General features: G+C 64.6%; 105 protein-coding genes and 1 pseudogene (2 of these 106 cut by a window edge). 55 read left to right on the forward strand and 51 right to left on the reverse strand.

The genetic code is table 11. The features are described from left to right. From waaA to lpxK, 3 genes are all read left to right on the forward strand, one after another. A protein-coding gene (gene waaA / locus NHF53_RS03900) for a lipid IV(A) 3-deoxy-D-manno-octulosonic acid transferase (protein ID WP_374591154.1) crosses the window boundary here: on the forward strand, window positions 1–457 show its final stretch. It extends 863 nt beyond the left edge of the window; 457 of the gene's 1,320 nt are visible here — the last part of the coding sequence; the start codon falls outside the window, past its left edge; it ends in the stop codon at window positions 455–457. 20 nt (window positions 458–477) lie between these two features. Continuing rightward, window positions 478–1,185: an HAD family hydrolase gene (locus tag NHF53_RS03905; RefSeq protein WP_252833182.1), complete on the forward strand. Its 708-nt coding sequence runs from the start codon at window positions 478–480 to the stop codon at window positions 1,183–1,185. Between the two features lie 118 nt (window positions 1,186–1,303). Beyond that, on the forward strand, window positions 1,304–2,347 hold the full coding sequence (gene lpxK, locus NHF53_RS03910; protein WP_252833183.1) for a tetraacyldisaccharide 4'-kinase: 1,044 nt from the start codon (window positions 1,304–1,306) through the stop codon (window positions 2,345–2,347). Window positions 2,348–2,360: 13 nt separating this feature from the next. Here the strand turns inward: lpxK and NHF53_RS03915 are convergent, their stop codons facing one another. Together NHF53_RS03915 and mutL are read right to left on the reverse strand one after the other, a co-directional pair. Beyond that, a complete protein-coding gene (locus NHF53_RS03915) occupies window positions 2,361–2,591 on the reverse strand; it encodes a DUF2093 domain-containing protein (RefSeq protein WP_114362650.1) in 231 nt (76 codons plus the stop codon). 66 nt (window positions 2,592–2,657) lie between these two features. Continuing rightward, the gene (gene mutL, locus NHF53_RS03920; RefSeq protein ID WP_252833184.1) at window positions 2,658–4,457 is read right to left on the reverse strand and encodes a DNA mismatch repair endonuclease MutL; all 1,800 of its coding nucleotides are present in this window, start codon (window positions 4,455–4,457) and stop codon (window positions 2,658–2,660) included. A 316-nt stretch (window positions 4,458–4,773) separates the two neighbouring features. On the opposite strand from mutL, the gene NHF53_RS03925 reads away from it, so the two are divergent. Then, complete coding sequence (locus NHF53_RS03925) at window positions 4,774–6,468, forward strand: response regulator (protein ID WP_252833185.1); 1,695 nt, start codon at window positions 4,774–4,776, stop codon at window positions 6,466–6,468. 125 nt (window positions 6,469–6,593) lie between these two features. Beyond that, window positions 6,594–7,988, forward strand: coding sequence for a bifunctional diguanylate cyclase/phosphodiesterase (locus NHF53_RS03930; RefSeq protein ID WP_114362653.1), 1,395 nt, complete (start codon window positions 6,594–6,596; stop codon window positions 7,986–7,988). A gap of 103 nt (window positions 7,989–8,091) precedes the next feature. Here the strand turns inward: NHF53_RS03930 and NHF53_RS03935 are convergent, their stop codons facing one another. Further along, window positions 8,092–8,979: an SMP-30/gluconolactonase/LRE family protein gene (locus tag NHF53_RS03935; RefSeq protein WP_252833186.1), complete on the reverse strand. Its 888-nt coding sequence runs from the start codon at window positions 8,977–8,979 to the stop codon at window positions 8,092–8,094. A 414-nt stretch (window positions 8,980–9,393) separates the two neighbouring features. Here NHF53_RS03935 and NHF53_RS03940 point away from each other — a divergent pair, with 414 nt between their 5' ends. Beyond that, on the forward strand, window positions 9,394–10,137 hold the full coding sequence (locus tag NHF53_RS03940) for a LuxR family transcriptional regulator (protein WP_374591006.1): 744 nt from the start codon (window positions 9,394–9,396) through the stop codon (window positions 10,135–10,137). 427 nt (window positions 10,138–10,564) lie between these two features. Continuing rightward, complete coding sequence (apbC, locus tag NHF53_RS03945; protein ID WP_252833188.1) at window positions 10,565–11,704, forward strand: iron-sulfur cluster carrier protein ApbC; 1,140 nt, start codon at window positions 10,565–10,567, stop codon at window positions 11,702–11,704. 90 nt (window positions 11,705–11,794) lie between these two features. On the opposite strand, the gene NHF53_RS03950 is transcribed toward apbC, so the two are convergent. Beyond that, entirely contained in the window at window positions 11,795–12,268 is a 474-nt protein-coding gene (locus NHF53_RS03950) for an Hsp20/alpha crystallin family protein (protein WP_114362656.1), read from the reverse strand. A 261-nt stretch (window positions 12,269–12,529) separates the two neighbouring features. Here NHF53_RS03950 and NHF53_RS03955 point away from each other — a divergent pair, with 261 nt between their 5' ends. The 8 genes from NHF53_RS03955 to NHF53_RS03990 all read left to right on the forward strand — a co-directional run bounded on the left by NHF53_RS03955 (window position 12,530) and on the right by NHF53_RS03990 (window position 19,705). Beyond that, window positions 12,530–13,507 carry a magnesium transporter CorA family protein gene (locus NHF53_RS03955; RefSeq protein WP_374591009.1) on the forward strand — a complete coding sequence of 326 codons (978 nt, stop codon included), beginning with the start codon at window positions 12,530–12,532 and terminating at the stop codon, window positions 13,505–13,507. Between the two features lie 16 nt (window positions 13,508–13,523). Then, entirely contained in the window at window positions 13,524–15,422 is a 1,899-nt protein-coding gene (locus NHF53_RS03960) for a potassium transporter Kup (RefSeq protein ID WP_252833189.1), read from the forward strand. 167 nt (window positions 15,423–15,589) lie between these two features. Continuing rightward, window positions 15,590–16,759 carry a cell wall hydrolase gene (locus NHF53_RS03965; RefSeq protein ID WP_252833190.1) on the forward strand — a complete coding sequence of 390 codons (1,170 nt, stop codon included), beginning with the start codon at window positions 15,590–15,592 and terminating at the stop codon, window positions 16,757–16,759. Between the two features lie 267 nt (window positions 16,760–17,026). Then, window positions 17,027–17,410, forward strand: coding sequence for an AtpZ/AtpI family protein (locus NHF53_RS03970; RefSeq protein WP_252833191.1), 384 nt, complete (start codon window positions 17,027–17,029; stop codon window positions 17,408–17,410). 44 nt (window positions 17,411–17,454) lie between these two features. Continuing rightward, window positions 17,455–18,207: a F0F1 ATP synthase subunit A gene (locus tag NHF53_RS03975; protein ID WP_252833192.1), complete on the forward strand. Its 753-nt coding sequence runs from the start codon at window positions 17,455–17,457 to the stop codon at window positions 18,205–18,207. Window positions 18,208–18,275: 68 nt separating this feature from the next. Then, a complete protein-coding gene (locus tag NHF53_RS03980) occupies window positions 18,276–18,503 on the forward strand; it encodes a F0F1 ATP synthase subunit C (RefSeq protein WP_046796018.1) in 228 nt (75 codons plus the stop codon). Window positions 18,504–18,582: 79 nt separating this feature from the next. Then, on the forward strand, window positions 18,583–19,215 hold the full coding sequence (locus NHF53_RS03985; RefSeq protein ID WP_114362662.1) for a F0F1 ATP synthase subunit B: 633 nt from the start codon (window positions 18,583–18,585) through the stop codon (window positions 19,213–19,215). Window positions 19,216–19,219: 4 nt separating this feature from the next. Further along, the gene (locus tag NHF53_RS03990; RefSeq protein ID WP_112689312.1) at window positions 19,220–19,705 is read left to right on the forward strand and encodes a F0F1 ATP synthase subunit B; all 486 of its coding nucleotides are present in this window, start codon (window positions 19,220–19,222) and stop codon (window positions 19,703–19,705) included. Between the two features lie 99 nt (window positions 19,706–19,804). On the opposite strand, the gene NHF53_RS03995 is transcribed toward NHF53_RS03990, so the two are convergent. Together NHF53_RS03995 and NHF53_RS04000 are read right to left on the reverse strand one after the other, a co-directional pair. Beyond that, window positions 19,805–20,497, reverse strand: a complete 693-nt coding sequence (locus NHF53_RS03995; protein ID WP_252833193.1) for a ribonuclease HII — start codon at window positions 20,495–20,497, stop codon at window positions 19,805–19,807. A gap of 220 nt (window positions 20,498–20,717) precedes the next feature. Continuing rightward, on the reverse strand, window positions 20,718–21,875 hold the full coding sequence (locus NHF53_RS04000; RefSeq protein WP_114362664.1) for a PA0069 family radical SAM protein: 1,158 nt from the start codon (window positions 21,873–21,875) through the stop codon (window positions 20,718–20,720). A gap of 129 nt (window positions 21,876–22,004) precedes the next feature. Between NHF53_RS04000 and NHF53_RS04005 the strand changes: the two genes are divergently transcribed. After that, window positions 22,005–22,532, forward strand: a complete 528-nt coding sequence (locus NHF53_RS04005; RefSeq protein WP_252833194.1) for a glycosyl transferase — start codon at window positions 22,005–22,007, stop codon at window positions 22,530–22,532. Window positions 22,533–22,565: 33 nt separating this feature from the next. Here NHF53_RS04005 and moaB read toward each other — a convergent pair whose 3' ends face one another. The 4 genes from moaB to NHF53_RS04025 all read right to left on the reverse strand — a co-directional run bounded on the left by moaB (window position 22,566) and on the right by NHF53_RS04025 (window position 26,983). Continuing rightward, complete coding sequence (gene moaB / locus NHF53_RS04010; protein ID WP_252833195.1) at window positions 22,566–23,108, reverse strand: molybdenum cofactor biosynthesis protein B; 543 nt, start codon at window positions 23,106–23,108, stop codon at window positions 22,566–22,568. Next, window positions 23,105–24,022: a 4-(cytidine 5'-diphospho)-2-C-methyl-D-erythritol kinase gene (locus NHF53_RS04015; protein WP_252833196.1), complete on the reverse strand. Its 918-nt coding sequence runs from the start codon at window positions 24,020–24,022 to the stop codon at window positions 23,105–23,107. The genes moaB and NHF53_RS04015 overlap by 4 nt, the downstream gene beginning before the upstream one ends. 3 nt (window positions 24,023–24,025) lie before the next feature. Further along, window positions 24,026–25,846, reverse strand: coding sequence for a tetratricopeptide repeat protein (locus tag NHF53_RS04020; protein WP_252833197.1), 1,821 nt, complete (start codon window positions 25,844–25,846; stop codon window positions 24,026–24,028). Between the two features lie 120 nt (window positions 25,847–25,966). Then, window positions 25,967–26,983 carry a polyprenyl synthetase family protein gene (locus NHF53_RS04025; RefSeq protein WP_114362670.1) on the reverse strand — a complete coding sequence of 339 codons (1,017 nt, stop codon included), beginning with the start codon at window positions 26,981–26,983 and terminating at the stop codon, window positions 25,967–25,969. A gap of 107 nt (window positions 26,984–27,090) precedes the next feature. Here NHF53_RS04025 and NHF53_RS04030 point away from each other — a divergent pair, with 107 nt between their 5' ends. Further along, on the forward strand, window positions 27,091–27,321 hold the full coding sequence (locus NHF53_RS04030; protein ID WP_112691539.1) for a DUF2007 domain-containing protein: 231 nt from the start codon (window positions 27,091–27,093) through the stop codon (window positions 27,319–27,321). A 4-nt stretch (window positions 27,322–27,325) separates the two neighbouring features. Further along, window positions 27,326–28,114 carry a tRNA1(Val) (adenine(37)-N6)-methyltransferase gene (locus tag NHF53_RS04035; RefSeq protein ID WP_252833198.1) on the forward strand — a complete coding sequence of 263 codons (789 nt, stop codon included), beginning with the start codon at window positions 27,326–27,328 and terminating at the stop codon, window positions 28,112–28,114. A gap of 17 nt (window positions 28,115–28,131) precedes the next feature. On the opposite strand, the gene NHF53_RS04040 is transcribed toward NHF53_RS04035, so the two are convergent. Then, entirely contained in the window at window positions 28,132–29,478 is a 1,347-nt protein-coding gene (locus NHF53_RS04040) for an Nramp family divalent metal transporter (RefSeq protein ID WP_252833199.1), read from the reverse strand. A 172-nt stretch (window positions 29,479–29,650) separates the two neighbouring features. Between NHF53_RS04040 and NHF53_RS04045 the strand changes: the two genes are divergently transcribed. Beyond that, window positions 29,651–30,520, forward strand: coding sequence for a S49 family peptidase (locus NHF53_RS04045; protein ID WP_114362718.1), 870 nt, complete (start codon window positions 29,651–29,653; stop codon window positions 30,518–30,520). A 29-nt stretch (window positions 30,521–30,549) separates the two neighbouring features. Then, entirely contained in the window at window positions 30,550–30,741 is a 192-nt protein-coding gene (locus NHF53_RS04050) for a hypothetical protein (protein ID WP_114362674.1), read from the forward strand. Window positions 30,742–30,753: 12 nt separating this feature from the next. On the opposite strand, the gene NHF53_RS04055 is transcribed toward NHF53_RS04050, so the two are convergent. Further along, the gene (locus NHF53_RS04055; RefSeq protein WP_114362675.1) at window positions 30,754–31,224 is read right to left on the reverse strand and encodes a nuclear transport factor 2 family protein; all 471 of its coding nucleotides are present in this window, start codon (window positions 31,222–31,224) and stop codon (window positions 30,754–30,756) included. A gap of 75 nt (window positions 31,225–31,299) precedes the next feature. Between NHF53_RS04055 and NHF53_RS04060 the strand changes: the two genes are divergently transcribed. Continuing rightward, complete coding sequence (locus tag NHF53_RS04060; protein ID WP_252833200.1) at window positions 31,300–31,866, forward strand: TetR/AcrR family transcriptional regulator; 567 nt, start codon at window positions 31,300–31,302, stop codon at window positions 31,864–31,866. Between the two features lie 32 nt (window positions 31,867–31,898). Beyond that, window positions 31,899–32,012: pseudogene (locus NHF53_RS04065) on the forward strand (glycine--tRNA ligase subunit alpha); the annotation flags it as partial. Window positions 32,013–32,032: 20 nt separating this feature from the next. Here NHF53_RS04065 and NHF53_RS04070 read toward each other — a convergent pair. After that, window positions 32,033–32,764: a glycosyltransferase gene (locus NHF53_RS04070; RefSeq protein WP_252833201.1), complete on the reverse strand. Its 732-nt coding sequence runs from the start codon at window positions 32,762–32,764 to the stop codon at window positions 32,033–32,035. 237 nt (window positions 32,765–33,001) lie between these two features. On the opposite strand from NHF53_RS04070, the gene NHF53_RS04075 reads away from it, so the two are divergent. The 9 genes from NHF53_RS04075 to NHF53_RS04115 all read left to right on the forward strand — a co-directional run bounded on the left by NHF53_RS04075 (window position 33,002) and on the right by NHF53_RS04115 (window position 42,470). After that, window positions 33,002–33,934: a glycine--tRNA ligase subunit alpha gene (locus NHF53_RS04075; RefSeq protein WP_252834906.1), complete on the forward strand. Its 933-nt coding sequence runs from the start codon at window positions 33,002–33,004 to the stop codon at window positions 33,932–33,934. Continuing rightward, window positions 33,931–34,671, forward strand: coding sequence for a DUF4328 domain-containing protein (locus NHF53_RS23990; protein ID WP_252833202.1), 741 nt, complete (start codon window positions 33,931–33,933; stop codon window positions 34,669–34,671). Before NHF53_RS04075 ends, NHF53_RS23990 begins: the two co-directional genes overlap by 4 nt. Before the next feature lie 90 nt (window positions 34,672–34,761). Beyond that, complete coding sequence (locus NHF53_RS04085; protein ID WP_114362678.1) at window positions 34,762–35,313, forward strand: LemA family protein; 552 nt, start codon at window positions 34,762–34,764, stop codon at window positions 35,311–35,313. Between the two features lie 42 nt (window positions 35,314–35,355). Continuing rightward, on the forward strand, window positions 35,356–36,612 hold the full coding sequence (aroA, locus tag NHF53_RS04090; RefSeq protein WP_252833203.1) for a 3-phosphoshikimate 1-carboxyvinyltransferase: 1,257 nt from the start codon (window positions 35,356–35,358) through the stop codon (window positions 36,610–36,612). A 36-nt stretch (window positions 36,613–36,648) separates the two neighbouring features. After that, window positions 36,649–38,550 carry a DUF2207 domain-containing protein gene (locus NHF53_RS04095; protein WP_252834907.1) on the forward strand — a complete coding sequence of 634 codons (1,902 nt, stop codon included), beginning with the start codon at window positions 36,649–36,651 and terminating at the stop codon, window positions 38,548–38,550. Window positions 38,551–38,624: 74 nt separating this feature from the next. Then, window positions 38,625–38,906 (forward strand): type II toxin-antitoxin system RelE/ParE family toxin, encoded by a 282-nt coding sequence (locus tag NHF53_RS04100; protein ID WP_252833204.1) that lies wholly within the window; start codon window positions 38,625–38,627, stop codon window positions 38,904–38,906. A gap of 24 nt (window positions 38,907–38,930) precedes the next feature. Beyond that, window positions 38,931–39,227, forward strand: a complete 297-nt coding sequence (locus tag NHF53_RS04105) for a HigA family addiction module antitoxin (RefSeq protein WP_114362681.1) — start codon at window positions 38,931–38,933, stop codon at window positions 39,225–39,227. Window positions 39,228–39,340: 113 nt separating this feature from the next. Next, a complete protein-coding gene (locus NHF53_RS04110) occupies window positions 39,341–41,842 on the forward strand; it encodes a glycine--tRNA ligase subunit beta (RefSeq protein WP_252833205.1) in 2,502 nt (833 codons plus the stop codon). 136 nt (window positions 41,843–41,978) lie between these two features. Next, window positions 41,979–42,470: a DUF523 domain-containing protein gene (locus NHF53_RS04115; protein WP_252834908.1), complete on the forward strand. Its 492-nt coding sequence runs from the start codon at window positions 41,979–41,981 to the stop codon at window positions 42,468–42,470. Between the two features lie 87 nt (window positions 42,471–42,557). On the opposite strand, the gene NHF53_RS04120 is transcribed toward NHF53_RS04115, so the two are convergent. From NHF53_RS04120 to purD, 5 genes are all read right to left on the reverse strand, one after another. After that, entirely contained in the window at window positions 42,558–42,857 is a 300-nt protein-coding gene (locus NHF53_RS04120; protein WP_252833206.1) for a hypothetical protein, read from the reverse strand. Between the two features lie 316 nt (window positions 42,858–43,173). Further along, window positions 43,174–43,488, reverse strand: coding sequence for a hypothetical protein (locus NHF53_RS04130; RefSeq protein WP_252833207.1), 315 nt, complete (start codon window positions 43,486–43,488; stop codon window positions 43,174–43,176). Between the two features lie 166 nt (window positions 43,489–43,654). Continuing rightward, window positions 43,655–45,487 carry a methyl-accepting chemotaxis protein gene (locus NHF53_RS04135; protein WP_252833208.1) on the reverse strand — a complete coding sequence of 611 codons (1,833 nt, stop codon included), beginning with the start codon at window positions 45,485–45,487 and terminating at the stop codon, window positions 43,655–43,657. Between the two features lie 318 nt (window positions 45,488–45,805). Continuing rightward, window positions 45,806–46,273: a plant virulence effector HPE1-like domain-containing protein gene (locus tag NHF53_RS04140; RefSeq protein WP_252833209.1), complete on the reverse strand. Its 468-nt coding sequence runs from the start codon at window positions 46,271–46,273 to the stop codon at window positions 45,806–45,808. A 122-nt stretch (window positions 46,274–46,395) separates the two neighbouring features. Further along, a complete protein-coding gene (gene purD / locus NHF53_RS04145; RefSeq protein ID WP_252833210.1) occupies window positions 46,396–47,667 on the reverse strand; it encodes a phosphoribosylamine--glycine ligase in 1,272 nt (423 codons plus the stop codon). Window positions 47,668–47,795: 128 nt separating this feature from the next. Between purD and NHF53_RS24255 the strand changes: the two genes are divergently transcribed. From NHF53_RS24255 to ubiA, 4 genes are all read left to right on the forward strand, one after another. Further along, entirely contained in the window at window positions 47,796–48,197 is a 402-nt protein-coding gene (locus NHF53_RS24255) for a type II toxin-antitoxin system PemK/MazF family toxin (protein WP_374591012.1), read from the forward strand. Window positions 48,198–48,475: 278 nt separating this feature from the next. Continuing rightward, on the forward strand, window positions 48,476–50,785 hold the full coding sequence (locus NHF53_RS04150; protein WP_252833211.1) for a Tex family protein: 2,310 nt from the start codon (window positions 48,476–48,478) through the stop codon (window positions 50,783–50,785). Between the two features lie 146 nt (window positions 50,786–50,931). After that, window positions 50,932–52,188, forward strand: coding sequence for a cyclopropane-fatty-acyl-phospholipid synthase family protein (locus NHF53_RS04155; protein WP_252833212.1), 1,257 nt, complete (start codon window positions 50,932–50,934; stop codon window positions 52,186–52,188). Between the two features lie 140 nt (window positions 52,189–52,328). Then, window positions 52,329–53,282, forward strand: coding sequence for a 4-hydroxybenzoate octaprenyltransferase (gene ubiA / locus NHF53_RS04160; RefSeq protein ID WP_252833213.1), 954 nt, complete (start codon window positions 52,329–52,331; stop codon window positions 53,280–53,282). A 111-nt stretch (window positions 53,283–53,393) separates the two neighbouring features. Here ubiA and NHF53_RS04165 read toward each other — a convergent pair whose 3' ends face one another. Further along, window positions 53,394–53,960, reverse strand: coding sequence for a DUF6101 family protein (locus tag NHF53_RS04165; RefSeq protein WP_112691608.1), 567 nt, complete (start codon window positions 53,958–53,960; stop codon window positions 53,394–53,396). A gap of 270 nt (window positions 53,961–54,230) precedes the next feature. Between NHF53_RS04165 and NHF53_RS04170 the strand changes: the two genes are divergently transcribed. From NHF53_RS04170 to modC, 4 genes are all read left to right on the forward strand, one after another. After that, window positions 54,231–56,417, forward strand: a complete 2,187-nt coding sequence (locus NHF53_RS04170; protein WP_252833214.1) for a DUF1217 domain-containing protein — start codon at window positions 54,231–54,233, stop codon at window positions 56,415–56,417. Window positions 56,418–56,526: 109 nt separating this feature from the next. Beyond that, complete coding sequence (modA, locus tag NHF53_RS04175; protein WP_252833215.1) at window positions 56,527–57,321, forward strand: molybdate ABC transporter substrate-binding protein; 795 nt, start codon at window positions 56,527–56,529, stop codon at window positions 57,319–57,321. Between the two features lie 26 nt (window positions 57,322–57,347). Then, window positions 57,348–58,040: a molybdate ABC transporter permease subunit gene (modB, locus tag NHF53_RS04180; protein WP_308218625.1), complete on the forward strand. Its 693-nt coding sequence runs from the start codon at window positions 57,348–57,350 to the stop codon at window positions 58,038–58,040. Continuing rightward, window positions 58,037–59,122: a molybdenum ABC transporter ATP-binding protein gene (gene modC, locus NHF53_RS04185; RefSeq protein WP_252833216.1), complete on the forward strand. Its 1,086-nt coding sequence runs from the start codon at window positions 58,037–58,039 to the stop codon at window positions 59,120–59,122. The genes modB and modC overlap by 4 nt, the downstream gene beginning before the upstream one ends. 28 nt (window positions 59,123–59,150) lie before the next feature. Here modC and NHF53_RS04190 read toward each other — a convergent pair whose 3' ends face one another. The 3 genes from NHF53_RS04190 to NHF53_RS04200 are packed head-to-tail and all read right to left on the reverse strand — an operon-like array spanning window position 59,151 to window position 61,948. Continuing rightward, complete coding sequence (locus tag NHF53_RS04190; RefSeq protein WP_252833217.1) at window positions 59,151–59,534, reverse strand: winged helix-turn-helix domain-containing protein; 384 nt, start codon at window positions 59,532–59,534, stop codon at window positions 59,151–59,153. After that, window positions 59,531–60,955: an FAD-binding oxidoreductase gene (locus NHF53_RS04195; RefSeq protein WP_252833218.1), complete on the reverse strand. Its 1,425-nt coding sequence runs from the start codon at window positions 60,953–60,955 to the stop codon at window positions 59,531–59,533. Before NHF53_RS04195 ends, NHF53_RS04190 begins: the two co-directional genes overlap by 4 nt. A gap of 15 nt (window positions 60,956–60,970) precedes the next feature. Then, a complete protein-coding gene (locus NHF53_RS04200) occupies window positions 60,971–61,948 on the reverse strand; it encodes an L-threonylcarbamoyladenylate synthase (RefSeq protein WP_252833219.1) in 978 nt (325 codons plus the stop codon). A gap of 230 nt (window positions 61,949–62,178) precedes the next feature. On the opposite strand from NHF53_RS04200, the gene NHF53_RS04205 reads away from it, so the two are divergent. Continuing rightward, complete coding sequence (locus tag NHF53_RS04205; protein ID WP_252833220.1) at window positions 62,179–63,264, forward strand: GGDEF domain-containing protein; 1,086 nt, start codon at window positions 62,179–62,181, stop codon at window positions 63,262–63,264. Between the two features lie 21 nt (window positions 63,265–63,285). Here the strand turns inward: NHF53_RS04205 and NHF53_RS04210 are convergent, their stop codons facing one another. Continuing rightward, window positions 63,286–63,888: a DUF6656 family protein gene (locus NHF53_RS04210; RefSeq protein ID WP_252833221.1), complete on the reverse strand. Its 603-nt coding sequence runs from the start codon at window positions 63,886–63,888 to the stop codon at window positions 63,286–63,288. A 386-nt stretch (window positions 63,889–64,274) separates the two neighbouring features. On the opposite strand from NHF53_RS04210, the gene NHF53_RS04215 reads away from it, so the two are divergent. The 3 genes from NHF53_RS04215 to NHF53_RS04225 all read left to right on the forward strand — a co-directional run bounded on the left by NHF53_RS04215 (window position 64,275) and on the right by NHF53_RS04225 (window position 67,227). Then, window positions 64,275–65,519: an aromatic ring-hydroxylating dioxygenase subunit alpha gene (locus NHF53_RS04215; RefSeq protein ID WP_252833222.1), complete on the forward strand. Its 1,245-nt coding sequence runs from the start codon at window positions 64,275–64,277 to the stop codon at window positions 65,517–65,519. A gap of 1 nt (window position 65,520) precedes the next feature. Further along, window positions 65,521–66,606, forward strand: a complete 1,086-nt coding sequence (locus NHF53_RS04220; protein ID WP_252833223.1) for a hybrid-cluster NAD(P)-dependent oxidoreductase — start codon at window positions 65,521–65,523, stop codon at window positions 66,604–66,606. Between the two features lie 195 nt (window positions 66,607–66,801). Beyond that, entirely contained in the window at window positions 66,802–67,227 is a 426-nt protein-coding gene (locus NHF53_RS04225) for a BA14K family protein (RefSeq protein WP_252833224.1), read from the forward strand. Window positions 67,228–67,361: 134 nt separating this feature from the next. On the opposite strand, the gene NHF53_RS04230 is transcribed toward NHF53_RS04225, so the two are convergent. Further along, window positions 67,362–69,254: a PhoX family phosphatase gene (locus tag NHF53_RS04230; protein WP_252833225.1), complete on the reverse strand. Its 1,893-nt coding sequence runs from the start codon at window positions 69,252–69,254 to the stop codon at window positions 67,362–67,364. Window positions 69,255–69,497: 243 nt separating this feature from the next. Here NHF53_RS04230 and NHF53_RS04235 point away from each other — a divergent pair, with 243 nt between their 5' ends. Both NHF53_RS04235 and dxs read left to right on the forward strand, forming a co-directional pair. Then, window positions 69,498–70,424 carry a pirin family protein gene (locus NHF53_RS04235; RefSeq protein WP_252833226.1) on the forward strand — a complete coding sequence of 309 codons (927 nt, stop codon included), beginning with the start codon at window positions 69,498–69,500 and terminating at the stop codon, window positions 70,422–70,424. Between the two features lie 113 nt (window positions 70,425–70,537). Continuing rightward, window positions 70,538–72,457 carry a 1-deoxy-D-xylulose-5-phosphate synthase gene (gene dxs, locus NHF53_RS04240; RefSeq protein ID WP_252834910.1) on the forward strand — a complete coding sequence of 640 codons (1,920 nt, stop codon included), beginning with the start codon at window positions 70,538–70,540 and terminating at the stop codon, window positions 72,455–72,457. Between the two features lie 84 nt (window positions 72,458–72,541). Here dxs and NHF53_RS04245 read toward each other — a convergent pair whose 3' ends face one another. After that, window positions 72,542–74,509: a methyl-accepting chemotaxis protein gene (locus tag NHF53_RS04245; RefSeq protein WP_252833227.1), complete on the reverse strand. Its 1,968-nt coding sequence runs from the start codon at window positions 74,507–74,509 to the stop codon at window positions 72,542–72,544. Between the two features lie 222 nt (window positions 74,510–74,731). Beyond that, window positions 74,732–75,730: a DUF4424 domain-containing protein gene (locus NHF53_RS04250; RefSeq protein WP_252833228.1), complete on the reverse strand. Its 999-nt coding sequence runs from the start codon at window positions 75,728–75,730 to the stop codon at window positions 74,732–74,734. 163 nt (window positions 75,731–75,893) lie between these two features. Here NHF53_RS04250 and NHF53_RS04255 point away from each other — a divergent pair, with 163 nt between their 5' ends. Then, a complete protein-coding gene (locus NHF53_RS04255; RefSeq protein ID WP_252833229.1) occupies window positions 75,894–76,643 on the forward strand; it encodes a TlyA family RNA methyltransferase in 750 nt (249 codons plus the stop codon). Further along, a complete protein-coding gene (locus tag NHF53_RS04260; RefSeq protein WP_252833230.1) occupies window positions 76,640–77,890 on the forward strand; it encodes a class I SAM-dependent RNA methyltransferase in 1,251 nt (416 codons plus the stop codon). Before NHF53_RS04255 ends, NHF53_RS04260 begins: the two co-directional genes overlap by 4 nt. A gap of 7 nt (window positions 77,891–77,897) precedes the next feature. On the opposite strand, the gene NHF53_RS04265 is transcribed toward NHF53_RS04260, so the two are convergent. From NHF53_RS04265 to NHF53_RS04280, 4 genes are all read right to left on the reverse strand, one after another. Next, complete coding sequence (locus tag NHF53_RS04265; RefSeq protein ID WP_252833231.1) at window positions 77,898–78,203, reverse strand: hypothetical protein; 306 nt, start codon at window positions 78,201–78,203, stop codon at window positions 77,898–77,900. A gap of 124 nt (window positions 78,204–78,327) precedes the next feature. Beyond that, window positions 78,328–79,089 carry a crotonase/enoyl-CoA hydratase family protein gene (locus NHF53_RS04270; RefSeq protein ID WP_252833232.1) on the reverse strand — a complete coding sequence of 254 codons (762 nt, stop codon included), beginning with the start codon at window positions 79,087–79,089 and terminating at the stop codon, window positions 78,328–78,330. A gap of 165 nt (window positions 79,090–79,254) precedes the next feature. Beyond that, the gene (locus NHF53_RS04275) at window positions 79,255–81,033 is read right to left on the reverse strand and encodes an acyl-CoA dehydrogenase (protein ID WP_252833233.1); all 1,779 of its coding nucleotides are present in this window, start codon (window positions 81,031–81,033) and stop codon (window positions 79,255–79,257) included. A gap of 290 nt (window positions 81,034–81,323) precedes the next feature. Beyond that, window positions 81,324–81,782 carry a hypothetical protein gene (locus NHF53_RS04280; protein ID WP_252833234.1) on the reverse strand — a complete coding sequence of 153 codons (459 nt, stop codon included), beginning with the start codon at window positions 81,780–81,782 and terminating at the stop codon, window positions 81,324–81,326. A gap of 260 nt (window positions 81,783–82,042) precedes the next feature. Here NHF53_RS04280 and NHF53_RS04285 point away from each other — a divergent pair, with 260 nt between their 5' ends. Continuing rightward, window positions 82,043–82,849, forward strand: coding sequence for a sulfite exporter TauE/SafE family protein (locus NHF53_RS04285; protein WP_252833235.1), 807 nt, complete (start codon window positions 82,043–82,045; stop codon window positions 82,847–82,849). Between the two features lie 87 nt (window positions 82,850–82,936). Here NHF53_RS04285 and NHF53_RS04290 read toward each other — a convergent pair whose 3' ends face one another. The 3 genes from NHF53_RS04290 to NHF53_RS04300 form a co-directional block, all read right to left on the reverse strand. Beyond that, window positions 82,937–84,877: a methyl-accepting chemotaxis protein gene (locus NHF53_RS04290; RefSeq protein ID WP_252833236.1), complete on the reverse strand. Its 1,941-nt coding sequence runs from the start codon at window positions 84,875–84,877 to the stop codon at window positions 82,937–82,939. 465 nt (window positions 84,878–85,342) lie between these two features. After that, window positions 85,343–85,597 carry an exodeoxyribonuclease VII small subunit gene (locus tag NHF53_RS04295; RefSeq protein WP_112691572.1) on the reverse strand — a complete coding sequence of 85 codons (255 nt, stop codon included), beginning with the start codon at window positions 85,595–85,597 and terminating at the stop codon, window positions 85,343–85,345. 2 nt (window positions 85,598–85,599) lie between these two features. Beyond that, a complete protein-coding gene (locus tag NHF53_RS04300; protein WP_252833237.1) occupies window positions 85,600–86,535 on the reverse strand; it encodes a histone deacetylase family protein in 936 nt (311 codons plus the stop codon). 212 nt (window positions 86,536–86,747) lie between these two features. Here NHF53_RS04300 and NHF53_RS04305 point away from each other — a divergent pair, with 212 nt between their 5' ends. Next, window positions 86,748–87,149, forward strand: coding sequence for a thioesterase family protein (locus NHF53_RS04305; RefSeq protein WP_252833238.1), 402 nt, complete (start codon window positions 86,748–86,750; stop codon window positions 87,147–87,149). A gap of 24 nt (window positions 87,150–87,173) precedes the next feature. On the opposite strand, the gene NHF53_RS04310 is transcribed toward NHF53_RS04305, so the two are convergent. Both NHF53_RS04310 and NHF53_RS04315 read right to left on the reverse strand, forming a co-directional pair. Continuing rightward, a complete protein-coding gene (locus NHF53_RS04310) occupies window positions 87,174–88,505 on the reverse strand; it encodes a sorbosone dehydrogenase family protein (protein ID WP_374591015.1) in 1,332 nt (443 codons plus the stop codon). A gap of 63 nt (window positions 88,506–88,568) precedes the next feature. Further along, window positions 88,569–88,913: a helix-turn-helix domain-containing protein gene (locus NHF53_RS04315; RefSeq protein WP_252833239.1), complete on the reverse strand. Its 345-nt coding sequence runs from the start codon at window positions 88,911–88,913 to the stop codon at window positions 88,569–88,571. A 116-nt stretch (window positions 88,914–89,029) separates the two neighbouring features. On the opposite strand from NHF53_RS04315, the gene NHF53_RS04320 reads away from it, so the two are divergent. Further along, the gene (locus tag NHF53_RS04320) at window positions 89,030–89,440 is read left to right on the forward strand and encodes a DUF4440 domain-containing protein (protein ID WP_252833240.1); all 411 of its coding nucleotides are present in this window, start codon (window positions 89,030–89,032) and stop codon (window positions 89,438–89,440) included. Between the two features lie 51 nt (window positions 89,441–89,491). Here NHF53_RS04320 and NHF53_RS04325 read toward each other — a convergent pair whose 3' ends face one another. From NHF53_RS04325 to NHF53_RS04345, 5 genes are all read right to left on the reverse strand, one after another. Then, window positions 89,492–90,052 carry a biotin transporter BioY gene (locus tag NHF53_RS04325; protein ID WP_252833241.1) on the reverse strand — a complete coding sequence of 187 codons (561 nt, stop codon included), beginning with the start codon at window positions 90,050–90,052 and terminating at the stop codon, window positions 89,492–89,494. 34 nt (window positions 90,053–90,086) lie between these two features. Then, window positions 90,087–90,689 carry an energy-coupling factor transporter transmembrane protein EcfT gene (locus NHF53_RS04330; RefSeq protein ID WP_252833242.1) on the reverse strand — a complete coding sequence of 201 codons (603 nt, stop codon included), beginning with the start codon at window positions 90,687–90,689 and terminating at the stop codon, window positions 90,087–90,089. After that, entirely contained in the window at window positions 90,686–91,366 is a 681-nt protein-coding gene (locus NHF53_RS04335) for an energy-coupling factor ABC transporter ATP-binding protein (protein ID WP_252833243.1), read from the reverse strand. Before NHF53_RS04335 ends, NHF53_RS04330 begins: the two co-directional genes overlap by 4 nt. A 67-nt stretch (window positions 91,367–91,433) precedes the next feature. Beyond that, the gene (locus NHF53_RS04340; protein WP_252833244.1) at window positions 91,434–91,910 is read right to left on the reverse strand and encodes a hypothetical protein; all 477 of its coding nucleotides are present in this window, start codon (window positions 91,908–91,910) and stop codon (window positions 91,434–91,436) included. Further along, window positions 91,897–92,103 (reverse strand): hypothetical protein, encoded by a 207-nt coding sequence (locus tag NHF53_RS04345; protein WP_252833245.1) that lies wholly within the window; start codon window positions 92,101–92,103, stop codon window positions 91,897–91,899. The genes NHF53_RS04340 and NHF53_RS04345 overlap by 14 nt, the downstream gene beginning before the upstream one ends. A gap of 227 nt (window positions 92,104–92,330) precedes the next feature. Here NHF53_RS04345 and NHF53_RS04350 point away from each other — a divergent pair, with 227 nt between their 5' ends. Next, window positions 92,331–93,518 (forward strand): winged helix-turn-helix domain-containing protein, encoded by a 1,188-nt coding sequence (locus NHF53_RS04350; protein WP_252833246.1) that lies wholly within the window; start codon window positions 92,331–92,333, stop codon window positions 93,516–93,518. Between the two features lie 422 nt (window positions 93,519–93,940). On the opposite strand, the gene NHF53_RS04355 is transcribed toward NHF53_RS04350, so the two are convergent. From NHF53_RS04355 to NHF53_RS04370, 4 genes are all read right to left on the reverse strand, one after another. Further along, window positions 93,941–94,618 (reverse strand): HNH endonuclease, encoded by a 678-nt coding sequence (locus tag NHF53_RS04355; protein ID WP_252833247.1) that lies wholly within the window; start codon window positions 94,616–94,618, stop codon window positions 93,941–93,943. Window positions 94,619–94,910: 292 nt separating this feature from the next. Then, window positions 94,911–96,011 (reverse strand): 3,4-dihydroxy-2-butanone-4-phosphate synthase, encoded by a 1,101-nt coding sequence (ribB, locus tag NHF53_RS04360; RefSeq protein WP_252833248.1) that lies wholly within the window; start codon window positions 96,009–96,011, stop codon window positions 94,911–94,913. A gap of 9 nt (window positions 96,012–96,020) precedes the next feature. Beyond that, entirely contained in the window at window positions 96,021–97,115 is a 1,095-nt protein-coding gene (gene aroC, locus NHF53_RS04365) for a chorismate synthase (RefSeq protein WP_252833249.1), read from the reverse strand. 125 nt (window positions 97,116–97,240) lie between these two features. Next, on the reverse strand, window positions 97,241–100,375 hold the full coding sequence (locus NHF53_RS04370) for an EAL domain-containing protein (protein ID WP_252833250.1): 3,135 nt from the start codon (window positions 100,373–100,375) through the stop codon (window positions 97,241–97,243). Window positions 100,376–100,731: 356 nt separating this feature from the next. On the opposite strand from NHF53_RS04370, the gene NHF53_RS04375 reads away from it, so the two are divergent. Next, a complete protein-coding gene (locus NHF53_RS04375; RefSeq protein ID WP_114364419.1) occupies window positions 100,732–100,995 on the forward strand; it encodes a DUF1344 domain-containing protein in 264 nt (87 codons plus the stop codon). A gap of 16 nt (window positions 100,996–101,011) precedes the next feature. Here the strand turns inward: NHF53_RS04375 and NHF53_RS04380 are convergent, their stop codons facing one another. The 4 genes from NHF53_RS04380 to NHF53_RS04395 all read right to left on the reverse strand — a co-directional run bounded on the left by NHF53_RS04380 (window position 101,012) and on the right by NHF53_RS04395 (window position 104,395). Then, window positions 101,012–101,602, reverse strand: a complete 591-nt coding sequence (locus NHF53_RS04380) for a histidine phosphatase family protein (protein ID WP_252833251.1) — start codon at window positions 101,600–101,602, stop codon at window positions 101,012–101,014. Window positions 101,603–101,627: 25 nt separating this feature from the next. Beyond that, window positions 101,628–102,446, reverse strand: a complete 819-nt coding sequence (gene fabI, locus NHF53_RS04385; protein ID WP_114364421.1) for an enoyl-ACP reductase FabI — start codon at window positions 102,444–102,446, stop codon at window positions 101,628–101,630. Between the two features lie 123 nt (window positions 102,447–102,569). Further along, on the reverse strand, window positions 102,570–103,724 hold the full coding sequence (locus NHF53_RS04390; protein WP_252833252.1) for a DnaJ C-terminal domain-containing protein: 1,155 nt from the start codon (window positions 103,722–103,724) through the stop codon (window positions 102,570–102,572). 221 nt (window positions 103,725–103,945) lie between these two features. Continuing rightward, the gene (locus NHF53_RS04395; protein ID WP_374591018.1) at window positions 103,946–104,395 is read right to left on the reverse strand and encodes an RT0821/Lpp0805 family surface protein; all 450 of its coding nucleotides are present in this window, start codon (window positions 104,393–104,395) and stop codon (window positions 103,946–103,948) included. Window positions 104,396–104,434: 39 nt separating this feature from the next. Between NHF53_RS04395 and pdxH the strand changes: the two genes are divergently transcribed. Beyond that, on the forward strand, window positions 104,435–105,082 hold the full coding sequence (gene pdxH, locus NHF53_RS04400) for a pyridoxamine 5'-phosphate oxidase (protein ID WP_256481252.1): 648 nt from the start codon (window positions 104,435–104,437) through the stop codon (window positions 105,080–105,082). Between the two features lie 5 nt (window positions 105,083–105,087). Here pdxH and NHF53_RS04405 read toward each other — a convergent pair whose 3' ends face one another. From NHF53_RS04405 to NHF53_RS04415, 3 genes are all read right to left on the reverse strand, one after another. Beyond that, window positions 105,088–106,125, reverse strand: a complete 1,038-nt coding sequence (locus tag NHF53_RS04405) for a polysaccharide deacetylase family protein (RefSeq protein ID WP_252833254.1) — start codon at window positions 106,123–106,125, stop codon at window positions 105,088–105,090. Window positions 106,126–106,261: 136 nt separating this feature from the next. Beyond that, entirely contained in the window at window positions 106,262–107,053 is a 792-nt protein-coding gene (locus tag NHF53_RS04410) for a sulfite exporter TauE/SafE family protein (RefSeq protein WP_252833255.1), read from the reverse strand. Between the two features lie 67 nt (window positions 107,054–107,120). After that, complete coding sequence (locus tag NHF53_RS04415) at window positions 107,121–108,578, reverse strand: MFS transporter (protein ID WP_252833256.1); 1,458 nt, start codon at window positions 108,576–108,578, stop codon at window positions 107,121–107,123. A 320-nt stretch (window positions 108,579–108,898) separates the two neighbouring features. Here NHF53_RS04415 and NHF53_RS04420 point away from each other — a divergent pair, with 320 nt between their 5' ends. Next, a complete protein-coding gene (locus NHF53_RS04420; RefSeq protein WP_252833257.1) occupies window positions 108,899–110,185 on the forward strand; it encodes a D-alanyl-D-alanine carboxypeptidase in 1,287 nt (428 codons plus the stop codon). A 101-nt stretch (window positions 110,186–110,286) separates the two neighbouring features. After that, window positions 110,287–110,552 carry the 5' portion of a MazG nucleotide pyrophosphohydrolase domain-containing protein gene (locus tag NHF53_RS04425; protein WP_252833258.1) on the forward strand. 70 nt of this gene lie beyond the right edge of the window, so 266 of the gene's 336 nt are visible here — the first part of the coding sequence; the start codon lies at window positions 110,287–110,289; the stop codon falls past the right edge of the window.

The raw sequence follows: 110,552 nt of genomic DNA on the forward strand, positions 1-110,552 counted from the left end.
GAAGGTCGCGCGCCGCACCCGCGAGGACGAGATCACCCCTGATACGGATGTCTTTCTCGGTGACACGATCGGCGAGATGGGGCTCTATCTGCGGCTGACGGAAATCGCCTTCGTCGGTCGCTCGATCACCGGACAGGGCGGACAGAATCCGCTTGAGCCGGCGATGCTGGGCTGCGCCGTGCTGACCGGACCGAACGTCGAGAATTTCCGTGACAGCTATCAGCGGCTGGTGCGCAACGGCAATGCCCGGATCGTGCGCGACGCCGAAATGCTGGCGAAGGCCGTGCACTTCCTCTCGGTCAACGACCTCGCCCGCCACAAGATGATCGATGCGGGCACCGAGACGCTGCAGGAGATGCGCGGCGCGCTCGTTGCGACGATCAAGGGGCTGGAGCCCTACATCAACCCTCTCACCGTCAAGGCGCGGCTGGAGCCGCGCGCCGCACGGCAGCGCTGAAGAAGAAAAGAGTACAGGACATGGACCGGGGTGCGGGGATCGCAGGGATCCTCTTCGACAAGGACGGAACGCTTCTCGATTTCGATGCGAGCTGGGCGCCGGTCAACCGCAAGCTGGCACTGTTGGCGGCCGGAGGCGACCCGTCGCTCGCCGATCGCCTGTTGCTCGCCTGCGGCATGGACCCGGTGAGCGGCCATATCGTGCCGGACAGTCTGTTTGCCGCCGGCAACACCCGTGAGATCGCCGAGGGTCTCGTGGCTGCAGGTTCTCCGATGGCAAGCGAGGCGCTGGTCCCGGTCCTCGACGAACTCTTCGCCGATGCCGCCGACCTCTCGGTTCCCGTCATCGAGCTGGCGCCGCTCTTCTCACGCCTGCATGGACGCGGCCTGAAACTCGGCATCGCTTCGAGCGACAACGAGAAATCCATCCGCCGCGTCGTCGAGCGTTTCGGCATCACCGAGTACGTCGATTTCGTCGCCGGCTACGACAGCGGTCACGGTTCGAAGCCCGAGGCCGGCATGGTGCTCGGCTTCTGTCGGGCGACGGGGCTCGTGCCCGGTGCGGTCGCCGTCGTCGGCGACAACAATCACGACATGCATATGGGACACAATGCCGGCGCGGGGCTCAAGGTCGCGGTGCTGAGCGGGACCGGCTCGCAGGCGACGCTCGCCGAGGCCTGCGACGTCTGCCTGAACGACATCAGCGAGCTCGAAGCCCTGCTCGCCTGAAGGCGGCTGGAGGCATCGCCCACGAGACGGGTTGACGAAGGCCATCCGCCTGCGGTCTGTTGCATCATCGTAAACAAAGGCTTTCCGGCGGAGCCGCGACGAGCAGGGGGAGGACGTGATGGTATCGGAAGCCCCACCCTTCTGGTGGACGAAGCCGGATTGGCGCGCCTGGGCGCTGTCGCCGTTCTCGTTTCTCTACGGCCAGATCGCCGGCCGGCGTATGGCGAACGGCAAGCGCCTGTCCTCGCCCGTTCCGGTCATCTGCGTCGGCAATTTCACCGTCGGCGGTGCCGGCAAGACGCCGACCGTCCTGGCGCTGGTGCGCGCCGCTCATGCGCAGGGCCTGAAGCCCGGCATCCTCAGTCGCGGCTATGGCGGCTCTCTCGACGTGACGACCGTCGTCGATCCGGAGCACCATCGTTCGACCGACGTCGGCGACGAGCCGCTGCTGCTTGCCCGCCACGCGCTCACCGTCATTTCCCGCAAGCGTTTTGCCGGCGCCCGGCGCCTCGTCGACGAGGGGGTGGACCTGATCATCATGGACGACGGCTTCCAGAGCGCACGCCTCGCGGTCGATTTTGCCCTGATCGTCATCGACAGCATCCGCGGCATCGGCAACGGCCATCTCGTGCCCGGCGGACCCGTTCGGGCACCGATCCGCGTGCAGATGCGTTATGTCGACGGCTTGCTGAAGGTCGGCAACGGCACCGCGGCCGATCGCCTGGTGCGCCAGGCGGCGCGGGCCGGCAAGCCGATCTATGTCGCCTCGCTCTCGCCGCGGGGCGATGCCGGCATCTCCGGAAAGCGCGTGCTCGCCTTCGCCGGCATTGCCGATCCGGGGAAGTTCTTCCGCACCGTGGAGGAGCTGGGCGCAGAGCTCGTCGAGCGCCGCGCCTTGCCCGACCATCACCACATGGGCGAGGACGAGATTGCCGAACTGCTCGACAAGGCTGCCGCGAGCGATCTGGAACTGGTGACCACGGCGAAGGACTTCGTGCGGTTGCGCTCCGGGCCGGGGCGTGCCGAGGAACTCGCACGCAGGTGCAAGGTCGTGGACGTCGAGATGATGTTCGACGATCCCAATGCGCCGGGAAAGATCATCGACCGGGCGATCGAGGTGCATCGCGCGCGCCGGCTGAAGGAAGGACGCTACGGCGTCTAGCGGATATGCTGCCTCAGCGGTTCTGGACGGGAAGGGCGCCCGCCCGCTTTTCGGCCTCGAACGAGGCGGCGGCATCCACATAGGGTTCCTGCCGGGCGACGCTCCAGTAACGCAGCTCGTCGATGAGGATCGGCTTGCCGGTGACGGCGCAGACCACGTAGGAGCCGGGGGACAGGATCTGGAAGTCGGCGTCCAAGTACCGGATCTTGGCTTCCCGGTTGCCGCTGCCTTCGAAACGGTTCATGTCACACTGCTCCTTCGCACGTCATCGCCTTGCCATACTCCGCGACGCGCGGAAATTCCAGAAATATCAGCTGCGGCCGAATAGCCTTTCTATGTCGGAGAGCTTGAGCTCGACATAGGTCGGCCGGCCGTGGTTGCACTGGCCCGAACCCGGCGTCGCCTCCATCTGGCGCAGCAGCGAGTTCATCTCCTCGACGCGCAGAACCCGGCCCGACCGCACCGAGCCGTGGCAGGCCATGGTCGCGGCGACGTGTTCCAGCCGCGCGGCGAGCCCGCCGGCCGTGTCCCATTCGGCGATCTCGTCGGCAAGCTCGCGAACGAGCGCCTGCACATCCATCTCGCCGAGCATGGCCGGCGTCTCGCGCACGGCGACGGCGCCGGGACCGAAGCGCTCGACCGAAAGGCCGAGTTGTTCCAGCGCCTCGGCATGGACCATGAGGCGGTCACAGTCTTCTTCCGGCAGGTCGACGATCTCGGGGATGAGCAGTCCCTGGGACGGCAGCCGCCTTCCGGAAAGCGCCTTGCGCATCTGCTCGAAGACGAGACGCTCGTGGGCGGCATGCTGGTCGACGATGACGAGGCCGTCCTCCGTCTGCGCGACGATGTAGTTGGCGTGGACCTGTGCGCGGGCCGCACCGAGCGGATGGCTCTCGACCGGGGGAGCGGACGGGGGAACGACAGCCGGCGCTTCGGCGCGGGCTGTCGGCACGGCAACGGTGTCGAACCGGGCCTGTTGCGGTTCGGCGAACCTGAACGGGGCCGCGGCGGGCCGGTAGGGTGACGTTTCAGGGCTCCAGCTGTAGCCACCAGCGGGGTTCGGTGGACGGAAACCGGGGCGGAAGGCGCGGAGCATGCCGCCGGCGCCCGTGGTCGAGGCGCGGTCGCCCTCGCGCTGCAAGGCCTCGCGGATCGCGCCGACGATCAGGCCGCGCACCAGTCCGGGGTCACGGAAGCGGACGTCGGATTTCGCCGGATGGACGTTGACGTCGACGAGTGCCGGGTCGATGTCGATCGACAGTACCGCCACCGGATAGCGCCCGTGCGGCACGGTTTCGGCATAGGCACCGCGGATCGCCGAGAGGATCTGCTTGTCCTGCACGGGGCGGCCGTTGACGAAGGCATATTGATGGGCCGAGTTGCCGCGATTGAAGGTCGGGACGCCGGCAAAACCGGTGAGGCGCACCTCTTCCCGTTCGGCATCGAGCGAGATCGCGTTGTCACGGAAGTCGCTGCCGAGCACTTGGGCGATGCGGGCGAGAGGATCGCCAGTCGTTGCCGGGAACTCGAGCGTCGAGCGGTCGCTGCCGGAAAGCACGAAGCGGACGTGCGGGAAGGCGATGGCCATCCGCTTGACGACTTCGGTGATGGCACCTGCCTCGGCCTTTTCCGTCTTCAGGAATTTCAGCCGCGCCGGGGTCGCGAAGAAGAGGTCGCGGACCTCGACGACGGTTCCCGGATTGGCGGCGACCGGACGGATGGCCGAAACCCTGCCGCCGGCGACGCTGATCTCCGCACCTTCTGCGCTGCCGGGCACGCGGCTCGCGATCGAGAGCTTTGCGACCGAGCCGATCGAGGGCAGGGCTTCGCCGCGAAAGCCCAGGCTGCGGATGTCGAAGAGCGATTCGGAAATCTTCGAGGTGCAGTGCCGGCGAATCGCAAGCTCAAGATCGGCGGGATCCATGCCGGCGCCGTTGTCCGCCACGCGCAGCAGGCTCTTGCCGCCGCCGGCGGTGGCCACCTCGATTCGTGTGGCACCGGCGTCGATCGCATTTTCGATCAGTTCCTTCGCCGCGCTTGCGGGACGCTCGATGACCTCACCGGCGGCGATCTGGTTGATGAGCGTTTCGGAGAGCTGTTTAATGGCCATTTTATCATTTTCCCGGATTCGGACAGGTGAGGAAAGCCTGAAAGCGCCGGAAACGGTGGAAATCCGTGTGCAGCGGCGAAAACGTTGCCACTCACCATTAAGTCCCCGTTAAGGACCAGCAACTAACGTCGGTTGTGCCCCAATACGTTCAAAGCGGGGCGGATGGTTGTTGCTGTCGACGAGGCAACCGGCCCTGCCGGACCGAGTCGGAAGCATCCATCCGGGCGTCACCCCGGCGCCGGCGAGTTTTTCATGCGGAATGAAAGTGAAGGTTTTTGGATCGGTGCCCAGGCATTCAGTTCCTTGAGGCGGTAATGTGAAGAATTTTCCAGCGGTGCCCGTCGAGAGCGGGTCGAAGGGGAAGCACGTGACGGGCGAAATGGCAGCGCGGGACGCGCAGTTGCATACGGCCGCGCTCGACGCAGCGTCCGAGGCCCTTTCTGCCGCGATCATGATCTACGACCGCAACGACGAACTGATCTATGTGAGCCGCCAGATGGCAGGCTACGTACCGGTTTCCCCTCACTTCTTCTCTCCCGGAACACGTCTTCGTGAGTTTCTCGGCGCCGCCTATGATGCGGGCATGCATAGCTGCACGCCGGCCGGCGGCGCGGCGATCGGCAGCCGTGAGGAATGGATCGCCGAGAGCATCGCCGCCCATTGGCGGGAGCGGTTCGATTACCAGATGCGCGACGCTCAGCGTGGCTGGACGAAAATGTCGATGCGCCGTCTTTCTTCCGGTCACGGCCTCTGTGTCATCACCGATATTTCCGAACAGAAGAAGCGGGAGGAGCAGTGGCATGCCGATCTCGAACGCGTGCAGCTGACCGAGGAAATTCTCGACAACCTGCCGCATCCCGTTTTCGTCCAGGACCGCAGTCTGATGATCGTGGCCGTCAACAAGGCGTTCTGCGCCCTGTTCGGCGCAAGAACGGACGTCATGCTCGGCAGTTCGCTGAACAGCCTTTTCGATAAGGCTCTCGCGGCGAGCCTCGGCGACACCGCGCGCCATGTCCTCGATACCGGCGCACCGTCGCTCGTGTCGGTGACGGTTCCGCAACCGTCCGGCCCGGTGGCTCTCGCCGTGCGCAGCCGGCGCGTCGGCAAGCCGGGACGCTATTTCGTTGTCACCAGCCTCGATCATCCGGCGGACATGACGCTTGCCACGGAGCGAACGGCGGCAGCGATTACCCTCGGATCAGAACAACAGGACGCCGGCATCGAGAACGTAGCGGACGGACCTACCCGCGCATTGGATTGTGCCGGGCGGCGCGTCTTGCTGGTGACCGCCGACAGCGCCTTTGCCGACGCCGCGCTCGAAACGCTGTCGGAACTGCGTCTCGATGCGTGCTCCGTTCAGAATGCCGGCGAGGAGGAAGCCTTCCTCGATGTCGCCAGGTCGGCGGGGGTCGCGATCGATCTCGTGGTCGTCGACACCAACATGGACGTGCGGTGCCTCGAACTCGCACATCAACATGGCGTGGAAGCCTTGCCGATCGACAGCTTCCAGATCAGGAACGAGCTCGCCGCTCTTGCCGCCGAACGCCTGAGCCGCAGCCCCTCCGTCGAAGACGACGACTGGGAGATCACTACCGGCGATGCCGTGCCGATGAGCAGCGATCCGCTGGTGCTGGTTGCGGAGGACAATGCGATCAACCAGATCGTCTTCGCCCAGATACTCGAGGGGCTCGGCTTTCGCTTCACCATCGCGTCGAGCGGCGAGGAAGCAGTCCGCCTCTGGCAGAATCTCGAACCGCAGATCGTGCTGATGGATGTCACCTTGCCGGGGATTTCAGGATACGACGCCTGCCGGCGCATCCGCGACCTCGATCGCGCATCCGGACGCACGACGCCGGTGATCGGGGTCCTCGCCCACGCCTTCGAACGTGACCGCGAAGACTGCCTCTCGGCAGGCATGGACGACATCCTGCAGAAGCCCCTGTGCTCTGACGCAATCGAGGCGATCTTCCAGCGGTTCATTCCCGGCTACATCGCCTTTTCGCCGGCCTGAACGGCCGTGAAGCCTCCCCAAAGTTGGGGAGGTAGAAGCGCCCAAGATCGCGAAAATGCTATTATTTTTTTAATCATTCGGACACATCCTGACATTCGAAACAAGAGGTTCTCAGGATATCGTCGATGCCGCCGGCCGATCCGACATTGCCGCAGGTAAGCCAGAACGAGCTTCAGGCAATGGCCTATACCGACCAGCTCACCGGGCTCGGAAACCGCTATCGCCTGCGGGACAAGGTGCGGATGCTCGCAGCCGAACGTGCCGACGATCCTGCGCCCTTTACGGTCGCGCTCGTCAATCTGGATGGTTTCAAGCCGATCAACGACCTGTTCGGAACCGTCGCGGGTGACGAAATTCTCTGCCAGGCGGCCCACCGTCTGAAGGCCTGCATTCCTGATGGAGCGACGGTCACCCGGCACGATGGAGACGAGTTCGCCGTCATCCTGCCGCTGGTCTTCGAGCGGGTCGCCGCCGAGCGGGTGGGGCAGATGATCAAGGACGTGCTGTCCGCGCCTTACGATCTCGGCGACCGTAACGTCCGGCTCTCGGCATCCCTCGGCTTCGCCATCTATCCCTTCGCCGGTGCAGATTTCGAAGAGCTGATGAAGAGCGCGGAGACGGCGCTCTATCGTTCAAAACGGCGGGGCCGCGGCCAGATCACCGTTTATTCGAGCGAGATCGCCCAGGAGATGCGGCGTTCCACTCAACTCGAACAGGCGCTGCGCAACGCGATCATTTCCGACAATGTCGACGTCCACTTCCAGCCGATCGTCAACCTCGCCGACGGTCGTGTGAAGGGCTTTGAAGCGCTCGCCCGCTGGATCGATCCCGATCTCGGCTTCGTCTCGCCGGCGGTCTTCGTGCCGCTTGCCGAAGAGCGTGGTTTTATCGACATGCTTTCCGAGACGCTGCTGCGCAAGGCGGCGGAGGCGACGCTCGCCTGGCCTCGCGACCTCTTCCTTTCCTTCAACCTGTCCTCGGCGCAGTTGATGGACCCGCGCACGACCTACAACACGCTTTCGATCCTCAACAGCGTCGGGTTCGATCCGCGCCGGCTGGAGCTCGAGATCACCGAGACGGCCGTGATGACCTCGGCCGACACGGCCGCGCGCATCATCAACGAACTGCGCGAACTCGGCATCCGGATATCTCTCGATGATTTCGGCACCGGCCAGTCGAGCCTCGGGCGGCTGCGGGATTTCACCTTCGACAAGGTGAAGATCGACCGGGCCTTCGTTTCCGCGATCATGACGGACCGCACTTCCGAGCATATCATCAAGGCGATCGTCACCATGTGCGAAGGTCTGGATCTCGCGGTCGTGGCAGAGGGTATCGAGACGGTCGCCGAGGCGAAGAAGCTGCGCGACCTCGGCTGCGGCATGGGGCAGGGCTATCACTTCGGCAAGCCGATGGATCAGGCGGCAACCCTGCGTTACCTCCACGATCACTATCATGAGTTCGCGATGCTGGATCGCGAGCGGCTCGGAGCAACAGGGCCGCGCGTCGACCACGACGCCTGACCTCTCCCACACAGACCGCCGAAGGGCGGCATTGCCGCCGTCCTTGCCCGTCAGGGAAGAAAAGGCGCCCGCAAGAGCGGGCAGGCGCCCCCCGCATGCTCCATCAGAGACGGAAGAGCGGCTCGTGACGCCCGGCGACAGTGATGCCCAGGTCGAAGGTCGCGCCGGAGAGCGGGTCGTCGGCGCGCGCGGCGGCATCCAGTCCCTCGTGGCAGGAGGTCACGAGCAGGCGGTCTGCGGTTTTGCCGAAGAATGCGGGGCAGGTGACTCGCCGCGTCGGCATTTCATAGCGCGCGAGATGCGTGCCGTCCGGGGCGTAGCGGTCGACGCAGGCTCCGTCCCATCGGGCATTCCAGATCGTGCCTTCGCTGTCGCAGACCGAACCGTCGAAGACGCCGCGCATCGACGTGCCGTCGACCAGCACGCTCGCGGGTCCGACCGGCTGGCCGGTTGCCGGGTCGAGCGGGATACGCATCAGGTGGTTCACCTTCGAATCCGTGTAGTAACCGATCGCGCCGTCCGGCGAGAAGCAGATGGCGTTCGGTATGCCGATCCTGTCGATGATCCGGGTGACCGTCGTGCCGGCAACGTGATAGATCGCTCCGGCCTCGGGCTCGGCCTTCTTGCTCATCGTGCCGATCCAGAGCGCGCCGGACGGATGCACGCGGCCGTCGTTCGAGCGATTTCCCGGCTTCTCCGGCTCCAGTTCCGCGTGGCGGGTCAGTGTTCCGGTCGCGACGTCGCGCAGGAACAGCCCTTCGTCGGAAGCGATCAGTTGCCGCTTGTCGTCGATGAGCGCCAGGACACTGCCCATGAAGGGGAGCGCATGCGAGCGACGGTTGCCGGTCTCCGGGTCATATTCCCATAGCCGCTTGCCGAGAATGTCGAACCACCAGGCGCGCTGCTGCAGGAAGTCCCAGATCGGACCTTCGCCCAGTTCGTGGCACTCGTCGCAGAGGACTCTGCCTTGGAAAGAGTGTGTGTCCGTCACGTTGCTGTTCCTCTGTGTGCGCTTGCATGATCGCTCGGGCTTCATGCGTTTGTTGTCATTTTCGAAAACAGTTGCGGCAAAATTGATCGCCGTGCTGGACTGGCGATGCCTTCTGCGCTTATTCTGCGCACGGGGGACAGTCAATCGACATCGCAGTCCCCGACGCGGGAGCGTTCCCGCCATCCGTCAAATCGTAGTCGCTAAATCTGCATGGCTTTAGAAGGGGTGTAAGGCTGGCCGCGGGGGATCGACGCGTTTCCCAAAGCAAATTCTTGATAAGCGTCAATATGTTCGGCACTGGGGTGCAGAACCTGGAGTTTCGTGGGAGAGCTCTGAACTCGGATCTTGCCGCGTTTGTGGGGATGAGGATCGGCTACCGCCCGGGTCCTTCTATTTCGTGCTCGAAGAAAACAAATGATGACAACATTGGAATCCGTAACGAGAGCGGAAAGGGTTGCCGGCTTTGTCAGTGAACTGACGGGCTTCAAGGCACAGTTCGATCTCTTCCGTTTCATGAAGCGTCTTACCGAAAGCTACGGTGCGCGCGCCTTCATGGTCATGAACATGCCGGGGGCGACGTCGCTCGACCTCGCCAACAGTTCCATCATCACCAATTGGCCCGCTGAACTGATCAGCGAATATGATCAGGTTCCGCTCTTGGTGAACAGTCCGATCGTGCGTCGACTGCGTAATTCCGCGACGCCTTTCAGTTTCGACATCGATGGCGTTGTGCGTGAACGCGATCCCCGAACGACCATGGCAGCGAAGGAACTCTTCGAGCGTTTCCGGATGACGCGGGGCGCCTATTTCCCCGTGCACGATGCACAGGGCGCGCGTGGCGCCATCTCGTTTTCCGGAGACCGGGCGCCGTTTTCCTTCCTGGAGATGATGGAGCTCACGTATCTCTCCGTCCACGTCTTCAACCGGCTGGCCGAAATTCGCGATCTCGACAATCGCGCGACGGGGGCATTGACCGACCGCGAGGTCGACTGCCTGAACTGGACGGCAGCGGGCAAGACCAGCGTCGAGATCGCCGAGATTCTCAGTCTCTCCGAGCATACGATCAATCATTACCTGAACCGGGCGGCGAAGAAGCTCGACACGGTCAACCGGACGCAGGCCGTCGCCAAGGCCCTGCGGCTCGGGCTGATCAAATAGCCGGCAAAGGCGGGCGGTGCCGGTAAATTGTGCAGGGCACAATAGTCGGGACGAAAATTTGGGCGCTGCACGCCCGTCCCGGACGCATGTGACGGCCGTCGAAGCCCGAATGCCGCGATTTCAGGGGTTCTGCCGCATCTGGCACGCCGTATGCATTCAATCTGGCAGGTCCAGAGGGGACTGACAAAGGCACCCGAGGAGAGGATGCCTTGGAAAGCGAAGCCGCCGGTTCGGGGAAGCAGCGCCGAAGAGAGCGCGCCGAACGTTCCGGCGGCTTTTCCGTCTCTACGCGTACGAAACGCCGGTGCCGAATATGTCCGTAAGCCGCGTCCCGGCGTCGCGGTTTCATCTGATTCCCGCACTTTGCGGTTGGCGGCGGGCTGTCGCTCGACTATCTACGCAGGAGGCTAGTTAGAGCGAGGCAGGCATGGCGGAGTTCACGCGCGAACAGGTTCTTGAGACTCTGAAGTCGGTCCGCGGACCGGGTTTCGATCGCAACATCGTCGACCTCGGCATGGTGTCGGACATCTTCATTTCCGACGGCAAGGTCTATTTCTCGATCACCGTTCCGGCCGACCGCGCCCAGGAACTCGAGCCTCTGCGCGTTGCCGCCGAGCGGGCGGTCAAGGCGATGCCGGGTGTCAAGGGCGCGCTGGTGAGCCTCACGGCCGAGCGCAAGGCCGGGTCGGCGCCTTCGACACCCCCGCAGGGCGCGGGCCACGCGCATCATGCGCCCGGACAGGCACAGCCCCAGCGTCCCGCAAAGGCCGGCATTCCGGGCATCAAGTCGATCGTCGCGGTCGCCTCCGGCAAGGGTGGTGTCGGCAAGTCGACGACCGCGGTCAATCTCGCGCTCGCGCTCAAGGCGAACGGCCTGAAGGTCGGCATTCTCGACGCCGACGTCTACGGCCCGTCGATGCCGCGGCTGCTCGGCATTACGGGCAAGCCGAAGCAGATCGAAGGCCGGATGATCATGCCGATGGAGAATTACGGCCTGAAGGCGATGTCGATGGGCTTCCTCGTGGACGAGGGAACGGCGATGATCTGGCGCGGCCCGATGGTCCAGTCGGCGCTGATGCAGATGCTGCGCGAAGTCGCCTGGGGCGAGCTCGACGTTCTTGTCGTCGACATGCCGCCCGGCACCGGCGACGCCCAGCTGACCATGGCCCAGCAGGTGCCGCTCTCGGGTGCGGTGATTGTCTCGACGCCGCAGGATCTCGCGCTCATCGATGCGCGCAAGGGCCTCAACATGTTCAACAAGGTCGAGGTGCCGGTGCTCGGCATCGTCGAGAACATGAGCTATTTCATCGCGCCGGATACCGGGGCCCGCTACGACATCTTCGGCCACGGCGGTGCGAAGGCCGAGGCCGAGAAGATCGGTGTGCCCTTCCTCGGAGAAGTGCCGCTGACGATCGAGATCCGCGAGACTTCGGACGCCGGCACGCCGGTCGTCGTATCCCATCCCGACGGGCCGCAGGCGAAGGTCTATCGCGACATTGCCGAAAAGGTCTGGCAGCAGGTTGGCATCGGAGCCCGGCGGCAGGCACCCTCGATCGTTTTCGAATAGGGGGCGAGGCAAGGTCCGGCATGCGGTACGCGAACTCTGGGCTGCCGCCGCCCCGGGGGGAGAAGGGGCGGCGACAGGGTGCGAAGACCGCTATTTCTCGATGGCGATCTTGCGCTCCTTGGGAGCTGAACCGGGTTTCTTCGGCATGGTGACAGTCAGAACGCCCTTGTCGAACTTTGCGCTGACCGCCGCTTCGTCCACGCTCGCGGGCAGGCTCATCGAACGCTGGAAGCTGCCGTAGCGCCGTTCGATCAGGCGGTAATTGTCCTTCTCGTCCTTCTTTTCGAACTTCTTTTCGCCCTTGAGCGTCAGGACGCCATTCTGGATGGATACGTCGACGTCGCTTTCGGAAATACCCGGCAGTTCCGCCGTCAGCGTGATCGCGGTGTCGTTCTCGGCGACATCGATCGACGGCGCCATGAAGCTCTCGGTCTTGCCGGTTCCCTTCACGAGACCGCTGCGACCGAAGAAGCCGTCGAACACCTTGTCCATTTCCTTGCGGAATTCGGCGAAGGGATTGTCCGACCAGAGACTTGGAAGAGAACCAGAAGACTTTTCGTTCATTGCATCCTCCTTTGGCTTTTCACCGACAGACAGAATACTAGAGAACGTGTTTCAGTAATCCTTGATTTAGGTCAAGCTGAAGAATGGCGAAGCAGTCCGCCGATCGGCCCCGCTGCCGCTGCGCTCTTCGAACGCCGTTCGTCGGACGCCTGTTCCACAAGGCCGCGGGCCTGACAACATGGCTCTTGCCATCCGGGGGGCAGTTGTGATTGTCTCCGCCGTCGGAGCGGCCTGACCCTCCGGAGCTGAAAGGCGTCTCGATTGATCAGAGCGTGCCGCAACCGCGGAGATGCGGAAATTTTGCTGCCGGGCAATGCCCCGCACAGTCTCGACCCCGACATTCTCTGGCTCGACCTGGTCAATCCCGACCGCGAGGAGGAGTTGCTGGTCGAGGGACTGCTCGGCATTCCGTTGCCGACGCGGGAAGAGTTGAAGGACATCGAACCGTCCAGTCGACTCTACGTGGAAGAAGGCGGCGTTTATATGACCGCGTCCCTGGTCTGGAAGGTCGAAACAGGTCTCCCGGAGCTCACGGACGTGGCCTTCATCCTCTGCGGCAACCGTCTGGTCACGATCCGCTACGCCGAGCCGAAGTCCTTCGTGCTGTTCACCGCCGCCCTGCATCGTACGGCGGTCAAGTACCGCACCGGTGCCGAGCTCATGGCGCGTCTCCTCGAGACGATCGCCGATCGCACGGCCGAGATCCTCGAAGTGACCGTCGCGCGTATCGACGCCCTTGCTGCGGACGTCTTCGTCGACCAGAAGACTGCGAAACGTCGGCCGCCGCGCTACCTCGAGGACAAGCTGATTGACATCGCCGGCCACCAGCGCCTCGTCAGCAAGACCCGCGACAGCCTCGTCTCTCTTTCGCGTCTCGTCTCGTTCTTCCGGGCGCTTCCCCTGATCCGTCACGACCAGGAGGCGGGCGAACTCCTGCGGATCGTCAGCCGTGACGTCCAGTCGCTGTCCGAGCACGCGGCGTTCGTATCGAGCAACATCACCTTCATGCTCGATGCATCGCTCGGGCTCATCAATGTCGAACAGAATGCCATCATCAAGATCTTCTCAATCGCCTCGGTCGTCTTCCTCCCCCCGACCCTGGTTGCATCCGTCTACGGGATGAACTTTCAATTCATGCCCGAATTGAGCTGGAACTACGGCTACGCCCTTGCTCTTCTGCTGATGCTGTTGTCGGCCGTAATTCCGTTCCTGTTTTTCCGCTGGAAAGGCTGGCTCTGAGGAGCCTGTGTCACTCATGCCTCATACCCATTCGACTCTGCCCGCCGAGGGCAAGGACTTTCGTCGCCTCCTCGGTCTCGCAATCGGTTCCGTCGGCGTCGTTTACGGCGATATCGGCACCAGCCCGCTATACGCATTCCGCGAGGCCCTGAAGCCGGTCGCCCACGACGGCATCACGCGCGTCGAGATCATCGGTATCATTTCGCTGATGATCTGGGCGCTGACGATCATCGTCACCCTGAAATACGTGCTGTTCCTCCTGCGGGCCGACAACGACGGCGAAGGCGGTACGCTGTCGCTGCTCGCATTGCTGATGAAGCATGCCGGCCGCCATTCGACCGTGCTGATGTTCCTGGGGCTGATCGGCGCGGCACTCTTCCTGGGCGACGCGATGATCACGCCGGCGCTTTCGGTCCTCTCCGCTGTCGAAGGTCTCAAGCTCGCCGTGCCGCAATCGGCGGATTACATCGTCCTCATCTCCGTCGGCATCCTGTTCGGCCTCTTCACCGTTCAATCGCGTGGCACCGGCGTCGTGGCGAAGTTCTTCGGGCCGATCACCGTGCTCTGGTTCGTCGCCATGGCGCTCGGCGGGCTGCTGCACATCTCCGACGACCTCGGCATCTTTGCCGCCTTCAACCCCTGGCATGCCGTCACCTTCCTCTGGCGGGAGCAGTTTCTCGGTATCGTCGTGCTTGGTGCGGTCTTCCTGACGGTCACGGGGGCGGAAGCCCTTTATGCCGACCTTGGCCATTTCGGCCGTCAGCCGATCCAGCTCGCCTGGTTCGTGCTCGTCTTCCCGGCGCTGGTGCTGAACTATCTCGGGCAGGGCGCGCTGGTGCTCAAGCATCCCGAAACGGCGTCTGATCCCTTTTTCCTGATGTTCCCGGAGTGGGCACTGCTGCCGATGGTCATCCTGGCGACGGCCGCGACCATCATCGCCAGCCAGGCGGTGATCACCGGCGCCTTCTCGCTGGTGCGCCAGGCGATCCACCTCGGGTTCCTGCCGCGGATGCAGATCCTCTTCACCTCGGAGACCCATACCGGCCAGATCTACCTGCCTTCCGTCAACGCGCTACTTCTGATCGGCGTGCTCGGCCTCGTCCTGCTCTTCGAAAGCTCGGAAGCGCTCGCCACCGCCTACGGCATCTCCGTCACCGGCGCGATGGTCGTGACCACGATCATGGCCTTCGAATTCGTCCGCATCCGGTGGAACTGGTCGCGGCTGGTCGCCACCGTCGTCCTGTTGCCGCTGCTCTCCCTCGAGCTGGTCTTCCTCGGCGCCAACATGTTCAAGATTCACGACGGTGGCTATGTGCCGGTGCTGTTCGCCGCCGGTTTCACCGTCGTCATGTGGACCTGGCGGCGCGGCACGGCGATCCTGTTCGCCAAGACCCGCCACACCGACGTGCCGCTCCAGCCCTTCGTCACCTCGCTCGAGAAGAGCGAGCACCCGCCGGTCGCCGTCGCCGGCACCGCCGTCTTCCTGACGAGCGATCCCGAGACCGCGCCCGCAGCCCTTCTGCACAATCTGAAGCACAACCACGTGCTCCACGAGCGCAACATCATCCTGACGATCAAGACGGTGAGCCGTCCGCGGGCGGGCGAAGCCGAGCGTTTCGTCGTGGAGCCGATTTCGGACCGGTTCTCGCGTGTGGAAATCCGTTTCGGCTTCATGGAGACGCAGAATGTCTCCAAGGCGCTCGCGAGCCTGCGTCGCGGCGGGCTGAAGTTCGACATCATGTCGACCTCCTTCTACCTCGGCCGCCGCAAACTGGTGCCGGATGCAAAATCGGGGATGCCCTACTGGCAGGACCGGCTCTATATCGCGCTCGCCAATGCCGCCGCCGATCCGTCGGATTACTTCCGCCTGCCGGCGAACCGCGTGGTCGAGCTCGGCGCCCACGTCATCATCTGAATCTGAGCCGCGAACCGTGCAGCATGCGAGGTGCGGGATGCGCAAACCCGGTTCCGCCGGGTTTGCGCACCGTTGTCGCACGCGCCCGGCCGGCCATTAACCGATCATCAAGGTTAATATGAGAGGTTTCTCTAATGTAAACCGATGTCGCGTATGGAGTTCCGGTCTTGCGTGCCACAAGCCAGATTCGCCACAAAACCGCTTCCCGCTTCGAAAAATGGAAGTCCCCGGCCGTGCTCGGCGTCATCGCCTGGCTGGTCTTTCCCTCCGTCGCCGCCAGGGCCGACCTTGCGGGGCTCATCGCCGGAACCGATTTCGGCGGTAGCCAGTGGCGGATGGTGCTGACGGCCTCGCCGGCGGGTTCGGTCCATCAGGCGGAGCTGAGCTTCGGCGAGACGCCGCAGGTGGCGGCGATCGCATCCGACGCCGGCATCCTGCTCCCCGACGGCCGCAAGATCGCGATCGACGGCGGGACGAAGGGGAAGGAGGGCCTTCCCGACGAGGCGCGCGTAACCCGCAGCCTCAAGAAGGGCCGCATCGTCGCCGTCGAGCCGATGCTGCCGCCGAAGGCCTTTACCGCCGGCTCCATTCTCCAGCGCACGAGTTTCCTGTTCTCCCCGAAGGACGCTCCGGGCGACCTCACGGCCTTTGCCCGTTCGAAGCCGAAGAAGGTCGATCTCGCGAGCTTCTACTTCAAGAAGGAACCGAAGACTGATCCGGCCGTACCGTCGATGCTCGCAGACCTCGTCACCAACCGCAATGCAGACGTGCTTGCGACCGCCTATGCGCCGGCCGAGCCGGACTTTGCCCGTGTCTCGCCCTTCGATGCCATTCTTACCGAAAAGCAGGAGGCCGGGCGCTTCAGGCCGGAGATCGGCCCGGACGACCATGCTTGGGCCGCCTCGGTGCTGTCGCCCTCCGTCTTCTCCGCCCGCGAACAGCAGTGCCTCGCCTCCGGCATCTATTTCGAGGCGCGCGGCGAGTCGGTGAAGGGGCAGGCAGCCGTCGCCCAGGTGATCCTGAACCGCGTGCGCAATCCGGCCTATCCCGATACCATCTGCGGCGTCGTCTACCAGAACGAGGACTGGCGCAACCGCTGCCAGTTCTCCTTCGCCTGTGACAATATCCGCGACCGGGTGAACTCCAAGTACCACTGGAAGGTCGCCCGCGAAGTCGCCATGGCCGTGACAGCCGGCAAGATCTGGCTGCCGGAGGTGGGATCCGCCACCCACTATCACGCGCTTTACGTCCGTCCGGCCTGGGCGAAGACGATGAAGAAGGTCGGCCGTATCGGTCTCCATGTCTTCTACCGCACTTACGGCGGCGGGTGGAGCTGAACCCCCGAAGACCCGGCCGGTTTGGGTCGCCGCGGAGCGATTCCCGGCCGGAATGATGGGCGGATTCGTCGCGTTCAACTTAAGTCTATGATTTTTCGACGTTAATTTGTGGTGAAACAAGCGCAGTCAGTGCCTTGACTATGCGGACACCTAAAATTATGGTGCGCGCGACTTCAAAACGGGTCGGAAGGGTATAAATCCCACCGTTTCTACATTCGTGACAGGCCCGAAACGGCCTGCTGAGGCTGAAATGGAGGCGAGGAGACCATGACTGACAACCGCGGAGAGGGTCTGGAACAGCGTCGCAGGCGCCTGGCTGCCGAATTGGCGGAGAGGAAGCGCGATACGGGGATCGAAGAGGCAGCGGAGAAGAGCGCCGAGCAGAGCCGCAAGGGATATGCTCAGGCGATGAAGCTCTCCAGCGAATTCATTTCCGCGATCGTCGTCGGTGCAATTCTCGGCTATCTTTTCGACCGTTTTGTCGGCACGGCACCGTGGGGCATGATCGTGTTCCTGCTGCTCGGTTTCTGTGCCGGTGTACTGAACGTCCTTCGTTCGGCGGGCATGGTTTCGGCGCCGCATCCGGCCGATCGTGCTGCGCGGGCGAAAAACGAGCGTCAGGACGGCGACAGCCGTTCGGATCAAAGGTAAGGAAATGCCCGTCATAGGCGGGCCAGAGCGAAAGAGACCCGAAGGTGTCAAACGATCCGACCCATCAGTTCCTGGTTCAGAAGATTGTACCGATCGAGATCGGCGGGATTGACTTTTCCTTTACCAACGCCTCGCTGTTCATGGTTGCGACGGTCGCTGCCGCGTCCGGCTTCCTCTACTTCTCGACCTCGAGCCGCGGCCTGATCCCGAACCGCATGCAGTCGGTCGCCGAGATGTCCTACGAGTTCATCGCCTCGATGCTCCGGGAAGGTGCCGGCAGCCACGGCATGAAGTTCTTCCCGATGGTCTTCTCGCTGTTCATGTTCGTGCTCACCGCGAACCTGCTCGGCATGATGCCCTACTTCTTCACCGTGACGAGTCAAATCATCGTGACCTTCGCGCTCGCGGTCTTCGTCATCGGCACCGTGCTGGTCTACGGCTTCTACAAGCACGGCCTGCACTTCCTCAATCTCTTCGTCCCGAGCGGTGTGCCGGGTGCGCTTCTCCCGCTGGTCGTGGCGATCGAAATCATCTCGTTCCTGTCCCGCCCGATTTCGCTTTCCGTGCGTCTGTTCGCCAACATGCTGGCAGGCCACATCACGCTCAAGGTGTTCGCGGGCTTCGTCGCCTCGCTCGGAACCCTTGGCGCCCTTGGCATCGGCGGCGCCATCCTGCCGCTGATCATGACCGTCGCGTTGACCGGTCTCGAGTTCCTCGTCGCCTTCCTGCAGGCTTACGTCTTTGCGGTGCTGACTTGCATGTACCTCAACGACGCAATTCACCCGGGCGGGCACTAAGGATAACCACATTGGTGCTCTCGGGCGCCAGTCATTCGCCGCAACAACCCATTCGAAGGAGTTCATTCATGGAAGCGGAAGCAGCAAAGTTCATCGGCGCAGGTTTGGCTTGCTTTGGCATGGCCGGCACGGCTCTGGGCCTCGGCAACATCTTCGGCAACTACCTGTCCGGCGCGCTGCGCAACCCGTCTGCCGCTGACAGCCAGTTCGGCCGTCTGGTATTCGGCTTCGCCGTTACGGAAGCTCTGGGCATCTTCTCGCTGCTCATCGCTCTCCTCCTCCTGTTCGCCGTCTGATATCGGCAGAGGTTCGGGATCACGGCACGCCATGCGGCGGCCGTGATCCTTCGCATTCGTAGTACACCTGGAGGTGAGCATGTTTGTGACCCCCGCCTATGCCGAGGAAGCTCCGGCAGAGGGCCAGACCCACACGGAGACCGGCGGCGCCCCTCAGACGGGCGAACTCCACACGGAGACTGGCGTCCCCTCCGAAGCGGGCCACGGCGGCGGCGTTTTCCCGCCATTCGACCAGACCACCTATCCGTCACAGCTTCTGTGGCTGGTGATCACGTTCGGCCTTTTCTACATGCTCATGCAGAAGGTCATCGTGCCGCGCGTCGGCGGCATCCTGGAAAACCGGCACGACCGGATCGCCCAGGACCTTGACGAGGCTGCCCGCCTGAAGTCCGAAGCCGATGCGGCGATCGAGACCTACGAACGGGAGCTCAGCGCTGCGAAGGCAAAAGCCGGACAGATCGCATCCGAAGCTCGTGATGCCGCCAAGGCCAAGGCCGATGCCGAACGGACCGCCATCGAGGCGGAACTCGCCGGCAAGGTCGCGGCCGCAGAAGCCCGGATCTCCGACATCAAGGCGAAAGCCTTCGCCGAAGTCGACGCCATCGCAGGCGAGACCGTGACCGCCATCGTCGAAAAGCTGATCGGTGCCAAGGTCACCAAGACCGAGGTCAAGTCGGCCGTTGCATCGCTCACCGGCAAGCAGGAGGGCTGATCCCATGCAATTCGACGCAACATTCTTCGCCTTCGTCGGCCTCGTCCTGTTCTTTGCCCTGATCATCTATCTCAAGGTGCCGGGCATGGTCGCCAAGTCGCTCGACGAACGCGCCGACAAGATCCGCGGCGAACTCGCCGAAGCCAAGCGCCTGCGCGAGGAGGCCCAGCACGTGCTGGCCGAATACCAGCGCAAGCGCAAGGAAGCGGAAGCGGAAGCCGCAAGCATCGTTGCCGCCGCCGAGCGCGAGGCCGCCATGCTGACCGCGGAGGCCAAGCAGAAGACCGAGGAGTTCGTGGCGCGCCGCAATGCGCTCTCCGAACAGAAGATCAAGCAGGCTGAAACGGATGCGATCAACGCCGTCCGCGCCGCCGCCGTCGATCTCGCGGTTGCCGCGGCCGAGACGATCCTCGTCAAGAAGGTCGACGCCGCCGTCCAGGACGACCTGATCAAGGGCGCCGTGGGCGAGGTCAAGGCCCGCCTTCAGTAAGGCACTCGAATACGACATCGAGAAAGCCGGGCTCAGTCCCGGCTTTTTTCATGCGCGAAATTTGAAGGACGGCATCGTGGCTCCGGCCGCGCCCCGAGCTCAGAGAGCGATCTCGGCATCGAGTTCCGTTTCCTCGTCGCCGTCGACGCGGAACGGCCGGAAGCTCATCCGGTGCAGACGGCAGGGGCCGTGGAGCGCGATCGCCATACGGTGCTTTTCCGTGCCGTAACCGGCATGTGCCTCGAAGCCGTAATGGGGAAACACGCCCGCAGCGCGCGCCATCATGCGGTCGCGCGTGACCTTGGCGACGATCGAGGCGGCGGCAATCGAGAACGAACGCGCATCGCCCTTGACGACGGCCTTGCCCCGGCAGGAAAGCCCCTCCGGCACGTCACGGCCGTCGGTGAGCACGAAGCCGGCCGGCAGCGCGAGCCCCGCGACGGCCCGCCGCATCGCGTCGAGGCTCGCTTTGCGGATGTCGCGGCTGTCGATGTGACGCGAACAGGACGAGGCGATGGAGACCGTCGCACAGGCGAGGATCGTATCGAACAGGGCTTCGCGCTGCGTGGCGGTCAGCTTCTTCGAATCGTTGAGACCGGACGGAATGTTGTCAGGGTCGAGAATCACCGCCGCCGCGACAACCGGCCCGGCCAAAGGTCCGCGGCCCGCCTCGTCGGTGCCGGCAATGCCGGAATAGCCCTCGCGGACGGCGAGCCGCTCCAGCTCGAAATCAGGTCCGGCTGGCAGGTCGGCGAAAAGGCCTGGAGAATCGGGCGGCGTGCGACGCTTCATGGCGGCACTGATCGCACGCCGACCCGACTTCCTGCAAGTCCCCGGCCCGGATAAGGGACACTAGGTCCCGTATCCGGTGCGGCTCCGGGGACTTATCCGGCGCGTGGGGATAGGGGGCAACCCGCGCCGGAAAGCAAATGGCTGGCCCCAGGCGACGCGGAGGCGGCGTCGTCCGGGGCAGGGCACGGCGAGAAGGTCTCCCGCCACGCCGGACATCGTCTCAGAGCAGCGAGAGCTGCACGCCGCTGCCGTTCGGCGGCACGAAGAGGTCGTCGCGCAGCTGCATACTGCGACGTCCGAGCCCCAGCCGTTTCGTCGCCATCTCGAAGCGCCGGCTGATCTGCCAGGCATAGGGGCCGGCGCCCTTCATCCGCTTGCCGAACTCGGCGTCGTAGTCCTTGCCGCCGCGCATCGAGCGGATCAGCGACATCACGTGCCGGTAGCGGTCGGGATAGTTCTGCAGCAGCCAGTCGCGGAAGAGGGGGCTTACCTCAAGGGGCAGGCGGAGCAGCACGTAGTTTGCCTCGCTCGCCCCCGCGGCCTTGCCGGAATCGAGCACCCGCTCGATCTCGTGGTCGTTGAGCGCGGGGATCACCGGCGCCATCATCACGGCCGTCGGAATACCGGCTTCCGAGAGCTTGCGGATCGCCTCAAGCCGTCGCGTCGGCGTGGAAGCGCGCGGCTCCATGGAACGCGCGAGCTTTCGGTCGAGGGTCGTCACCGAAATCGCCACCTTCGCCAGCCCTTTCTCCGCCATCGCCGCGAGGATGTCGATGTCGCGGGTGATCAGCGCCGACTTGGTGACGATCACGACCGGATGATTCGCCTTCTGCAAGACTTCGAGAACCTGTCGCATGATGCGCCATTCGCGCTCGATCGGCTGGTAGGGATCGGTATTGGTGCCGATCGCGATCGTCCGCGGCTTGTAGCCGGGCTTGGCGAGTTCCCGTTCCAGGAGTCGCGGGGCGTCCGGCTTGGCAAAGAGCTTGCTTTCGAAATCCAGACCCGCCGAGAGCCCCATATAGGCGTGGGTCGGACGTGCGAAGCAGTAGATGCACCCATGCTCGCAGCCGCGATAGGGGTTCACCGAACGATCGAAGGGAATGTCGGGGGATTCGTTGCGGGTGATCGCCGTGCGCGGCTTTTCCACCTGCACTTCCGTCCGGAACGGCGGCATGTCCTCCAGCGTCGTCCAGCCGTCGTCGTAGGCGACCCGCTCGGTCGGCTCGAACCTGCCGCCGGGGTTCATGCCCGCGCCGCGGCCACGCCGCCGCTGGATGTCGACCCGAAGGCCCGAGGCGTTCACCAGAGCATCGGCAATATCCGCCGTATTGGCAGGCTGGAAGGCAGCCTGCGCCACAAGAGACAGTTCGTTCATTGTAGGCTCCAGACGGGGCCGCGCCCCATTCGATGAATAGATTCCTAGCGCGAAAAGGAGAACAATACAAGAACAAAAATGCGAAATGTCACAGTGGCAATATTTTGTGCAAGGCGATAATGTCATGCCATGTTGACTGTCATTATGGAATGCCGGGACCAGGAACCGGAGCTTGCGCAGACGCTTGCCGTACTCGTCGCGGGCGCGATCGACGGGCTCGTCAGCGATGTGGTCGTACTCGACCATGGTTCGAGCGACGGAACGGCGCGATTGGCGGAGGCGGCGGGTTGCCGGTTTTATAGGCAGTGGAGCATGGCGGAGATTCTGAATGCCGCCCGCGGCGACTGGATTCTGCTGGTCGAGCCGGGTGCGCGGCCGCAGAACGGCTGGATCGAGGAGATCTGCGAATATGTCGCCTCGTCGCGCAAGCCGGCGCAGTTCTCGGCGTCGCGTCTTCACCGCCGGCCGTTCTTGAAGCGGATCGGCCGTCGCCCGCCCCTGGAGCAGGGTCTGCTGATGACCAAGGGCGAGGCGCTCGCGGCGGCCACCGCCGGAGGCGATCTCGACCATATCGCCCGCGGCCGGAAGGCGCAGCGGCTGTCGAGCGAACTCGTGCCGTCCTGGGTCGCAAGGCAGAACCGGCGCCCGACGGCGTGAGCGGAAAAGGCGGTCGGGCGAGGGCCGGTCGGCTCAGCCGCGACGCAGGTGTTCGTCGAGCCGCGGCATGATTTCCACGAAATTGCAGGGCATATGGCGGTAGTCGAGCTGCCATTTCAGGATGCCGTCCCAGGCATCCTTGCAGGCGCCGGGCGAACCGGGCAGCACGAAGACATAGGTGGCGTTGGCAACGCCGCCGGTCGCCCGCGACTGGATGGTCGAGGTGCCGATCTTGTCGTAGGAGAGCCGGTGGAAGACCTCGGAGAAGCCGTCCATCCGCTTCTCGAACAGCGGCTCCAGCGCCTCCGGTGTCACGTCGCGGCCGGTGAAGCCGGTTCCGCCCGTGGTGATGACGACGTCGATCTCCTGCGACAGCGTCCAGGCCTGCACCTGGTTGTAGATACGGTCGCGGTCGTCCGGAACGATTGCCCGGTCGACCAGCCGGTGGCCGGCCTCGGTGATCCGCGAAACGAGGGTGTCGCCCGACTTGTCATCGGCCAGCGTGCGCGTATCCGAAACCGTGAGGACCGCGATCCCGACGGGGATGAAGGGGCGCGTCTCGTCGATCCGGTTCATGGGCTGTCTCCTGCAACGGTTCTGGTTGCCTCAAAATACCAGTGCGGCTGCCGCTGCGAAAGGTGGCGGACGGCGGCTTCGGCCGCGGCATAATCGCCGTAGAGGCCGAAGCAGGTTGCCCCCGAGCCGGACATCCGGACGAGGTCGGCGCCACTCTCCGCGAGCATGTCGCAAAGCGTGCCGATCTCAGGAATAAGGGCGCGCGCCGGCGCTTCGAGATCATTGCGGAGCGTGGAGAGCCACGCGATCCACGCTTCGCGGTCCGCGACCTGCGGCGGCGAGGAAATCGGCGGATTGTCCCTCCTGTCGAGCCGGCGGAAGACCTCCGGCGTCGAGACCGCTTTCAGCGGATTGGCGAGCACCATTGCGAAGGACGGCATGTGGGAAAGGGGCGTGATCTCCTCGCCGACGCCGCCCGCGCGAAGCGGCCGCGACTTCAGGCACATCGGAACGTCCGCCCCGAGACGCAGCGCGATCGTCGCCAGTTCGTCCGCGGGCAGCTCCGCATCCCACAGCCGGAGAAGGCCGCGCAGCGTCGCCGCTGCGTCGGCCGAGCCGCCGCCGATGCCGGAAGCGATCGGCAGGTTCTTTTCGAGCGCGATTTCGACGGGGGGCGTTTCCAGGCCGCGGGCCCGCAACGCCTCTCGCAGGAGGTCGCGCGCCTTCGTGACGAGATTGTCGCCTGTTCCTTTCGGATCGGCCGCAAGCGTCGCGCCGAAGCGGCCGGAGAGCGCAAGACTATCCTCGCTTGCGGCGGCAAAGGTCAGCCGGTCGCCCGCTTCGACAAAGGTCACGATGCTGTCGAGCAGGTGGTAGCCGTCATCGCGCCGCCCGGTGACGTGCAGCGCGAGGTTGATCTTGGCCGGGGCCTTTTCGACGATTCCGGCGGAGATCACAGGTCCGGCGGACGGCATGGATTACGACTTCTTGTCGGTTTCCGTCCGCGGCGGTTCGGGATCGGCTTCCGGGGCTGCCTTCGCCGCGTCCTCGGCGAGGGGCGGCAAGCCCTTGTCGATCTTCGCCTGGATCTTGGCGATCTGGTCCTTTTCCGGATTGGAGGCGAGCGCCCGCTTCCACTGGTAGGTGGCTTCGAGCTTGCGCCCGACGCGCCAGTAGGCGTCGCCGAGATGATCGTTGATCGTCGCGTCCCCGGCCTTCAGTTCGGCCGCCCGCTCCAGCTCGGTCACCGCTTCGTCGAACCGGCTCATGCGGAAATAGGCCCAGCCGAGCGAGTCGACGATGTAGCCGTCGTCGGGCCTGAGTTCGACCGCCTTGCGGATCATCTCGAGGCCTTCGCCGAGATTGCGGTTCATGTCGACCCAGGAATAGCCGAGATAGTTGAGCACCTGCGGCTGGTCGGGGTTGAGCTCGAGCGCCTTGCGGAAATTGGGCTCCGCCTTCTCCCACTGTTTCAGCCGCTCATAGGCGATGCCGCGCTGGAAGAAGACCGACCAGTCGCCGCGGCTCGGCTTCGGGCCGATTGCCGCGACCGCCTTGTCGTAGTTGTCGGCCATGGCGGCGTAGTCCTTCGCTTCGGAAAGCACGCTGCCGTAGGCGAGATAGCTGCGGATGTCGCTCGGATCGGAATCGATCAGCGACTTCAAGTGCTTGCGTGCCTCGTCCACCTTGCCGGTCTCGGCGAGCGTCAGGCCGAGCTGCAGTTCGGAGATCCGCCGCATCGGCGAGGTTTCCGGGACCTGGCGGTAAAAGCCGATCGCCCGTTCCGGCCGTTCGAGCTTTTCGGCGAGGCCGCCGAGCAGGATCAGCGTGTCGGCGCTCTTCGGCTCCAGCGCATGCGCGAGCTGCAGGTAAAGCGTCACCGTCTCCTCGGCGCCGTCGCGGTTCAGTGCGCCGCCGATCGAAAAGAGAACGCCAGCCGCACCTTCGGTGGCGTTCGTCACCACCGGTTCGATGGGCTCTCCCTTGGAGATATGGTCGCGCAGCGCCTTGAAGGGCGCGAAATTCCCGACGAGAGCGTCACCGGCGGCGATCGCGTCGAGCGCCTTCTGCTTGTTGCCCTGCTTGGCTTCGAGTGCCGCGAGCGACATGACCGCCCGGACGAAGGTGTCGGGCGCGGTGGCACCACCCTCGCGGTCGGTCACCGCCTCGTTGAGGTTGCGCCGCGCGGCGTCGGTATCCCCGGTCAGGAGCGCGATCACGCCGGCATTGTAGCGCTTGAAGATGCCGTACCAGTCGGGGCCTTCGAGGCCTTCCACCATGGCGAGCGCCTTCTTGCCCTCGCCGGCGCCGACCTTCGTCCAGGCGACCAGAAGCGAATTCATCAGCCGGTCCAGATCGTTCGGACCCTGGTATTTCAGGATTTTTTCCGCGGTGGTGAATTCGCGGCTGCGGATCGCGTCGAGGCCGCGGGCGACCGTCGTCACCCGTTCGACGGCAACGTCGTTCTTCAGGTCGTTGGCGAATTTCACGCCCTCGTCGAAATCGCCGTTCATGAACAGCGCGATCATCAGCCGTTCACGGATCTCGACGTCGCCGGGAGCGAGCGCCAGGGCCTTCTTGTAGAGCGGGATGGCGACGTCATAGTCCCGTTCCGCGTCGGCCACCCGACCCGCGAGGAACGCGCCGGAGAAGGTGTCGACGATACCGGGATCGAATGTCTCCCCCTCGGCAGCGGGAGCGGGTTCCGTCTGCGCGTTCGCGACCATACCGGGCGACAGCGACAGCAGGAGCGCAACGGCGGTCCCGGAAATGAGACGAAGGGCAAGACTTTGCCGCATGAACGAGCCTTTCAACAAAGATAGCCGGAACGATCCGGCCGAAAACTGTCATCCGTCGAGACGATTCACGCACAGAATGGCTTTTTTGGAGCAGAGCCGCAAGGCAATGCCGGTCGCCCGTCAGTTGACCCGTGCGATGCAGAAATCGATCACGTCGAGCAGTGCCGATTTCCATGCGGTGTCCGGCAGCGGCGCCAGAGCGTCACGGGCGATCGTGCCGTAGTGCAGGGCGCGCGTGATGGTGTCGTTGAGGCCACCGTACTTGGAAATGAGGCCGAGCGCCTTTTCGAGCCGCGCGTCATCGTTCTGTCCGCCCTCGATCGCCTCGCGCCAGAACTCGCGTTCCGACTGCGTGCCGCGACGGTAGGCGAGGATGACCGGCAGGGTGATCTTGCCCTCGCGGAAATCGTCACCGACGTTCTTGCCGAGTTCGGAGGCCTTGCCGCCGTAGTCGAGCGCGTCGTCGACGAGCTGGAAGGCGAGGCCGAGATTCATGCCGTAGGATTTCAGCGCGTTTCGGCCCGCACGGTCGGCACCGGCGATGATCGGGCCGACTTCGGCTGCGGCCGCAAAGAGCGCTGCCGTTTTGGCGCGGATCACCTGGAGATAGTCGTCTTCCGTCGTTTCCATGTTCTTGGCGACGGAAAGCTGCAGCACCTCGCCTTCGGCGATGATCGAGGCTGCGGCGGAGAGCACGTCGAGCGCTTCCAGCGAGCCGACCTCGACCATCATGCGGAAGGCCTGTCCGAGCAGGAAGTCGCCGACGAGCACGCTCGCCTGGTTCCCCCAGATCATGCGCGCCGTGGACTTTCCGCGGCGCAGGTCACTCTCGTCGACCACGTCGTCGTGCAGCAGCGTTGCCGTGTGCATGAATTCGACGCTGGTCGCGAGCTTTACGTCGCCGTCGCCGGCATAATCGAACATCGCCGCGGAGGCGAGCGTCAGCATCGGGCGCAGACGCTTTCCACCGGACGAGATCAGGTGGTTGGCGACTTCGGGAATCATCTGTACGTCGGAACCGGCCTTCGAGAGGATCAACTGGTTGACCCGTTCCATGCCGGCCTTGGTGAGGTCGACCAGCGGCTTGACGGACGCCTGTTTGTTTTTGCTTTCCTCAAGCGGTATGACTACGCCCAACGCACCGGACTCCTGTTTCAAAGCTGGCCGACCATAAAAAGTGGCGCCTGCGACGGCAAGAGGCGAAATGGCCCCACGCGCTCTAATCGGCGAGGTTTTTTAGCAAAATGTACGAGATGATCCGTAGCAACGATCCGGTCCTGCTGTCCTTCGCCGAAAGCCTGATGAAGGATGCCGGAATCGCCTGCATGGTCGCCGACCAGTCGATGAGCGTGCTCGAAGGATCGCTCGGCATGCTGCCGCGCCGGCTGCTGGTCGAGGAGGGCAGGGCGGACGAGGCGCGTGAGATCCTCGTCGGCGCCGGTCTCGCAGACGAGCTGCGCGAAGAGAAGGATTGATCCGATGACGGTTGCCACAGGGGTGGTCGAAACCGTCGACGCCTTCCATCGCGGCCGCTTTCATCTTGTGCAGCCGAAGGGGCGCGGCCATCGCGCCGGTATGGATGCGATGCTGCTGGCATCCTTGGTCGACCATGCCGGCCCGTTCCGGCTTGCCGACCTCGGCGCCGGCGCCGGCGCCGCGGGCCTTGCGGTCGCCGCCCGGCTCGGAGAGGCCGAGGTGACGCTGGTCGAACGTTCGGCGGAAATGCTCGCCTATGCCGCAAAGAGCCTCGCGCTGCCGGAAAATGCCTCGATTTCCCCGCGCGTCGACCTCGTCGAGGCCGACGTCACGCTGGCGGGAAGGGCGAGGGTCGCGGCGGGCCTTGCCGACGACAGTTTTCACCACGTCATCATGAACCCGCCCTTCAACGACGGGCGCGACCGCCGCACGCCGGACGCCTTGAAGGCAGAGGCCCATGCCATGACCGGCGGGCTCTTCGAAGCCTGGATTCGCACGGCGGGTGCGATCATGGTGCCCGGCGGGCAGTTATCGCTGATCGCCCGTCCGGAATCGGTTGCCGAGATCATCGATGCCTGCGGCCGTCGCTTCGGCGGCATCGAAATCACACCTGTCTATCCACGCACCGGCGAGAATGCAGTGCGGATCCTGGTCACGGCGATCAAGGGATCGCGGGCACGTCTGGCGTTTCGCTCGCCGCTCCTCATGCACGACGATCCCGAGAGCCACGCCTTCTCGGCCGATGTCGACGACCTGAACAACGGTCGCCGGGCGTATCCGCGCAAGGGCTGACCACCCGGCGAATACTGTCAGCCGAACAGGAAGTCGGAGGCGAGCTTCAGGTTCAGCACGGTGATGAGGAACGCCATCGCCAGCGCGACCATGGTCAGCCAGCGGGGCGCCACGAGTTCGCCCATCTTGCGCCGGTTGGCCGTGATCAGCACCAGCGGGAAGACGGCGAACGGCAATTGCAGGCTGAGCACGACCTGGCTCAGGATCAGCAGCTCGCCGGTGCCGCGCTCGCCGTACCAGATGGCGACGAACGCCGCCGGCACGATCGCCAGTGCGCGGGTGGCGAGTCTTCGGATCCACGGCTTCAGCCGCATCCGCACGAAGCCTTCCATGACGATCTGGCCGGCGAGCGTCGCCGTCGCCGTCGAGTTGAGGCCACTGCACAGAAGCGCGATGCCGAAGAGGAGGGGCGCCACGGTCGACCCGAGGAGCGGGGCGAGCAGTGCATGCGCGTCGCCGAGTTCGGCGATCCCGAAGTTGCCGGAGGTGTGGAAGGCGGCCGCGGAGAGGATGAGGATCGCCGCATTGACGAGGAGCGCGAAGAACAGCGCCAGCGTGGAATCGATGGTGGCGAAGGAGAGCGCCTCGCGCCGGCCTTTCGGGCTCGAATCGTATTTGCGTGTCTGCACGATCCCGGAGTGGAGATAGAGATTGTGCGGCATGACGGTCGCGCCGAGAATGCCGATGGCGATATAGAGCATCTGCGGATCGGCGACGATCTGCGCGGAGGGCAGCAAACCGCGGGCGACCGCACCGACATCCGGTTCGGCGAGCCAGAGCTGGATGGCGAAGCTCGCTCCGATGACGGCGGTGAGCGTGATGACGAAGGCTTCGACCCACCGGAAGCCGAGCCGCTGAAGCAAGAGGACCAGGAAGACGTCGCTCGCCGTCACGACGACGCCGATCTCGATCGGCATGCCGAAGATGAGCTTGAGGCCGATCGCGGTGCCGATCACCTCGGCGAGGTCCGTGGCGATGATGGCGATCTCGGCGAGGACCCACAGACTGTGGGATACCCATCGTGGATAGGAGTCGCGGCAGGCGCGCGCAAGGTCGCGGTCGGTGGCGATGGCGAGCCGCGCGGCCAGCGATTGCAGGAACATCGCCATGACGCTGGAGAGGAGGACGACCACCAGCAGCGTGTAGCCGTAGCGGGCGCCGCCGGAAAGGGATGTCGCCCAGTTACCCGGATCCATGTAGCCGACCGCGACCAGGTATCCGGGGCCGAGGAAGGCCAGCGCCCGCCGCCAGAACGGCCGGCTGCTGCGGACTTCGATCGAGCCGTGGATCTCCGAAAGCGCCGGTTCGCCGCGCTCGCTACGCCATCCGGGCGACTGCGTCGGTCGCGCTGCCGTTTCAGTCATCCCGTTTCCTTCTTGCCATGCGTCAATTCTTTGATTGAGACTAATTTGCAAGAACCTAATGAGCCAATCGAAGCCTGACAAGGGGCGGCGGGAGCCGGGCCATTGTTGTTTTTCGTCGGAAGACTTACATGGACGGCCTGACGATTTGTAAGCGTATATGAAGGGCTGCCCGATGCCGAATTTTCTCGATCGCCTGTTGCCGAAACGGTTCCGCAAGAAGGGAACGGTGATCCCGGTCGTCCGCCTGCACGGGGCGATCGCCGCAGGCGGTTCCAGGTTCAAGCCGGCGCTCAATCTCGCAAGCGTGGCGCCGATGCTCGAAAAGGCGTTTTCCAGGAAGGATGCGCCGGCCGTTGCCATTGCCGTCAATTCGCCGGGCGGTTCGCCCGTCCAGTCGCGGATGATCTTCGAGCGCATCCGGGCGCTCGCCGAGGAGAAGGGCAAGACGGTGCTCGTCTATGTCGAGGATGTCGCGGCCTCCGGCGGCTACATGATCGCCCTTGCCGGCGACGAGATCGTCGCCGACCCGTCCTCGATCGTCGGTTCGATCGGCGTCGTCTCCGGCGGCTTCGGTTTCCCGGAACTCCTGAAGAAGATCGGCGTCGAGCGCCGCGTCTATACCGCCGGCGAGAACAAGGTGATCCTCGATCCGTTCCAGCCGGAGAAGGAAAGCGACATCGAATACCTCAAAAGCCTGCAGGTGGAGATCCACACCATCTTCATCGACATGGTGAAGGCGCGCCGCGAAAGCCGCCTCGCGGACGAGTCGGGCATCTTCTCCGGGCTCTTCTGGACGGGCCGCCGCGGTCTGGAACTCGGTCTCGTCGACCGCCTCGGCGGTATGCGCGAGGACATCAAGCGCCGCTACGGCAAGGATGCGAAGCTGGAACTCATCAGCGGCGCGAAGGATTTCTTCGGCCGGCGGCTTCCGGGCGTTTCGGCCTTCGCCGCGCCGGATGCGGAACAGATCGCCGCAGCCGCCGTCGGTGGGCTTGCCGAAGTGCTGGAAGAAAAGGCATTGTGGGGTCGCTACGGCCTCTGAGGCCGCGACACGATACGGGAACCGAACGCATGGCGCAGTTGATCCTCCTGCTTCTGCTGGTCGGCGGCGGAATGCTGCTCTACCGCCGCTTCGTCGCGGATGCGGAAAAGCTCTCCGCCCGCTCGAAGCAGGCGGAACGCGAGCGCGAGACCGGCGCCACGGGGACGCTGGTCAAGGATCCTGAAACCGGCGAGTACCGCGTCAAGCGGGAAGGGGAATAGGGGCGTCGCCCCTTACAGTCCGAGATCGGACAGCGACGGATGGTCGTCCGGCCTCTGTCCGAGCGGCCAGTGAAACAGGCGGTCGGCTTCCTTGATCGGGAGATCGTTGATCGATGCATGACGGTGGGTCATCAGCCCGTCCGCATCGAACTGCCAGTTCTCGTTGCCGTAGGAGCGATACCAGTTGCGTGCGTCGTCGTGCCATTCATAGGCGAAGCGCACCGCAATGCGGTTCTCCCGGAAGGCCCAGATTTCCTTGATCAGCCGGTAGTCGAGTTCGCGTATCCATTTCCGCGTGAGAAAGGCCACGATGTCCGCGCGACCGGTCAGGAAGTCGGCGCGGTTGCGCCAGCGGCTGTCGAGGCTATAGGCGAGCGAGACGCGTTCGGGATCGCGGCTGTTCCACGCATCTTCGGCAGCTCTGACCTTCTGGCGCGCGGTTTCCTCATCGAAGGGCGGGAGGGGAGGGCGTTGGTTCGACATGATGGTTCCTTTTGATGGATAGACAGGTCTGTCTATTAACTTGACCTGGACAGATCTGTCTGTCAAGAACGGCTTATGACAAAAACGAAGACGAAATCGGTGGTGCCTGCGCGGGAGCGGATCCTGGAAGCGGCAAAGCGCCTGTTCTACCGGAATGGCATCCGTGCCACCGGCATCGACACGATCATCGCCGAAGCCGGTGTTGCCAAGATGTCGTTCTACAACAACTTCCCGTCCAAGGACGATCTGGTGCGAGCCTTCCTCACTGCGCGTCACGAGGCCTGGATGGTGATGTTCAGCGGCCGGGTGGAAGGGCATCTCGGCGAGCGTGGACTTGCCGCGCTCGCCTTCGCGCTCGACGAATGGTTCGCCGAGCCGGATTTTCGCGGCTGCGCCTTCATCAACACCGTCGCGGAGTTCGGGCAAGAATTCGAGGGCGCCATGCGCCACAAACTCGAGCTGGAGGCGTATGTGCAGGACATCGCCGCCCGTCTCGGCTTCTCAGCGCCCGGGCGCGTCGCCGGCGAGGCGATGATCGTCATCGAAGGCGCGATCGTTCGCGCGCAGATGGGTTTCCGCGACGGGCTGCGGGACCAGGCGGTCTCGCTGCTGCAATCGATCGAACGGGGCGCGACGGGCTGACCTCCCCGCGGCGCAGACTCTTTGCCCGACCGGCCGGATTACAGCCCTACAACATGGAAGTCGGCGCCGGCACCTTCCATCCGGCGACGACGCTTCGCGCGCTCGGTCCGAAGTCGTGGAAGGCGGCCTATGTCCAGCCTTCGCGCTCCCTCCATCCGGCGCCTGCCTATTGCGCCGCGTCTTTCTTGTAGGGCGTTGCGACCTCATCCTCGAAGGGGCCGTTGACGACGCGCTGCAGGCTGTAGTCGACAAGCAGCTTCTCGCGGTGCCACTCGCCGGCCATCGGCGCGGTGGCATATTCGTGGAAGCAGGGAGTGCCGAGCGTCCAGTGCAGGAGCTTTGCCTCGGGGTTGGGACCGAATTCGTCCGGTAGCCAGTTCCAGACCTTCGGGATCTCGCCGATAAGGTCGTCGGAAAGCCAGGTAAAGCGATGCAGTTGCGCGCCGGTCGCATTCATCACGAAGTCCGGCGTGACGACCTTGTTGGCCGGATGGCCGCAGTTCCAGAGGACGACGCTCGACCAGTTCTTGCGCGGATAGTCGGCGTTTGCCGAGCCGAGATACTTGGTCGTCGCCTTGGTCTTGTAGTCGTGATGGACACACATGACCGCCTTGGACTCGTCACGCAATGCCCAGAGCTTTGCGAGATCGTCGCGCACCAGCATGTCGCCGTCCACGAACAGGGCCCAGCCCGTGTAGTTCATCAGATGCGGCAGCAGGAAACGGCTGTAGATGAACTGATTGGAGCCGTCGCTGTGGGTCTCGGTGTAGGTCTTGAGATTGTTGAGTGCGAGCGGCGTAAATGAAATGACCTCGCTAGAATGGCGGATCATGCTGTTGGCGCAGACATGATAGGCGATCGCCTCGCGCGGATCGTAACCGATAAAGACATTGATCATGACAGGAACCTCCGGATATCTCTCATTAATGCGTCGGCGCTCATCGGCTTTGATCGAAGTCAATAGCCGCATCGAACACACTCCTGCGCCATGCCCGGCAGCCTGTGATGAAGGTGGAGGCTGACGGGCCTTCTGCCGTGTCGTGCTTGACCGATGGGAAGGCTTGTGGCACCTCACCGCCAGTTCTCCGATCAGAAGGCCGGCCCCGTCATGTCTCAAGCAAGCCTCGCGCCCCACATGGACCCCAAGCGCTCGTTCCAGGCGCTCATCCTGACGCTGCACAACTATTGGGCCGACAAGGGCTGTGCCGTTCTGCAGCCGTATGACATGGAAGTCGGCGCCGGCACCTTCCATCCGGCGACGACGCTTCGCGCACTCGGTCCGAAGCCGTGGAAGGCGGCCTATGTCCAGCCTTCGCGCCGCCCCTCCGACGGTCGCTACGGCGAGAACCCGAACCGCCTGCAGCACTACTACCAGTACCAGGTGATCCTGAAGCCGAACCCGTCCAACCTGCAGGAGCTCTATCTCGGCTCCCTGAAGGCAATCGGTCTCGATCCGCTGCTGCACGACATCCGCTTCGTCGAGGACGACTGGGAAAGCCCCACCCTCGGCGCCTGGGGTCTCGGCTGGGAATGCTGGTGCGACGGCATGGAAGTTTCGCAGTTCACCTATTTCCAGCAGGTCTGCGGCATCGAGTGCTCGCCGGTCGCCGGCGAACTCACCTACGGCCTCGAGCGCCTCGCCATGTATGTGCAGGGCGTCGACAGCATCTATGACATCAATTTCAACGGCCGCGAAGGCGAGGAGAAGATCTCCTACGGCGACGTCTTCCTGCAGGCCGAGCAGGAGTATTCGAGGCACAATTTCGAATACGCCAACACCGAAATGCTGCACCGCCATTTCGAAGACGCGGAAAAGGAATGCCAGGCGCTTCTCGCCGCCGGCGCGCCGGGCGAGAGCGACAACCAGCGCCTGCACAAATGCGTCTTCCCGGCCTACGACCAGTGCATCAAGGCGAGCCACGTCTTCAACCTGCTGGATGCCCGCGGCGTGATCTCGGTGACCGAGCGCCAGAGCTACATCCTCAGGGTGCGCACCCTCGCCAAGGCCTGCGGCGAAGCCTTCCTGCTGACGGATGCCGGCGGGGCGAATCTCGGCAAGGCGGCGTGACGACGAGCCGGTCCCTTCCGGCTCCTGCCTTTGCCCGGCGGCTCGACCGGGCGCGCCGCCTTTGGGAGTGGCTTGCCCTCGCCACCGGCGTGCTGATCGCCGTCAAGGTCGTCTCCTATCTCTACCTTGCGTTTGCCAGCTACGTGGTCGAACGCACCGGCTCGCGCGTCACCGCGGGCGTCGACAGCCCGGCCGTACAGGCCTGGTTTCAGATCGAGATCGGGTGGGACATCACGGTGATCCTGCTGGGCGCCGTGCTGCTGATCGTCTGGCTCCGGCTGATCTGGCTTTCCGTCGTCCTTGCCGAGCGGATTTCGCCTGGCAGCGTGCGCTACGCGCCGTGGGTCGCGGTCGCCGGCTTTCTGGTGCCGGTCGTCAGCCTCTGGATGCCGGTCCACGCGATGAGCGATCTCGGTAACGTTTCCGCACGGGAAGAGGGACGATCCACGGGCGCGGTTCAGTGGCATCCCGCCCTGATCGTCATACTCGCGCTGGTCTCGTTCGGACTGGATGCCGCCAGTCTCGATATTTCCGGATCCGCACCGATCGACATGGCGAGCGCACGGACTGCCTTGCATCTCGTTGCCGCCGGAGGCGTCGGCAAGCTCCTGATGCTGCTTGCCTGCGACGGCTTCTTGCGGGCGATCCGCCCCGGGCAGGAGATCGCCCTTGCCGATCTTTCCGACCGCCAACGGATCTGGGACCGGGCGGGCGGACATCGCGCAGATTCTCGATGATAGCCGCCGTAAGGTCCTAGAATGGCTGGTGACTTTCCGCGTCGAGACGCATAAGGTCCGGCATTGTTCGCCCTCGCCGGAGCATGGAAGATGTTTACTATTCTCGCGATACTTGCCGCCCTCGTTCTTTACGTGGTTTTCATCTACAACGGCCTCGTCAAGTCCCGGCAGATGGCCGAGGAGGCCTGGTCCGGCATCGACGTGCAGCTGAAGCGTCGTGCCGACCTCATCCCGAACCTCATCGAGACGGTCAAGGGCTATGCCGGGCACGAGAAGTCGACGCTCGAGGAAGTCGTCGCGCTGCGCAACAAGGCACAGGCCGTGCCCGCCGGTGACGTCGAGGGGCGTGCGGTCGCCGAAGGCCTGCTTGGCCAGGCGCTCGGCCGGGTGATCGCGCTCGCGGAAGCCTATCCGGACCTCAAGGCCAACCAGAACTTCCTGGAACTCCAGCGCTCGCTCGAAACCATCGAAGGCGAGATCCAGATGTCGCGCCGCTATTACAACGGGGCCGCGCGCGACCTGAACGTCAAGGTGGAAAGCTTCCCTTCCAATCTGGTGGCCGGCCAGTTCGGCTTTGCCAAGAAACCCTATTTCGAGATCGCCAACGAGGCCGATCGCGCCGTTCCGACGGTGAAGTTCTAAGTTGAGTGCTCCGGTAAACGGAGTGCGACCGAGACAAGACGTATGACCACAGACAGACTGACCATGATTCCGCCCGGCCATCCGCTCACCGGACGGGTGAGCCCCCCGGGCTCGAAATCGATCACCAATCGCGCGCTGCTGCTCGCGGGGCTTGCGAAGGGGACGAGCCGTCTCACCGGCGCGCTGAAGAGCGACGACACCCGCTATATGGCCGAAGCGCTGCGGGCGATGGGCGTGACCGTCGAGGAGCCCGATGCGACGACCTTCGTCGTCACGAGTTCCGGCAAGCTGACGCCGCCGGCCGCGCCGCTCTTCCTCGGCAATGCCGGCACCGCAACACGCTTCTTGACGGCTGCGCTGGCGCTCGGCCGCGGGCGCTATGTGGTCGACGGCGACGAGCACATGCGCAAGCGTCCGATCAAGCCGCTTGTCGATGCACTCCGTTCGCTCGGCGTCGCGATCGATGCCCCGACCGGCTGCCCGCCGGTCACCATCGATGCCATCGGCGCCTTCGCCGAGAACCGCGTGGTGATCGATGCCGGCCTGTCGAGCCAGTATGTCTCCGCCCTCCTGATGGCGGCGGCCTGCGCGGATGCCCCCTTCGAGATCGCCCTTGCCGGTGCCGATATCGGCGCGCGCGGCTATATCGACCTGACGCTTGCCGCCATGCGCGCCTTCGGGGCGCGCGTCGAGCAGCCGACGCCCGCCTCCTGGCGGATCGAGCCGACCGGCTATACGGCGACCGACTTCCACATCGAGCCGGATGCGTCGGCCGCCACCTATCTCTGGGCGGCGGAAGTGCTGACGGGCGGGACAATCGACATCGGCACGCCGGCCGGCGAATTCACCCAGCCGGATGCAAAGGCGCATGATGTCATCGCCGCCTTCCCGTCCATGCCGGCGGTGATCGACGGCTCGCAGATGCAGGACGCGATCCCGACGATCGCCGTGCTCGCGGCCTTCAACGACAAGCCGGTGCGCTTCACCGGCATCGCCAACCTCCGCGTCAAGGAATGCGACCGGGTGCGGGCGCTGTCGACAGGCCTGAACAATATCCGCCCCGGGCTCGCGACGGAGGAGGGCGACGACCTTCTGGTCTTCGCCGATCCGGCACTCGCGGGGCAGAACCTGCCGGCGGCAATCGACACCTTCGCCGACCATCGCATCGCGATGAGCTTCGCGCTCGCCGGGCTGAAGATCTCCGGCATCACCATTCTCGATCCCGGCTGCGTCGCCAAGACCTATCCCGATTACTGGGATGCGCTGGCCTCGCTCGGCGTCGAGTACAAGGCGGGATAATCGACCGTGAAAACGCTCTTCGGCCTCCTCTTCACGATGTTCCTCTCGCTGGCCCTCGTGAGGGGAGCTGCGGCCGAAGAGGTCATCCGCTCCTACCATGCCGATATCGAGGTCGCGGCCGACGCGACCTTGACGATCCGGGAAACGATCACCGTCAACGCCGAGGGCAATGAGATCAAGCGGGGCATCTTCCGCGATTTCCCGCTCTATGCCGTCGATGACGCCGGCCGCCGGACGAAGGTCGACTTCGAACTCCTTTCGGTCGAACGCGACGGCGAGCCCGAGGCGAACCATACCGAGACCATTTCCGGCGGTATCCGTATCTATGCCGGCTCGGCCGACGTCTTCCTCTCGCCGGGGGAATATACCTACCGCTTCACCTACAGGACCGGTCGGCAGATCCGCTATTTCGAGGATCATGACGAGCTCTACTGGAACGTCACCGGCAACGGCTGGCAGTTTCCGATCGAGGAGGCGAGCGCCACGGTCTCGCTTCCGGACGGTGCGCGGCCGACGCGGACGGCGGTCTATACCGGCCCGCAGGGCTCGACGGAGAGCAACGCCCGCGCGGTGCCCGGCAGCGGCGGGCTGCAGTTCGAGACGACCCGACCGCTCGGCCCTGAGGAGGGATTGACCATCGTCCTCGCTTTGCCGAAAGGCGTCGTCACCGCGCCATCGGCCGAACAGACGCGCTGGTGGTTCCTGCGCGACAACATCAACGCGATCCTCGGCTTCGGCGGGCTCTTCCTGGTCTTTGCCTATTACCTGCGTTCGTGGATCGCTGTCGGACGCGACCCGGACGGGGGCGTGATCGTGCCGCGCTGGGACCCGCCGGAAGGTATTTCGCCGGCGCTCGTCAACTATATCGACAACAAGGGCTTTTCCGGCGCGGGCTGGACGGCGCTCTCCGCCTCGCTGATTGATCTCGCCGTCCACGGCTATGTCGAGCTCGACGATCTCGAAAAGTCGATCGTCGTGCGGCGAACCGGCAAGGCCGCGCCGACGACGCTTCCGGGCGGGCAGGCGAGCTTGCTTGCCGAGTTCGGCGAGGCCGGCAGCACGTTCACCATCGACAAGAAGAACGGAAAGCGGGTCGAGAGCGCCGGACGCAAGTTCCGCAGCGCCATCGAGAAGGAGCATCGCGGCAAATACTACCGCGCCAATTCCGGCTATTTCGCCGGCGGCGTGGTGCTCAGCATCGCAGCACTCGCCGCGCTCTTCGTCTTCGGGACGCTCGAGGAGGACACGATCGGGCTGATGTTCATCCCGACCTTCTTCTCGGTGTTCTTCGGCGCCTTCGGGGTGGCGATCGGCAAAGGCTTCAGCCGCAGCTCCTCGCTGCTCTCAAAGATCGTCTCGATCGTGGTGCTGACGGTGATCGGTTTCGCCGCCTTCACCATCTTCTCGCTGGTCGTCGTGACGGCCGTCTTCGAGCTTGCCGATGCGAGCCAGACGGAAGTGGTGGTCGCCGTCGGCGCCATCGTGCTGCTCAACGTGCTCTTCTTCTTCCTGATGGGCGCGCCGACGCCGATCGGCCGCAAGATGATGGACGGCATCGAGGGCCTGCGCACCTATATGACGCTCGCCGAGAAGGACCGGCTCAACATGCAGGGCGTGCCGACGATGTCGCCGAGCCATTTCGAAACCCTGCTGCCCTACGCCGTCGCACTCGGGGTCGAAAAGCCTTGGACCCGTACCTTCGAGACCTGGCTCGCCTCCGCTGCGGCAGGCGCGGCCGCGGCGAGCTACCAGCCGGCCTGGTATCACGGCGATCTTTCGCGCGGCGTCGGCGACCGCATCGGCGGCTTCTCCTCGGCGATGGCCTCCACCATGGCCTCGACCATCCCGCAACCAGTCAAGAGTTCGTCCTCCGGCTTCTCCTCGGGCGGCGGCTTTTCCGGCGGCGGCGGCGGTGGCGGCGGCGGCGGAGGGTGGTAAGGGGGCGTCCCGCGCCGAATCATATTGCGATATGTATCGTGACGTGATACATACAGGAAAATCGGGAAGATGCGATGATAAGGTCCTACGCCTCGGCGATGACCGAGATGATCGCCGCCGGCGAGGCGCCGAAGGGGTTTCCGGCCGATCTGCTGCGCCGCGCCGTCGTCAAGCTGACATTGATCGACAACGCCGTCAGCCTGCACGATCTGGCGAGCCCTCCCGGCAATCGGCTGGAAGCGCTGAAGGGCAATCGGCAGGGGCAGCATTCGATCCGCATCAACGACCAATGGCGGATCTGCTTCGTCTGGGTGAACGGCGGTGCCGAGAAGGTCGAGATCGTGGACTATCATTGAGGCCGGCGAAAAAGGATGAGAGATATGGTCGTGGCACTGCCTCCGGTTCATCCGGGTGAGATTTTGCGGGACGAGTTTCTTCAGCCCTTGGGCATGAGCGCCGGCGCCCTCGCGAAGAAGCTGAACGTTCCGCGCACGCGCATCGAGCGGCTGGTTGCCGAACAGACGGCGCTGACGCCCGACACCGCCCTGCGCCTCGCCCGCTTCTTCGACACCTCGCCGCAATTCTGGATGAACCTGCAGACCAGTTATGACCTCAAGGTGGAGGCCGCCGCCAAGGCGGAGGAAATCGCCGCTATCCCCGTCATGAGTGCCGCATAGCCGGGCGACAACCTCCTCGCAACATCGCGCAATTTCCCGTATTGCCGGATGACTTTTCGCGCCGGGCTTGCTAAGTCCGCGGCAACCCAGGCAACAAACAAAAAGTCAGTTCCATGCCCGATCTTCTGCTTGAACTCCGCTCCGAGGAAATTCCTGCCCGCATGCAGCGCAAGGCCGCGGGCGACCTGAAGAAGCTCGTGACCGACGCGCTGGTCGAGGCGGGGCTGACCTACGAGGGTGCGCGCGAATACTGGACGCCGCGCCGCCTCTCCCTCGACATCCGCGGGCTCACCGCCCGCTCCGCCGACGTCCGCGAGGAGAAGAAGGGGCCGCGCGTCGACGCGCCGGAAAAGGCGATCGAGGGCTTTCTGCGCGGCGCCGGCCTTTCCGATGTCTCTCAGGCGCAGGTGGTCAGCGATCCGAAGAAGGGCGACTTCTACGTCGCTTTCATCGAAAAACCCGGCCGCCCCGCGGAAGAGATCATCGCCGCGGTCATGCCGGGCATCATCCGCGATTTCCCTTGGCCGAAGTCGATGCGGTCGGGTTCCGCATCCATGCCGAGGGGCATGTCCTATGGCGGTATCGAAGGCAAGGGCAGCGAAAGCCTGCGCTGGGTGCGCCCGCTGCAGTCGATCGTCTGCACCTTCGGCACCGAGAATGACGAAGTTGCCGTCATCCCCTTCGAGATCGACGGCATCGTGGCCGGCAACATCACCTACGGCCACCGGTTCCACGCGCCGGAGGCGATCACGGTCCGGCGCTTCGGCGATTACGTCGCGAGCCTCGAAAAGGCGAAGGTCGTTCTCGACGCCGAGCGCCGCCGTCAGATCATCGCGCAGGATGCCGCCAACCTCGCCTTTGCCAACGGCCTCGACTTGGTCGAGGATGCCGACCTCCTGGAAGAGGTCTCCGGCCTCGTCGAATACCCGCATGTGCTGCTCGGCACCTTCGAGGACGATTTCCTCTCGATCCCGGCGGAAATCATCCGGCTGACGATCAAGACCAATCAGAAGTGCTTCGTCACCCGCCCGCATGGCGTCCACCTCCCCCTTGAGGGGGGAGGTCGCGCGGAACGCGCGGGTGGGGGTGATACGGCGTCGGTCGCGAGCGATCACCCCACCCCGGCCCTTCGGTCCGACCCTCCCCCCCAAGGGGAGGGTGTGCTCTCCAACCATTTCATCCTCGTCTCCAACATCGAGGCGAAGGACGGCGGCAAGGAGATCATGCACGGCAACGGCAAGGTCGTGCGCGCGCGCCTTTCCGACGCGCTGCATTTCTGGAAGCGCGACCAGGGCGACCTGCCGGACCTCGACACACTGAAGGCCTCGGCCGCGAAATTCGATCTCGACCTTGGAAAGCCGCTCGACCAGCGGATGGCCAAGCTCGATGCGCTGAACGTCACCTTCCACGCCAAGCTCGGCACGCAGGGCGAGCGCGTTGCCCGCATCCGGGCGCTCGCCGAGGAATTGGCGCCGCTCGTCGGCGCCGATGCCGCCCTCGTCGACCGCGCCGTGGTGCTGGCGACGGCCGACCTGCGCACCGAGGCCGTCGGCGAAGTCCCGGAACTGCAGGGCGTCATGGGCCGCAAATATGCGCTGCTGCAAGGCGAGCACGAGAGCGTCGCCGCGGCGATCGAGGATCATTACAAGCCGCAGGGTCCGTCCGACCGCGTGCCGGATGACAAGGTGGCGATCACCGTCGCGCTCGCCGACAAGCTGGATACGCTCGCCGGCTTCTGGGCGATCGACGAAAAGCCGACCGGCTCGAAGGACCCGTTTGCGCTACGCCGCGCGGCGCTGGGCGTGGTGCGGATATTGCTGGAGCGGGGTTTGCGCGCTTCGCTCAACACGGTGATACAGACTATCCACAACATTTATCTAGATCGCTTTAGGGAGCTTCATGCGTTGAGGTTTAAAAGCGAAACTGGAAGTTATCGCATCCCAGAAAGCATGATGCTTAAAGAGCCCGCCGCCCAGGACGCATTTTGGTATCTTAACAAGCAGTTCTTAGTTCCGGGTGCGGATATCTTCAAAGCTGAGAGTGACATCTTTAATGAAGATATGGTGGTCCGATTTTTGCCATTAGAAGAGGCGCTTTATTCGCTCCTCTCCTTCTTCCACGACCGCCTGAAGGTCTACCTGCGCGATCAGGGCGCCCGCCACGACATCATCGATGCGGTGCTCACCCCCGAGGCCGACGACTTGCTGATGGTCGCCCGCCGCGCGGAAGCGCTGACCGCCTTCATAACCTCGGAGGACGGCATCAACCTCGTGGCCGGCACCAAGCGCGCCACGCAGCTTCTCGCCTCGGAAGAGAAGAAGGGCACCGTCGTCGCCGACGCGGTCTCCGACGCGCTGCTGACGCTCGACGCGGAAAAGGCGCTCTACGCCGCGATCAGGGTCGCGACCGCGGAAGCTGCCGAAGCGGTGGCGAAGGAAGACTTCCGCTCCGCCATGCAGGCGCTGTCGAAGCTTCGCGCGCCGGTCGACACCTTCTTCGACGACGTGCTGGTGAACGACGAGGATGCCGCGATCCGCGCCAACCGCCTGGCGCTGCTGAAGGCGATCCGCGAGGCGACCGGCACCGTCGCCGACTTCTCGAAGATTTCGGGCTAGCCTCTCCCCTCGTGGGAGAGGAAGAAAAATCGGCATCTTGGCTTCAGCCAAGTGCCAGATTTTTCGGGTGGGGGAAGGTCTGACGCAGGACGTTCGCCTTCTCGGCGGGCTGCCCGCAAGGGGAAGAGGAGTGAACGTGCCGAAAATCCTCATCAGCGCCTGTCTTCTCGGCCGCCCGGTCCGCTACGACGGCAAGGGCAAGCCGCTCGTCCACCCGGCGATCGACCGCTGGAAGGCCGAGGGCCGGCTCGTCGCCTTCTGCCCGGAACAGGCGGGCGGGCTCTCGACGCCGCGCCCGCCGGCCGAGATCGAGGGCGGCGCGAGCGGCGAGGACGTGATCGAGGGGCGCGCAAGGGTCATCGAGAAGACCGGCCGCGACGTCTCGAACGCCTTCATCGAGGGTGGACGGAAGGCCGTCGAATTCGCCCGCGCCAATGGCTGCGCTTACGCGCTCCTGATCGACGGCAGCCCGTCCTGCGGGTCGGGTTTCATCTATGACGGAAGCTTTTCCGGTGTTCGCCATCCGGGCCTTGGGGTAACCGCGGCGCTCTTGCGCCAAGCCGGCATCGCGGTCTTTTCCGATCGCGAAATAGAGGCGCTCGTGGCGCGCATCGCCGAAGGCACTTGATCGCCCGTCGGCGGCCATATCAAGGACATGCCAGACATGCGAAGGGCGGCGTTGCCGCCGCCCTGATCAGCTCCGGAGGTGTCCGGATCAATCGTCGTTGTCGCTGCCACCGTTGTGGTCGCTGCCGCCGTCATGGCCGGCACCGTGGTCGCTCTCGCCGCGGCCGTTGTCGTCATTGCCGTTGCGCTCGTTGCGCTCGCGGTTGCGTTCGGTATGGCCCATGCCGTTGTCGTCGTTCGAACGGTCGCTCCGTGCGGACGAGGAAGAATCGTGGCCGAGGCACTGGGCGACGGTGGAGCAACCTTCGCTCGCCACGGCCGGAGCGGAAAGCAGCGAGGAAGTGGAAGCGGCGAGAAGGGCGGCGAATACTGCGATGTAGGTCTTCATTGGTCAGTCCTCCGTGTTGAATATGGGATCATGTATACTCAACGCTGACTGACGGATGCCTGACCGGTACCTGACGGGAAGCTGACAGGGGAAGAAAAGTGGAAGAAGGAAAGGTCGGCACCACGATGGCGCAGGTGTGACGGCGGCACTTCTGCGACGCGCCGGCGTCGAGGTGTTTTCCGACCGCGAGATCGACGCGCGCGTGGCGCGCATCGCCGAAGGCACTTGATCGCCCGTCGGCGGCCATATCAAGGAGATGCCAGACATGCGAAGGGCGGCGTTGCCGCCGCCCTGATCAGCTCCGGGGGTGTCCGGATCAATCGTCGTTGTCGCTGCCACCGTTGTGATCGCTGCCGCCGTCATGGCCGCTGTCGTGGCCGGCACCGTTGTCGCTCTCGCCGCGGCCGTTGTCGTCATTGCCGTTGCGTTCGTTGCGCTCGCGGTTACGGTCGGTGTCGCCGGCCGTGCCGTTGTCGTCGTTCGACTGGTCGCCCCGTGCGGACGAGGAAGAATCGTGGCCGAGGCACTGGGCGACGGTGGAGCACTTTTCGGTGGCCATGGCCGGGGCGGAAAGCAACGAGGAAGTGGAAACGGCGAGAAGGGCGGCGAATACTGCGGTGTAGGTCTTCATTGGTCAGTCCTCCGTGTTGAAGATGGGATTATGAATACTCAACACTGGCTGACGGTTGGCTGACCGGTATCTGACGGGAAGCTGACGGGGACAAGAAAAGCGTCCCCGCAACGAAAAAAGCCGCCGGATCGCTCCGGCGGCCGTTTGACATGATGAGGGCAGCCCGTCAGCTCGCCATGCGCATCTGCTGCGCGACGCGCTGCAGGCCGTAGCCCTGGCTGCCGGAGACTTTGAAGCTGCGGATGAGGGTCAGCAGCTCCTCGGTGTCGTTGGCGAGCGCCTCGGCCGATGCGGTGGTTTCCTCGGCCATGGCGGCGTTGTGTTGGGTCGCGGCGTCGAGCTGGTTCATCGCCGAAGAGATCGAACGCAGCGTTGTGTCCTGCTCGACCGCCGAATGGGCGATCTTCGAGACGATGTCGCTCGCCGTCTTGATCTGGTCGGAGATCCGCTTCAGCGCCTCGCCGGCCTGGCCGACGAGCTGCACGCCGTTCTGCACCTGGCCGGTCGAATGCGAGATCTGGTCCTTGATCTCCTTCGCGGCGGCGGCCGAACGCTGGGCGAGCTCGCGCACTTCCTGGGCGACGACGGCAAAACCCTTGCCGCTTTCGCCGGCACGTGCCGCCTCGACGCCCGCATTGAGCGCCAGCAGGTTGGTCTGGAAGGCGATCTCGTCGATGACGCCGATGATCTTGCCGATCTCGATCGAGGACTTCTCGATGCCGCTCATCGCGTTGATCGCCTCGGCGACGACGGCGTCCGAACGGGATGCTTCGCTGGAGACCGTATTGACCCGCTTGGCGGCCTCCTGTGCGCCGTCTGCCGTCTGGCGGACGGCGACGGTGAGTTCGTCAAGGGCTGCCGAGGTTTCCTCGAGGTTGGCGGCCTGCCGCTCGGTGCGCTGGGAGAGTTCGTTGGAGGCGCGACGGATCTCCTCCTTCGAGCCGCCGATGTCGACGCCCTTGGCGTTCACCTTCGACATCGCCGCTTCGAGATGCGAGAGTGCTTCGTTGAAGTTGTCGCGAAGCGTCGCGTATTTCGGGCCGAGATCACCGCAGCGGATGGTCAGGTCACCGCCGGCAAGCTCTTCCAGTGCCACGCCGATCGTCGCGACGACGTGTGCCTGCTGCTCGCTTTCCCGATGCTGCAGGGCGGCGTTCTGCTGCCGCTCGCTGTCGAGCTCGCGGTCCTGTGCCTCCTGACGCTCGGCCATGGCATGGCGCTCGCGCACCTTGTCCTGCAGTGAAAGCGTGGCCTTGGCCATCATGCCGACCTCGTTGCGCATGTCGGTATGCGGGATCGTAACCGTGACATTCTCGTCGGCGACGGCTTCCAGCGCGTCGTGGATGGCCGTGAGCGGCCGGGTAATGCCGCGGATCACGAAGAACGCTGCGGCAGAGCCGAGACCGAAGACGGCCATACCGATGAACAGAGCGTCCATCACGCTCTTCATGACCGTTGCATCGAGATCGTCCAGATAGGCGCCGGTGCCGATCATCAGGCCCCAGGGTTCGAATGTGGTCGAATAGGCGGCCTTGGGGGAGAGCTGGTTCTCGGCCATGCCCGGCTTCGGCCATTCGTAGGTGGTCCAGCCGCCGCCCTGGCGGGCCTTCTGCACCATTTCGACAAGGAACTTGTTGCCCGACTTGTCGGTCACATTGGCGAAATTCTTGCCGATGCCCTTTCCATCGAGATAGATCACGCGGTTGACGTCGTAGTCGTAACCGAAGATGTAGCCGTCGGGCTCGTAGCGCATCTTGGCGACGACGTCGTAGGCCTGCGCCTTGGCTTCCTCGGTCGTCAGCTCGCCCTTCACCTCGAGGTCGTGATAGCGCTTGAGAACCGAGACTGCTGCCTCGGTCTGTGTCCGCAGCATCTCGTAACGCTCGCTGTAGATTGCGTCACTCGATGCGCGGATCTGGAAAAAGGTGGCGATAGCGAAGGCGAGCATCAGCCCGCCGATCAGCACCATAAGTTGGCTGGAAATTCTAAGGTTCTTCATCGTGCCTCTCAGACAGGGGCCGGTTCCGCTGCCTGGATGGGGATTGCAGCTTCGACCGACGGTCAGTCGGCGCCTCCTGCGCCCGTCATGTGCTGCATCGCACTCGATATCGATAAATATCGATGTAACTATGAAATTTCCCCTAATTCGCGACGGACTTATACCTTCGGATGATCAACGTGTTGCATCGGGTTTCCGGAAGGCTGGAAAGCAATGCGCCCGGACGGTGTGTCCGGGCGCATTTGTCCGCAGTCGCTGCGGCGGATGCCCTTCAACCTGGATCGTGCGGTTGTGGGGCGGGGGATCTCGTAGCAGGCGTCAGGGCAGCCTGAGTTCGAAACCCGACGTGTCGAGCATGGCAGGTCCGGTCGCGGTTGCGGCGCCGGCCTCACCGCCGACGGCAGCCGTGGTGGCTGTCACGTCGATGCCGACGTCGCTTCCGCGGTCCTCGCCCGGTATGGCGGCGGTGACGATCGAGCCGTTCGTTGCCCATCCGTCGGCCTTGTTGACGAAGACGACGGGGGAGCCACCCATCCAGGCTTCGGTGCGAATGAGCTTGCGTTCGCCGTCCACGTCCCTGATTTCCGCCTTCTGTTCTCCGGCGGGAAGCGTCGGCACGACATAGGCGTTCTTCTTGACGGCGGCCGGCGGCGGGCAATCCTGACAGTGCATCACCTCGACGCTGTGGCTCTCCGCGCGCGGAATCGCGTGGATGACTTCGACGGACGATGCCATGGCCGGGCCGGTGGCCAGGATGGTGGCTGCGGTCAGGATCAGACGACGCATGGTACAAGCACTCCCCGAGCTGTTATCGGGGAGGCTAGACCGGCTTTGTTGATATCCGGTCAGGAGGAATGGTAAATATTGACCGAATTTCGCGTTTTCCGGTCTGAAAACCGCGAAATGGATCAGTTCTTCTCGCGTGCGATCGCCCGCCAGCCGATGTCGCGGCGGCAGAAGCCGTTTTCCCACGCCACCTGGTCCACCAGCGCATAGGCCCGCGCCTGCGCCTCGGCGACCGTCTTGCCGGTCGCCGTCGCGTTCAGCACGCGCCCGCCGGTCGCAACGAGCTTTCCGTCCTTCAGCGCCGTGCCGGCATGGAAGACCTTGGCGCCAGCCGTCTCCGCGGGCATGGCCTCGATCGGCGTGTTCTTGTCATAGGCGCCGGGATAGCCCTTCGAAGCCAGCACGACGGTGAGCGCCGGATCGTCGACCCATGCGGCCGAGACCTGGTCGAGCGTGCCGGTCGCGGTGGCGTAAAGCAGCGGCAGCAGGTCGCTCTTCAGCCGCATCATCAGCACCTGGCATTCGGGATCGCCGAAGCGGACATTGTATTCGATCAGTTCCGGTCCGTTCGCGGTGATCATCAGTCCGGCGAAGAAGACGCCGCTGAAGGGGGAGCCCATCTCCGCCATGCCGCGCATGGTCGGCTCGATGATTTCCTTCATCGTGCGCTCGACCATTTCGGGCGTCATCACCGGGGCCGGCGAATAGGCACCCATGCCGCCGGTGTTCGGGCCTGTATCGCCGTCGCCGACACGCTTGTGGTCCTGGGCGGTGGCGAGCGGAAGCGCGTGCTTGCCGTCGCAGAGGCAGAAGAAGCTCGCTTCCTCGCCGTCGAGGAAGGCCTCGACCACGACCTCGGCGCCGGCTGTGCCGAAAGCGCCTTCGAAGCAGTCGTCGATCGCCGCCAGCGCCTCGTCGAGCGTCATCGCGACCGTCACGCCCTTGCCGGCGGCGAGCCCGTCCGCCTTGATGACGATCGGCGCGCCCTGGGCTCGGACATAGGCCTTCGCCTTCGGCGCATTGTTGAAGCGCTGATAGGCGCCGGTCGGAATATCGAAGCGGGCACAGAGATCCTTGGTGAAGCCTTTCGAGCCTTCGAGCTGGGCGGCGGCGGCGGACGGCCCGAAGACGGCGATGCCGGCGGCGCGGAGCACGTCGGCAAGTCCCGCCACCAGCGGCGCTTCCGGTCCGACGACGACGAAGTCGATCGCCTTCTCCTTGCAGAAGGCGGTGACGGCGCCATGATCGTCGATGTCGAGGGCGACGAGCACCGCATGCTCGGCGATGCCCGGATTGCCGGGTGCGGCGTAGAAGGCCTCCATCAGCGGCGACTGCGCCAGCTTCCATGCCAGCGCATGTTCGCGCCCGCCCGACCCGATCAACAGAACCTTCATCGCTCGTCTCCGAAATCCTTTGATAGCCGGGCGTTAAGGGCAGGGGGGCGAAAGGTCAAGCGCAAAGCCGCAGCCAAAACTTGATATCGCGCACGCAGCTGGCATACTGCATAGGACAGGGGTATCTCGTGACAGTTGTAAGCCATCCAATTCCGGGAACGATTGTAAGAGTAGACCTTTCAGAAGGGTTTCGCCCGCCTGAGATGGTGAAGCGGCGTCCTGCAATCGTCTTGTCTCCACCGATTCCAGGTCGTTCGATGCTCTGTACGATAGTGCCGCTCAGCACTACCGCTCCTACGAAGATATTGCCTCACCACATGCAGATTACGCTCGATCCGCCGTTACCACATCCCTACGTCACTCCGACGATGTGGGTAAAAGGCGATATCGTACTTACAGTGGCATTTCATCGGCTCAAGCTGCTTTTTTCCGGCAAGGTAGGAGGGCAGCGAGTCTATGACATCCGAGTCTTGGACAGTGCAACAATGGACGAGGTGCGTCAGTGTGTAAGGGCTGGCTTGGGGCTCTGATATTGACTGTCGACATATTTAGGGCCATATAGAGCGTGTCGCCGGTCGCACCGGCATTTAAGTCCGTCGTGAGATGGCCGTTATTTCTTGGTGATTGCAAGCCGGATTTAGCGTCAGCATCAAGCCTCGCTTCGGCGAGGCTTTTTCTTTGATGCTGCCGACTTTCTCCATATGGGAGAGTGTTCGGCTTTCCTGTGGAGCCCGCCCGCTTCGCCGTTGCCTTGCCGTCTTCGGTCGCTAAATTCGCGCGACCGATTATGGAAGGAAAAATGCTGTTCATGGCCGACGACATCAAATCCATTTCCGCGATCATCGCCGCCGAGATCAGTGCACGCCCCGACCAGGTGGTAGCGGCCGTCGGGCTGCTGGACGAAGGCGCGACCGTGCCCTTCATCGCGCGCTACCGCAAGGAAGTGACCGGCGGCCTCGATGATACCCAGCTGCGCAACCTTTCCGAACGACTGATCTACCTGCGGGAGCTCGCGGCGCGTCGCAAGGCGATCGTCGAGTCGATCTCCTCGCAGGGCAAGATGACCGAGGAGCTTGCCGCGAAGATCGCAGGCGTCGCCACGAAGGCCGAGCTGGAGGACATTTATCTCCCCTATAAACCGAAGCGCCGCACGCGCGCCGAGATCGCCCGCGAGCGCGGGCTTGCACCCCTCGCGGAAGCGATATGGGCGGACCGCACGGCCGATCCGGCGAAGCTCGCCGAAGCCTATCTCGGCGACGAGGTGCCGGACGTGAAGGCGGCGCTCGAAGGCGCGCGCGACATCGTCGCCGAAGGGATCGCCGAGAACGCCGACCTGCTCGGACGGCTGCGCAACGACCTCAAGGACCGGGCGCTGCTCTACTCGAAGGTGGTCGAGGGCAAGGAACAGGCGGGCGAGAAATTCGCCGACTATTTCGACCATTCGGAACGCTGGGCGACGGTTCCCGGCCACCGGGCGCTCGCCATGCTGCGTGGCTGGAACGAGGAGGTGCTGACGCTCGCAATCGAAGCCGACCGCGACGACCCATCGCCGGTCAAACCGGCGCAGCGGATGATCGCCGCCGCCTTCGGCATCGCCGACAAGGGGCCCGCCGACCGCTGGCTGATGGACGTCGCCGGCTGGACCTGGCGGGTGAAGCTCTCGATGTCGCTCTCCCTCGACCTCATGCGCGAACTGCGCGAGCGGGCCGAGGAGGAGGCGATTCACGTTTTCGCCCGCAACCTGAAGGATCTGCTGCTCGCTGCACCCGCCGGCTCGCGCGCCACCATGGGGCTCGATCCGGGCATCCGCACCGGCGTGAAGGTCGCGGTCGTCGACGGCACCGGCAAGGTCGTCGACACCACCACCGTCTACCCGTTCCCGCCGAAGAACGACGTTCGTGGCACGCAGGCGGAGCTGGCGAGCCTCATCCGCAAGCACAAGGTCGAGCTGATCGCCATCGGCAACGGCACCGGCAGCCGCGAGACGGAGAAACTGGTCGCCGACATGCTCGCCCAGATGCCGGCGCCGAAGCCGACCAAGGTGATCGTGTCAGAGGCTGGCGCCTCGGTCTATTCGGCTTCCGAGACGGCGGCGCGGGAGTTCCCGAACCTCGACGTTTCGCTGCGCGGTGCCGTCTCGATTGCGCGCCGCCTGCAGGACCCGCTCGCCGAACTGGTGAAGATCGAGCCGAAGTCGATCGGTGTCGGCCAGTACCAGCACGACGTCGACCAGGCGAAGCTCGGCCGCTCGCTGGACGCCGTGGTCGAAGACGCGGTGAACGCCGTCGGCGTCGACTTGAACACGGCGTCCGCGCCGCTGCTCGCGCGCGTTTCGGGCCTCTCCAATTCGATCGCCGAGGCGATCGTTTCCCATCGCGACGAGACGGGTCCGTTCGAAAGCCGCAAGGAACTCCTCAAGGTGTCCCGCCTCGGTGCGCGCACCTTCGAACAATGCGCCGGCTTCCTGCGCATCCCGAACGGCAAGGAGCCGCTTGATGCCTCCTCGGTTCATCCGGAAGCTTACGGTGTGGCAAAGAAGATCGTCGCCGCCTGCGGCCGCGACCTGCGCACGCTGATGGGCGACAGCGCCACCTTGCGAAACCTTGACCCGCGGACCTTCATCGACGAGCAGTTCGGCCTGCCGACCGTCAAGGACATCATCGCCGAGCTCGAGAAGCCCGGCCGCGACCCCCGTCCGAGCTTCAGGACCGCGACCTTCGCCGAGGGCGTCGACGAGATTACCGACCTGAAGCCCGGCATGCTGCTCGAGGGAACGGTGACGAACGTCGCCGCCTTCGGCGCCTTCGTCGATATCGGCGTGCACCAGGACGGCCTCGTCCACGTCTCCCAGCTCGCCGATCGTTTCGTCAAGGATCCGCATGAGGTGGTGAAGGCCGGCGACGTCGTGAAGGTCCGTGTCGTCGAAGTCGACGTCAAGCGCAAGCGCATCGCGCTCACCATGCGCAAGGACGGAGGCGAGGCACCGCCGCCGTCTGCCCGCGACAGCCGCGGACCGGGTCCGTCACGCTCAGGCGGCAAGCCGCAGGCCCGGCAGGAGACGCGCCCCCAGCAGGGCAGCCTCGGGGCAGCACTGGCGGAGGCCTTCCGCAAGAAGTGAGGACCGAAGGGCGGCGCTGAGATGCCGCCCGTCCCCGGCTTCAAGAAATATGAAGCATCGATAATAATCTCGCGCTTGTCCAAGCCGATAAAAGCGTTAGATTTTTTCTCGTTTCATATTCGTTGATAGCAGATTGGGGGCATGGAATGACCTCGAAGCTTGAGGGATTACTGAATCGCATAATCAGAACCGGTACACTGACCGCTACCACCGCAGACGGGCAATCCAGGACGTACGGAGACGGGACGGGCGAACCGGTCGCCATCCGCTTCACCGACGAGAAGGCCGAGAACGAACTCGTCGATGATCCGCAGCTGAAGCTCGGCGAAATCTACATGGACGGCCGCATGGTCATGGACGCGGGGGACATTTACGATCTCCTCGCGCTCGTGAAATCCAACACGCATGCCGAGGACTTGAGTTTCGGCATGATCTGGCGCGGGGTGGCCCGGCTGGCGCTCACCCGCCTGCAGCGCCTCCTTCCCGTCAACCACAACCGGCGCAACGTCGCCCATCACTACGACCTCTCGGCCAAGCTCTTCGACCTCTTCCTCGACGCCGACTGGCAATATTCCTGCGCCTATTTCGAAACGCCGGAGACTTCGCTGAAAGACGCTCAGGTCGCCAAGAAACGCCACATCGCCGCCAAGCTGCTGCTCGGCGAAGGTCAGCGCGTTCTCGAAATAGGCTCCGGCTGGGGCGGCATGGCGATGTATCTCGCCGAATCCTCCGGCGTCGACGTGACCGGCATCACGCTGTCCACGGAGCAGCTGCGCGTCTCGCGTGACCGGGCCGAGAAGCGCGGGCTCTCCTCCCGCGTCCGCTTCGAGCTGCAGGACTATCGCACGATGAAGGCCAAGCCCTTCGACCGCATCGTCTCGGTTGGCATGTTCGAGCATGTCGGCCCCTCCAATTACGGCCGGTTCTTCCGCAAGGCGGCCGAGCTGCTGGACAAGGACGGGGTCATGCTGCTGCATTCGATCGGCCAACCGACGCCACCGCTCGTCAACAATGCCTTCTTCGAGAAGTACATCTTCCCGGGAGGCTACATTCCCTCGCTCGCCGAGGTGCTGCCGGCGGTCGAGAAGGCGGGTCTCTTCATCCGTGACATCGAGATCATGCCGCGCCACTACGCCCGCACCCTGCGGCACTGGCGGGAGCGGTTCCTCGCGCGCAAGGAGGAGGCGGTCCGGCTCTATGACGAGCGGTTTTTCCGCATGTGGGAATTCTATCTAGCCGGTTCGGAGATGGCGTTCACGCATCAGGGCTTTTTCATCTTCCACATGCAGCTCGCCAGGAACACGTTCGCGGTTCCCGACACGCGCGGCTACATGGCCGAACGCGAGGCGGCCCTTGCAGCCTTCGACGCCGCCCGTCCTCCCTTGGAGAAGGTGACGTACTGAGGAGGACGGCCGGGCCGCCATCCCGCAAACAGCCCCGTGCCGGCCGACGCACCACCGACCGGCACGGGGAAGGGCAGGGAGCGTGCGAACGGCGGATCGCTCTTGTTTCCTTCCGCCGGGCTTTGGTTTATCAATCCGGCATGAACACGTTTGCCGACAATACCGGGCGCGTCGCCGATGCGCCCTCCGACAACTGGGTCTACCGCATCCTGCCGCGCGCAGCCTGGCCCTACGCGCAGCTTGCCCGCTGGGACCGGCCGATCGGCTGGCAGCTCCTGATGTGGCCCTGCTTCTGGTCATCGGCGCTCGCCGCCAACGTCCTGCAGGAGGAGGGGCGGCTGAGCCTTTCGTTCTTCGCTTTCCACCTCGCGCTCTTCTTCATCGGTTCGGTCGCCATGCGCGGGGCCGGCTGCACCTATAACGACCTCGTCGACCACGAGATCGACATGGCGGTCGCCCGCACCCGGTCGCGCCCGCTCCCCTCCGGCCGCGTCAGCCGCCTGCAGGCGAAGCTCTTCATGGCGGCGCAGGCCCTCACCGGTCTTTTCGTCCTCCTCTGCTTCAACAGCTTTGCGATCGGCCTCGGGATGCTCTCGCTTGCGGTGGTCGCGATCTATCCCTTCGCCAAGCGCTTTACCGACTGGCCGCAGTTCTTCCTCGGGCTCGCCTTCTCCTGGGGCGGATTGATGGGTTGGGCCGGGCTCTTCGGATCGCTGTCGCTGCCGGCGGTGCTGCTTTACGCCGCCGCCGTCGCCTGGACGATCGGCTACGACACCATCTACGCCCATCAGGACAAGGAGGACGATGCGCTGATCGGCGTGCGCTCCACCGCCCGGCTCTTCGGCGAAAACACCCGCGCCTGGCTGGTCGGCCTCTATGGCCTCACCCTTCTCCTGCTCGCCGCCGCCTTCTTCTCGGCCGGGGCCGGTTTCCTCGCCTTCGTCGGCCTTCTCGCGGCAGGCGGCATGCTCGCCTACCAGATCGCCGTCCTAGACATCGACGACGCCACCCAGTGCCTCGCGCTCTTCAAGTCCAACAGCCGGGTCGGTGCGATCATCTTCGCCGGGCTTCTTGCGGCACTGCCTTTCGCCTGACGGGAAACTGCTGGCCCGAAACGAAACAGGCCCCGCATCGTGGCGAGCGGGGCCTTGTGTCCGGGCGGTTGCCTGATTGTCTCGAAAAGAACCGGATGACCGGTCCTTCGCTCAGTTGCGAGCGATGATTTCCTTACCGGAGATCTTCATGGCTACGCCGAGGCTGCCAGTCGAGCGGCGGACCAGGAAGCGCGGGCGGCGCTGGGCGAAATAGGAATGGCGACGGCGCGGCTGGGTGGCGCGGGCCTTGACGTCCCCGAGATGCTCTTCGAGCGGGCGGGCGACGCCGTCGGCCTCGACCATCAGCATCGGGATCCGGAAGGCGTCCGCCCATCCGCGCCAGTCGGCCGCGATATCGCAGAGGTCGTGTGCCACCAAAAGCGGGATGCACAGGTCCGGATCGTCGTGATGCAGTTCCAAGGTTACCGTTACCTCTCCGTCTCCATGGTCGATTGCCCGCGCTGCAACGCCCTTGAAAGCGCGAGCCGGCAGGGCGAAGGAGAGCGGCAATCCGCTCGAAGGCAAGACCTTTCGCAGAATGGCGCCGCGTTCGTCAATGGTGATCGTGACATCGCCGGCCGCTTCGCGCAATGCGTAAGTGATCTGATGCGGGAAACGGGACGGATCCAGTCTCAGCGTCGCACCTGCCCAGGCAGGCTTCATAACCGTGTTCGTCATCATCATTCTACCCTTGTTCTACCTCGAGCGCCGTCATGGCCATCGCTTCGGGACTTTGCGTCCTCTGATCGGGAAGATAGTCGCGCCCCCTTCCGGGCAACTTAAAAATTGCGGTTAAGAAAACTTTGCATCCTCAGATGGTTAGCGAAGTCCAACGGCTCAGGGTTTCGAGATTGTGAACGCAAGTGGCCGCCTGTGTGCGCCTAAAGCCCGGGGCAAGGCTCGGCAGGCATGGTGGCCGCGCCAGTGTTCTCGTCCGGGAGTTGCGCCGTGGTTTCCACCTATCTCAGCTACGACCTCGTCACCAGGGATCTGAAGTCGAGTCTCAACCGTGTCGCCTCGGATGCCGAGACGGAGCGGCTCGCCGCCTATTACAAGGACAACATCGACAAGGTGACGTCGGTCGACGAGTTCCTCGACGACTACAGGCTCTACAGCTATGCGATGAAGGCCTACGGCCTCGAAGACATGACCTATGCCAAGGCCTTCATGAAGAAGGTGCTTGAAAGCGACCTCAACGATTCCGAGAGCTATGCGAACAAGCTCACCGACGAACGCTACCGGAACTTCGCGCTCGCCTTCCAGTTCGTCGGGCAGATCAAGGATGTCCAGACGGATGCGCAGGAAACGGCGATCATCGACGGATACAAGCAGGCCCAGGTTGATCTCGCCGGGGACGTCGAAACGGAGACGAAATACTACGAGACGGCGATCGATACCGTCACCAGTGCGGACCAGCTGGTCAAGTCGAAGCGGCTCTTCGATTATGTCCTCGAAGCCTACGGCATCGATCGCGGCTATTATACCAACGACCACTTCGTCAAAATCCTGACGAGCGACACGTCCGATCCGAACAGCTACGTCAACCAGCTCGTTGCCAACAACGCCGCCAACTCGGCCGCATTTCTCAAGATGGCACAGGCATTCAATTTCAATGCCGACGGAAGCCTTTCGGCTGCAACCGCCCAGACGGCGGACCAGAAGGAAGCGACCGTCTACCTCTATGTCGACGGAACACAGAACTATGTGTCCGAATACACGCTCGCGCGGGAGAAGAAGTATTACGCCGCCAAGATGGCGACCATCACCTCGGTCACCGAACTCACCTCGGATCCGCGCCTCTTCGACTACGTGAAGACGGCCTTCCAGTTCGACGCCACCATGACCTCGTCGGTTTTCAAGTCGATCGTCACCAGCGATCTCACCGACCCGAACAATTATGCCGTCACCAACGGCGGCGCGGCCTGGGTGGCGGTCGCCCAGAAGTTCAACTTCGACACGTCTGGCAACGTCAAGGCCGGCTACGCCGCCCAGCAGGACGTCCAGCTCATCGAGACGAATTCGGCCTATGCCGAGTTCTACGACGACAAGGACGTCGAGCGGATGAACAGCATGATCGACTATTACAAGAAGAAGCTTTCCGACCTCACCGACGTCGACGTCCTGCTCGGCAATGCGGCGCTGCGCCCGATCCTGCTCAAGCCCTTCGGCATCGAGGCCGGTGAATTCACCGACGCCGAACTGCGCAAGGTTCTGACCAGCGACGCCACCGATCCGACGAGTTATGCCAACAGGTCGCGGGACGAGCGTCTGGTGAAACTCGCCGAGGCTTTCAATTTCGACGGTAACGGCGATGCCGACGTGCCTCTTCTCGCACAGAACCAGCTGACCATCACCCGTACGGCGAAGGACTATATCGTCAACAAGATCCGCTTCCTCGAGGGTGACAACAAGACGAAGGCGAAGACCGCTGCCCAGGAGGAGACCACGTACTATCAGGAGAAGATCCAGAGCATTCGCACCGTCGGCGACCTCCTCGCCGACCGGCGGGTCATGGATGTCGTGCTCGGTGCCTACGGCTTCGATCCGGCCAACGTGTCCAACGACTTCCTGAAGCAGATCTTCTCGTCCGACCTCGAGGACAAGAAGAGTTTCGTCAACCAGCAGACGGACGAGAACTGGGCCGAGCTCCTGGCCTCCTTCAACTTCGATGGCGACGGCAATCTGACGCGCGAGACCGTCGGGACCGTGCAGCAGCGCGGTACGGCGCTCGAAACCGCCCACAAGTACCTGCGGCAGAGTCTCGAAGAGAGTGAAGGCGAGAGCAACGAGGGTGTGCGCCTTGCCCTCTATTTCGAGCGGATGGCGCCGACGCTCACCGACGCCTACGGGCTGATTGCCGACAGCGCGCTGCTTGAGGTCTTCCGTGTGACCTACGGCTTCTCCTCCGAGTTCTCCAGCATGGATGTCGACGTGCAGGCAAAGATCGTCAAGAAGAACCTGGACCTCTCCGAGATGCAGGATCCCGACAAGGTCAAGCGTCTGCTGCAGCGCTTCACCGCCATGTACGACATGGAGAATTCCACGACCGATCCGGTGCTCGGGGTTTTCGGCGACGGCAGCGCCGGCATCAGCGGCGACCTCCTGATGTCTCTCGCTGCCTTGAGGCCCGCCTGATCCCAGCTTCGGGTCGCGCGCCGCCTGTGGTGCGGCCCTTGCGCGTCGACCTTTGATCGGCTACCGATGTATCCACCGGAATATATCGATGATCAGAGGGGTTTCACAAATGAAAGTCTTTGCAAGGGCATCTCGTCTTCTCGGTGCAGCGGTCGTCGCCGGTGCCGTCTTCCTTTCGCCGCTTGCCGCGTCGGCGGCCGATGCCGTGACGGTCTTTGCGGCGGCGAGCCTCAAGGATGTGCTCGGCGAAATCGCCGCCGACTGGAAGGCGGAAACGGGCGGGGAGGTCACGCTCTCCTTCGCCGGCAGCTCCGCACTTGCCAAGCAGATCGGGGAAGGGGCGCCCGCCGACCTCTTCATCTCCGCCGATCTCAAGTGGATGGATTACGTCGAGAAGGCGGGCCTGCTCGCCGAAGGCACCCGCGTGAACCTGCTCGGCAACCGGATCGTGCTGATCGCTCCTTCCGATAGCACCGTCTCGCTTTCGATCGGCAAGGACTTCCCGCTCGCAAGCACCCTCGGCGACGGACATCTCGCCATGGCCAATACCGATGCCGTGCCGGCCGGCGTCTACGGCAAGGCAGCGCTTGAAAATCTCGGCGTCTGGGAGAGCGTCAAGGATCGCGTCGCCCAGGCCGAAAACGTCCGCGCCGCGCTCCTCCTCGTCTCGCGCGCCGAGGCGCCGCTCGGCATCGTCTACGAGACGGACGCCAAGGCCGATCCGAAGGTGAAGGTGGTGGACCGTTTCCCCGAGGACAGCCATCCGGCGATCGTCTACCCGGCCGCCGCGCTCAAGGATGCGGAAAACGCCGATGCGGCGGCATTTCTCTCTTACCTTCAGTCGCCGAAGGCCTATGATCGCTTCACGGCTGCCGGTTTCACGGTGCTTGCCAAGACGAACTGACACCGGAGACCGAGGGTAACGCCGCCGTGACGCTATCGCCGGAAGAACTGACGGCCATGCTTCTCAGCCTGAAGGTCGCGGCGACAGCCGTGGCCTTTTCCGTGCCGGTCGGCGTGGCTGTCGCCCTCCTGTTGTCGCGCGGCAAGTTCTTCGGCAAGGCGCTCCTGAACGGCATCGTCTACCTGCCGCTCATCCTGCCGCCGGTCGTCACCGGCTACCTTTTGCTGCTGACCTTCGGGCGCAAGGGGGCGGTCGGCGCCTTTCTCGACCAGTGGTTCGGCCTTGTCTTTTCCTTCCGCTGGACCGGGGCGGCGCTCGCTGCCGGCGTCATGGGTTTTCCGCTGCTCGTGCGTTCGATCCGCCTCTCGCTCGACACTGTCGACCGCAGGCTGGAGGCGGCTGCCTCGACGCTCGGCGCCAGCCGCGCGTGGGTCTTTGTCACGGTGACTCTGCCGCTGATCGTGCCGGGCATCGTCGCCGGCGCGGTGCTCGCCTTCGCCAAGGCGATGGGCGAGTTCGGCGCGACCATCACCTTCGTCTCCAACATTCCCGGTGAGACCCAGACGCTCGCCTCGGCGATCTACACCTATACCCAGGTGCCCGGCGGCGAGTTTGCGGCGATGCGGCTCACACTCGTGTCGATCGTGATCTCGCTCACTGCGGTGATCGCCTCCGAGCTTCTGGCGCGTCGCCTCGCTGCCGGCACGGGGGCGCAATGAGGCTGCGCATCGACGTCCGCCATCGCCGCGACGGCTTCGCACTCATCGCCGATCTCTCAATCGGCGCCGGCCTCACTGCCCTTTTCGGTCCCTCCGGCTCGGGAAAGACCACATTGGTCAATCTCGTCGCCGGGCTCGAAAGGACGCAGGAGGGGCGGATCGCCTTCGACGGCGAGATCTGGAGTGATGCGGAACTGGGGCTTTTCGTACCGCCGCACCGGCGCCGGATCGGCTATGTCTTCCAGGAGGGACGGCTCTTCCCGCACCTTACCGTCCGCCAGAACCTCGCCTACGCCCGGCGCTTCACGCCGGCCGCCGAACGCCGCGAGTCGCTGGAGCGCGTCGTCGATCTCCTCGGCATCGGCCGCCTGCTCGACCGCCGGCCGGCCAATCTCTCGGGTGGGGAAAAGCAGCGCGTGGCGCTCGGGCGCGCCCTGATGACGAGCCCACGGCTGCTCCTGATGGACGAGCCGCTCTCGGCGCTGGACAATGAACTGAAGGCGGCGATCCTTCCGGATATCGAGCGCATCCGCGATGAGGTCGGTATCCCGATCCTCTATGTCAGTCACGCAATCGAGGAGGTCGCCCGCCTCGCGACCCGAGTGGTCGTGCTCGCCGGCGGCCGGGCCACCGCGATCGGAGCGCCGGACGAGGTGCTCAACATCGTTCCCTCGGCAACGGGCGTCCTGCAGCCGGGCAATTTTCTCCACGCTGTCGTGACCGGCCACAGCCCCGACGAGGGGCTGACGCTCGCCGACAGTCGCGCCGGACCGCTTTTCCTGCGTCAGGCCGATATGGCGGTCGGCACGCATATCCGCGTCTTCGTGCCGACCAGCGAGATCATTCTTGCGACGACCCTTCCGGACGGCATATCGACCCTCAACCGGCTTTCGGGACACGTCGCGGCGCTTGCGGATTCCGGCCATTCCGTCATGGTGACGATCGATTGCGGCGGCGAGCGGCTCGTCGCCGAAGTCACGCGCCGCTCGGCTGCAGGCCTCGAACTGGAACCGGGAACGCCCGTCCACCTTCTCTTCAAGGCGGTGTCGATTGCCACCGAAGGCCTGTTCCGTCAGGCGTGACGAGTGTCGGAGACCGCGTGCCGCCCCCTCAGTCGTCTCCGTCCACGTCGGCGGCACCATGCGGGCGGTAGGCCATGTCAAGCGCGCCCTCCACCCAGGCGAGATCATGTTCGAGCGCGCGCCGGCTCTCTTCCTCCATGCGCCGGCAGCAGGAAAGCAGCCTCTCCCCGAAAGGGGTCAGCTCGGCGCCGCCGCCGCTTTTTCCCCCGTGCCGGGTGACGATCGAGGGTTCCTGGAACATGCGGTTGATCTCGTCGGCGAGCAGCCAGGCGCGGCGATAGGACATGCCCATGGTGGCACCGGCGGCGCGGATCGATCCATGTTCGACGATGTTGGCGAGAAGCTGTGCCTTGCCGGGGCCGAGCCGCGTGCCGTTCGGCAAGTCAATCCGGAGCGTCAGCCGCGCGGTCATTGCGGCGATACCATCTTGCCGGGGTTCATGATGCCGGCGGGATCGAAGGCCTTCTTGATGCGGTTCATCAGCTCCGTCTCGATTGCCGGGCGCGTGGCGATCAGCTCGTCGCGCTTCAGCTGGCCGACCCCGTGTTCGGCGGAGATCGACCCACCCGCCTTGCGGACGATCGCATGCACGATGGCGTTGATTTCGCGCCAGCGGTCGATGAAGGCGGCCTTGTCGGCCCCGACCGGCTGGCTGATGTTGTAATGGATATTGCCGTCGCCGAGATGACCGAAGGCGCAGATGCGGGCGCCGGGCATCGCCGCCATTACCGCCGCGCCGGCCTCCTCGAGGAACTGCGGGATTCGCGCGACCGGCACCGATACGTCGTGCTTGATCGAGCCGCCCTCCGGCTTCTGCGCCTCCGACATGCTTTCGCGCATGTGCCAGAGCGCGTCCTGCTGGGCGAGCGAGGCGGCGATCACGGCGTCCTGAACGAGGTCCATCTCGAAGGCCTGTTCCGTCAGTGTGGTGATCATCGCCTCGGCGGTTTCGCCCGAGTCCGAGGTCGAGATGTCGATCAGCGCATACCAGTCATGGGCGGCGTCGAGCGGATCGCGCACGCCCGGAATATGCCGTGCGGTGAATTCGACGCCGATCCGCGGCATCAGTTCGAAGCCGGTGAGTGCCGTGCCACAGAGAAGCGAGGCACGCTCGAAGAGTGCCAGCGCATCGGCGGGGGACTTCAGTCCGGCGAAGGCGACCTGCCGCCCGCGCGGCCTTGGGAAGAGCTTCAGCACCGCGCCGGTGATGACGCCGAGCGTGCCTTCGGCGCCGATGAAGAGGTCGCGCAGGTCGTAGCCGCTATTGTCCTTCTTGAGCCGCCGCAGCCCGTCCCAGATCTCGCCGGTCGGCAACACCACTTCAAGCCCGAGGCAGAGCTGGCGCATGTTGCCGTAGGCGAGCACGGCGGTGCCGCCGGCATTGGTCGAAAGATTGCCGCCGATGCGGCAGCTTCCCTCCGATCCGAGGGAGAGCGGGAAGAGCCGCTCATGCGCCTCTGCTGCCTTCTGGACGTCGGCGAGGATGCAGCCGCCGTCGACGACGATCACGTCGCCCACGGTGTCCACCTCGCGGACGCGGTTCATGCGTTCGAGCGACAGCACGACGTCGCGGCTTTCCTCCCGCGGCACCTGGCCGCCGACGAGGCCGGTGCGTCCGCCGGCCGGGACGATCGGTGTGCCGGTCGCGCTTGCAAGCTTCAGGATCGCCGAGACTTCCTCCGTCGAGCCGGGCTTGAGGACGAGCGGCGAGGCGCCGTGGTAGAGGCCGCGACCCTCGACGAGATAGGGCTCGATGTCCGCGGCTGCCGTCAGCGCATGGGCGGGGCCGACGATGTCGATGAACTGCCGCAGGAGGGCATTTGCTGAATCCATCTTTCCTCTCCCTGGCTAGCTCTCTCTGGGGGCGGCCGCCCGCTTCAGGCGGTCGTTGATCGCCTCGCCGAGCCCGCGGTTCGGAACGGGCGTGACGGCGATGTGCGCGGCCCCGCTCGCATCGGCCTTCTTCATGTAATCGAAGAGATTGGCGGCTGCTTCCGCAAGATCGCCGCCGGGGCTGAGGTCGAGCACCAGCCTTGCGTCTTCCTCGCCCTCGACAGACACGCCGGCGAAGCGGATCAGCGCATCGCCCGGTGCGATGCGCCGTGCCTCGAGCTGCATCGCGGCATTCGGTGCGTAATGGGAGGCGAGCATGCCCGGCGCCTCGATGGCCGCGCCGACGCCGGCCGGGCGTTCAACCGGCAATCCGCTTGCCTCTTCGAGCGCGTCGACCGCAATCCCGCCCGGACGCAAAAGCCGGAGCCTGTCGGTTTCGACGCGCACGATCGTCGATTCGACCCCGACGCGGCACGGGCCGCCGTCGAGCACGAGTTCGATCCGCCCGCCGAGATCGTCGAGCACATGGCGCGCAGTGGTCGGGCTGATTTTCCCGGAGGAGTTGGCGCTGGGTGCGGCGAGCGGGTGGCCGAAGGCGCGGATGAGGTCGCCGGCAAAGCCCTGCGGCACGCGCACGCCGACCGTGTCGAGGCCCGCGGTCGCTAGCGGATGGATGCCGCTTTCCGGCTTCAGCGGCAGAACGAGGGTCAGCGGGCCGGGCCAGAAGCGTTCGGCGAGCCTGCGCGACACCGGATCGAAGACGGCGTAGCGCTCCGCCATCTGAAGGTCCGCCATATGGCAGATCAGCGGATTGAAGCGCGGGCGTCCCTTGGTTTCGTAGATGCGGGTGATCGCGGCGGGATCGGTGGCGTCGGCGGCGAGTCCGTAGACCGTCTCGGTCGGCACCGCCACCGGCAGGCCACGCGACAGCACCGCCACCGCCTCGGTGATCGCCTCCTGCCGGGCGGTTTCGATTGAGATGCATCTTGCCATGTCGCCGCTCGCAACGTCCTGTTTTCCCGTCAATAGCGTGTCTTGCATGCCGGGACCAACCTCTTTTTGCCCTTCCGGGCGGAGCCTGCGCGGCCTTTGTCCACAGGTGGGAGAACCGCCTCGCGGATGGTCGTTAAAACTTTATCCATCGGCGTAACCGAAAGAAAGAATTCTGCCTCTTATAGTCGGCTCGAACGACAGATTCGCCTCGAAATGCCGGAACAACAAACATGCTTCCTCCGAAGAACCCCGCCTCCAGTATTGCCCTGCGCGTCGCAACCGCAATGCACCAGATGGGCATCGACGGCCTGCCGCGGAACTACGAACTGGTCTACGAGGCCTATGCCGGCAGCAACCCCGAACTGGTGCGGGAATTCGTGGCGCTCGGCAAGAACAAGACACAGGACGCGCTCGATGCGCTGGGGCGGAAATACCTGCCGCACCACCACGAAGCAGGCCTTCTGAGCCGCCAGAACGGCCATGTCCGCGCCGAGATGAGCAATTTCATCAGCCTGTTGAACGAGGAGAAAGTCTCGCTCACCGATTACGGCCGCCTGATCGGCGATGCCTCGCGGGTGATCCTGGCCGAAGGCGACATCGACCACGCCGAGCTCGGGCAATCGATCACCGCGCTCAAGATCGCGACGGAGAAGCGGGCGACCCAAAACAGCACCGTCGTGCGCGCGGTCGTCAACAAGACGGCGGCGCTTGCCGACCTGCAGCGCGAGGCGGAAGAGGCGGAAACGGCGAAGTTCGTCGACGCGCTCACCGGGCTCGGAAGCCGCCGCGCCTTCAACAAGGCGCTCGCCAAGGTCTATGCCAATCCCAACATGCCGGTACTGTCCGGGCTCGCCGTCGGCGAGATCGACGACTACGGCCGTATTTCCGAACAGATGGGCGCCACCGTCGCCGAGCGCTTCCTGAAGCAGGTGTCGAAGATCGTGCAGGCGGTGACGAACGGCGGCGACCTCGCCTGCCGTTTCGACGGTGCGCGCTTCGGTATGCTCTTCTATACCTCCGAACAGGAGGAAGTGAGCCGCATCGTCGATCTGGTGCGGGCGAAGCTTGCCTCGACGGCGGTCGTCAACAGTGGCTCCGGCCGTTCGCTCGGTCAGGCGCAGATGTCCTTCGGCATCTGTTTCTCCGAACAGGCGCCGAACGCCTTCGACCTCACGAGCTATGCGGAGCGGGCACTCGCCACCTCAAAGGCTGCGGGCGGCAACACCGTCACGGTCTATGGTGCGGGCGAGGGCGGCTTCGTTCCGAAGGATTGGCTGATCTACAAGAAGCAGTCCGTCGGCGGCTTCGGCGGCTGACGATCACAACCGCCGTCGACCTCAGAGGGCGGCGATGATCTTGCGCAGCTCGACGTCGCGGGCACCCAGCATCAGCACGTTCTTCAGGGCTTCCTTGGGGTCCCGGGTGCGGAAGAGCACGCCGTTGTCGCGGACCGAGCGGTCGATTGCCATCGAGCGGCTGTCGCGATCGGGCTGGATCGCGACAGCGAAATACATGCGCGAGAAATCCGGACGGATGCGCTCGAAGAACTGTTCGGTGCCGCCGATGTCGGCGAAGAAATTGGTGAGGTAGAACGCCCACTTCACATCGGCAAAGCGGGCGAAGCTGGTGCGTGCCGACGTCACGTGGCAGTAGCCGAGATGCGGCTGGTTCTCGAGCGTGCGGTGAAAGATGAGTTTCGGGAAACGGATCGACCGGTGAAAGGCGTTGATCCGTTCGTGGGTCGTCTCGCCTGCGGCCTCCAGCTTGCGGCCGGTGCGTTCGGCGACCTCCTCGTGGGTGAGGTAGCGGCGCTCTTCCGCGACCCAGTCTTCGCGCCGCCGCGAGATTCGCCCCGTGCGCAGGAATTCGCTGTGTACGGCCTTGTGCGCCGACGGCGGGGCATCGCTTTTCTTCAGTGCGAAATATCTGAACTTCGGCATGTTCCAACTTCAGCGGCAAGGGCGAGGCTCTGAACGAGCCTCCGGCAAGTCGGCATTATGGAGCGCATTCGTTACGCGAAGCTTGCGTCGCCATTGACTGCCATCGCCCGTTTCCGCGCCGTCGCCCGCTTGTCAATTTGCGCCAATCCGCTTCTTCGAAAGAGCTTTGATTGATGACTTAAGTGCAGGTTTAAAAATGGTTATTCGCGAAATCTCGATTTGCTTCCAGGGCCGGTTTGCGATGTCGTGATTGCTTGAGGCGATGTCGTTTCGCAGCGCAGCAGAGACATGTCGCCTGTGGTTAGATAATCGAAGGACGGCGTCAGTATCCAGTCTGTACCGCCGGCCAGCGCCTTTCTACCCACGCCCGCCGAACGAGGACACCAATGGATCTGCACGGTTCCGTGTTGCGTCAACTCAAGAGCCGCCGCGAAGGCTTCAGCCTCGAGCAGCCCTTCTACATCGATCCCGACTACTTCAACCTCGACATGGAGACGATCTGGTATCGCGACTGGCTGTTCATCGGCCACGACTGCGAGGTCCCGCGGGCCGGCAACTATTTCACTGCGCAGGTCGGCGACTATCCAGTGGTGGTCGTGCGCGGCAAGGACGGCGCGATCCGCGCTTTCCACAATACCTGCCGCCATCGCGGCCATCGCGTCTGCACGCAGGAAAAGGGCGCCTCCGCCAAGCTCGTCTGCCCCTATCACCAGTGGACCTATGATCTCGACGGCTCGCTCGTTTTCGCCCGACAGATGGGCGAGACCTTCGACAAGAGCGAGTTCGGCCTGAAGACCGTCCATTGCGAAAGTGTCGGCGGCTACATCTTCGTCTGCCTCGCCGACGATGCGCCGGATTTCGCGCCGGTGCGCGCCACCATCGAGCCCTACCTGAAGCCCCATCGGCTGTGGGAGGCCAAGGTCGCCCATCGCAGCACGATCATCGAAAAGGGCAACTGGAAGCTCGTCTGGGAGAACAACCGCGAGTGCTATCACTGCGCCGGCAACCATCCGGAACTCTGCCGCACCTATCCGGAAGCGCCGACGGCGACCGGCGTACAAGGCGCCAAGGACGATCCCTTCATTGCCGCGCACTGGGCGCGCTGCGAGGCGGCCGGCCTGCCGAGCGAATTCCGGATGGATCCGACCGGCCAGTTCCGCGTCGCCCGCATGCCGCTGATCCAGGAGGCCGAAAGCTATACGCTGAGCGGCAAGCCGGCGGTCCGCCGTCCGCTCTCCGCCGACGTGCCGATCAGCCATGTCGGTACCATGCTGCTCTTCCACTATCCGACGACCTGGAACCATATCCTCGGCGATCACGCGATTTCCTTCCGCGTGCTGCCGCTGTCGGCGGAGGAGACCGCGGTCACCACCACCTGGCTCGTCAACAAGGACGCCGTGGAAGGGGTGGACTACGATCTCGACGAACTGACCCATGTCTGGACCATGACCAACGACCAGGACCGGGCGATCGTCGAGGAGAACGCCTTCGGCATCCGCTCGCCGGCCTATGAGCCCGGCCCCTATTCGCTGGAACACGAAGGCGGCGTCATGCAGTTCGTCGAGTGGTACTCGAACTTCATGGTCAACCGTCTCCAGGGCGACAAGGCCCGTCTTTCCGCGGTCGCCTGACATGAACATCGCCGTCACCAATTACCGCCACGTCGACGAGATGCGCCCCTGGTCGGACCGGGAGCACAAGCTCACCTGCGTCGCCGTCACGCCGGAAGCGCCCGACGTGATGACCTTCACCTTCCGGCCGGATCGCTCCGGCCTCTGGTTCCGTTATCTGCCCGGCCAGTTCGTGACGCTCGAACTGCCGGTCGGGCCGGAGCCGGTGCTGCGCACCTATACGCTCTCCTCCAGCCCGTCGCGACCCTATACGGTCGCGGTGACGGTGAAGGCGCAGAACGGGTCGGTCGGCACCCGCTGGATGTTCGACCACCTGAAGCCGGGCATGGTGCTGAAGGCGATCGGCCCGCTCGGCGATTTCTCCTATGTCCGGCATCCCGGCCGCAAGTATCTCTTCATCTCCGCCGGGTCCGGTATCACGCCGATGATCTCGATGACCCGCGACCTGGGCGACCGGGCGCCCGACAGCGACATCGCCTTCGTGCACTGTGCCCGCACGCCGGACGACATCATCTTCCGTGCGGAGCTGGAGGCCAAGGCCCGCGAGATGGAGAATCTCACCCTCGGCTTCATCGTCCGGCAGACCGCCCGCGGCCAGCTGTGGTCCGGCCTCAAGGGACGGATCGACAAGGCGAAGATCGCGCTGCTCGCGCCCGATTTCCTCGACCGCACGGTGTTCTGCTGCGGACCGGAGCCGTTCATGGCGACCGTGCGGGAATCGCTCGCCAGCGCCGGCTTCGACATGAAGAACTATCACGAGGAGGCCTTTCAGCCGGTGAAGCCGGAGCCTCCGGTGGTGGTTGCCGATCCCTCGGGCGAGGTCGTGCCGACGAAGGTCACGTTCGCGATGTCCGGCAAGGAGGGCACCTGCGAGCCCGGCCACACCCTCCTGCAGGCGGCCCGTGCCGCAGGCGTCCGCATCGGCGCGGCCTGCGAATCCGGCCTCTGCGGCACCTGCAAGGTGATGAAGCTCTCCGGCGAGGTGGAGATGAGCCACAATGGCGGCATCCTCGACGACGAGGTCGACGAGGGTTACGTGCTCGCCTGCTGCTCGCGCCCGAAGGGCGACGTCGAAATCGAGGCCTGAGCGTCGTCGTTCCGGAACAACATGGCGCGCCCGGACGTTTTCCTGACGTCCGGGTGGCAGAACGCGCATGAACGCTTCGTTCAGGATGCCTTTTCTATCCAGGCGGGTATCTTGTTGCGACAATACTACGCTTTCGTTTTCCCGCCAAAGTCGTGGTATGATGTCGAACGTGAACTAGGATGGAGTGAGAGTGTCATGAATACGACCGTTAAGCGCTGGGCCGCGCTTGCTCTGGCCTCCGCCCTGACGATGGGCGTTTATGTACCCGCCGAGGCGGTGACCATGCCTGTGCCTGCTCCGAAGGTGGAGACCTCGGGCGACGTGCTCCAGGTCCATTACCGCGTCTACTATCGCGCGCCTTACTACTACTATCGCGGCTATCGCGGCTATCGTCAGCCGCGCCCCGGCTATCGTTACTATAACGGCTACTGGTTCCCGCTCGCCGCCTTCGGCGCCGGTCTCGTCATTGGCGGTGCGCTCGCCACCCCGCGCGCCGGCCTGGGCCTCAACCCGCGGCACTATCAGTGGTGCCGGGCACGCTACCGGTCCTACGACCCGTACTCCAACACCTTCCAGCCTTATCACGGGCCGCGCCGCCAGTGCTTTTCGCCGTACTACTGAGCAATTGGCGCTCGCATCGACCTCGAAATATGCCCGGCTTCGGCCGGGCATTTTCGTCGGTGGACATCTGACCTGCGACGAAAAAGGGGCACCGGCCTGAGCCGATGCCTCTCCAGAAGCGGTGAACGCGCTCGTCAGCCGATCATCGCGTTGTCGTCGCGCTTGATCGCGATGACGGTCGAGCGCGGCAGTTTGCCTTCGCCGTCCGGGAAGGGCGCATCGGGATGCTGGATGCCGACAAAGTGGGTCCGCTTGTCGGCCGACCAGGTCTGACCGGTGACTTCCGCGCCCTTCGGCGCCGTCAGGAAGCGCTCGATGCGGCCGGTTACCGGATCGCCCGCGAGCATCTGGTTGTTGCCCTGGCCGGCGAAGTCGCCTTCGTTCGAGTCCTCGCCGTCCGTCTGGATCCAGAGGAGGCCGGTCGTGTCGAACATCATGCCGTCCGGCGAGTTGAACATGTTGCCGGAATTGATGTTCGAGGAGCCGGCATAGGCGTCCTTGTGAACATCCGGGTTGCCGGCCATGCAGAACAGGTCCCACTTGAACTTAGCATCGGCATGGTCGTCGTTTTCCGGATACCAGCGGACGATCTGGCCGTATTCGTTCTCGGCGCGCGGGTTCGGGCCGCCGACCGGCATTTCGTCGCCGCCGGCATTCTTCTTGATGCCGCGCTTGCTGTTGTTGGTCAGCGCGCAATAGGCCTCGATGGCCACCGGGTTGATGGCGACCCATTCCGGGCGGTCCATGGTGGTGGCGCCCACCTTGGATGCGGCCTGACGGGTGAAGACGCAGATCTCGTCCATTTTCATGCCGGTCGATTCCGGCGTCAGCGCGACCCATTCGCCGGTGCCGTCGTCGGAAAACTTCGCGACGAAGAGCGTGCCCTCGTCGAGCAGCTTCGAGGTGTCGCCGCCCGGAACATAGATGCCGTTCGAGACGTATTTGTAGAGGAATTCGCCGCGCTCGTCGTCGCCCATGTAGACGACCACGCGCCCGTCACGGGCGATCACCACGGCGGCGTTCTCGTGCTTGATGCGGCCGAGCGCTGTGCGCTTGACCGGGGTCGATGTGGCGCTCGACGGATCGATCTCGACCACGTAGCCGGCGCGGCGCGGCTCGTTCGGGTTCTTCGAGACGTCGAAGCGTGCGTCGAACTTCTCGTAGGCATAGCGGGTCTCGGCCGTGATGCCGTAGCGGGCATAGTCCTCCGGCAGGACGAAGTTCGCATCCGTCGAGCCGAAGTAGCCGTTGAAGTTCTCCTCGCAGGTGAGGTAGGTGCCCCACGGCGTCCGGCCGGCGCCGCAATTGTTGAAGGTGCCGAGACTGTCGGTGCCGTTCGGATCGGCCGCGGTCTTGACGAGGTCGGAGCCGGCGGCCGGACCCGAAAGCGTCATCGGCGTGTTGTGATGGATGCGGCGATTGAACGGGCTGTCGAGCACGATCTGCCAGCCGTTCTCGCCCTCGGCGACTTCCATGACCGTCACGCCCTGCATGTTCTGCAGGATCTTCACGTCGTCGGCCGATTGCGGAACGCCCTTTTCGGTGTGCGGCAGGTTGATGTCCGGGTTCACGTATTCGTGGTTGATGGCGATCACCTGATGGCCGCCGATCACGAAGAGCTCCATGCCGTCGGTATTCTCGCCGAAGACCTTGTCGGAGTTTTCGAGGCTGACGCCCTTCGCCGGATCGACGTCCGGAACGTTCGAGAACAGCGGCTGGCCCCACTTGGCGAGCGGCTGCCAGCTATAGCCTTCCGGAACGTGCACGGTATTGTCGGTCGCGATCGGAAGCGGCTTGAACTGGAAGCGCGATGCCGCCTCCTGGGCTTCCGCCGAGGTCGAGCTCATCAGGTTTCCGAGCGTGCCCATGGCGGCCGCGGCCGAACCGAAGGCGAGAACGCCGCCGAGGAAACCGCGGCGCGAGATCGCCCGCTCGACGAGGCGGTCGAAGTCGATTTCGGCCGGCGGCGGGTTCTGCAGTTCGTCCCATTCGTCCCAAGACAGCTTGCTGGTGTCGACATCAGTCATGGCTTGCTCCTGTGTTGGCGCTGTTCACGTGTCCGAACTGCGGTTACCGGGCTGCCGTTACAGTTCTGTGACGGGTCAGGGCTGCGGCTGTCGAAATCGCCGGAGAGGCGGCGAGCCATCCCTTCGGCAGTCTCTAGGTTGAACGGTGTGTCACCCGCCGATGCCGCGGGTGAACCGGATTTTTCCTGTCATCGTGCAGTCTTCGCGCGTAGGTTGGCAAAAGCCAATCGATCGGAGACTTACATGTCGTTCTTTCCCGGAATCGATCCAGCCGCCGGCGATGCGCCGGCCTGCGACGCCATCGAACACCTCATCATTCCCCGCACCAGCGACATCGGCGGGCTGGCCGTGCGCCGCGCCTTGCCGACGGCGAAGCGCCGCCTGGTCGGTCCCTTCATCTTCTTCGACCGCATGGGCCCCGCCGTGCTGAAGGCCGGCGAGGCGCTCGACGTCCGCCCCCATCCGCATATCGGCCTCTCCACTGTCACCTATCTCTTCGATGGCGAGATCAAGCACCGCGACAGCCTCGGGACGACGCTCGTCATCCGTCCCGGCGACGTCAACCTGATGACCGCGGGCCGCGGCATCGTCCACTCCGAACGCACGCCGGAGAACCTCCGCGGCAGACCGCTCTCCATTTCCGGCTTGCAGACCTGGATCGCCCTTCCCGACGAGAAGGAGGAGATCGATCCCGCCTTCGCCCATACCGGGCGTGACGCCATGCCGGTCTTCGATGACCGCGGCGCCAGCGGGCGGGTGGTGATCGGCAGCGTTTCCGGCATGACCTCGCCGGTCGGGGTCTTCTCCGACACGCTTTATGTCGACCTGGCGCTCGTGCCCGGCGCCGGCTTCCCCTTCGACGCTGGCCACGAGGAGCGCGCCGCCTACGTGCTTTCCGGCGAGGTCGAGATCGCCGGGGATCGCTTCGGCGCCGACCAGTTGCTGGTTTTCCGCCCCGGCGACGCGATTACGCTGAAGGGTGGTGTCGAAGGCTGCCATGTCATGCTTTTCGGTGGCGCGGCGCTTGCCTCCCCGCGCCACGTCTGGTGGAACTTCGTTTCCTCGTCGAAGGAACGCATCGAGAAGGCCAAGGAGGAATGGCGCACCGGCAGATTCGACATCGTTCCCGGTGACGAAGACGAGTTTGTCCCTTTGCCCGAAGGCCGTTAACTTCTATATAAGAAAGGCATGGGCTGTTCTGCGGCATTGCCGGGCCGGACATTTCGGCTTCGGGCGCAGAACCCTTGAGAACCGACGACATAAGAAGAATGAGGCCTGAGCCCGTGACATTGCTGCCCGAGACCCCCTTGCTCGACAAGGTGAAGCTGCCTGCGGATCTGCGTGAACTGGATGACCGCGACCTGCCGCAGCTCGCCCGCGAAGTCCGGGACGAGATGATCGATGCGGTGTCGCGGACCGGTGGGCATCTGGGTGCCGGCCTCGGCGTCGTCGAACTGACGATTGCGATCCACAAGGTCTTCAACACGCCGCACGACCGGCTGATCTTCGACGTCGGGCATCAGTGCTATCCCCACAAGATCCTCACCGGCCGTCGCGACCGCATCCGCACGCTGCGGCAGGAGGGCGGCCTTTCCGGCTTCACCCGCCGTGCCGAGAGCGAATACGACCCCTTCGGTGCCGCGCATTCCTCGACCTCGATCTCCGCCGGCCTCGGCATGGCGGTCGCCGCCGATCTCAGCCATACGGAGCGCAACGTCATCGCGGTGATCGGCGACGGTGCGATGTCCGCCGGCATGGCCTACGAGGCGCTCAACAATGCCGGTGCTCTCGACGCCCGGCTGATCGTCATCCTGAACGACAACGACATGTCGATCGCGCCGCCGACCGGCGCCATGAGCGCCTATCTGGCGCGGCTCGCCTCCGGCCGCACCTATATGGGTTTCCGCGATTTCGGAAAGAAACTGACCGCCTATCTCGGCAAGAGCATCGACCGGGCGATCACCCGCGCAGTCGAGCACGCCCGCGGCTACGTGACCGGCGGCACCATGTTCGAGGAGATGGGCTTCTACCACATCGGCCCGATAGACGGGCACTCCTTCGACCACCTGTTGCCGGTGCTGCGCAACGTCCGCGACAATGGCAAGGGTCCGGTACTGATCCATGTCGTGACCCAGAAGGGCAAGGGCTATGCCCCGGCGGAAGCGGCCGCCGACAAGTATCACGGCGTCAACAAGTTCGACGTCATCACCGGCACGCAAGCGAAGGCCAAGCCGAACGCGCCGAGCTACACGGCGGTGTTCGGCGAGGCGCTGGTGCAGGAAGCAGCCCTCGACGAGAAGATCGTCGGCATTACCGCGGCGATGCCCTCCGGTACCGGCATCGACAAGCTGCAGGAAGCCTTCCCGCATCGCACCTTCGACGTCGGCATCGCCGAGCAGCATGCGGTCACCTTTGCGGCGGGCCTTGCTGCGGAAGGCTACAAGCCTTTCTGCGCGATCTATTCCACCTTCCTGCAGCGCGCCTACGACCAGGTCGTTCATGACGTCGCGATCCAGGGGCTGCCGGTGCGCTTCCCGATCGACCGCGCCGGCCTCGTCGGCGCCGACGGGCCGACCCATGCCGGCTCCTTCGATACCGGCTTCCTCGCCTCGCTTCCCGGTTTCGTGGTGATGGCTGCGGCCGACGAGGCGGAGCTCAAACACATGGTGCGCACGGCTGCCGCCTATGACGAAGGCCCAATCTCCTTCCGCTATCCGCGCGGCGAGGGTGTCGGCGTGCAATTGCCCGAACGCGGTTCCATTCTGGAGATCGGCAAGGGCCGGATCGTCAATGAAGGCACCAAGATCGCCCTTCTCTCATTCGGCACGCGGCTTGCGGAATGTCTGCTGGCGGCAGAGGACCTCGACGCCGCGGGTCTCCCGACGACAGTCGCGGATGCCCGCTTTGCCAAGCCCCTCGACCACGACCTCATCCGTCGGCTCGCCCGCGAGCATGCGGTGCTGGTGACCGTCGAGGAAGGCGCCGTCGGCGGCTTCGGCAGCCAGGTCATGCACTTCCTTTCGGGCGAGGGCCTGCTCGACCACGGGCTGAAGATCCGCTCTCTCGTGCTCCCCGATGTCTGGATGGAGCAGGGCAAGCCCGAGGCGATGTATGCGAAGGCGGGCCTCGACAGCCGCGGCATCGTCGAGACGGTGTTCCGCGCGCTCGGCCAGAAGGGTTTCGGCGTGAACGCTGCGGGCTGACCCCGGCGACTTGGTTCACACTCTAAAGAAAAGGCCCGGATCGCGGTGGCGGTCCGGGCCTTTTTCGTGTCGGCGTGAAGACGGTCAGAACTCCGACCACTCCTGCTTGACGGCGGCCTGGGACGAGCCTCCGCCGAAGGCTCCGGTGACGCGGTTCGCGAGCGCCCGGGCTGGCGATGCGGCGGGGCCACTGCTTTCCGTTGCCGCCTGAGGTGCCGGACGGCGACCGGCCGGCCGTGACGCGGCGGTGCGGGGGGCGCCGCCGGTTTCGGCGAGCGTGAACTGCGCAAGCAGGCTGTTCAGCGAGGCGGCCTCCGTTGCGAGCGAGTGGCTGGCGGCGGTCTGCTGCTCGACCATGGCGGCATTCTGCTGCGTGCCCTGGTCCATCAGGTTGACGGCGGTGTTGATCTCCTGCAGGCCGGTCGCCTGCTCGCGGCTCGCCGTGACGATCGCCGCGACATGCTGGCTGATGTCCTCGACGGCGGAGACGATCTTTTCCAGTTCCGAGCCGGTCTCGCCGACGAGCGCAACGCCGGTGCCGACATGGGCGCTCGAGGTGGAGATCAGCGACTTGATCTCCTTTGCCGCATTGGCCGAGCGCTGCGCGAGCTCGCGTACTTCCTGGGCGACGACGGCAAAACCCTTGCCGGCGTCGCCGGCGCGTGCCGCCTCGACGCCTGCATTGAGCGCCAGGAGGTTGGTCTGGAAGGCGATGTCCTCGATGACGCCGATGATGTTGCCGATCTCGCCGGAAGACTTCTCGATCTCGTTCATCGCCGCAACCGCGTTGCGGACGACGGTGCCGGAACGCTCCGCACCACTGCGGGTGCGGGCGACGAGTTCGCCGGCGTTTTCGGCGCGCATGGCGGTATCCTTGACGGTGGTTGTCACCTGTTCGAGGGCGGCTGCGGTCTCCTCGACCGAGGCGGCTTGCTGTTCGGTGCGCTTGGCGAGATCGTCGGCGGCGGCACGGATTTCCGCTGCACCCGCATTGATCGCCGCGGCATTGTCACCGACCGAGCGGAGCGCACCCTGCAGCTTTTCGAGCGAGTTGTTGAAATCGACGCGGAGCGGATCGAGCCGTGACGCGAACTCGCTGCGGATCCGGTAGGCGACGTTGCCTTCGGAGAGTGCGGTGAGGCCGGCAGCGAGCTTGTCCATCGCAAAGGCGATTTCTTCGGTTTCGCGGGCCTTTTCAATTTCCGCGGCGCGGCGTTCCTCTTCAGAGCGCAGACGCATCGCCTCGGTCTCGCCGGAAAGGCGGAGCTTCTCGACGGCGGCATCCTTGAAGACGACGACGGCCTTCGCCATCTCGCCGACCTCGTCGCCGCGGTCGAGTGCCGGGACCGCGATATCGTGGTCCCCCTCAGCGAGCCGCGTCATCGCGGCGGTCATGCCGACGATCGGGGTGACGATCGAGCGGGCGAGCAGCCAGATCAGTGCGACGGCCATGCCGCCGGCGACAACGCTGCCGAGGACCAGCGCCATCTGGATGTCGCTGTGGGCGCCGGCCTGTTCGGCCCGCTTCGCCTCCAGCATCGCGACGACCTGCTGCTTGATGCTGGCGGCGGCCTCACGGAAGGCGTCGAGCTGCCCCTTGGAGGCGTTGCGGCCGATCTCGATGATCTCGGCAATCGGCGCCTCGGTGTTCTTGCGGGCGGCGAGCTGCGGCTCGGTCAACTGGGTATGGAAGACGTCGGCCGCCTTCTTCATCGCCTCAAGCGACGCGACCAGACCTGCATCGCCCGCGGCGAGGGTCTCGGCGTCGGCGATCGACTTCAGCATGCGTTCGCGATGCGTGAAGACGTCGTTGTAGGTGCTCTCGCTGCGGAACAGCAGGTAGCCACGCTGGTTCACCGCCTGCTCCAGCATGGATTCCAGCGCGGTGTCGACGGCGGCGAGGATCTGTTCGGCGCGCTCCTGCTCCTGGGAGGCGAGCTTGGCGTGCCAGGCCTGCAGGAAGACGATGGCGGAGGCGACGAAGCATCCGGCCATGATCGCCATGAACGTCACGATCAGTTTTTTGCTCAGCGACAAGTTCTTGATGGACATGCCAAAGGATCTTTCACGCTCGAATGTCGGTCGATGGGCGCACGGCCCGCCGAACCGGCTTTGCGGGAGGGCATGATCTGGCCTTCGCCAGCGCAGCCGTCATGGCGCGCGTCAGACAGGGGCGGAACCGACGATCGGCTCACCCTGTAACGGATTACCCTTACAATCCGTTAGCGACCGCTGATGAAATTGACGGAACCGAAATCCAGCGCGAAAAAAGAGCTATTCGGAAGGCACAAGCAGCAGAAAATCGAGGTCCTTCTGTGGATAGAAGTCCTCGGCCGTCATCTGGAATGTCGTCGGGCCGACCTTCTTGACGCCTTCGCCGCAGAAGCTGATGTAATTCTTCGGGCTTCCCTTGTCGACGGTCAGCTTGAAGTGCTTGATCGCGCCGCCCCAGTTCGCCCCGGTGGTGAGGACGTAAGAGACCCAGCTTTCCATGTAGTAGGGCCCGGACTGGTCGCTTGCCGCTTTTTCGAGCTTGGCGGCCGTCTTCACGAAGCCGTCGTCCATGCAGTACTTCTTGACGTACTCGTCGTAGCTGTAGCCCGGCTTTCCCTCCTGGATGAAGGAGAGGCCGGCGGTGCCGCCGACGCCCGGCTTGTATTCGTGATGGACGCGCACCTCCTTGCCGGCCGGGAAGGTGGTCTTCCACCAGTAGGCCGACTTCAGCGTCCAGAGCGGCATCGGGTGATGCTCCCAGCCCTTGCCGGCGTCGTAGGCGTCATCGAAGATGAGGCCGCGCGCCGTCCAGTCGGAGAGCACCTCCGGCGGAAGTTTTTCGAGCGCCGCATAGGTCGCGTCGCTGAAGGGCAGGAGGGGGATGCCGCGGGCGGTCACCTCGTCGGTCATGTCGAGCCCGGTCGCATAGACGCGCTGCTGCAGGTCCGGCGTGATCTCCTCGCCGTCCTGGCTCACGGTGAAGCCGAGGAAGTTGTCGGACTGGGCGTCACCGATTGCGACGTTTGCGTCCGGCCCCGCCGTCAGGTCCGGCATCGGGAAAGCGACGTAGGATTCGACGTCCTTGTCGGAGCCGTTGCGGAAGACGTAGTCGACGGTGACCTTGTCCGGCGAAATGAAGAGGTCTTCGCTCTCCATCGAGACGTCGGTCGTCTGGACGTAGACGAGGCCGCCGGCCTTGAGTTCGGCCATCGTGTCGTTGGCAACGGCCGCCGGTGCGGCGGCGACGCTGGAAAGGAGAACCAGGAGAGCTTTCTTCATCGCGAGAATCCTTCTGCCGCGTGCTGGCTACAGTTAGCGGCGAATGCGAAGGAGCGTCAATCGTCCGCAAAGTCACACCAGAAATGGCCCCTCGGCGGCAGCCGGGATATGGAACGGAACAAAAGGCTTGCCACGGCCTCCTTTGCGGGTCATGGACAGCCGCATGACCACTCCCGATGAACAACGCCTCGACCAGTTGCTGGTCGCCCTAAATCTCGTCGCCAGCCGCTCGCGAGCGCGCGATGCGATCCAGCGCGGCACCGTGAAGGTCGACGGCAAGGTCGTGACCAAGCCGAGCCTGACCTTCTCTTCCGATGTGGCGATCGAGATCGACGACCCGGCGCAGGACTATGTCTCGCGCGCTGCCCTGAAGCTCGTCGCCGGTCTCGACCATTTCGGCCTCGATCCGTCCGGGCAGGAATGTCTCGACGTCGGCGCCTCCACCGGCGGCTTCACCGAAGTGTTGTTGAAGCGCGGCGCCGCCCACGTGACGGCGATCGACGTCGGCCATGACCAGATGCATCCCCGCGTCGCCGCCGATCCCCGTGTCACCAACATCGAGGGGCTCAACGCCCGCTATCTCGAGAGCGAGGATATCGGCGACCGGCCGATTTCCTTCGTCGTTTCGGACGTCTCCTTCATCTCGCTGAAGCTCGCCCTGGCGCCGGCGCTCGACATGGCGGAATCGGGCAGCCGTTGCCTGCTGCTGGTCAAGCCGCAATTCGAGGCCGGGCGCGAGGCGATCAGCAAGGCGGGCCTCTTGAAGGACCCGGCTTCGGCGCCGGCGGTCGCAGCCGAACTCGAGCGTTGGCTCGTCGAAGACATGGGCTGGCAGAGCCTCGGCCTCATTCCCTCTCCGATCGCCGGCGGCGACGGCAACCAGGAATTCCTCCTCGCAGGGCGCAAACCATGAGCACCGAAACCGTCACCATCACCAGCCTCGGCGCCCAGGGCGACGGCATTGCTCACGGCCCCGCCGGTCCGATCTACGTCCCCTTCGCGCTGCCCGGCGAGACCGTCGCGATCGCCCGCGTGAAGAACCACGGCACGGTCATGTCGACGAGCGTCGCCTCGCCCGACCGCATCCAGCCCGCCTGCCGGCACTTCGGGCCGGAAGGCGTGGGCGGCAGTTGCGGCGGCTGTTCGGTGCAGCATCTCGCGCGTCCGGCCTATGGCGCCTTCAAGCGCTCGCTGGTGATCGCGGCGCTGAAGTCGAAGGGTCTGGAGCCGGAGGTCGGTTCGCTCGTGGAGGCGGAGGCCGGCCAACGCCGGCGCGTCGTCTTCGCCGCCCGTCGCACGGAAAAGGGCCTGCTCGTCGGCTTCAACCAGGCCGAAAGCCATCACATCGTCCCGATCGAGGAATGTCCCGTCATCTCGGCCGGCATTTTCGCGCGGCTGGAAGCGGTGCGGACGATCGGCCTTGCCGCCGCCGGCGCGGATGCCTTCCGCATCACGGTGATCGAGAGCCTCACCGGCCTCGACATCGCGATCGACGGCGTCAAACAGCTCTCAGACCGCCAGCGCCGCGACGTGACGGAAGCCGCGCTGAAGCTTCGCGGCATCGCGCGTGTCTCGGCAAACGGTGAAATCGTGATCGAGCCGCAGAAGCCGCTTCTCGATTTCGCCGGCGTCAGGGTTTCCCCGCCGCCCGGCGCCTTCACCCAGGCGACGATTGCCGCCGAAGAGGCGATGGCGAAGCTTGCGCTCGAACATGTCGGCAAGGCGAAGCGCGTCGCCGATCTCTTCGCCGGCATCGGCACCTTCGCGCTGCGGCTCGCGCGCTCCGCCCAGGTGCACGCCGTCGAATCCGACGAAAAGGCGCTTAAGGCGCTCGATCACGCCGCCCGCAACACGCAGGGCCTGAAGCCCGTTTCGGTGGAAAAGCGCGACCTCTTCCGCCGGCCGCTGATGGCGCAGGAGATGAAGGCCTTCGATGCCGTCGTCTTCGACCCGCCGCGGGCCGGCGCCGAGGCGCAGTGTCGCGAACTTGCCCGCTCGGCGGTGAAGAAGGTGGTGGCGGTGAGCTGCAATCCGCTGTCGCTCGCCCGTGACCTCGCAATCCTCGTCGACGGCGGCTATGCGATCACCGGCGTCACCCCGATCGACCAGTTCCTCTGGACGCCGCATGTCGAGGTCGTGGCGACTCTCGTCAGGCGCTGAACGCGCCTCAGTAGGCGTAGAGCGTACCGCTTCCGACCATGCCCGCACAGCGGCAGCGGCCGCCGACGCGGCCGGGTCTTGCGGGACACGACCACTTGTCGTCGGTTTCGGCGCTCGCCGGCGGATCGATCACGCAGTAGAAGCGCTGCGGCCGCATTCCGGGCGGCGGTGCCGGCTTGTTCGACTCGCTGTTGATCGTCCCCGACCCGTTGTCCTGCACGAGGTGAAGCAGGCCGTCGCCGGTCGTGACCTGTCCCGGCAGGGCAGTTCCCGCCGTCAGAGCAAAGGCAAGGCACAAGATCATTGCACGCATCGGTTTCATCCTCCAGCTACAACGCTCGTCGTTTTAGCCGGCAGGAATTAAAGAAGCGCGAAGAGGCGGTTTTGTGATGGCGGGCAGGGAGGACGCGGCCTCGGACGGCGCCCCCTGACATTCTTCAGCTCTTTGCCTTCAGGAAGGCCTCGAAGGCGGCGCGTGCTTCGGCGCTCTTCAAGCGTTCGACGAAGAAGGCGAGTTCCTCTTCCATGCGCACGAACAGCTCGGCGCGGTCGCCGCGGATGAGGTCGCGGGCGATCCGCATCGCCTCCGGTGGCTTGGCGGCGATCGACGCGGCGAGCGTCAGGGTTTCCGCCTCGACGGCCTCGGGTGCGACGACCTTCCAGATCAATCCTGCGGCGCGCGCCTCTTCAGCCGAAAAGCCTTCGCTGGCGGCGAGCATCGCGAAGGCGCGCTGGTGGCCCATCATCCGCGGGGCAAGCAGGCTCGATCCGGCTTCCGGAACGAGTGCGAGATCGACGAACGGCGTCTTGAATAGGCTGCGGTCGGAGGCGATCGTCATGTCGCAATGCATCTGGATCGTCGTGCCGATGCCGATCGCCAGCCCGTCGACGCCGGAGACGACCGGCTTGGAGACGCTCCAGAGCGCCTTGAGAAAGCCGAAGGCGGCCGGTTCGCCGACGGCGCCCGCCATCGCGAAAGCGAGGAAGTCGGCCATGTCGTTGCCGGCGGAGAAGCATCCTTCGGTGCCGAGGAAGGCCACGCAGCGGATCGCCGCATCGTCCTCGGCGGAGAGCAGGCCGTCGGTCATCTTCGCATACATCGCCTGAGTGATGGCGTTCTTCTTCTCCGGCCGGTTGAACCGGATCACCAGCACGCCGGGATGGGCTTCGGGGCGCTCGATCAGAATGTGGTCGGTCATCTGGGTTTTCCTAGAGTGGCGGCGCTACCCTCCCCTTGAGGGGGAGGGTCGGAGCGAAGCTCCGGGGTGGGGTGATCAACGACGTTTGTCCTGCAACTAGGCGGGAGTGTCACCCCCACCCGCCGCTCACGCGGCGACCTCCCCCCTCAAGGGGGAGGTGTAACTTCATACAAAAAGTGCCCGCGCCGCCGTCAGGCTCGCGGCGCCGTTGACGACGCGGTCCTTCAGCGCCGCGGTTTCGGCGATCAGGTTTTCAGCGGCGAAGCGGCAGAGCGCGATGCGGATGTCACGGCCGTTCTCCTCGTCCGCAAGCCCGCCCTTGGTGAGATAGCAGCCGGTGAGGGCAAGGCCGAACAGCCGCTGGTAGGGCGTGGCACCGGCAAGCGCCGCCGCGGCATCACCCTCGCCGAGACGCGCGAGCATCCATTCGGTCGCCGCTTCGAGATCGGCGAGGCTTGCCGAGAGCCGCTCGGCGGTCGCGCCGAAGCCGTCGAGGTTGGAGGCGCGGACCTGATCGGCGATCGCCTTCAGTTCGGCGATGAAACCGCGGACATGATTGCCGTTTGCGAGCGGCAGCTTGCGGGTGACGAGGTCGATCGCCTGAATGCCGTTGGTGCCTTCATAGATCGGGGCGATGCGGGCGTCGCGCAGGTAACGGGCGGCACCGGTCTCCTCGATGAAGCCCATGCCGCCATGAACCTGGATGCCCATCGAGGCGACGTCGACGCCGGCATCGGTGGCAAAGGACTTGGCGATCGGGGTCAGAAGGGCGGCACGTTCCTGCCAGAAGGTGGCGTCAGCACCTTCCGTGTGGTGCGCCATGTCGATCGCATGGGCGCAGGAATAGCAGATCGCCCGCGAGCCCTGCGTCAGCGCCTTCATGGTGACGAGCGTGCGGGCGACGTCAGGATGCTCGATGATCGGGCTCATGCCGGAACCGGTCCAGCCGGGCGCCTTGCCCTGGGTACGTTCCTTTGCGTATTCGACCGCCTTCTGGGTCGCCGCCTCGCAGATCGCGACGCCCTGCATGCCGACGGCGAGGCGCGCATTGTTCATCATCGTGAACATGCAGGCGAGCCCCTTGTTCTCCTCGCCGACGAGGTAACCGATCGCGCCCGGCTCGTCGCCAAACTTGCCGTCGCCATAGATCATCGTGCAGGTCGGCGAGCCGTGGATGCCGAGCTTGTGCTCTAGCGAATGGCAGTGGAGGTCGTTACGGGGCCCAAGCGAGCCGTCGTCGTTGACGAGGAACTTCGGCACCAGGAAGAGCGAGATGCCGCGGGTGCCGGCCGGGGCGTCGGGAAGGCGCGCCAGCACCAAGTGGACGATGTTGTCGGTGACTTCGTGTTCGCCCCAGGTGATGAAGATCTTCTGGCCGAAGATGCGGTAGGTGCCGTCGTCGCGGCGCTCGGCGCGCGTCTTCATGACGCCGAGGTCGGAGCCGGCATGCGGCTCGGTGAGGTTCATCGAGGCGGTCCATTCGCCCGACACCATCTTGTGCAGGAATTTTTCCTTCAGCGCCGCGCTGCCGTGGGCGGCGAGCGCCTCCGAGGCACCCATGGTGAGCGTCGGACCGAGCGCGAAGGCCATGGAGCCGGAATTCCACATTTCGAGTGCGGCGACGTTCAGCATGTGCGGCAGCGCCTGGCCGCCGAATTCCTCAGGCGCGACGAGCGCGTTCCAGCCGCCCTCGGCCCATTGGCGGTAGAGGTCGGCCCAGCCGTCCGGCACGATGACCTTGCCGTCGACGAGCCTCGCGCCCTGCCGGTCGCCGATCTCGGCGAGCGGCGCCACTTCGTCGCTTGCAAAGCGCCCGGCTTCGGAAAGGATCGCATCCACCAGGTCGTCGCTGAGGTCTCCGAGGCGTCCCTCGTCGATTGCCTTGGAAAGGCCGGCCACATGCTTCAGGGTGAATGCGATCTCGTCTACCGGCGCCTTGTACATGCGCATGCTCCTCCTGCTGACGTCCCGTCATTTCCGCGGCCGGTCCTCCGGGCCTGATGCGGAAATCGTGTCCTTTGGCTAATTGATTTTTACGTAAACGTCAAACCGTTTTGCCGTCGGAGAGTGTGTGGCTGTAGTGGCCAGCATCAACCGGTCTGAGGGGTGCAGGCCGCAAGGCAGTTGCGTCATCGCCCTGTCTGCATCCTTGGACGGAGACGCCGCTCAGGCGATTGCCGCCGAAGCAGGCTGCCGGCAAAGCGACTCGCATGTGGATGTTGGTTCGTGAACGGTCAACGCGACAATCCGAACTGGATCTCGATCCGGTGATAGGGTGCGCCGGGTCCTCGCCAGTCGTGATAGACCTCGCGGCTCTCGCCAGAGAAGTGATGGCGTGACATTTCGATCTCGGCGACGAGCGGCGCATATCCTTGGGCAAACAGGGTTCGCAAGGGCCCCTGATGGACGCGGGCCGCGACCATGATGGGTTCGAAGTGGCAAAGCTCGATCGAACCGGTATAGGCGACGGGTCTGGTGACAGGCCGGCATATCTCCCAGTCGAAAGGCGTCTTGCCGTTCTTCGGCAGGTGGTGCGAAACGAACAGCCACGGACCGTCGGCACTCAGGCCGGCCGCCTCGATCTGCCGTTCGATCAGGGGCGCACACTCGGCTGCCGCCTGCTTGACCTCGGGAATGCGCAAGCGCCTGCACAGGCGCAAAACCCACATGTCGGGCGTCTCTTTGATCTGCATGGCGAACTCCTTCGACCTGCAGGTAGATCGCCGGGCGTTTGCCGACAAATGCGATAGAAGCATGATATTCTAAATTTTCGCTTGTCTTTGCGTATTAAAGGAAAATTCTTCCGCCTCCTGTCCGCGGACCGATGGGAAACCTAGGAGACCGGTTTCGCCACAGCCAAAAGGGAGCGTCGCCGCGCAAGGAGCAGTTGCAGAGCGGCCGGTTTGCCTGCATAAAACCCTCACTGCGTGATATTTTTGAGGATATAACGATCATGGTCGACTCTGCCGATGCGCCTGTATCCCGAGGTCGATCTGCCGCATTCGGGGGCGGTGCAGTCATCGGTGCCCTCGGTGGATTGATCGGTCTCGGCGGTGCGGAATTTCGGTTGCCGCTGCTGATCGGCCTCTTCAACTTCGCCGCCCTGGAAGCCGTCATTCTCAACAAGGCCATGAGCCTCGTCGTCGTCGCTTCCGCCTTGCCGTTCCGGGCGGCGACGATTCCATTCAGCGAGATTGCCGCGCACTGGCTGATTGTGGTCAATCTGCTCGCCGGAAGTCTTGCCGGAGCGTGGTTCGGGGCAGGATGGGCGACGCGCCTGAAGTCGGAAGCACTCTACAAGGTCATTGCGGTTCTGCTCGTGATCATCGCGGTCGTGCTGGCCGTCGGTCACGATGCCGTCTCCGGGCAACCGCTCCTGAGCGGGACGGCGCAGGTCGCTGCCGGCGTGGTGGCGGGCGTCGTCATCGGGATCGTCGCCTCGCTGCTCGGTGTGGCTGGTGGGGAACTGCTGATTCCGACGCTCGTGCTGCTGTTCGGAGCGGATATCAAACTGGCTGGAAGTCTTTCCCTCGCAGTGAGCCTTCCGACCATGCTCGTCGGCTTCACCCGATACAGTCGCGACCAGAGCTTTGCCGTTCTCGGTCGCAACAAGGCGTTCCTTCTTGTGATGGCGGCTGGGTCGATCGTCGGGACATTTGTCGGTGGGCGGCTGCTCGGTATCGTGCCCAATGTGGTTCTGCTTCCGGCCCTCGCGGTAATCCTTCTGATTTCTGCCTTGAAAGTGTGGCGGCACCGATAACGTCTCGACGAAGACCCTTGCGGGCAAAGAAAAACCCCCGGTGTTCAGGCCGGGGGTTGAGATCGTTTGGAGCCTGAGCCTCTCGGCTCAGAATTCTTCCCAGTCGTCGACGGCGAGCGCCGTATTGCCACGGGTATGGGTGGCCTTCGGGGCAGGGGCTGACTGCGGGCGCGATGCCGGTCGGGTGACCGGGGCGGCACTGGTCACCGGGCGCGATGCCGTGGTGATGGCGCGTTCCCCGGCGGCAAGCCGGAACTGGCCGATCAGTTCGCGGAGCTTGGCGGTCTCCGTGGCGAGGCTCGAGCTTGCCGCCGTCGACTGCTCGACCATGGCGGCATTCTGCTGGGTCGTCTGGTCCATCGAATTGACGGCGGTATTGACCTCGGCAAGCCCGATCGACTGTTCCTTTGCCGCGGTGGCGATCGAATCCATGTGCTGGTTCATCTCGGTGATGAAGCCGCTGATCGCCTGCAGCGCCACGCCGGTGTCGCGCACCAGCTTCACGCCGTTTTCCACTTCGTCGGACGAGTTCTGGATGAGACCCTTGATCTCGCGGGCGGCCTGGGCGGAGCGCTGGGCAAGCTCGCGGACCTCCTGGGCGACGACGGCGAAACCCTTTCCGGCCTCACCGGCACGGGCCGCCTCGACGCCGGCGTTGAGCGCGAGCAGGTTGGTCTGGAAGGCGATCTCGTCGATGACGCCGATGATGTTGGAGATCTGCTGCGAGGACCCCTCGATGCGCCGCATCGCTTCCTCGGCGCTGGCGACGACACCGGCCGATTTCGCGGCACCCTCGTTCGCCTGGGTGGCGACGGCGCGGGCGTCTTCGGTGCGCCGGGTCGAGGAGTTGACGTTGGCAGTGATCTCGTCGAGCGCGGCAGCCGTCTCCTCGAGCGAGGCGGCCTGCTGCTCCGTACGCTTCGAGAGGTTCTCCGCGGCGTTCGCCATTTCGCGGGCGCCGTTATCCATGGTGGAAACGCTGTGCTGGATGACCTGCAGCGTCGAGGAGAGCTGCTGGACGGACTGGTTGAAGTCGCGGCGAAGTTCCTCGAAGTCGGCGGCGAAGGCCTCGTTGAGCTGGAAGGAGAGGTCGCCGGAGGCGAGCCGCTTCAGCCCGGCGGCAAGGCCCGAGGTCGCAACCCGCATGCGCTCGGCGGCTTCCGCTTCGGCGCGCTGCTGGCTGGCGATCCGGTCGAGTTCCGCCTGCCGGCGGTTCTCTTCGGCCTCAGCGTCGAGGCGCTTGTTGGTGATTGCCGCCTGCCGGAAGACTTCGACGGCGCCGGCCATCTCGCCGATTTCGTCGGTGCGGCCGGCAAAGGGGATCGAGGTTTCGGTGTCGCCGTCGGCAAGCCTCCGCATCGAACGGGTGATGCGCTGGATCGGATTGGCGACCCCGGTGACGGTGAACAGCATCGCCGCACCGGCGATGACGAAGGCGAGCGCGCTCACCGAGGTGATCAGGACCTCAATGAAGTCGAATTCGGCCTTCATCTCGTTGTGCACGGCATCCGCCTGCTCGACATAGTGATCGACCATCGTGTCGATTGCCTGGTCGCTTGCGTCGCCATACTTCTGCAATTCGTCGGCGAAGGCGGCTTTGGCTTCGTCGTTCTTGTTCTCGCGGGAAAGCGCCAGCACCTTTTCGCCGTGTTGGACGTAGGCATCGAGGGTTGCCGCCACCTCGCCGATCAGCTTTTGCTCTTCGGCATCCCTGACGAATTGCTCGTTCTGCTTGCGGATCAGCTCACGCTGGAAATCCACATAGGTCTTGATGTCCTTTTCGGCCGCGGTCATGGCCTCTGGAGTGACGCTCATGATGTGCCGGGCATAGGAAAGCCGGACGTCGACCATGCCCTTGTCCATTAGTCGCACCTGGTTGATCGAAGGCAGCATCCTGTCGGCAACCTCGCTCCCGCGATCGAAAATGGTGGAAATGCCGGAGATGGCGGCGAAAGCGAGGCCGCCGGTGATGACGGCGATCGACGCCAGACTGAGGATCAGCGAAGTCTTGACGGTGGGGCGCTTCATGGAAATTCCTTCTGAAATACGGTTCCGTGCACCGGGGAGGGCGGCATGCGGAGATGGCTGTGATCGGAAAACATGATCGGCCGGAAGCGGCTCCTGGAGGACGGCTTCCGGTAGGCGACTGCCCTGCGCGCGGCCACTTCATCTCGCCCGCCCCGCGAAATTGCGGGGCAATACTGTTCTGCAACGGAATGGTTGAGAAGCGGTTAACTGCGGTTGCATCGATAAACTCAACTGCACGCAGAAGGTTTTCCTGCAATCACTATTGCACAACCGCAACTGTTAAGTTCTGTAGCGCTGATATAGTATCTTCTGGATCAATGTCCGCTTGGAAAGAAATTCGCGATCGGGACGATATTCCGTCAGTAAACTTGGAAATACTGGAAAACGGAAAGCCGCGTTGCAGGCGAGCGCAAGCATCTCCCGTCCGGCGGACGGAAGTCTCGAGGTTCTTCGGGTGCCGGTGTGTTACTCGCGGTCGAGAGGCTCGGTGCCCTGCGGCTTGCCGGCGCGATCGAGGCGGATCTTCTCGATCCGGTTTTCGGCGGCGGCCAGCAGCGTCTCGCAATGCTTCTTCAACTGTTCGCCGCGCTCGTAGATGGCGATCGACTCGTCAAGCGCCACATCGCCACGCTCCAGCCGCGCCACGATGCTCTCCAGCTCGGCGACGGCCTTCTCGAACGAATAGCCGGAAAGATCGGCCTGGGGGGCGCTTTCGGTCATGGTCAACCCTTCATCAGTCTCATGATATGCATGCCCGCCGATTCGGCGAGACCTTCCAGATCATAGCCGCCTTCGAGAAGGCTGACGACCCGGTTATGGGCGAATTTGTCCGCCACTCCCATCACACGCCCGGTCGCCCAGTCGAAATCCTCGCCGACGAGATTGAGCTGTCCCAGCGGGTCGCGGTGGTGCGCGTCGAAGCCGGCCGAGATCAGGATGAGGTCGGGCCGGAAGCTTTCGAGTGCCGGCAGGACGCGCGCCTTGAACGCCTCGCGGAAATGCTCGCTGCCAGTGTTCGGCGACAGCGGCGCGTTGACGATGTTGCCGAAGGCGCCGGTCTCCTCCTTCTTGCCCGTGCCGGGATAGAGCGGCATCTGGTGCGTCGAGCAGAAGAGTACCGACCGGTCGTCCCAGAAGATGTCCTGCGTGCCGTTACCGTGGTGCACGTCCCAGTCGACGATCGCCACGCGCTCGACGCCGTGATGCCGCATCGCGTGGCGGGCGGCGATGGCAATGGTGTTGAACAGGCAGAAGCCCATGGCCGTCGCCTTCTCCGCATGGTGGCCGGGCGGGCGGCAGGCGACGAAGGCATTGGTGATCTCGCGTGCCATCACCGCGTCGACAGCGGCCATTGCCCCGCCGATCGCCGTCAGCGCCGCCTGCAGGCTTTTCGGCGAGACATAGGTGTCGGTCTCCACCCGGTTGATCTCGCCTTCGTCCTCGGGAATCTGCCGCTTGATTGCGGCGAGGTGCTCTTCTGGATGCACCAGAAGCACCGCGTCCTCGTTCGCCTGCGGCGCCTGCGTCCGCTGCAGCGGCGCGAAATTCGGATGTTCGAGCGCGATGTTGATCGCGCGCAGCCGGTCCGGCCGCTCCGGATGGCCGGGCGGCGTCAGGTGCTCCAGAAAAACCGGGTGCTCGTAGAGGCGTGTGGTCATGGTCGTTCCCGGGTCAGATGGTGTTCTCGGCCGGTCGGCCCGAAGCAGCCTTCTCCGTCTTCGCGGGCCATTCTAGGACCGCGCGGCGCGTAGCGCCACCGCTCCGCCACCTCGACGACTGTCAACAGAAGCCCGCCGTTCCCGCCGCTCCTTGTTCTTCCTCGCCGAATGAACGTATAAATGCCTTGCACGTGGGAGAGGACAGGCAGGCCATGGACGACATCGAGCGCGTCGAAGTGACGGAAACCATCGTTCCCTATCGCGACATCGATATGACGGGGCGGATGCACAACGCCGCCTATCTCGCCCATGCCGAGACCGCGCTCAGCCACTTCTGGCGCTATCGCCCGCCGCTTGAGGACGAACCGCACTTCCAGCCGACGAAGATCGAAATCCGCCTCCATGAGGCCCTGCATCTCGACGACCGGGTGAAGCTTACCGTCCGCGTCGACAAGATCGGCATGAAGTCGGTCGGCTTCGACATCCTCGTTGAGCGCGGCGAAACGCTCGCGGCCGAGGTCGAGATCGTCTGGGCGGCGACCGGCCGCGACGACGATGAGCCGGTCACGCTGCCGGAAACCCTGCGCGACTGGCTCTACAGCTATCTGCCGTGACGAACGGCTGCGCGGTCGGTTTGCTCACGCCCCCGTCACGCGCCAGATGACGTCGCCGACATCGTCCGCGACGAGCAGCGAACCGTCCGGTCCGATGGTCACCCCGACCGGGCGGCCGTAGGAGAATTTCTCGTCCGGCGAGAGGAAGCCGGTCAGGATATCGCGTGGCGGGCCGGAAGGCTTGCCGTTTTCGAATGGCACGAAGATCACCCGGTAGCCGGAGAGTGTCGAGCGGTTCCACGAGCCGTGCTGGCCGATGACCATGCCGTCCGGGAAGCCGGGCAGGGTGCCGGCCGGCAACCAGCAGAGGCCGAGCGAGGCGGTGTGGCCGCCGAGCGCGTAGTCGGGCCGGATGGCGGTGGCGACGAGGCTTGGCGCCTGCGGCACGCGATCGTCGACCGTCTGGCCCCAGTAGCAATAGGGCCAGCCGTAGAAGCCGCCATCCTTCACCGAGGTCAGGTAGTCGGGCGGCGTCTCGTCGCCCAGCCCGTCGCGCTCGTTGACCACCGTCCAGAGCGCGCCGGTGGCCGGCTCGAAGGCGAGCCCGACGGGGTTGCGCAGGCCGCCTGCAAATATGCGGCTCTTCCCGGTCCTGAGGTCGATCTCGTAGATGCAGGCGCGGCCTTCCTCGGCAGCGAAACCGTGTTCGGCGATGTTGCTCAGCGAGCCGACGCCCACATAGAGCTTGCTGCCGTCCTGGCTCGCGAGCACGCTGCGCGTCCAGTGGCCGGCCGGCTTGAAATCGGCGATCTTGCGGCCCTGTGCGGCGATGCGGGTGGCGCCGTCGGTATAGGGATAGGCCATCAGCCCGTCGGTGTTGCCGACATAGAAGGTCCCTTCGAGCAGCGCCATGCCGAAGGGGTGGTTGAGCCCTTCCATGAAGGCGTGGCGGACCTCGGCGGTGCCGTCGCCGTCGTTGTCGCGCAGCAGCGTGATGCGGTTCGGGCTTTCGCCGACGGCCGCCGCCCGCTTCATCGTCGCATACATCGCATAGTCGAACGGGGTGCGCATGCGCCCGCCGTCGACGCCGAGCGCCTCGGAGGCGAGCACGTCGCCGTTCGGCAGCACGTAGATCCAGCGCGGGTGCTTGAGCCCTTTGGCGAAGGCGTTCACCTTCAGCCCCGGCGCGGCCGTCGGCGTGTGGCCGTCGGTCCAGCCCCTAGCGGTCGGCATCTTGAGGGTGGGGATGCGCTGAGGCTTCGCTTCCGGGATGATCGGTGCGCCGCCGAGGGCCGGCTTGCCGTTACCCGCACCGCCACGGCGCATGAGGATCATCGCGGCCCCGATCAGGGCGACGAATCGACCGAACAGTTCCAGCATGCCTGCACTCCTCTTCGAGATGTCCTGCGGCACCATAGCCGAAGCGCTGGCTGCGAGAAACTGACCAAACGCAAATTCTCTCGTCGAAACAGCGCCCTTTCACTCTTCCTTGGCGAGCCGTGGCTTCACGTGGGTTTCCGACCAGACCCACAGCGCCTGCAGAAGCGGTTCGAGAGTCATGCCGAAGGGCGTCATCGAATACTCCACCTTCGGCGGCACTTCCGGATAGACCGTGCGGGCGATCACGCCGTCGGCCTCGAGCTCGCGGAGCTGGTTCGTCAGCATCCGCTGGGTGAGCCCCGGCAGCAGCCGGCCGAGTTCGTTGAAGCGCTTGGTGCCGTCCATGATGTGGAAGAGCAGGACCACCTTCCACTTGCCGCTGATGATGTCCATCGCCGCTTCCACAGGGCAGTTGCCGTAGATCTTGTGGCGCTGCTTGCGCATGTCTTTCCCTCTTCCGCGCGCACAAATGGCGCCGTAACGGCGCTATTTGTGCGTACTGGCGCAATTTTCTCGATCGGTTAAGGCTGCAGACATCAACCCCGAACCAGGAGAACGTGATGTCCGAAACCCCCGCCGAAGTCCATCCGGTGATCGATCTCGAAAAGGCGGCCCTTGCCCGCTGGTGCAACGGCGATCCTTCCGGCTTTCTCGAAATTTCCGCGCCGGAGGTCGTCTATTTCGATCCCTTCCTCGACAAACGCATGGAAGGGCTGGAAGCGCTCACCGGCTACTACGAGGCGATCCGCGGCACGGTCTTCGCGGCACGCTACGAGATGATCGAGCCGAAGGTGATCGAGATCGGCGATGCGGCGGTGCTGACCTTCCGCTTCCTCTCCTATGCCGGCAGCGAAGGTGCGCGGATGCACTGGTACTGCACCGAGGTCTATCGCCGGCAGGCCGACGGCGCATGGCGGATCGTCGCCACCCACTGGTCGCTGATTTCCGATCAGGCTTCGTCCGGCGGCTGAGAGGCCGTCGGGTAGACGGGCCGCGGGTGATCGCCCGCGGCCGCGCATATCTCAGGCGCGGTGCGGCAGCAGCGGATAGCCGACCATCACGGCGCGGCCGGCAAGCGCTGCGATCGCCGCCTTGATGAGGTCGCCGGGAATGAAGGCGAGCGACCCCATGAAGGCCTTGGAAAGGCCAAGCCCGGCGCCGAAGGCGAGATAGCCGATGCCGAAGAGATAGACGACGACGATGCCGCCGATGACCGAAGCGGCGAAGAAGCCGAGCGTCTGCGGCAGGGCGTCCATCGCGGGCTTGCCGAAACGTTCGGCGATCAGCCCGGTGGCATAGGCGCCCGGCACCCAGCCGATCAGGAAGCCGACGGTCGGGCCGGCGAAGACGGCAAGGCCGCCGCGACCGCCGGAAAGCACCGGCAGGCCGATCGCCACCAGGATGATGACGAGGACCGGCGCCAGCGCCCCGCGCTTTGCCCCGAGGATGACGCCGGCGAGCATGACGCCGAGCGTCTGGGCCGAGATCGGCACGTTGAACGGCAGCATGATCGGCGGCACCAGGCCGAGCGCGACGATGATCGCGGCAAAGAGTGCAATGAGAACGAGATCGCGGGTATTCATGGCAGCCTCCTTGGGAAATCCCCTGCTTTCCTGCTCATTGACCCCGAATTCCCCTGGCGTCAATGGCCGCGGCGATGCTGTCCGCATCCTTGAGCGTCTGGATGATCAGCGGACCGAGCAGGGTGGAGGGCCGGATAGCAAGCCCGCGGGCGGCATGCGCCTCGCGGATCGCCTGGTGGCGGGCGAGGATTTCCGGCACGAAGCGGATGACGAGGCCGACGGCAAGCCCGATGTCGGACGCCTTGACGAGCCCCGCCCTTTCGAGCGGCCGGGCGGCGGCGGCGATCGTGTCGATGAAATCGGAAATGCCGGTCGTCGCGGTGACGGCCGCCGCCATCAGCACCAGCGCCGAGAGCCGCAGGAGCGTCAGCAGTGCCTCGCCGGCGGAATTGACGAGAAGGTTGAAGAGCGCCACCAGCGCCACGGTGGCGAGGATCGGCAACAGCGGCCTGAGCGCTGCCCGCAGCGGCTGGCCGAGCCCGAAATAGGCAAGACCGGCGAGACCGAGCGCGGCTCCCGGAACCACGGGGTTGCGGGTTACGAAGACCGCCGCCGCGAAGACCGCGAGCGCGGCAAGCTTGATCGCCGGCTTCAGCCGGTGCAGCCAGGTATCGCCGGCGACGTAAAGGCTCCTCATCGAAGCGCGATCTCCCGGTAGAAGCGGATCGCCTTTTGCGCCCCGCCGTCGAAGACGAGTTTTGCCCGGTCGAACACCAGCACGCGGGGAAAATCGGCGATCAGCGAGAGATCGTGGCTGATGACGATGGCATTTTCGTTGAGCCCTCGGATCGCTCCCTCGACCAGCGCCCGGTTCTTCAGGTCGAGCTGGTTGGTCGGCTCGTCGAAGATGACGATCTCGGGCCGCATCACCATCACCGCCGCGAGCGCGGCCAATTGCACCTCGCCGCCGGAGAGTTCGTGCGGCCGGCGGTCGGCGAGTTCGGTCAGCGAAAAGCGTTCGAGCATCGCGTTTACCGCCCGGTCGAGCGCCTCGCCCTTCACCCCGCGGCTCTTCGGCCCGAAGGCGATGTCGTCGCGGATGATCGGCAGGATGATCTGGTTTGCCGGGTTCTGGAAGATGAAGCCGACGCGGGCGAGCACCGCCTTCGCGTCGTCGACCGTGTTGAGCCCGTCGACGGTGACCTTGCCGGCGCTCGGCTTGACGAGCCCGTTGATCAGCCGCGCGAAGGTGGTCTTGCCGGAGCCGTTGAGCCCGATCACGCCGATGCGGCGCTCGCCGAGCGAAAGGCTGAGCGGCTCGAGCGCCACACGGGCGCCGTAACGCACTTCGGCCCGGTCGAATGTGATCTGCAATGCCTGGTCCCCGTCCTTGGTCCGCGCTCTCTATAGACCGGCGGGACGGCGAGGGGAATGGGGATGGTCAGCTTGACGCGGCGGACGAAAGCAGGGCTAGAAGATCAATGCCGGACTTGGCCAGAATGAGTGCCACCACTATCAGACCGACCGTATAGAGTGCATTGGAGAATATGGCCGTACCGACAGCAGGCCAGAAGGTGCCGCGCACAGCCTCTCGAAGAATTCTGGGTTCTGCTTCGGAGATGACGTAATCGGCATATTCAGCAAGCACCTGCTGGGCGCTACGTCGGGCATTCTGTATCTGTGATGGTGTCCACGTTGAATGATAAGCTCTCAACTCTTCATCTGATGGTGGACGATTGAAACGGGCATGGATGTCCGACGCCCATTCCCGCTTGGCATGTTTGTAGATGCCGTAGGCGACAATCCCCAGAAGCTCTTGCGGGGCTTCTTCGCCATCGCCGACAAATCGTTCAAAAATTGTGTTGTAGTCTTTTGCAGTCGAGTCTCTTGACGCTGTTGTCTTTTCAGCGCTTTCCATCTGAGTTTCTCTTCAGAAAATTCCCTGAAACCTCTTTGAATTTGCGATTTGCTGATAAGACAGCACCGTTGAAGACCCTGGAATTCATGACTTTGTTGGTCGAACCGGCAGCTGAGGTGCGCTCGGTGAAGACGCCGTTACCCGCATCGCGCCCGATGGTAAAATAGACCGATTTCCGCGCCTTGCTCGACATCTTGCACCTCAAAATCGCATCTGCGTTTCCAACAGCAGTACGACACCCCCGTCGCTTACGATAATATGAGCATGCATGGTCTACAATTTCAATTGCAGACGTGTGGAAAAAGGCCTCCCTGCATTTCCGGTTGTTTTGGCGGGGAAAAGAGAATCGTTGCGGTAGCGCGACACTCCTCAGCGAAAGAGCGATTGAACATACCAAGAACATCCGCTAGCGTGCCGTGCATGACGATTCCGATCAGCAACCGGCAGGCACGGCGTATCTTTCTCGAACGGCAGGGGCTTTCGCGGCCGCCGAACCGCATGCTCGGAAAGGACGGGCTCTGCGCGCTGATCCACGACCTCGGCTTCGTCCAGGTCGACAGCATCGCGACCGTCGAGCGCGCGCACCACCAGATCCTGTTTTCCCGCAACCAGACCTACCGGCCGGAGCACCTGACAGCACTTCTCGAAAAGGACCGCGCGCTCTTCGAGCACTGGACGCACGACGCCTCGATCATTCCCTCCGCCTTCTTTCCCTACTGGAAGCACCGGTTCATCCGCCGCGAGGGCCATATCCGCGAGAACTGGCGCAAGTGGCAGGGGGAGGGCTTCGACCAGGCCTTCGAGGAGACCTACGAGCGCATCCGCGAGAACGGCCCGGTCATGGCCCGCGACGTGAAGGCCGAGGACCACAAGTCTGGCGGCTGGTGGAACTGGCACCCTTCGAAGACGGCGCTCGAATTCCTCTGGCACACCGGCAAGCTTGCGATTTCCGCGCGGGAGAATTTCCAGAAGGTCTACGACCTCGCCGAGCGGGTGATCCCGTCCGAGCACTTTTCCGCCGAGGTCGATCACGACGCCTTCGTCGACTGGGCCTGCCGCGGCGCGCTGACGCGGCTCGGCTTCGCCACCCATGGCGAGATCGCCGCCTTCTTCGAGCTCGTCACCCCGCAGGAGGCGAAGGCCTGGGTGGAGCGCCACCGCGACGAACTCACGGAAGTCTCCCTCGAAACGGTCGACGGCAAGCCGCGCGCCTCCTTCGCCCTTGCCGAAAGCCTGCCCACGCTCCTCGACCCGCCGGAGCCGCCGGCCCGCATCCGCACCTTGAGCCCCTTCGACCCGCTGATCCGCGACCGCAACCGCACCGAACGGCTGTTCGGCTTCTTCTACCGCATCGAGATCTTCGTGCCGGAGCCGAAGCGCGAATACGGCTACTACGTCTTCCCGCTGCTCGAAGCCGACCGCCTCGTCGGCCGCATCGACATGAAGGCCGACCGCAAGACCGGCGTGCTGGCGGTCCGGCGCCTCTGGTGGGAGCCGGGCGTGAAAGCCTCCGCCGGGCGGCTGGAAAGGCTGGAGGCCGAGCTTTCCCGCATCGCCAGATTCGCCGGTGTGGAGAAGGTGGAGTATGGCGAGGGGTGGCTGGGGTGAGGGGGGAGGGCGGGGCGCTGAGGTTCTGTCCGTTATTGAGGCCGTCCGATGGTGTCATATGGCCCTAATGGACATTCAAAACTTCGGAGTGAGGTATGTCCGCAGGCGTATACCCTTACGGACAGACCCCCGGCACTGGCCCCTTATGTGCCGTAGACCGTGACCGTGTTGGAATGTTGCGAAACTACAGTAGTGCTGTGAATAAACCGTGTTCTAGGCGGTAGTGGCACCCCAGGGGGGGAGTGCCTGGACACAGACTGATAGATACCCCCTTGCAAAATTTTGTAGTTTTCGCAGAAGGACTGAGTGTTGCCCACGCGTTGCCTTCGACCGCGACACAACTGAGCGCGGAGCGAATGCAGCTGATGCAGTTTTAGGGGCTTGGCTAGTGCAGAAACAACCTTGAATCGCGTGACACCCGCTTATTCAATTGCAGACTCTTCTTGCTCCTCCAGCAGGGCGCGACGTCTCCGCAGGTATTCAACCTTGGGTGCGCACGCGGTCGGGACTTGAAGCTGCTTACCATCATAGGGGTGAAGCAAAGCCTTCAGTGCGGCATCCCCATCAACTTTCTTCCAATTCACGGCCACACCTAAGTCGTCGTTGATAAGTAAAAAACCATTCTCAAATGCCCTGTCGACGAGCAGTGACAAACATATCCCATTCGCTGGGTCGAGCCTGATAGATTGATCACGACTCCATGGCACGATATGAGCGGCGACCAGAAAGTCCGGAGTGCTAATTCCGGTTATTGCACATCGGTTCGCGTAGTTGCGTTTCACCGCCCCAGCAAACGCCCTCTGCGCACTGCCACGTACTTTGACATTGCCGTGCGCATCGGCAACGCCGTAGTCGTTGGCATCAATCTGATTCTCGAACGCTTGGACTTGCTCTGCCGAATAGTCCAGGCTTTCAGCAATGGCGTCACCATCTGTAGATACGGACAATTTCGACTGCAACGAGGTCACGAGTTGTTCTAACGACGACCTTGTACTGCTTCCAACCGCAGCCTGTTCGAACCACGCATCAACCTTAAGCGTTGGATCGAAGAAAATACCTCTGCCTGGATTCTTGGCATACTGGCCTGCTGCCGGTTTCATGGACACCGAGTTAAGGTGTTTCCAATGAAACTGGAGCGAAGGAATGCAACGAAGGAAGTTCAGCCGCGAATATAAGAGCGTCGGCATTCGACACTGGGCTATCTCAGCCCGATGGAATTTGAAAACAAGGTCGGATTAGCTTAACTCGGTGTCCGAAAAACCGGCAGCAGGCCACACTGTGTCCCCCTGGCGATCCTGAAAGCCCCCGTTCCAAGGCTTTTAAGCGATGGTGGGCGCTCCCTCCGGCGCCACCAGTGCAAGTCAGCTGCGGTCCTTGGGCGCCCGCCCGCCCTCAAACAATCTCCGTCCCGGTGATCCGGATCCCGAACCCTTCGAGCCCGACATAGTGCCGTTCGCGTGAGGCAAAGAGGCGGATGGAGGTGACGCCGAGGTCTTTGAGGATCTGCGCGCCGAGGCCGATTTCCAGCCATTCGCTTTCGCGAGCCTGCGCCTGTTCGTGCGCCTCGCGCTCGTGGTGGCCGGCGCGCGCGGTGGTCGAGACGCCGACGCCGACGGAGCCTTCGCGCAGGTAGACGATGACGCCGCGGCCCTTCTCGGCGATCTTCTTCATGATGTCGTCGATCTGCCGGCCCTTGCCGAACACGTCCTGGCCGACATGCTCAAGATGCAGGCGCACCGGAATGTCGACGCCGTCGCGGATGTCGCCGAAGACGACGGCGAGATGCTGCATCGGGTCCCAGGGCAGCGAATAGGCATGCGCTTTCGCCGGGCCGTAAGGGGTCTCGATGCCGAAGCTCGAGGCGAGCTGGATCAGCGTCTCCTTGCGCTGGCGGTAGGCGATGAGGTCGGCGACGGAGAGCAGCTTCAGCCCGTGTTCGGCGGCGAAGCTTGCGACCTGCGGGCCGCGCTTCACCGTGCCGTCGTCGTTGACGAGCTCGGAGATCACGCCGATCTGCGGCAGGCCGGCGAGCTTGCAGAGGTCGACGGCGGCTTCGGTATGGCCCGAGCGCATCAGCACGCCGCCCTCGCGCGCGACCAGCGGGAAGATGTGGCCGGGACGGACGAAATCGGCGGCGCCGACATTCGGATTGGCGAGGTTGCGCACCGTCAGCGTGCGGTCGTCGGCAGAAATGCCGGTCGTGGTGCCGTGCTTGAAGTCGACCGAGACGGTGAAGGCCGTCGTATGCGCGCTGTCGTTTTCGGCGACCATGGCGCTGAGGTTGAGGCGCTTGGCCTCCTCGCGCGGCATCGGCGCGCAGACGATGCCGGAGGTGTGGCGCACGATGAAGGCCATCTTTTCCGGCGTGCAGTGGACGGCGGCGACGATCAGGTCGCCCTCGTTCTCCCGGTCGTCGTCGTCGACGACCACGACGATTTCGCCCGCCTCGAAGGCGCGGATGGCATCGACGACGCGGCTCTGGTCATAGCTCATGGGAAACCCTCACTTCAGCCGGCCGGTCTGGCCGCGATCTCGCAAGTAATGATCGGCAATGATGCATGCCAGCATCGCCTCGCCGACGGGAACGGCCCGGATTCCGACGCAGGGGTCGTGGCGGCCCTTGGTGCGCACGTCGACATTGTTGCCGTCGGCATCGATCGACTTGCGCTCGGTCAGGATCGAGGAGGTCGGCTTGATGGCGAAGCGCGCGACCACCGGCTCGCCGGTCGAAATGCCGCCGAGGATGCCGCCGGCGTGGTTCGACAGGAAGAGCGGCTTGCCGTCATTGCCCATGCGCATCTCGTCGGCGTTTTCCTCGCCGGTGATCTCGGCGGCGCCGAAGCCGTTGCCGATCTCGACGCCCTTGACCGCGTTGATCGACATCAGGCCGCTCGCGATGTCCTGGTCGAGCTTGCCGTAGATCGGCGCGCCGAGCCCGGCCGGCACACCCTCGGCGACGAGTTCGATCACGGCGCCGACCGAGGAGCCGGCCTTGCGGATGCCGTCGAGATAGTCTTCCCAGACCGGCACGATCTCGGGATCGGGGGCGAAGAACGGGTTGTTGCCGATCTCCGCCCAGTCCCAGTTGTCGCGGTTGATCTTGTGCTTGCCGATCTGCACCAGCGCGCCGCGGATGGTGGCGCCGGGGATGACGAGGCGGGCGATGCCGCCGGCGGCAACACGGGCGGCCGTCTCGCGGGCGGAGGAGCGCCCGCCGCCGCGATAGTCGCGGATGCCGTACTTGACGTCATAGGTGTAGTCGGCGTGGCCGGGGCGGTATTGCCGGGCGATCTCGCCGTAGTCCTTCGAGCGCTGGTCGGTGTTCTCGATCATCAGCGAGATCGGCGTGCCGGTGGTGACGAAGGAACCGTCCTCCTGCGGCATCACGCCCGAGAGCACCTTGACCAGGTCCTCCTCGCGCCGCTGCGTGACGAAGCGCGACTGGCCGGGCTTGCGCTTGTCGAGAAAGGACTGCAGGTCCTCCTGCCGGAAGCGGAGGCCGGGCGGGCAGCCGTCGACGACGGCGCCGAGTGCCGGCCCGTGGCTTTCGCCCCAGGTGGTGACGCGGAACAGATGACCGAAGGTGTTGTGCGACATGTCTCAAAGGTCCGGAACTTGGGCGGCCGGGCCGCCTTCTCGTATCGGGGCACACACATAGTGGAAAACCGCCGGGAGAGGAAAGGCTTTCTTTCCGGGCAGGTCCCGGCGGAGGGCGATTGCCGTCATGCCTTCAGCGCGGTTGTTACGCCTGCGCGGCGGGCGGCGAAGCGGGCGAAGTCCGCGAAGGGAAGGGGCTTCGCAAAGGCATAACCCTGCAGTTCGTCGCATCCGAGTGTTCGCAGGAGCTCGGCATGCGCCGGCGTTTCCACCCCTTCGGCGATCGTCTCCACGCCGAGCGAGCGGGCGATCTCGATGATCGAGCGCACCAGCGCGCGCTCCTGCGGCGAGGTGAGGATCGGCATGACGAGCTGCCGGTCGATCTTCAGCCGCTTCGGCTTGAGGCGCAGCAGGCTGACGATCGAGGTATGGCCGGTGCCGAAGTCGTCGATCTCGACGTCGATGCCGAGCGCCTTGATGTCGGCGAGATTGGCGCTCGCCGGATCGTCGCTGTCGTCGAGGAAGATCGATTCGACGAGTTCGAAGGCGACCTCGCCCGGGCGGATGCTGAGGCCGCGAAGCTGGTCCACCAGTGCCGGATCGTGCAGCCGCCGCGAGGAGACGTTGACCGAGATCCGCGGCAGGTCGATGCCCTGAGCCATCCAGCGCATCTTGTCGCGCAGCGCCGTTTCGAGCACCAACTGGTCGATGCGCGCGACAACGTTGAGCTCTTCGGCGAGCCGCAGGAACCGCCCCGAGGCGAGAATGCCCTGGTCGGGATGGTTCCAGCGCACCAGCGCCTCCGCCCCCGTCAGCCGCATCGTCGTGGCGTCGAATTGCGGCTGGTACCAGACGGTGAATTCGTCGCGTTCGAGGCCGGCGAGGATGTCGTCGGCGAGCCTCTTTCGCGTGACGATGTTCGCCTGAAGCGCCTGGGAGAAGAATTCGTAGCCGTTTCGCCCCTTCTCCTTGGCCTGGTAGAGGGCGATGTCGGCGTTGATCAGCACCTTGCGCGGGTCGGAGCCGATCCCCTGCGAGCGGGCGATGCCGATCGACACGCCACAGCGGCAGGAGAAGCCCTCGAAGTCGACGGGCCGGCCCATCTCCTCGATGATCCGCTCGCTGAGCAGGCAGAGCGCCTCCGTGGTCACCGGACGGGTGATCAGGATCACGAACTCGTCGCCGCCGATGCGCGCCACCAGGTCGTCCTTCTCGACGGCCCGCGACAGGATCTCGGCGGTGTGCGTGAGCACCGCGTCGCCGGCGGCATGGCCGAGCGTGTCGTTGATCTCCTTGAACCGGTCGAGGTCGAGATGCAGGATCGTAAAACGCGTCCCGCTCGCCGGGCCGGCGCGCCCGAGCCGGTCGAGTTCCTCGTCGAGCTTGCGGCGGTTGGCGAGCGCCGTCAGCGGATCGTGAAGGGCGTTGAATTCGATCCGGGTCTTGGCAAGTTCGAGCTCGATGTTGCGGGCGTCGGCCTCCGCCTTTGCCGCCCGCAGCTCTTCGGCGAGAAGCGCGTCGGCGGTGACGTCGAAGGCGATGCCGATGATCTTTTCCTTGCCGTCCTTGCCGACATGCAGCTGGCCGACGGAGCGCACATAGCGCGGCTCGCCGTTCGGCAACAGGATCTGCTGCAGCGTGTTGATCGTCGTCGCGGTTTCGAGCGCCTTGTTGGTGGCGGCGAGGACCCGCTCGCGGCAGTCGGGGTGCAGGCAGGAGAGCCAGCCGTGCTGGTCGAGGCGCCGCGGACTGTAGGGAATGCCGTAGAGCTGGTGCATCCGCTCGTCCCACAGTGCCGTCGCGGACACGGGATCGGCCTCCCATATGCCGCAATTATAGGAGGCGAGCGCAAGGTCGAACTTGTGCGAGAGTTCGGAAAGCTCCTGTTCCCGGCTCGACAGTTCGTCGAGCGCCAGTTCGAGTTCGGCGTTCTTGATGTCGCTCGTCTGCTTGGCGTCGCGCAGCGTCTGCGTCATCCGCGCATCCGCGGTGACGTCGAGGACGACGCCGATCAGCCTGCTCTCGCCCTCTTCGCCGACCGAATGGGCACCGACTGATCGAAGGTGGCGGACGGTGCCGTCGGGAAGCACGACCCGATAGGTCATGTCGGCGGTTTCCGCGACCGCGATACAGCTGTAGGCGAAGGCCTGTGCCTCGATCCTCTCGCGGTCTTCCGGGTGGATCGATGCGGTCCAGTCGCCGATCCGGTCCTCGTCGTCCCCGAAGCTGGGCGCGCGTCCGTGGAGGGCCGCGCTCCGGTCGTCCCAGAGAAGCACGTGGCCGTCGAGCTTCACCTCCCAGATGCCGATGTCGGCCGAGTCCATCGCAAGACTGAGGCGTTGCGACAATTCGAGCAGCTTCTTCTCTCGCCGCTTGAGTTCGGCAACATAACGGTTGCGATCGCGAAACAGGATACCGGTGACGACGGCGGGAATCATGATCGCCGCGCCGGCGAGGAAGATCGCCAGGCGGATCGTGATGCGGTTCTCCGGAGGCGTGTTCCAGCCGCCCTGCGGCGCGGCAACGATTTCGAAGGCTCCGCCGCCCGGCAGGTCCAGCCGCGACACCGAAGGAGCCGCATCGCTGGCAAAGACCGGGCCGAGATCGAGGGCGGCGGCGTCCGGTGCCACATGTCGCACCGACCATTGCAGGTCGGCAAGCGGGAGAGGCCTCGCCTCCGGCATGCTTCCATCCGGAAGCAGAAGCCCGCTCGCCTGCAGAAGCCCCCGGGTTTCGAGCGTCATGGCGACGAAGCCGCCGCCGGTCGCGCCGGCCTGCCCGACGGGTACGGTGAGCCGGAAGGTGCCGCTTTCGAGCCGGAGAAGCTGTCCCCCTTCGGGAGAGCCTGGCAACGTGGCCGGCGCGGCTACCGGCGCATTGGCGCGGGAATAGAGCGTCTCGGTGGGAGCGGCGGCGTTCGCCGCGTACTCAAACGTGCGGATATGGTCCTTGCCGCGGCCGAGGATCGCTGCCGCCGTCCGAAGCTGGGCGGGATCGGGATCGATGGCGGCTTCCAATGCGAGATGGCGGACCGTCGCGAAATCGGCGGAGATTTCGGTCTGGAGCGCAAAGCGGATGACCTGCATTCCGTCACGCACGTGCTGCTCCAGAGCGGTCCGGTGGGCCGTCGTATAGCGCTGGTCAGCAAGGACTCCTGCTGCGACGATGACGCAGGCCAGCATGCCGGAGCCGAGCAGGAACGAGCCGGCACTTTGTGTCCGCGCCCTGCGCCATCCGGGGGTGTGGCTCGGCAAGTCCAAGTTTCGACGTCTCCTTCGTCCGAATGCGGGGCCGCCATGGTCCTCCCGGCGTCCGCGCTCGTCCTGCGGTCGCGTGCGGTCGAGGATGGCGGGCAGCGGCACGGATACTACGCGTGCGCGGGTTAATTTAGGATTTCGGGCTGGGAAATGGTCGGAAGGACAGCGTCCGCTCGCAGGGTGACCGCCGAAAACTGTTGCCCGTCCACCGGTCTCTTTCACGGGTGCTTGATCGCGGCCGTGTTCCCGTGCCAACAATCGCATGGAAATGTCATTTTTGCGGGCAACTTCTGCCACATTCGGGAGGCTTACTTTTGTTCAATGTTTTTAATGCACTAATAGCGGCAAAGGTTTTCCGGATGCGTTTCGTCATGGCAGTCCTGCTCGGCACCGCGAGCTTCTTGTCCCCGCTGAGCGCGCTCGCGGGCAGCAATGACGTCGAGGCGACGATCCGTTCCCTCAATGCCGACCAGCTCACGATGACGCTGGACGACGGGAAGACTTACGTCCTGCCGCAGGAATTCAACTTCGAGGGTCTGGAAAACGGCGTCAAGGTGATCGTGTTCTTCACCGAGGTCGACGGCAAGCGCATCGTCGACGATCTCCAGGTCGTCGGCGAATAGCTCTCTTCGATCGGGTCTACAGCCAGGCGACCGTCCCGCCGTCGCGGTCGATCTTCAGGATACGGTCCTGGGGAACGTTCATGTTGCAGGCGGCATCCTGCGACCACTTGCCGATGAGCCGGAAGACGCTGCGCACCACGCCGCCGTGACTGACGCAGACCGTCGGGCGATCGACGGAGGTGAGCCATGCACCAACGCGCCAGGAAAGGATTTCATAGCTTTCGGCGGCCTCGCCGGGAGGGATGAAATCCCATTTCTCCCGTCTGCGGGCTTCGACCCGATCGGGGGCCTGCCGGCGCAGTTCGGCGAGCGTAAAGCCCTGCCAGTCTCCGAAGGAAAGTTCCATCAGCCGCGTTTCCGTCCGGTAGGCCGCGGGATCGAGGCCCATGGCGGCGCGCACGCGCTCCATGGTCTCGCGGGTGCGCCCGAGCGGGGAGGAGACGTAGTCGTAGGTTTCAGCCGCGTCGCCGAGTTCGGCCGCAAGCCGTTCGCCGTTGCGGCTCGCCTGGCTGCGGCCGAGGGCATTGAGGGGCACGTCCTGCTGCCCCTGCAGCCTTCCCTCTGCGTTCCAGTCGGTCTGGCCGTGGCGAATCATGTAGATGAGCACGGCAGACCACTCCAGAAGCGGGAGATTATTCCTTGGATACGGAGATGTCCGGGGCGTCGACGGCCTTCATGCCGACGGTGTGATAACCGCAGTCGACGTGGTGGACTTCGCCGGTGACGCCGGTCGAAAGATCAGAAAGAAGGTACATGCCCGACTTTCCGACTTCGTCCGTCGAGACGTTGCGCTTCAGCGGCGAATTGTACTCGTTCCACTTCAGGATATAGCGGAAGTCGCCGATGCCGGAGGCTGCGAGCGTCTTGATCGGGCCGGCGGAGATCGCGTTGACGCGGATGCCGCGGCCGCCCATGTCGACGGCGAGGTAGCGCACGCTCGCCTCGAGCGCGGCCTTGGCGACGCCCATGACGTTATAGTGCGGCATGACCTTTTCGGCGCCGTAATAGGTGAGCGTCAGCAGCGAGCCGCCGTCGTTCATGATCCGCTCGGCACGTGCCGCGACCGCCGTGAACGAATAGACGGAAATATCCATCGTGCGGGTGAAGTTGTCGCGCGTCGTCTCGATGTAACGGCCCGTCAGTTCATCCTTGTCGGAGAAGGCGATCGCGTGGACGACGAAGTCGATCTTGCCCCACTTTTCTTCGAGATTGTTGAAGACGGCGTCGATGCTTTCGAGATTGGTGACGTCGCAGTCGCCGGCCATGAAGGCGTCCAGCTCCTGCGCCAGGGGTTCGACGCGCTTGCGCAGGGCGTCGCCCTGCCACGTCAATGCGATGTCCGCGCCCGCGTCACGGCAGGCCTTAGCGATACCCCATGCGATGGAACGGTTGTTTGCGACGCCCATGATCACGCCGCGCTTGCCTGCCATAAGGCCGGAACCTTGAACCATGTTTTGTTTCCCTAAGACTTTCGATTGAAACTGCCTATGGCATAGCCCGCATCACGGTTCAAGATTGACCGGGATCATCTACTGTTAGGCTGCGTAACAAAGGGTGTGATTGTCACAAATACTTCACAAGAACAAGCCGTGGCGCATCAGCCGCATGAGGTCGGTGACCTTTTCGTCCGGCTTCTCCCAGAGCAGAACGCGAAGCTCCACGGCGAGCACACCGCGTTTTCCCTCTGCGTCCGCAAGACCGAGATCGTCGATGCGGATGACCTGGTCCGAGCCGGACCACGGCGGAATGGTGACCTGCACCGGTCCCGTCGGCGTCTCGACGGTCGCCTCGCAGCCGAGAACGGCATCCTCGAGCGTGATCGGTAGCACGGTGTGGATGTCGTAGCCCTCGGTGCGGAATTTCTCCGTCTTCTGGACGCGGATCGTCACGGCGACGTCGCCGCGCAACATGCCCTGGACCTTGAGGCCCTGGCCCTTCAGGCGAACGACGTCCCCGTCCTTCAGTCCTCCGTCGAGGTTGACGCGGAGGTCGCGTCCGTCCGGGAGCGTGACCGTCACCGGGGAGCGGCTGAGGAGGTCGCTGATTGCGACCTGCGCGTCGACAAGGATGTCGGGCGCCGTCTCGGGCGGCGGCTGCACGCCGCGCAGGCGACGCACCAGTGCGCTGATGAGTTCGATCGGCCGGAGGGGAGCAGGGCCGGAGAGGCCGCCGTTCTCTCCCTCGGTCTTGGCAGCCTGGTCTTCCCGCCGAAGGCTTTCGGCGACGGCGGCTGCCTCCGGACTGTCGCCGAAGATGCGGGCGACCACGTCTTCCGGGCTCTCGGCGCCGGCCTTGCCGGCGGGCTTTGCCTTCGCCTGCGATTGCGGCTGAGGCTGAGGCTGCGGTTGCGCCTGGGAGGTATGGGATTGTCTTTCGGCCTTCGCCTTTTCGGCCTCGGCCCGCTGCAGTTCGGCGAGAATGCGCTCGGCGTTCTCCTTGGCTTCCTTCGCGCGCTCGGCCGCCTCACGCGCGGCCTGTCGCTGCTGCAGGATCGTCTGTTCGCGCATGCGGTTCTCCGCCTTTTCGCGTTGCCGGTCGTAACGGGTGCGCTTCTCGGGATCCTTGAGGATTTCGTAGGCCCGGCCGATCTCGGCGAAGCGATGGCTCGCCTCGGGATCGTCCTGGTTGTGGTCGGGATGAACGGATTTCGCCTTGTTGCGCCAGGCCGTCTTTATCTCGTCGGCTCCCGCATTCCGCCGCAGGCCGAGCACTGAATAGAAGTCGCGCATCCAGATCCCCGATGACTTGGCGTGGCACGCTCCGCATCCGGAGGGGCCGGCCATTGAAACCTTCGGCGCGGACGACCTCCGTCGTGCGCGCAGACAGCCCGATCATCGCAAGAAGTTGCTAATTAGAAGTTACACCGGGCGCGGTGGAGCGAGGGCCGGCGTGAAGCGGCCGCGGACCGGGATGGCGACGAGTTCGGTTTTGCGAAGTGTCTTCCGGCGCCTCAGGGCTGGCGGTCGAAGCTCACGAGCTGCCAGCCGGGCCCGACCGCACAGGTCTTGCCGCTGAAATAGGCGATGCCCTCGTAGGAGTGGCGGGTCGTCGAAAAATGGCGGCAGACGCCGCCGCCCTGCTTCTGCTCGCGGATCGCGGTGACGACGCCCGAGCTGCCGGTCGAGGCGTTCGCCCAGGGCAACGGATCGGAGCCGAGCTTGGAAAGATCTGCCGAAGAGACGGCGTTCTGCACGGTCATTTCGTCGGAGCTGCCGTTCACATGGCTGCCCGTGACGGTGCCCGTTGCGATCGAGCGATCGACCTTGTCATCCCCGAAGAGGCCGAGCCCTCCGGCCATGCAGCCGGTCAGCGGAAGTGCGAGAAGGACGACGGCGACAATCCTGCCGAAGCCGGGCGTCGTGCCCTTTGTGCCTGTCTCTGACTTTGCTATGTCTCTCAATGGGCGTCCTGTCCAGCGCTGAAAACCTGGGCATTGGTGATGAACTTCAGGAGCATTCGACTTAATATGTCTGAATCGAAGTTAACAAGCGGTGACTTTACAGAAGAGAATGAGCCATTCACCCTTTTCGGGACGTGGCTGAAGGACGCGGAAGCCTCGGAGATCAATGATCCCAACGCTGTAGCGCTCGCGACGGTCGACGAGCACGGCCTTCCGAACGTCCGCATGGTGCTGTTGAAAGAGTTCGATAGCCGCGGTTTTGTCTTCTACACGAACTTCGAGAGCCAGAAGGGACGAGAGATCCTCGGCCAGAAGAAGGCGGCGATGTGCTTTCACTGGAAATCGCTGCGCCGGCAGGTGCGCCTGCGCGGCGAAGTCGAGGTCGTCTCGGACGAAGAGGCGGACATTTATTACCGTTCCCGTCCGCTCGGCAGCCGCATCGGCGCCTGGGCGTCCAAGCAGTCGCGCCCGCTGGAGAGCCGATTCGCGCTCGAAAAGGCGGTCGCCGAATACACCGCCCGTTACGCGCTCGGCGACGTACCGCGGCCGCCGCACTGGTCGGGCTTCCGCATCCGCCCCGTCTCGATCGAGTTTTGGCACGACCGCAAGTTCCGCCTGCACGACCGGATCGAGTTCCGTCGCGAGACGGTCGATTCGCCGTGGACCAAGGTCAGGATGTATCCCTGAAGGGCTCAGCCCCTCAGGCGGAAGGGAATGCCGGAGGCGAGCGCGGAGACGTAGCGCTTCTTCTGGTAGAAGCCGTTCAGCGAAATCCGCGGTAACCGGAAGAGCCGCTCGGCAGACTGCGTGCTGAGCGTGCCGGGGGATGTCGTCACCGCAAGGTGGCAACCGGCATCCTCGACGGCGCGCACGCTCGCGTCCGTGACGCTGCGCCTGTCGCCGTAGGGATAGGCGAAGGCCAGCGGCCGCCGGCCGGTGATCTCCTCCACGTAGTCGGCAGACCGGCGCACTTCGTCCGCGACCGTGGCCGGATCGAGGAAACCGAGCGAGCGGTGGCTCACCGTATGGGCTCCTAGGGTGACGAGCGGATGCCTCGCGAAGGCTGCGAGCTCTTCCCCCGACATCACGAGATCCTTGACGATCGCCTCGGGGTCGATGCCGGCTGCCACCGCTGCGCGGTCGAGTTTCTCGATCATGGCCTCCTCGCCGTGGGCGCAAATCGCCTCGGCGATGTGGTCGAAGGCGGCGCGCTTTTCGGCGCGCGTGCGGAGGTCGTAATGGACCGGTTCGCCGCCGTCCTTGAGATCGACGCCCCGGAGCCTGTCGAGGATGGCCGAGGCCGTCTCCCACCAGATCGTGTGGCTGCGTTCGGAAAATCCGCGACAGACGAAGACGGTGAAGGGAACGCCGTGCCGTTCGAAGACCGGTAGCGCGTGGTCGCGGTTGTTGCGATAGCCGTCGTCGAGCGTGAAGGCGGCAAAGGGCGGCTGCCCCGGTTCGGATGACTGGAGGAGGGCAGGGACGTCCTCGAGACGCACGAAGCGGTATCCCTCGGCCTTCAGCTGCCGGATGACGGCGTCGAGGAACTGCGGCGTCACCTCGAGGTGATCGTTGACATTGGTGAGCGTCGGGACGAAGGGTCGGACATGGTGCAGCGTGAAAATCGCTCCGAGTCCGCGCGCCGACGCCATCGCGCCCGCTCGTCGCAACAGGTGCGACGCTTCGAGCCCGGCAGTGATGATGCCGCGTCTGGCCAGCTCCCTCAGCATGCTTTCTTCCGTCTTTCACTCCTGCCGGTCGCGGCACCCGGCGTGCCGTTCCGTTTGGTGCGGCGACCGTAGCCAATCGGCGTTAAGCGGGAGTTGCCAGAATACCCAAAAATCTATGGGGAGTTACATTCCGCCCTCAGCGTAGCAGACCGTCGAGCAACGGCAAGCCGATGATCGCGGCGGCGGCGATGAGTCCATAACAGATACGCCGGAACACCTGGTCGTCGGTCTTGCCGAAGAGCCGCGACCCGGCAAGGACACCGAGACCGAAGACCGGGCCGGCGACGAGCGACAACGCAAATGCCGGCAGGCCGAAAAAGCCGGCGAACACGTAGTTGACGCCGGTGATCAGCGAGCTCATCGCGAAATAGAAGACGAGATTGGCGCGCACCGTCGCGGCCGGCAGGGCTCCGCCGAGCCAGTAGGCGACGACCGGCGGTCCGCTCACCTGCGCCGCCCCGCCGAAGATGCCCGCAACCGCGCCCACGCCGATGGTGAGCGGCGTCGTCGGCTTGCCGTGATAGCGCCAGCCGGAGACCAGCAGGGCAAGCAGCGAAATGACCACGGTGATGATCGCCCAGCGGACGGCGAGCGGATCGGCGCGGGCGAGGATCATCGTGCCGAGCGGCACGCCGGCGAGCGCCCCGACGAGCATGGTGCCGGCCTCCCGCTTGTCGGCCTGACGGACGGCGCCGGGGATCATCGGCAGGGTCATCACCAGGTCGATGATGAAAAGGATCGCCACGGCGAGCCGCGGCTCGACCACGGAGCTTGCCAGCGGAACGAAGATGAGCGCGCCGCCGAAGCCGGAAAAGCCACGCGCCAGGCCGGCGACCAGCGCCGAGGCGAGAAGGAAGGAGAGCGTGCCTGTGCTCTGGCTGCCGATATACGCGGGGATGGCTGCAAGCGTGATGTGCGTCGGCTCCATGCCCGTCGTCCTCTCTTCGTGCGGAGGCTCTCCTTAGCAGAGTCGCATCGCGGGAGGACAGCCGGTTTCAGCGGGCGTCTCCCCGAGGGTTCCGGAGCAACCGGACGGCACGCCAGGAGACGAGGGCGGCCGGCAGCGACCACAGGAAGGCGAGAACAAAGGCGGTGGCGAGTGGCCCGCGCAGGTCCTCTGCGCCCTTCGCCGCCGCAAGCCCCGCGGCGTTTGCCGCAAGCCCGGCAAGCGCGCCGCCGAGCGCGTAACCGGCCGATTGCAGCGTCGGCAGGAGCGTCGAGGTCTTGTCGCGCTCGTGTGCGGGGGCGGTGTCCATCAGCATCTGGCTCAGATACCCCCAGCTCACGCCGAAGGCCGCGCCGATCGCCACCTGCGCGACGACGAGCAGGGCGATCTTGCCCGACAGGAGCGATGCGACCAGCAGGCCGAGCCCGCCGACGAGGAGCAGCGGACCGATCCAGATCATGCTGCGCTTTCGGCTGTCCGACCGGAGGTTGGCGACGCCGATCGCCGTCAGGCTCCAGCAGATCGCCATCAGCGCGCTCATCCCGCCGGCGGCGGTCGGCGGGAAGTGCCAGAGGTTCTGCAGGCTGAAGACGAGATAGACGCTGCTCGTCGCCTGGGCGAGCGACATCAAAAGCACGGCCCAGAGCCCGAGCCCCAGCCCGGAGCCGAGTGAAAAGGCACCCGTCGGCAGGACCGTCTCCTTTGCCCGGCGGTCGAGATGCAGCGAACCGGCGAGCGCGAGGACTGCGACGACGAGGGCGATTACCGCCTGCGACGAGCCATTGGAAAGGCCGGCGACGAGCACCGTCACCAGCGCTGTGGCGAGAAGGGCGAGCCGGAGCCCGGGAAAGGCCGTGCTCCGCACCTCGCCGCCTTGCCGCTTCGGCACGATCGTCACCGCCATCAGCACGAAGATCGCGATGATCGGCACGTTGACGAAGAAGGCGGCACGCCAGGAGATCGTTTCCGTGAGATAGCCGGCGAGCACCGGGCCACCGAAGGCGGCGAGCGCCCAGACCAGAGCCTCCGCGCCGAAGACCTTCGGCACCAGGCGGGGCGGGAAGATTTCCGGGATCAGCGCATAGCAGATCGCCGCGACCACCCCTTCGCCCAGCCCCTGGCCGATGCGCCCGAGAAGGACGGCGGTCATGGTCGTCGCGGTCGCCGCACGCAGCGTCCCGGCGAGGAAGACGAGGGCGGCGGCGGTGAGGACGAGGCGGGCGCCGAATCGTTCCTTCAGCATGGCCGCACTCGTCCCGGCGATGATCGAGGCGGTGAGAAAGAGCGTCAGCGACCAGGAAATCACCGCCTCGCCGCCGAGTTCGGCGACGGTCGTCGGCATCACCGTGCTGACGAGAAAGCCGTTGAAGGCGTAGAGCGCCACGCCGAGGCAGAGCATCGCGGTGGCGACGAGATAGCGAGGTGCGAGCAGGTCAAGCCAGCGGCCCCCGTCGCTTTCGGCGACGGCGGGCGTCAATTCGGTGATCTCTCTCTCGTGGACGGTCATCGGTCGTTGCTTTCCTTTGCGGGTCCTTGAAGGTGATTTGCGGACGCTACGACCTCAACCGCGATTGAGGTAAAGGGGGATTTTGGGTTGCCGGCGCCGCCTGCGTGAAAGGCAACGTTAACCACGATCGGCGGTTTCTGTGCGCCGCTTTGCCCGCCCGGCCGGCACCAGCGTCGGACCAGCTTCACCGATCAGATTATGGCTGTATTGCTCGATTGTCGCCGCATTCTTCGTCTAGGCAACCCCGGTCTTCGAATCGGCCCGCCGATTCCTGTCACCCGGACATTCTCGCGTTTCTGATCCGCTCCCGTGGAGGAATGATGAATAAGCTGTTGGTCGCGCTCTCGTTTTTCGTAGTGATCGGCTGTTTCACCAGTTCTGCAAATGCCGGCAGCGCCCAGTTCCTTCTCGACGCGCGGACCGGAGAGGTTCTCGCCTCCGAAAACGGCGACATGCTCAACCATCCGGCGTCCCTGACCAAGATGATGACGGTCTACATGACCTTCGAGGCGATCCGCAGGGGCGAGCTCTCCTGGGACAGCCCGGTGCCGTTTTCGAAATACGCTTCCTCCCGCCCGCCGACCAAGCTGCGCGTCAAGGCGGGTGATGCGATCACCGTGCGGGAAGCCGTACTCGGCATGATCGTCCAGTCGGCCAATGACGCTGCGGTGGCAATGGCCGAGAAGCTCGGCGGCTCCGAGCCCGCCTTCGCCGAGATGATGACCCGTAAGGCCCGTTCGCTCGGCATGCCGAACACGGTCTTCGTCAACGCGTCCGGCCTTCCCGACGACCGCCAGATCACCACGGCGCGCGACATGTCGACCCTCGGGCTGGCGCTGATGCGCGACTTCCCCCGGGAATACAAGCTCTTCTCCACCCGCTCCTTCGCCTTCCGCGGCCGCACGATCAACGGCCACAACAACCTCATGTATCGTTACAAGGGCATGGACGGCATCAAGACCGGGTACACCAATGCTTCCGGATACAATCTCGTCAGCGCCGTTGTGGATGGCAACCGCCGCGTGATCGGCGTCGTGATGGGTGGCCGTAGCGCCGCCGGCCGCGACAAGCTGATGGCAAGCCTCATCGACGGCAATATCCGCAAGGCCTCCGGCGGTTCCGCCCTGGTCGCCAGCAACGGTTCGGGCGCGGTGATCGCCCGCCTCGGTGACGAAGTGCCGGTTCCCGCCGGCGCACCGGGTCGTGATGCCGTCGCGGAACTGATCAGCGATGCGGCACCCGTCCCCGAAAGCCGTTACGGCACCGCCTTTGCCGACACCGGCAACGCCTCCGGCGCGGTCGCTGCCGTCGAAAGCATGGCCACGCCGAAGCCTGCACTGCCGGTCAGGGGCGGCGGGAAATGGCAGATCCAGATCGCCGCTGCGGTGAGCGCCGAGGCGGCGATGGGGCTGCTCGCCGATGCCAAGGCGAAGATCGGCGAACCGCTCGCCAATCGCAACGCCTATGCCGAGCGCGTCTCGCGCAACGGCAACACGTTCTACCGCGCCCGCTTCGGCGGCTTCGACAGCAAGGTCGACGCGCGCCGCGCCTGCGAGAAGCTTGTCGAAAACCGCTACGACTGCGTGCTGATGCCCGCGAACGGGTGACCGGCGGCGGGAAGTCAGTCGACTTGCCCCTTCTTTCACTGATCGGAATTGCCCGCCCGCCGGAATCGCGCCATGTTCTCCGTGAACAGATGGAGAACGCAATGTTGCAGGAACTTGCGCTGCGATTTGAAGCCGCATCGGTAACCTACGCCGAAGCGCATGCCGTCGAACGGGACGCCGACTGGTTCTTGATGAAGCTGATGGAGGAAGCCGGCGAGGTCGTGCAGGCGGCCAACCGGCTGAGCGGCCGCAGTCGCCGAAAGGGATTGGACGAATCTGAGCTGCGGCGATGTCTGGCCGACGAGACGGCAGACCTGCTCGGGCACGTCCTGCTGTTGGCTCATCACCACCGTCTCGACCTTCAGGC

It is taken from the genome of Ciceribacter sp. RN22 (genome assembly GCF_024054295.1).
Taxonomy (GTDB): Bacteria; Pseudomonadota; Alphaproteobacteria; order Rhizobiales; family Rhizobiaceae; genus Allorhizobium; species Allorhizobium lividum.

What these genes read in the sequence shown, in the direction of transcription:
- NHF53_RS03905 (WP_252833182.1), top strand. Translation starts at nt 478, where the DNA reads ATGGACCGGGGTGCGGGGATCGCAGGGATCCTCTTCGACAAGGACGGA.
- lpxK (WP_252833183.1), top strand. Translation starts at nt 1,304, where the DNA reads ATGGTATCGGAAGCCCCACCCTTCTGGTGGACGAAGCCGGATTGGCGC.
- NHF53_RS03915 (WP_114362650.1), bottom strand. Translation starts at nt 2,591, where the DNA reads ATGAACCGTTTCGAAGGCAGCGGCAACCGGGAAGCCAAGATCCGGTAC.
- mutL (WP_252833184.1), bottom strand. Translation starts at nt 4,457, where the DNA reads ATGGCCATTAAACAGCTCTCCGAAACGCTCATCAACCAGATCGCCGCC.
- NHF53_RS03930 (WP_114362653.1), top strand. Translation starts at nt 6,594, where the DNA reads ATGCCGCCGGCCGATCCGACATTGCCGCAGGTAAGCCAGAACGAGCTT.
- NHF53_RS03940 (WP_374591006.1), top strand. Translation starts at nt 9,394, where the DNA reads ATGATGACAACATTGGAATCCGTAACGAGAGCGGAAAGGGTTGCCGGC.
- apbC (WP_252833188.1), top strand. Translation starts at nt 10,565, where the DNA reads ATGGCGGAGTTCACGCGCGAACAGGTTCTTGAGACTCTGAAGTCGGTC.
- NHF53_RS03950 (WP_114362656.1), bottom strand. Translation starts at nt 12,268, where the DNA reads ATGAACGAAAAGTCTTCTGGTTCTCTTCCAAGTCTCTGGTCGGACAAT.
- NHF53_RS03960 (WP_252833189.1), top strand. Translation starts at nt 13,524, where the DNA reads ATGCCTCATACCCATTCGACTCTGCCCGCCGAGGGCAAGGACTTTCGT.
- NHF53_RS03970 (WP_252833191.1), top strand. Translation starts at nt 17,027, where the DNA reads ATGACTGACAACCGCGGAGAGGGTCTGGAACAGCGTCGCAGGCGCCTG.
- NHF53_RS03980 (WP_046796018.1), top strand. Translation starts at nt 18,276, where the DNA reads ATGGAAGCGGAAGCAGCAAAGTTCATCGGCGCAGGTTTGGCTTGCTTT.
- NHF53_RS03985 (WP_114362662.1), top strand. Translation starts at nt 18,583, where the DNA reads ATGTTTGTGACCCCCGCCTATGCCGAGGAAGCTCCGGCAGAGGGCCAG.
- NHF53_RS03990 (WP_112689312.1), top strand. Translation starts at nt 19,220, where the DNA reads ATGCAATTCGACGCAACATTCTTCGCCTTCGTCGGCCTCGTCCTGTTC.
- NHF53_RS03995 (WP_252833193.1), bottom strand. Translation starts at nt 20,497, where the DNA reads ATGAAGCGTCGCACGCCGCCCGATTCTCCAGGCCTTTTCGCCGACCTG.
- NHF53_RS04000 (WP_114362664.1), bottom strand. Translation starts at nt 21,875, where the DNA reads ATGAACGAACTGTCTCTTGTGGCGCAGGCTGCCTTCCAGCCTGCCAAT.
- NHF53_RS04005 (WP_252833194.1), top strand. Translation starts at nt 22,005, where the DNA reads ATGTTGACTGTCATTATGGAATGCCGGGACCAGGAACCGGAGCTTGCG.
- moaB (WP_252833195.1), bottom strand. Translation starts at nt 23,108, where the DNA reads ATGAACCGGATCGACGAGACGCGCCCCTTCATCCCCGTCGGGATCGCG.
- NHF53_RS04015 (WP_252833196.1), bottom strand. Translation starts at nt 24,022, where the DNA reads ATGCCGTCCGCCGGACCTGTGATCTCCGCCGGAATCGTCGAAAAGGCC.
- NHF53_RS04020 (WP_252833197.1), bottom strand. Translation starts at nt 25,846, where the DNA reads ATGCGGCAAAGTCTTGCCCTTCGTCTCATTTCCGGGACCGCCGTTGCG.
- NHF53_RS04030 (WP_112691539.1), top strand. Translation starts at nt 27,091, where the DNA reads ATGTACGAGATGATCCGTAGCAACGATCCGGTCCTGCTGTCCTTCGCC.
- NHF53_RS04035 (WP_252833198.1), top strand. Translation starts at nt 27,326, where the DNA reads ATGACGGTTGCCACAGGGGTGGTCGAAACCGTCGACGCCTTCCATCGC.
- NHF53_RS04040 (WP_252833199.1), bottom strand. Translation starts at nt 29,478, where the DNA reads ATGACTGAAACGGCAGCGCGACCGACGCAGTCGCCCGGATGGCGTAGC.
- NHF53_RS04045 (WP_114362718.1), top strand. Translation starts at nt 29,651, where the DNA reads ATGCCGAATTTTCTCGATCGCCTGTTGCCGAAACGGTTCCGCAAGAAG.
- NHF53_RS04050 (WP_114362674.1), top strand. Translation starts at nt 30,550, where the DNA reads ATGGCGCAGTTGATCCTCCTGCTTCTGCTGGTCGGCGGCGGAATGCTG.
- NHF53_RS04055 (WP_114362675.1), bottom strand. Translation starts at nt 31,224, where the DNA reads ATGTCGAACCAACGCCCTCCCCTCCCGCCCTTCGATGAGGAAACCGCG.
- NHF53_RS04060 (WP_252833200.1), top strand. Translation starts at nt 31,300, where the DNA reads ATGACAAAAACGAAGACGAAATCGGTGGTGCCTGCGCGGGAGCGGATC.
- NHF53_RS04070 (WP_252833201.1), bottom strand. Translation starts at nt 32,764, where the DNA reads ATGATCAATGTCTTTATCGGTTACGATCCGCGCGAGGCGATCGCCTAT.
- NHF53_RS04075 (WP_252834906.1), top strand. Translation starts at nt 33,002, where the DNA reads ATGGACCCCAAGCGCTCGTTCCAGGCGCTCATCCTGACGCTGCACAAC.
- NHF53_RS04085 (WP_114362678.1), top strand. Translation starts at nt 34,762, where the DNA reads ATGTTTACTATTCTCGCGATACTTGCCGCCCTCGTTCTTTACGTGGTT.
- aroA (WP_252833203.1), top strand. Translation starts at nt 35,356, where the DNA reads ATGACCACAGACAGACTGACCATGATTCCGCCCGGCCATCCGCTCACC.
- NHF53_RS04095 (WP_252834907.1), top strand. Translation starts at nt 36,649, where the DNA reads ATGTTCCTCTCGCTGGCCCTCGTGAGGGGAGCTGCGGCCGAAGAGGTC.
- NHF53_RS04100 (WP_252833204.1), top strand. Translation starts at nt 38,625, where the DNA reads ATGATAAGGTCCTACGCCTCGGCGATGACCGAGATGATCGCCGCCGGC.
- NHF53_RS04105 (WP_114362681.1), top strand. Translation starts at nt 38,931, where the DNA reads ATGGTCGTGGCACTGCCTCCGGTTCATCCGGGTGAGATTTTGCGGGAC.
- NHF53_RS04110 (WP_252833205.1), top strand. Translation starts at nt 39,341, where the DNA reads ATGCCCGATCTTCTGCTTGAACTCCGCTCCGAGGAAATTCCTGCCCGC.
- NHF53_RS04120 (WP_252833206.1), bottom strand. Translation starts at nt 42,857, where the DNA reads ATGAAGACCTACATCGCAGTATTCGCCGCCCTTCTCGCCGCTTCCACT.
- NHF53_RS04130 (WP_252833207.1), bottom strand. Translation starts at nt 43,488, where the DNA reads ATGAAGACCTACACCGCAGTATTCGCCGCCCTTCTCGCCGTTTCCACT.
- NHF53_RS04135 (WP_252833208.1), bottom strand. Translation starts at nt 45,487, where the DNA reads ATGAAGAACCTTAGAATTTCCAGCCAACTTATGGTGCTGATCGGCGGG.
- NHF53_RS04140 (WP_252833209.1), bottom strand. Translation starts at nt 46,273, where the DNA reads ATGCGTCGTCTGATCCTGACCGCAGCCACCATCCTGGCCACCGGCCCG.
- purD (WP_252833210.1), bottom strand. Translation starts at nt 47,667, where the DNA reads ATGAAGGTTCTGTTGATCGGGTCGGGCGGGCGCGAACATGCGCTGGCA.
- NHF53_RS04150 (WP_252833211.1), top strand. Translation starts at nt 48,476, where the DNA reads ATGGCCGACGACATCAAATCCATTTCCGCGATCATCGCCGCCGAGATC.
- NHF53_RS04155 (WP_252833212.1), top strand. Translation starts at nt 50,932, where the DNA reads ATGACCTCGAAGCTTGAGGGATTACTGAATCGCATAATCAGAACCGGT.
- ubiA (WP_252833213.1), top strand. Translation starts at nt 52,329, where the DNA reads ATGAACACGTTTGCCGACAATACCGGGCGCGTCGCCGATGCGCCCTCC.
- NHF53_RS04165 (WP_112691608.1), bottom strand. Translation starts at nt 53,960, where the DNA reads ATGACGAACACGGTTATGAAGCCTGCCTGGGCAGGTGCGACGCTGAGA.
- modA (WP_252833215.1), top strand. Translation starts at nt 56,527, where the DNA reads ATGAAAGTCTTTGCAAGGGCATCTCGTCTTCTCGGTGCAGCGGTCGTC.
- modC (WP_252833216.1), top strand. Translation starts at nt 58,037, where the DNA reads ATGAGGCTGCGCATCGACGTCCGCCATCGCCGCGACGGCTTCGCACTC.
- NHF53_RS04190 (WP_252833217.1), bottom strand. Translation starts at nt 59,534, where the DNA reads ATGACCGCGCGGCTGACGCTCCGGATTGACTTGCCGAACGGCACGCGG.
- NHF53_RS04195 (WP_252833218.1), bottom strand. Translation starts at nt 60,955, where the DNA reads ATGGATTCAGCAAATGCCCTCCTGCGGCAGTTCATCGACATCGTCGGC.
- NHF53_RS04200 (WP_252833219.1), bottom strand. Translation starts at nt 61,948, where the DNA reads ATGGCAAGATGCATCTCAATCGAAACCGCCCGGCAGGAGGCGATCACC.
- NHF53_RS04205 (WP_252833220.1), top strand. Translation starts at nt 62,179, where the DNA reads ATGCTTCCTCCGAAGAACCCCGCCTCCAGTATTGCCCTGCGCGTCGCA.
- NHF53_RS04210 (WP_252833221.1), bottom strand. Translation starts at nt 63,888, where the DNA reads ATGCCGAAGTTCAGATATTTCGCACTGAAGAAAAGCGATGCCCCGCCG.
- NHF53_RS04215 (WP_252833222.1), top strand. Translation starts at nt 64,275, where the DNA reads ATGGATCTGCACGGTTCCGTGTTGCGTCAACTCAAGAGCCGCCGCGAA.
- NHF53_RS04220 (WP_252833223.1), top strand. Translation starts at nt 65,521, where the DNA reads ATGAACATCGCCGTCACCAATTACCGCCACGTCGACGAGATGCGCCCC.
- NHF53_RS04225 (WP_252833224.1), top strand. Translation starts at nt 66,802, where the DNA reads ATGAATACGACCGTTAAGCGCTGGGCCGCGCTTGCTCTGGCCTCCGCC.
- NHF53_RS04230 (WP_252833225.1), bottom strand. Translation starts at nt 69,254, where the DNA reads ATGACTGATGTCGACACCAGCAAGCTGTCTTGGGACGAATGGGACGAA.
- NHF53_RS04235 (WP_252833226.1), top strand. Translation starts at nt 69,498, where the DNA reads ATGTCGTTCTTTCCCGGAATCGATCCAGCCGCCGGCGATGCGCCGGCC.
- NHF53_RS04245 (WP_252833227.1), bottom strand. Translation starts at nt 74,509, where the DNA reads ATGTCCATCAAGAACTTGTCGCTGAGCAAAAAACTGATCGTGACGTTC.
- NHF53_RS04250 (WP_252833228.1), bottom strand. Translation starts at nt 75,730, where the DNA reads ATGAAGAAAGCTCTCCTGGTTCTCCTTTCCAGCGTCGCCGCCGCACCG.
- NHF53_RS04255 (WP_252833229.1), top strand. Translation starts at nt 75,894, where the DNA reads ATGACCACTCCCGATGAACAACGCCTCGACCAGTTGCTGGTCGCCCTA.
- NHF53_RS04260 (WP_252833230.1), top strand. Translation starts at nt 76,640, where the DNA reads ATGAGCACCGAAACCGTCACCATCACCAGCCTCGGCGCCCAGGGCGAC.
- NHF53_RS04265 (WP_252833231.1), bottom strand. Translation starts at nt 78,203, where the DNA reads ATGCGTGCAATGATCTTGTGCCTTGCCTTTGCTCTGACGGCGGGAACT.
- NHF53_RS04270 (WP_252833232.1), bottom strand. Translation starts at nt 79,089, where the DNA reads ATGACCGACCACATTCTGATCGAGCGCCCCGAAGCCCATCCCGGCGTG.
- NHF53_RS04275 (WP_252833233.1), bottom strand. Translation starts at nt 81,033, where the DNA reads ATGTACAAGGCGCCGGTAGACGAGATCGCATTCACCCTGAAGCATGTG.
- NHF53_RS04280 (WP_252833234.1), bottom strand. Translation starts at nt 81,782, where the DNA reads ATGCAGATCAAAGAGACGCCCGACATGTGGGTTTTGCGCCTGTGCAGG.
- NHF53_RS04285 (WP_252833235.1), top strand. Translation starts at nt 82,043, where the DNA reads ATGGTCGACTCTGCCGATGCGCCTGTATCCCGAGGTCGATCTGCCGCA.
- NHF53_RS04290 (WP_252833236.1), bottom strand. Translation starts at nt 84,877, where the DNA reads ATGAAGCGCCCCACCGTCAAGACTTCGCTGATCCTCAGTCTGGCGTCG.
- NHF53_RS04295 (WP_112691572.1), bottom strand. Translation starts at nt 85,597, where the DNA reads ATGACCGAAAGCGCCCCCCAGGCCGATCTTTCCGGCTATTCGTTCGAG.
- NHF53_RS04300 (WP_252833237.1), bottom strand. Translation starts at nt 86,535, where the DNA reads ATGACCACACGCCTCTACGAGCACCCGGTTTTTCTGGAGCACCTGACG.
- NHF53_RS04305 (WP_252833238.1), top strand. Translation starts at nt 86,748, where the DNA reads ATGGACGACATCGAGCGCGTCGAAGTGACGGAAACCATCGTTCCCTAT.
- NHF53_RS04310 (WP_374591015.1), bottom strand. Translation starts at nt 88,505, where the DNA reads ATGGTGCCGCAGGACATCTCGAAGAGGAGTGCAGGCATGCTGGAACTG.
- NHF53_RS04315 (WP_252833239.1), bottom strand. Translation starts at nt 88,913, where the DNA reads ATGCGCAAGCAGCGCCACAAGATCTACGGCAACTGCCCTGTGGAAGCG.
- NHF53_RS04320 (WP_252833240.1), top strand. Translation starts at nt 89,030, where the DNA reads ATGTCCGAAACCCCCGCCGAAGTCCATCCGGTGATCGATCTCGAAAAG.
- NHF53_RS04325 (WP_252833241.1), bottom strand. Translation starts at nt 90,052, where the DNA reads ATGAATACCCGCGATCTCGTTCTCATTGCACTCTTTGCCGCGATCATC.
- NHF53_RS04330 (WP_252833242.1), bottom strand. Translation starts at nt 90,689, where the DNA reads ATGAGGAGCCTTTACGTCGCCGGCGATACCTGGCTGCACCGGCTGAAG.
- NHF53_RS04340 (WP_252833244.1), bottom strand. Translation starts at nt 91,910, where the DNA reads ATGGAAAGCGCTGAAAAGACAACAGCGTCAAGAGACTCGACTGCAAAA.
- NHF53_RS04345 (WP_252833245.1), bottom strand. Translation starts at nt 92,103, where the DNA reads ATGTCGAGCAAGGCGCGGAAATCGGTCTATTTTACCATCGGGCGCGAT.
- NHF53_RS04350 (WP_252833246.1), top strand. Translation starts at nt 92,331, where the DNA reads ATGACGATTCCGATCAGCAACCGGCAGGCACGGCGTATCTTTCTCGAA.
- NHF53_RS04355 (WP_252833247.1), bottom strand. Translation starts at nt 94,618, where the DNA reads ATGAAACCGGCAGCAGGCCAGTATGCCAAGAATCCAGGCAGAGGTATT.
- ribB (WP_252833248.1), bottom strand. Translation starts at nt 96,011, where the DNA reads ATGAGCTATGACCAGAGCCGCGTCGTCGATGCCATCCGCGCCTTCGAG.
- aroC (WP_252833249.1), bottom strand. Translation starts at nt 97,115, where the DNA reads ATGTCGCACAACACCTTCGGTCATCTGTTCCGCGTCACCACCTGGGGC.
- NHF53_RS04375 (WP_114364419.1), top strand. Translation starts at nt 100,732, where the DNA reads ATGCGTTTCGTCATGGCAGTCCTGCTCGGCACCGCGAGCTTCTTGTCC.
- fabI (WP_114364421.1), bottom strand. Translation starts at nt 102,446, where the DNA reads ATGGTTCAAGGTTCCGGCCTTATGGCAGGCAAGCGCGGCGTGATCATG.
- NHF53_RS04390 (WP_252833252.1), bottom strand. Translation starts at nt 103,724, where the DNA reads ATGCGCGACTTCTATTCAGTGCTCGGCCTGCGGCGGAATGCGGGAGCC.
- pdxH (WP_256481252.1), top strand. Translation starts at nt 104,435, where the DNA reads ATGAACTTCAGGAGCATTCGACTTAATATGTCTGAATCGAAGTTAACA.
- NHF53_RS04405 (WP_252833254.1), bottom strand. Translation starts at nt 106,125, where the DNA reads ATGCTGAGGGAGCTGGCCAGACGCGGCATCATCACTGCCGGGCTCGAA.
- NHF53_RS04410 (WP_252833255.1), bottom strand. Translation starts at nt 107,053, where the DNA reads ATGGAGCCGACGCACATCACGCTTGCAGCCATCCCCGCGTATATCGGC.
- NHF53_RS04415 (WP_252833256.1), bottom strand. Translation starts at nt 108,578, where the DNA reads ATGACCGTCCACGAGAGAGAGATCACCGAATTGACGCCCGCCGTCGCC.
- NHF53_RS04420 (WP_252833257.1), top strand. Translation starts at nt 108,899, where the DNA reads ATGAATAAGCTGTTGGTCGCGCTCTCGTTTTTCGTAGTGATCGGCTGT.